This is a genomic window from Roseibium hamelinense (assembly GCF_007830545.1).
Lineage (GTDB): Bacteria > Pseudomonadota > Alphaproteobacteria > Rhizobiales > Stappiaceae > Roseibium > Roseibium hamelinense.
Window position 1 is genome coordinate 113,062 of record NZ_VLLF01000008.1, and the last position, 115,343, is coordinate 228,404.

Below are 115,343 nucleotides of genomic sequence, written 5' to 3' on the forward strand. Positions count from 1 at the left end.
CGAACATCATTACACCGGGGCTTGGGCTTGGCCTGTCGCTACCTAAAACAGACACTGACCGTTATGAACTTATTTCATCAATGGCATTCATGAATGAGCCGTTCTGATGAATAATTCAAAGCCTCGCAATCGACCGGTTTTCTGGCGCAACCATGATGGGGTAGCTGCAGTTGAATTTGCGTTGATTTTCCCTGTACTGCTGCTGATTTTCGTAAACGTGGTCGCACTCTTCGATGGCCTCCGGGCGTCACGGCTCATCGCCAGATCAGCGGCGGTTTCTGTCGACCTTGTCACACGTTTTCAGGGCAACGATTTCACGTCAGACGATTTTGATGAAATCATCGAAGTATCGAAATCGATAGCCGGCCCCTATGCCGAAAATACAAATTTCACAGTGGTCGTCACCAGCATCATCAACGTCTTTGATCAGGACGACGACCTGACAGTGGCCTGGAGCGCTAGCGACCCCGTAGACAATGAGCTCGCAGATGCAGACCTGGACGAATTTGACCTGCCAGATCTCGCTCAGGGAGACACGCTCATCTTGGTGGAAGTGCGTGCGAACTACACACCCATTCTTACGTCTGAAATCGTTGTAAGTTTCACGTTAGACGACTATCAAGTTAGGCGTCCACGTTTTCAAACTGCTATTGATGCACCGGATTGAATGTCAGTCGACGTCATCATCATCTTCGACATAGGCATGCCAGAGATCCGGGCGGCGCTCCCGTGTCAGACGCTCAGCCTCTGACAACCGCCATTCGTGGATCAGCTTGTGATTGCCTGACGTCAAGACTTCAGGGATCGGCATACCTTCGAAAACGCTCGGCCGAGTGAAATGCGGGTGTTCCAGAAGTCCGGTTTCAAAGCTCTCTGTTTCGGCACTTGCAACATTCCCCATCACGCCGGGGATAAGGCGGATAACCGCGTCCAGCATTGTCAGAGCGGCAGCCTCACCTCCGGAGAGAATGTAGTCACCTACCGAAATCTCCTCTAGGTCACGCGCATCAATAACACGTTGATCTACCCCCTCGAAGCGCCCGCATACGATGATCGCGCCCGGGCTTTCGGCGAGTTCGTGCGCGCGCCGTTGAGTGAAGGGGCGGCCCCGGGGAGACATGAGAATCCGTGGCCGGGGGTCCTCGGTCGCTGCAATACTTTCTATCGCTTTTGCCAGGATGTCTGCACGCAGCACCATTCCTGCCCCACCACCGGCCGGTGTGTCGTCAACCGATCGATGTTTATCTGTCGCATAGTCGCGGATTTGACAAGTTTCAAACGACCAAAGCCCTTGGTTGAGAGCTCTGCCGGACAAACTATGCCCCAAAGGACCGGGAAACATGTCTGGATAAAGCGTCAGGATACTTGCTTTGAAAGCCATCGAATATCCGAATAGCGTTGAGGTTAAGCGCGCACGCAGTCACCGTAGTTTATAGTCTCAAGCATCGCGCCGTTTTTCTGATGGCTCCGGTTCGCCATCCTCAAAATAGTCCGGAGGCAAAACGACCACGACGGTTTTGCCGTTCAGATCAATCGTCGGAACGAAGTCCTTTGTAAACGGTACGTAGAAGGTCTTGCCGCGCTTTGGTCGGATTTCAAGCAAGTCCCCAGCTCCAAAGTCATGGACCGCAGCGATCTTTCCAAACACAACACCAGCTTGATCGGCAACGTTCAAACCGTTCAAGTCTGTATAGTAAAATTCCTCGTCGTCCGGTTCGGGAAGTTGGCTGCGGTCTATATAGAGCTCAACGCCATTAAGCGCTTCCGCCTCATTGCGATCGTTGACCTGCTTGAATTTTGTCACAACGACTGTTTTTTGGACGCGAGCCTTGTCAACCTCAAACAACCGGGTACCATCTTTGGTTGTCAATGGCCCATAATCGGTAAAAGAGAGCGGGTCTTCGCCAAACGGCTTGACCCGCACTTCACCTCGGATCCCATGGGCCGCGCCGATTATGGCCATTAGCACCTTAGATGTGTCAGATGACGTCATCCGAGAGCTCCTTCGACCGGCCTAGCGATGACCCTCTGGGCACACTCACTCAGCAGCCGCTTCCTCAGCCGCGCCTTCGCTGGCAGCTTCTGCTGCAGCAGCAGCGGCTTCTTCTTCAGCCTGTTTTTTTGCGTCCAAGCGTTCTTGAGCTTTTTGGCCGAGCTGCGCTTTTTTCGGGTTGTTGCGGGGCTCACGCTTCAACAAACCGGCGGCATCCAGGAAGCGATGCACTCGGTCGGTCGGCTGAGCACCTGCACCGAGCCAGTATTGGATACGCTCAACATCGAGCTGGATGCGATCCTCAGAGTCCTTAGGCAGCATAGGGTTGTAGGAACCGACCTTTTCAATGAAGCGACCATCGCGCGGTGCACGAATGTCTGCAACAACAATACGGTAGTAAGGGCGCTTTTTCGAACCGCCACGTGCGAGGCGAATTTTTGTAGCCATTTTATATCTCCAGTTTGTTCAGTTGCCGGCTTTAGCGGCAATGGCTTCGTGGTGCCGAATGACTTCGCGAACAATAAAGTTCAAAAATTTCTCGGCAAAATCAGGATCGAGGTGAGCGTCGCTTGCTAGCTGACGCAAACGCTCAATCTGAATCTTTTCGCGCGCCGGATCAGCCGGCGGCAATTCGTTAAGTGCTTTCAAAACACCAACTTTTTGTGTGCATTTGAACCGTTCTGCCAACATATGCACCAGAGCGGCATCAATATTGTCGATGGACGACCTCAGCGCTTTGAGCTCTTGAAGCGCATCACTCTGGCCAAGCCTGTTTTCTGCTTCACTCATCGCTTTTTGCCCTTACCCATCCCGGGAAGGCTCGGCATTCTAGGGCCGCCAAGCCCTGGAAGCCCCGGCATACCTGGCGGCAAACCCTGACCACCAAGACCGGGCATACCTTTCGGAAGGTCCATACCGCCCGGCAGTTGCCCGGATTTTGCCATTTCTTCGAGTTGCTTCGGGTCAACATCGGGCATACCGCCGCCGCCCATACCACCCATGAGCTTGCCGAGCATTCCCTTGCCCTTGCCCATTTTTTTCATCATGTCCGCCATTTGGCGGTGCATCTTGAGGAGCTTGTTGACTTCGGCGACTTCAACGCCTGAACCAGCGGCGATCCGCTTCTTCCGGCTCGCTTTGAGGAGATCGGGTTTGCGGCGCTCGGTCGGGGTCATTGATTGAATGATCGCCACTTGACGCTTGAACATTTTGTCGTCGAGCCCGGACGCAGCGATTTGTTTTTTCATTTTTCCGACACCCGGCAACATGCCCATCATGCCGGACATACCGCCGAGCTTTTCCATTTGCTTGAGCTGTTCGGCAAGATCCTCGAGGTCAAAATGACCTTTCTGCATCTTTTTCGCCATCTTTGCTGCTTGCTCAACGTCGATGGCTTCCGAAGCTTTTTCGACCAGCGAAACAATATCGCCCATGCCGAGAATGCGATCTGCAATCCGCTTCGGATGGAAGTCTTCAAGCGCGTCTGATTTTTCACCCGTACCGATCAGCTTTACTGGCTTGCCGGTTACAGCTTGCATAGAAAGTGCGGCACCGCCGCGCCCGTCACCGTCCATACGGGTTAAGGCAATGCCGGTTATTCCGACACGCTCATCAAAATTCTTCGCCAAATTGACCGCATCTTGGCCGGTCAAACTATCAGCTACGAGAATAATTTCGTGTGGATTGGCGGCCGATTTGACATCCGCCATCTCCACCATCAAAGGCTCGTCGATATGGATGCGGCCTGCTGTGTCGAGCAGAACAACATCATACCCGCCAAGCTTGGCCGCTGACATAGCCCGTTTTGCAATTTCAACCGGACCCTGGCCCGAAACAATCGGCAGGGTATCAACGCTGTTTTGCTCACCAAGAACCTTCAGCTGTTCCTGTGCCGCCGGACGGCGCGTATCGAGCGAAGCCATTAGAACCTTGCGCTTATCGCGCTGGGACATTCGCCGTGCGATTTTCGCTGTCGTCGTCGTCTTACCAGAGCCTTGGAGACCCACCATCATAATAGCAACGGGAGCGGGGGCATTCAGGTCGATCGGCTGACCTTCACTACCGAGCATTTCAATGAGTTGGTCATGGACTATTTTGACAACCATTTGTCCCGGCGTGACCGATTTGACCACCTCGGCGCCAACTGCCCGGTTTCGGACCTTGTCGGTGAATGACCGAACAATAGGAAGTGCGACATCAGCCTCGATCAGTGCGCGGCGAATTTCGCGCAACGCTTCATTCACGTCATTTTCGGACAGCGCACCGCGGCCGGTGAGCTTATCAAAAATTCCGCTGAGGCGATCTGACAGGCTTTCAAACATTCGGGCGTCCTTAACTCTAAAATCGGGAAGTTTCCCGCACCATATGGGCAACCGACACGAAAATCCAAAACGGATCGAACCAGCCAAAGCGGATTGGCATCCGAGGGCGCAACGCGCTATCGGATGTTAGCCTCCAGGATCTCTTTACACCTTTGCGGGTCCCGGTCGGCGGTTCAGAATATCAGGCACTCAAATGGAGTTGGGCGGCTTATGCCGGAAAGGGGAGAAGGAGTCAAGAAATGCTATAGTTGATAAGTAGAAAATCAAACAGTTGGGTGCTCCACAGTGTGACTTGCTATTTGAGATCACCGACTGGATAACTCTACCAGTCTTTCCTTACTGTTTTAAACGGACGCCTGTCTCGTGCCTAGAAGGACGATATGAACTCCCGCGCGATCGCGTTGCCCATCGGGCGGCTGCTCATTTTAATTTCGCTGATGATGATAATTCCAGCGATTACAGATATGTTTGCCCACAATGCGGATTGGCAGATTTTTCTGGTCTGTGCAATTCTTGTCGGAGGATTTGGCCTTCTGACAAGCATAGCCTGTCAAGGACAAGGAAGGCCGCAAAACTTCCGGGAAGCTATTCTATTTGTTAACACAGCATGGCTGGTGTTTTCATTTGCCGGGGCTGTGCCCATGTGGGCAAGCGAACTCAACATAAGCTTCACGGACGCGTTTTTTGAGTCAGCATCGGGCTTAACCACGACCGGCTCTACGATTTTGACAGGGATCGAAACCCTACCACCAGGCATACTGCTCTGGAGGGCTCTACTGCAGTGGATCGGTGGAATTGGGGTCGTTTCGCTAGCTATTTGGCTTCTGCCTAGCCTCCGAGTGAGTGGAAATCAGCTGTTTGCCCTTGAAACATCCGAAACAGCGACCAAGCCCTACGGTCGGATCGCGCCTTTTCTTTTCAGGCTTCTGTTTTTGTATTCCTATCTTAGTGTCAGTTGCTGCTTGTTGTATCTTGCGTGCGGCATGACGCTATTCGATGCTGTGGTTCATGCAATGACCACAGTGTCCACCGGCGGTTTTTCGACATCAGATGCATCCTTCGGACAATTTCAAGGACTATCCGTTTATTGGGTGGCGACGGTGTTCATGCTGGCGTCCAGTGTACCTTTCCTCTACTTGATACGAAGCTTTGAGAACCGTCGTTTCGAATTTGACGTCCAGATCCTGCTTCTTTTTGTCCTAATAACAACAGGCGCCTTTGGCGTGCTTTATTTTGAGCGTTTCGTGGTTCACGACACGCCGTTTCATATGCTCACTCTTGCCGTTTTCAACGTGGTCTCTGTAGTCTCTACGACCGGATATGGAGCCAATGACTATCTCCAGTTCGGTGCGCCTGTGATTGCGATCTTCTTTGTACTCACGTTTTTCGGCGGGTGTGCTGGCTCGACCTCAGGCGGTTTCAAAATGTTCCGGATCGCTGTTCTTTTGAGCTATATCCGGGTTCTGCTGCAGCGGATGGTGCGCCCTCATCGCGTAATCGCTCCCAAGTATCACGGAAAGCGAATTTCTATTTCTATACTCGAAGGTACGTTTGTCTTCGCCGTTCTTTATTCGGCGACCTTCGTACTTTTTGCCGTTTTTTACCTTTTTCTACAGATGAACCTTGAGACGGCGTTAAGTGCTTCGGCTACGGCACTTGCGAATGTCGGACCTGGTATCGGCGATATCATTGGCCCTGCCGGCAACTTCCAAAACCTTCCTGATGCAGCCAAATGGCTGCTTGCAATACAAATGATCCTTGGAAGGCTCGAAATACTGGGCGGCTTATTGCTATTCACACCAGATTTCTGGCGGGAACGTTGAACAAATTGCGCATCTTTTTGCCTCGAGGAACTCAGTCTCTCTTCGATGTCTCGTATTGCTTTGAGGCTTGGTAGTATTGGTTGAATCCGATGCGATCCCGAAGTTCAGAGAAACTCATGAGATCCGGCCTCCGGTTCAAATCTGACTTTAAATTTGTGAGTGTTGCTACCATTGCCTGCATAGCGCCTGCCAACAAAGTAAGCGGGTAAGTAACAATCGAAAATCCAATATCGGCGATCTCATTGTGCGAAAGTTCCGGTGTCTCTCCACCTTCCACGATGTTGGCCATCTTTGGTCCGGGAAGCTCGCGGCAGATGATTTGCATTTCTTCGACTGTCTTCGGCGCTTCGACAAAAAGGATATCCGCACCAAGCTCCTTGAATTTCACAGCCCTTTTGATCGCTTCGTTCAGGCCGTGATCATGCCGAGCGTCAGTTCGGGCTAGGATCAGGATATCGGCCCCTGACTCTTTGGCGTCTCGTGCGGCCCGAATGCGGTCGAAGGCTTCAGCGCGGGAGACCACGGCCTTTCCTGGCGTATGACCGCAGCGTTTTGGAGCGAGCTGGTCCTCAATCATGATGGCTGCGGCACCTGCCTTGGCAAACGCAGCAACCGTGCGGCGCACATTCACGGCATTACCATAGCCTGTGTCCCCGTCGGCTATGAGCGGGATCTGGATCGCATCGGTGATGTTTCGCGCCTGATCAAGAACCTCGGCGTAAGACATAAGTCCCAGATCCGGTTGTCCTAAACGAGCTGCTGACACACCAAAACCGGACATAAATGTAAGTTCAAAATCGGCTTGTTCGATTAATTTTGCTGAGAGCGCGTCATAACAACAAGGCGTGACATGAAGCCGGTCTTGAGCGAGCAACATCCTTAGTTTTTCTGCCTGCGATAGCATTTGCCGACCTCCTCAATGTCAAACAATTTCAATGACAACACCGTTTGCACTGAAGCGCGAAATTCTCGTCGAAGACAGTTACGTGTAATTTCTCGCGCCGAAGACGCCGGAGCCAACGCGTACATAAGTGGCCCCAAACCGGATAGCTGTTTCGTAGTCTGCTGACATGCCCATTGAAAGTTGATCCAGATTGTTCCGTTCGGCGATTTTTTGAAGCAGGGCAAAATGCGGTCCAGGGGCGTCTTCTACAGGCGGAATGCACATGAGACCGGCAACAGAAAGGCCAGTTTCTCTGGTGCAATACGAGATGAATGTATCTGCTTCTCTTGGGCTGACGCCTGCCTTCTGCGGCTCTTCGCCCGTATTAATCTGAACAAAGCACGGGAGATTGCGTCCTTGTTTTTCCATTTCGGATTTAAGCGCTTTGGCGATTTTCTCGCGATCAATCGTATGTATAACATCGAAAGTTTGAACCGCTTCTTTGGCTTTGTTGGATTGAAGTGGGCCTATCAGATGTAGTTCAATTCCAAGATATTCCCGTCTCAACTCCTGCCATTTTCCTACGGCTTCCTGGACCCGATTTTCTCCAAAGATACGATGGCCGGCATCCAGAGCAGGTCGAATAGCATTGGCATCGAAGGTCTTTGAGACTGCAATAAGGTTGGTAGAACCAGGCGCACGTCCGCTTTCCAAACTAGCAGCGTTGATCGCCTGTTTAACCCTCTCTAGAGATTGGCCTGTTTGATTGCTCATGTCACTTGTCCAAGGATCCGGCTGGCTTCTACGTCCTTAGTGTTTAGAAACTATTTTGGTTTCAGTCCAACTCTATTGTCTGGACGAAGAACGGCCAATTGATATGGCGCTTTGCAATACTTAAGTGCATAAACGAAAAGAAACAACCAAGTCTTAGTATCTTATTTTCGCGATATTCAATAGGTTCTGACGCCCGTTTTTGTTCAAAGATGCAATATTTTACTTCATTTCTTTAGGGTATAGGAAGGAATATGAAATAGGCCATGTCTATATTATCGATAAATGAGCGTCGGCTGTGCGAGTGTACCATACAATCATATTCGCGGTTCTTATCTTCTTCCGGATCGTTCCGAGCGATGTCCGCGCCGAAACCATCGCCTTCGGGGTTGGCGAATGGAGCCCTTTTGTCGGCGAAAAACTTCATGACAAGGGTCTTTATTCAAAGCTTGTTGCAGAGTTTTTTGAAAAGAACGGATTTCAGGTTGCGCTGGAGTTTTATCCGTGGCGCCGGTCACTAGAGCTGGTTAGGAGTGGCACTTTGCCAGCAACATTTCCATGGTCATTCACTGAAGACCGGCAACCTGACTTTTACTATCCAAAGCGGCCAATCGGTTTTTTGAACGATGTGATCTATTATCGGCGCGACCGTTTCCCGAACGGCCTTACTATAAACTCCATAAATGACATCAGATCAAAAGGCTTAAGTGCTGTCGGCATATCTGATTACTGGTATCAAAATCCACTTAAAGAAGCTGGAATTGAGTACCACGAAGTAAGCTATGACGAACAAGCGTGGAAAATGCTCGCACTCGGCCGTGTCGATATTTTCATTGAAAATGATGTTGTCGGAGACCGACGCAAAGCAAGTGTCTTGCAGAACATGTCAACCGTTATAGACCGGAGCGAACCGTTCAGACGCGTCCCTGTTTTCATACTGTTCAGCAAAAAGCATCCTCTCGGCAAAAAGATGATGGATGTTTGGGATGCCCGGCCATCTGTGAACTGATTTTTCTATCTCGGGTCTTCCCCTAAGTCACCCTGAGCAAACTGGTCCGCCAAACCGGCAAAATCGGTAGGCGGCCTAGACGACGCAGGCTAACTGGAATATTGACCATTGGGAGGAATTCTCGGTGGCGGCTACCCACCCAATTTGAACAAACGCGCGTCAACGGACACGCAAACACACGGCTTATTTGATGGCAACGGAACGGTACAATGCGCGCGAGGTCGAAGCTCGCTGGCAGGAAACTTGGAACGAAAAAGACGTCTTCGTCACTCACAATGACGATCCCCGCGACAAATATTATGTTCTGGAGATGTTCCCCTACCCGTCTGGCCGAATTCACATGGGCCATGTGCGTAACTACGCAATGGGCGACGTTGTGGCGCGGTTCAAACGAGCCATGGATTTCAATGTCCTCCATCCGATGGGTTGGGACGCGTTTGGTATGCCAGCTGAAAATGCGGCCATGCAGAACAATGTGCATCCCAAAGATTGGACCTATCAGAACATTGCCACGATGCGTGACCAGCTCAAAATCATGGGTTTGTCCCTTGATTGGAGCCGTGAATTTGCGACCTGTGACGTAGCATACTACACCCAGCAGCAACGCTTATTTTTGAAGTTTTTGGACGCAGGCCTCGTTTATCGCAAAAACGCAAAGGTCAACTGGGACCCGGTCGATATGACCGTGCTTGCCAACGAACAGGTGATCGACGGTCGCGGCTGGCGTTCGGGTGCCCTCGTCGAACAGCGAGAACTCACTCAATGGTTCTTCAAAATTTCTGACTATTCTGAAGACCTTCTGGAGGCAATCGATACGCTGGATCGCTGGCCGGACAAAGTCCGCCTGATGCAAAAGAACTGGATTGGACGCTCGGAAGGATTGCGCGTCCGTTTCGAGTTTTTCGGAGCCGCCCCAACTGGCGACACAACCCTGGAAATTTTCACTACTCGTCCAGATACGTTGTTTGGCGCTTCTTTCATGGGCCTGTCACCGGATCATCCGATTTCGATCAAGCTTGCGGAGACAAACCCGGAGTTGCAAAGCTTCATTGATGAGTGTCGCAGGGTCGGCACTTCGGAAGAAGCAATTGAAAAGGCGGAGAAAAAGGGCATTGATACTGGGCTGCGGGTCAAGCATCCGCTTGATGCCTCTATCGAACTGCCCGTCTATGTCGCAAACTTTATCCTGATCGACTACGGCACAGGTGCAATCTTCGCCTGTCCGGCTCATGATCAACGCGATCTGGATTTTGCCCGCAAATACGGCCTGAACGTCAAACCGGTGGTGCTACCCAAAGACGCAGATCCAGCAACTTTCGAAATCGAAGACGAAGCATTCACGGAAGACGGAACAATCTTCAATTCCGGCTTTATGAACGGGATGACGATTGCCGATGCCAAGCAGGCCGTTGCCGAGAAACTCGAAAGAACTCAGGTCAACGGACAGGCTCAAGCCAAACGGCAAGTAAACTACCGGTTGCGCGATTGGGGTATTTCCCGTCAGAGGTATTGGGGTTGTCCAATCCCAGTCATCCATTGCGACAGCTGCGGCGTGGTTCCTGAAAAGTATGAAAACCTGCCGGTTAAACTTCCAGACGACATTAATTTCGACAAGCCGGGCAATCCGCTCGACAGACATCCTACCTGGCGCGAAACATCATGTCCGAACTGCGGCAAACCTGCAAAACGCGAAAGCGATACTATGGATACCTTTGTGGATTCGTCCTGGTATTTCGCGCGCTTCACGGCACCTGGTTGCGACCAGCCAACAGACCCTGATGCTGCTACCAAATGGCTGCCAGTCGATCAGTATATAGGCGGGATTGAACATGCGATCCTTCACCTCCTGTATTCACGTTTCTTTACCCGGGCGATGCAGAAGGTCGGTGCCGTCGATTTGAAGGAGCCCTTCAAAGGACTTTTCACACAAGGCATGGTGACCCACGAGACCTACAAGTCGGACCAAGGCGAATGGTTGAGCCCTGCAGAGATCAAAATCAATGAAACAAACGGCAACCGCATAGCAGTCCACGCCGACAGCGGACTACCGGTGACCATCGGCGCCATCGAAAAGATGTCCAAGTCGAAGAAAAACACGGTTGATCCCACCGACATCATCGAAACCTACGGCGCTGATACCGCCCGGTGGTTTATGTTGTCCGATTCCCCGCCGGAACGAGACGTCATTTGGACTGAAGAAGGTGTCCAAGGATCTTGGCGTTTTGTGCAGCGTGTGTGGCGGCTGGTGAACGATCTGGCGACGAACGCTCGCCGTCACGAGATTGATCTTGCAAAATCTAACGGCAAAGCGTTAGACCTGCGCCGAGCTACGCACAAGACGCTGGATGGCGTAACCAAGGATCTTGAGGCGCTCGGATTCAATAGGGCGGTAGCGAAACTCTACGAATTTACCAACGTTATTGGAAAAGCCGCTCAGCAGGCCGGAAAAGACCAACAGCTTGATGCCTGTCTTTACGAAGCTGCCGAGTGTCTGGTGCAAATGTTTGCTCCGATGATGCCTCATTTGGCGGAAGAATGCTGGTCGGTTTTGGGCCACAAGGTGCTTGTTTCACAGGCTAAATGGCCATCCGTCGAGAAAACACTCTTAATCGACGAAACCATAACCATGCCGGTCCAGATCAACGGCAAACGCCGGGGCGAAATTTCTGTACCAAGGGAAGCTTCCAAAGAGGACGTCGAAGCAGCTACTCTTCAAGAGGACTTTGTCAAACGAGCTTTGGATGGCAATCCGCCCCGTAAGGTAATAGTGGTTCCACAAAGGATCGTGAATGTCGTTGCCTAGCCAACTCACAAATCAGTTTCAGAGGAAGGCAAGTATTCTGCTGTGCCTTGCTGGTGTCCTCGCGGCGTTAACAGCGTGCCAGGTACGCCCGCTTTATGGCTCCCTGAACGGACAGACTGGGACATCAATCGTATCCACGGACCTTGCCGCAACTGAAATTGAACCGATCGATAGCCAGTACGCGAATTCTGACACGGTCCGGGTGCTCTACAACGAACTCCTTTACAATTTTGAGCGCGGCGCTGATCGTTCGATTAAGAGGTTCCGGCTTGAGGTCTTAGTCGACCTCAACAGCGCAGAGGTTGGCGTCGAACGCCTCGCGGACGTACCTTCAGCTTATACCACAACCCTCACCGCGAGTTTTGTTTTGAGCGATATTGCCTCGAACACAACACTCTATACCGGAAAATCGTTTGCTACAGCATCATACGACTTTTCAAATCAGCGCTTCGCCAACCAGCGCGCTTCCAAAGACGCCCAAGAGCGAGTGGCCCGCATAGTCGCAGATGACATTCAAGCGCGTTTGGCCGGGTATTTCGCAGAGCAGTCTACAGGCAACAGTTAGCAAGGAAGCTGCCCGACCGTGACCCTCCTAAAAGCCGGAGAAATAGAGCGGCTCATTTCAAATCCGCCAGAGAACATGGGACCCGTACTCATTTTCGGGCCAGATACGGGACTTGTGGCTGAACGGGCAGAAAAGCTGGTAACCAACGCATCAACAGGCAACGAAGACCCATTCAGCCTTGTAAAATTGGATGCTAGCGGATTGGTCTCGGACCCGAATCGATTGATCGACGAAGTTCTGACAATTCCTTTGTTTGGCGGCAAGCGCGTTATATGGGTTAAAGATGCGAGCGGAAAGAACCTTATACCAGCAGTTGAAGCCATTCTGAAACCTGGAAACTGTCCGGCGACCGTTGTTATTGAGGGTGGGGACCTCAAAAAAGGAACAGGCCTCCGGAAACTTTTCGAAACCAATAAGCATGCGACAGCCATACCGTGTTACGCCGACAATGACCGCGGCGTTGACATACTTATTGATCAAGAAACTCGCGAAGCGAATGTTTCAATTTCCAGAGAAGCGCGCACTGCCCTGCATGCACTTTTGGGTGCAGATAGATTGGCAAGTCGAGGAGAACTAAAAAAACTTTGTCTCTATGCGTTTAAAAAAGGGCGCATAGAGACCGGCGATATTGAAGCAATTATCGGGGATGCGTCCGCTCTTGAAACGTCCGAGCTCATTGATGCGGCAGCAACAGGCGATGTAGCGGGTCTTGATCATGGGCTTGAACGTCTGACACACGCAGGTTCGAAAGCTACAATTCTCGCGAACCAGACCCTGAAACACTTTCAAAGTCTTCATCGTATGCGTGCAGATGTCGATAGTGGCAAATCAGTCCGACAGGTAGTTGAGAGTCAAAGACCACCCATCTTTTTCAGCCGCCGTCCATCAATAATCCGCCAACTTTCGGTCTGGTCATCGAAAGACACTCAAAAAGCAATGGAACTTCTTTCGCAAGCAACCAGCACTTCCAGGCGAAATGATGAACTTAGTGTCGCAATCGTTTCCGATGTACTCCTAACGCTTTCCAGGGTCGCGAAATCGCGCAGCAATCGCGGTCACGCATAAATTGGGGTCTAAAACCTTTAGCGAACTTCTACGCCAAGTTTTCTACAAAGTTCGTCAAGCTGCTCAAGCGATGTGTATTTGATTTTCAAATCGCCCGTCTCTTTTCCAGGTTTGTGCCCAACGGATACCTTCAAGCCCAAGCTTTCTGAAAGCCTTTTTTCAAGTGACTTAGTATCTGCATCTTTTTCCGTTTTTCCGGAAGATGCCTTTTTATTACCCTTCAACCGATCAAGAGCATCCGGATCTTGCGCCAGTTTCTCCGCGTCTCGGACAGTAAGGCCTTTTTCAACAATCAACTCTGCTAAAGCTGCCGGATCATCGACCGTAATCAGCGCCCTTGCATGTCCTGCCGTCAGCAATCCTTCCGCAAGATAGTCCTTGACCGAATTAGGTAGTTTAAGCAGGCGCATCGTGTTGGCGACGTGGCTTCGGCTCTTTCCTATGACTTTTGCAAGCTCGCCTTGACTGTACTGAAATTCGGCTGTGAGCTGGTCATATCCCATTGCCTCTTCAATCGGATTGAGATCCGCGCGCTGCACGTTTTCAATGATTGCGAGCTCCAAAGCCTCTTGATCTGTCACATCGCGCACGATGATCGGCGCTTCATGTAAGCCAGCCTTTTGGGCAGCACGCCAGCGACGCTCTCCAGCTATAATTTCGTACCGGTCGGCACTCCCTGCTGCCGGACGAACAAGAATAGGCTGAACGATACCTTTTGCCTTAAGCGACTCCGTAAGATCGGCAAGATCTTTTTCTGTAAAGGTTTTCCGTGGGTTCCGCGGGTTCGGAGACAAGTGCTCGATCGGCACTTTCTTGCTATCCCTTGGAAGTCTTTCCGGTTCAACCGTTTCCTGTTGTACGGAATCACCGATTAACGCTGCCAACCCGCGTCCCAAGCGTTTGTTTTTAGCTTTCTCATCAGCCATGGCTTACCTGCATTTTATTTTGTTATTTTGAACCTATTGGCCGTGCCGGCGTGTGCACGTCGAAAGAAACATCCCGTATCCGAATCAAATTAGGCGGCAACCGGACGCATCTCTCTTTCGCGCTGGATGATTTCCGAGGCTAAACGGAGGTAAGCTTGGCTCCCGGCACATTTCAAGTCATAGAGCAATGCTGGCTTTCCATAGGACGGGGCCTCCGATATCCGGACGTTCCGCGGGATGATGGTCTCGTAAACAGCATCGCCCATTGTAGCCCGAACGTCGGCAACCACCTGACTCGAGAGATTGTTCCGGCTGTCATACATCGTCAGCACAATCCCATGAATTGTCAGTTCAGAATTCAAGGCCCCTCTCACCTGCTCAACGGTGCTAAGGAGCTGACTGAGACCCTCAAGAGCAAAGAACTCGCATTGGAGTGGAACCAGGATGCTATGCGCAGCTGACAATGCGTTGATGGTCAATAGATTCAGCGAGGGTGGGCAATCCACGAGAACATAAGAGATTCCGAGTTCCCTGAATAGACGCGATTTGGTTAGGCCCTCAATTGCATTCCTCAGCCGATATGCGCGATCCCCGCTCGATGCAATTTCAAGCTCCAGACCTAGAAGATCCATTGTTGACGGCGCTACCCAGAGGCGAGGAACGGCGGTTTCTTTTACCGCCTCCTCGAGCGCACAGTCGCCGCTCAATACATCGTAAGTAGACATACTGCGGTCTCGCCGCTCAATACCGAGACCAGTCGATGCGTTGCCCTGGGGATCCAAGTCGATCACCAGAACGCGCTCCCCGATAGCAGCAAGCGCTGTCCCAAGGTTAATCGCGGTCGTTGTCTTGCCAACGCCACCTTTTTGGTTTGCAAGACATAAGACTCGTGGAGAATCTGGAAGTTTGCTCATCGGGCAGAACCTTCCTCCCTAGTAGGCCGGGTAGAGATTTCAGATAACAGAAGCATCCGGCTCGATGGATCAATGATGCTCTTCTTTTCTACCAGATCAAATGACCAAGCGTGAGACGCTTCGTTAACTTCCCGTTGAAAATCTTGACCTTTGTGGAAAACAGCCTTTGCTCCCCGCATGGTAAAAGGTGATGCGAGCTGAAGGAGCGATGTTAAACCTGCTAGAGCCCGAGCAGAAACGGCATCCACCTGTTCATTGGAAAGTTCTTTCGATACCGATTCGATCCGGCCAGGATGAACAGCACCAGGCGCGCCTGTTTCTCGCAAAGCTGTCCGCAAGAAAGCCGCCTTACGTTGGTTGCTCTCGATCAAATGGACCTTCGCACCAACGGTTTCGGCCAGAAGAATTGCGGTGACAATCCCTGGAAACCCTCCTCCACTCCCAATATCGACCCAAACACGCGCATCCGGCAGGATCGAAACGGTTTGCATGCTATCAACAACGTGCCTGCGCCAAATGTCAGGAATTGTAGATGGTGCGATAAGGTTTTGAGCGGGCTGCCACTTGAGGACGAGATCGACATAGATTTGAAGTCTCTTTGCTGTTTCACGTGAAACATCCCCATACTTATACACAAGATCCACAGTGCCTGCAGCCAACATCGAACCCATTCTACGCAGCACCCCGCTCTGCCTGCCGCCGTTTTAGGTGAGATAATAACAGGGTAAGTGCAGCCGGCGTCATACCGTCCAAGCGAGACGCTTGCCCCAATGATGACGGCCGAGCGCTCAACAGCTTTTGCTTTAGTTCATTCGACAAACCAGCAAGAATTTCATAATCGAAATCGCTCGGTATCGATATCGCCTCATCCCGCTTGAGCGCGGCGATATCTGAAGCCTGACGTTCTAAATAAACAGCATATAAAGCGTCAATGGCCGCTTGTTCACCAATCTTCTGATCAATGCCCGAAATTTCTGGCCATAAAACCGTCAAGTCCGCAAATGAGATGTTGGGGTAGGAAAGCAAATCGAATGCTGTCCGACGGACCCCATCCTGATTGACAGCAACGCCTTTTTTTGCGGCCTCGGCAGGTGTAACCGACAAAGCCTTCAATAGAGTAGACGCTTCCCGAATTCCTTGCATTTTTGTTTCGAAAGCGACTCGACGTCGATGAGATATGCATCCGATCTCAATGCCAAATGGTGTCAAACGCTGATCCGCATTATCTGCGCGGAGAGATAAGCGATATTCTGCCCGCGACGTGAACATCCGGTAGGGCTCGGTTATACCTCGAGTTACCAGGTCATCAATCATCACCCCAATATACCCCTGTGAGCGACCAACCACGATTGGATCCCGGTTGCCGGATTGAAGCGCGGCATTGACACCTGCGATAAGACCTTGAGCCCCAGCCTCTTCATAACCTGTTGTCCCGTTGATCTGACCCGCAAGGAAAAGGCCCGGGCATTTACGGGCCTCGAGCGTCGTCTTCAATTCACGTGGATCAACATGATCGTATTCGATCGCATATCCGGCTTGACGGACTGCTACCTTCTCCAGACCTGGGATTGTCTTCAAAAACGCGATTTGGGCGTCTTCAGGGAGGGAAGTCGAAATACCGTTTGGATAGATGGTATGGTCATCCAACCCTTCGGGCTCAAGAAAAACCTGGTGGCCGTCCCTGTCCCCAAACCGTACAATCTTATCTTCAATCGAAGGACAATATCGCGGACCTCTTCCCTTTATCTCTCCGGAGTACATAGCTGAACGATGAAGATTCTCGCGAATAATACGATGGGTTTCTGGCGTGGTCCTGGTGATGTGGCAAGGGACCTGCCGTGTGACGATACGCCCGGTTAATGTTGAAAAAGGTACCGGGTCCTCATCACCGGGTTGTTCTTCCACCCGGCTCCAGTCGATAGTCCGTCCGTCCAACCGTGCCGGTGTTCCGGTTTTCAATCGACCTAGGTTAAAACCAACAGCTTCCAGAGATGCAGACAGTCCAACAGCGGGCGCTTCGCCCTGCCGCCCAGCTGGAATTTTCCTATCGCCGATATGGATCATGCCTTGAAGAAAAGTACCGGTCGTCAAAACAACGGCTTTGCATTCGATTTTTTGTCCGTCTGATAGAACCAAACCGGATACGGAACCATCTGCCGCGCGAATAATATCGCTGGCTTCCGCCTCGACAACAGTCAGCAGAGATAACTCAGATATCTCTTTTTGCATCGCTTGACGATAAAGCTTTCGGTCCGCCTGAGCTCTAGGGCCGCGGACCGCAGGCCCTTTTCGCCTATTCAACATGCGAAATTGAATACCGGCCTGGTCAGCAACACGACCCATCAGTCCGTCAAGAGCATCTATTTCACGAACAAGATGACCTTTTCCAAGACCGCCAATTGCTGGATTGCAAGACATCACCCCGATAGTGTCAAAACGATGCGTCACTAGAGCGGTAGCAGCACCTAAGCGTGCCGCAGACGCTGCTGCTTCGCATCCGGCATGACCACCACCGATCACCACAACATCGAATTTCGTATTTGGACTTCCCATATCCAAACTCACCACCTGAATCGCTGAAAGGGTAGCGTTTGACGCTACAAACAAAATGCAAAGGATCAACAGCAGCTTTGCGAAAGATGCCGGATTACTGACAGCGCCTTTGACCCCGCCAAAAAACTTTGAAACTGTATACCGCTCAGCTTGTGGTCGGTCAAAGCTTTTAGGATTAAATGGCAATTGGAGGCGCAGTCAGATGATTCACGTGAAACATAATGGGGCAAATGCGCCAACCTGATTCACGTGAAACACTATTTCCCGATACAAAAATCCCGAAAGACAACATCCAGCAAATCTTCAACATCAATCCGGCCTGTGATACGGCCCAAAGCGTTCGCAGCCCGCCGTAGATCCTCTGCCCGCAATTCCTCTGGCAAATGCCGACTTTCGACCGCGTCGTATAGCGCCGCCTGACAGTCGCGCAACAAATATCTATGCCGTTCTCTTGTCGCTACCGCAGATACTCCAATAGACAGGGTCTCTTTTGCAAAATGCGCAAGACTGTCCACCAGACCATCCAGACCATTTTTAGTCCGAGTTGATACCGATAAATCCTTTATCGTTTCGGATGAGTCCCGAAAGTTGTTTTGGCCATCGTCTTGCTTCGTAAACACCTCCCATACCGGAATGCCACTATCCTCCGGACTGAATGACAGAAATTCACCTGCCGACTGGTAGGCAAGACCACCTGGTTCTTTAAGCCACAAGATGAGATCGGCATCAGAGGCGCGACCGATCGCACGACGTATCCCCTCCTGTTCAATCACTCCTCGGGTATCACGCAACCCAGCTGTATCTACGAGGGTCAGTGGGTACCCAAAAAGATCGAGATGCACCTCAATTACATCGCGGGTCGTTCCTGCTTCTTCCGTAACAATAGCAACATCCCGTCCTGCGAGCGCGTTCAGAAGACTGGATTTTCCAGCATTGGGTGCACCCATCAACACCACTTGAAGCCCTGTGCGGATACGCTCCCCGTTTCTGGATTTATCTAAATGAGCCTGTATTTGACTTGCGAGTTCCGCAGCTTCTTGCCAGACTTCGGAGGCCACGCTTCCGGGAACATCATCTTCATCAGCAAAATCGATATCGGCTTCAATCATCGCACGCATATGGATAAGCCGTTTGCGCCAGTCGTCGTAGATATTCCCCAACGCTCCACCCATCTGGCGAAGCGCTTGCCGGCGCTGCATCTCAGTCTCGGCAGCTATTAGATCAGAAAGTCCTTCCACTTCGGTCAGATCCAAACGCCCGTTGTGAAAAGCCCTCCGGGTGAACTCACCAGCCTCTGCGGGCCGGCAATTTGGTTGGCTGGAGACCGCATTAAGCACAGCAGAAACGACTGCGCGCCCGCCATGACAATGGAGCTCCGCGACATCTTCACCCGTGAAACTGCTCGGCGCCTCAAACACGAATACCAGAGCCTCATCCAAAACTGTCTCAGACCCCGGACTTTTCAAACGTCTTAAACCCGCCTTCCGGACCTCGGGAACATCCCCGCAAAGTGCTTTGACCACACGGAGCGTTTCAGGCCCAGATATGCGGATAACCGCTACACCGGATGGTACCGCACCACTTGAAAGTGCAAATATTGTATCGCGCATGTCTGAATGTACTCGTCTGGTATCGAAGTCACATTGCTCTGCCAAAATAAACTGCATTGCTGATCTGTGATGCAGGAGAAACTTGGAATCGGTCCGCTACCATTCCGGAGCCGATTCAATCATCGAATCGTTACGCCTGCTGTTTCACGTGAATCATTTCGTCCATCAAGCCTTGGAAGACCTGAATTCATCGTGTGTCACTTTATATAAAACATGCCAGGATAACGGGTGTTTCTCAGGTAGTGTTGGTATTTGAAAATCATCAGTTTTCGAGTACCGCATTCCCAGTCGTTCCATCACCCGGATAGATGGCAGATTTTGACGCGCAGTAAAGGATACAATTTCTTTTAGCTCTAACGTGTCGAAGCCGAATCGAAGCCATTCTCCGGCGGCCTCGGTGGCATAACCTTTTCCCCATGCTGCCTTTTTTAAACGCCACCCTATCTCGATACATGGAGCGAAGGACAAAGCATCGGAGAAACGCGGAATACTCAGACCAACAAATCCTAGAAATTCACTGCTATCTCTTTTCTCTATTGGGGCGAAACAAAACCCATCTCGAGTTGTCTTTTCCATTGCTGTCCACACAACAGATGCAGCCTCATCGTAAGACAAGGTTTTAGGAAAAAACCGCATAACGTGCGGATCAGCACATAACTCGGCAAATGGGTCGATGTCCTTTTTCAACCACGGCCGTATTAAAAGCCTTTCTGTTTGCAGGAAAATATCTGACATGATAGCTCCTTTCGGATCCGACTCGATACACATGAGTCAAAAACGCAAAAGGCGCGAAGTCACCCCCCGCGCCTAATTTGTACAATCCAATCTTGTTCCGATCAGGTGTTCATGCTGTCGAAGAATTCATCATTCGATTTGGTCTGTTTGAGCTTATCAAGCAGAAACTCGATCGCATCCACCGTTCCCATCGGGTTCAGAATACGGCGCAATACGAATGTTTTCTTCAAACGCTCCGCTGGGACCAGCAATTCCTCTTTCCGCGTGCCAGACCGTTGAATGTCAATAGCGGGATAAACACGCTTGTCAGAGATCTTGCGATCCAAGATGATCTCGGAATTACCCGTTCCTTTAAACTCTTCGAATATAACCTCATCCATTCGGCTGCCGGTATCAATCAGAGCCGTCGCGATGATCGTGAGCGAACCACCTTCTTCAATATTCCTGGCTGCACCAAAAAAACGCTTGGGGCGTTGTAATGCGTTTGCATCCACGCCACCTGTCAGCACCTTACCGGATGAAGGAACTACGGTGTTATAGGCACGTCCTAAGCGCGTTATCGAATCAAGAAGGATTACAACGTCGCGGCCATGTTCAGTCAGACGTTTCGCCTTTTCTATAACCATCTCCGCCACTTGGACGTGACGGGATGCCGGCTCGTCGAATGTAGAAGATACCACCTCACCATTCACTGTCCGCTGCATATCCGTCACCTCTTCCGGACGTTCATCAATGAGCAGAACGATCAGATAGCATTCAGGATGATTGGTCGTTATGGACTGCGCGATATTTTGCAAGAAGACGGTTTTACCGGTTCGAGGCGGTGCCGTTATCAGACCACGCTGGCCTTTCCCAAGCGGGGCGACAAGATCTATTACCCTAGAGGAAAGATCTTTGCGAGTCGGATCCTCGATTTCCATCTTGAACCGCTCATCTGGGTAAAGCGGTGTAAGATTATCGAAATGAACCTTATGACGCGCTTTGTCCGGATCTTCGAAGTTGATCGTGTTGACTTTCAAAAGCGCAAAATATCTTTCGCCCTCTTTTGGACTGCGTATCTGTCCCTCAACCGTATCGCCGGTGCGCAAGGAAAAACGCCGGATCTGGGACGGGGAAACGTAGATATCATCGGGACCGGGAAGATAGTTCGCATCCGGCGACCGAAGAAATCCAAAGCCATCCTGCAAAACCTCTACGACGCCTTCACCGATTATATCGACATCTTGCGCAGCAAGGTTTTTAAGTATAGCGAACATCAGCTCCTGCTTTCGCATGGTGCTGGCGTTTTCTACCTCAAGTTCTTCAGCGAATTGAAGAAGCTCTGTTGGTGTTTTTTCTTTGAGATCTTTGAGTTTCATTTCCCGCATCAATTGGGGTCGTTTCTGTTGATGTAAATTCGGAAGGAACTTCTGATGCTTTTCAGATGTAAGGATTCAGAAGTTTGCTGAAGGAACTGCCAGACGTCTTGAACAGACATTGGTCTCTGACCGATACACGATAACGAAAGATCGGTGACTATATTGAGCGGGTGGAAGATAAGCTCTTTTTATTTTAAGCGCAAGGCTTCAAATGGCCGTGGAGAAGCAGACTTCAGCAGCCTGCCTCTCCGTATCACCAGAAGTTTTAGGGACTAAAAGGGTTTCACGATGACAAGAATAACGATTACCACCATGAGAACAGTGGGTAGTTCATTGAGCACTCGGTAAAATTTTGCTGTCTTAGTGTTTTGATCGTTAGCAAATTTTCGAACACATCCAGCCAAATAACCATGAGCAGCAGACATGAGTACAACGAGAAGCAACTTGGCGTGAAACCAACCCTGAGAGAAAGCACCACTTTCTACTGCAACCCATAAACCAAAAACCCAAGACGCGATCATCGCGGGCGTCATGATGGCTTTCAAAAGACGCCGTTCCATAATTTTGAAGGTTTCGGATTGAACCGAACCAACTTCAGCTGAGACATGGTACACAAACAACCGCGGTAGGTATAATATTGCAGCCATCCAGGCGATGATCGAAATAACGTGGGCTGCCTTGATCCAGCTATAGAGATCCATCAACTAGCCCTCACGTACCAATTCGACCATTCTGGCAACATTTTGCGGATCTGCATCCGGCGTTACCCCATGCCCGAGATTAAAAATCAACGGCCCGTTATTGAACGTCCTCAAGATGTGGCGAACGCCCTCTTCAAGAGCCGCGCCGCCCGCTACCAAACGCATTGGATCCAAGTTTCCTTGGATGGGTAGTTTCTTTTGAAGATCCAAGGCAATCGCATCTGGAGCGGTCCAGTCAAATCCGATAGCGCTCACACCAGTTTTTTCGGCAAATTTAGCTGATCGCGCTGAAGAAGCTTTCGGGAAGCCGATGATTTTTGCGTCCGGACGCGTCGACTTCACACCGTCCACGATGGCCTTTGTCGGGGCGATACACCACTTTTCAAAGCCGGCATCATCCAGAACGCCAGCCCACGTGTCAAATATTTGGACCGCGTCAGCTCCAGCGTCCAATTGTCTGAGTAAATATCTAATGGACGCTTGAACTAGCTGATCTATGAATGCATCCATCAAACCAGGATCACGATAGGCACCAACACGGGCGGCAACCTGATCCTGGGTCGTATGCCCTGCCACTGAATAACATGCCACGGTCCAGGGAGCCCCGCAGAAACCTAAGAGTGTCGTTTCCTCAGGAAGCTCTGCCCTCAGCCGTGAAACAGTCTCTATGACCGGTTTCAGATGATCTTCTGCCTTTTGCTGCTCTAGGCCATTGACCAATTTTTCGGACAGCGGCTCCAGAACTGGTCCACGGCCTTCTTCAAAACGAACTGGATAGCCAATTGCATCAGGTACTACGAAAATGTCCGAAAACAGGATGGATGCGTCAAAACCATAACGGCGAATAGGTTGAAGTGTAACTTCAGTAGCAAGGTCAGGTGTATAACAGAAGCTGAGGAAATCCGGGGCTTTTGCTCTCACTTCCCGATATTCCGGCAGATAGCGTCCTGCCTGCCGCATCATCCAGATTGGGGGAGGCCAGATTGTCTCTCCTGAGAGAACTTTCATAACGGCTCTGTCTTGAGACTTCATAAGGAGCTGGCCCTTTCACACACTTAAAACAAATAAAGATTCTAATTTTGAATCTGTTTTTTCTTATTGTGTGTGAAGTACCGGGATCCTTTGCTGTCCACAATCACCCACACCCAATTGCCTGACAGGATAAATTGTCTCATGTCTTGGACAAGTTATCCTCCACAAGAGTCGATAACCCAAAAAACTTCGAAACTGCAACCGCTTATTCGATTATTTACCTTTCGTTAATAAATTGGACGCCTGGTGGAAAAGCTGTCGAAAAGAAAGACCCTTGTCAAAATCCACTGCTCGCTTTTTCATTTCGGACCGACTCGATTTCGAATACAACGCTGTTCATAATTTTCTGCGAATGAGGATAACGTCTTATGCATTGCCCGTCAGCGTGACACCTTCCCCATTTGATCAACAGAGCTGGGGATGAGTGCGTGAATAAGAACCGGCACTATTTTCATCTGCATCTTGTATCAGACTCGACCGGCGAGACCTTGATGACGGTCGCCAGAGCTGCAACTGCCCAATACGAGAACATCCAAGAAATAGAGCATGTGTATCCGTTGGTTCGTAGCCACAAGCAGCTCGACCGTGTCATTTCCGAAATTGAATCAGCGCCTGGCATCGTTCTGTACACACTGGTCGACACTGAAATATCCAGTCGATTAGAGCGAATATGCCGGGAACTAGGCGTTCCTTTCGTCAATATCCTTGACCCGGTATTTGCAGTTTTTCAGTCATATTTGAATGTGACCCAGACTCACCGGGTTGGCGGTCAGCATGAGTTGGACGCTGAATACTTTAAGCGGATGGAAGCGCTAAACTACACAATGATGCACGATGATGGACAGCTCTGGGAGGGCTTGGCAGCGGCGGATATTGTGCTTGTTGGTATCTCAAGAACCTCGAAGACGCCGACCTGCATCTATCTTGCAAATCGCGGAATTAAGGCAGCCAACGTCCCGTTAATTCCCAATATACCGGTGCCGCATCAATTGCTTGCGCTTGAAGGAAAGCTGATTGTCGGGCTTGTTGCCTCGGCAGAACGTATCCAACAGATTAGGCGAAACAGGGTGCTGTCATTAAACTCTGAAGGCTACAATGACAGTTATACCGATCGCAAAGAAATTGCGCAGGAAATCAACATGACGCGGCGGCTTTGCTCGGAACACGACTGGCCAATCATTGATGTGACACGCCGGTCGGTCGAAGAAACAGCAGCAGAGATCTTGACCTTGTATAAGGATCACAAGCTCCGCAACTAGTTGGAAAATGCGATTTTGAGATCGGGATTGATATGACACTCGTTTTGGCAAGCGGAAGTAAAATTAGGGCGGAACTTTTGAAGAACGCCGGCTTGAAGTTTGATGTGGCACCGGCCGATGTCGACGAGCGCGCTGTAGAACAACCCCTCTTGGAGAGTGGATTTCCGCCAGAAGATCTTGCGATTGTTCTTGCCGAGGCAAAAGCGAATTCAGTCAGCGAAGAACGGCCAGGCGATTTGGTCATCGGAGCGGATCAAATTCTCGCTTACGATGGTAAACGGTTCACAAAACCAGAATCTATGGAAGCGGCCCGTCGTCAATTGTTGGCGTTTTCCGGAAAGACTCATGAATTGCTATCAGCCGTCGTTATATCGAAAGATGGTGAAGCAATCTGGCGAAATGTGTCCGTGGCCAGGATGCATATGCGATCTTTCTCGCCGAAATTTGTCGGGCAATATCTAGCGCAAGTTGGGAATGAAGCGCTTTCGAGCGTTGGGGCATATCAGTTGGAGGGGCCCGGTATTCAACTTTTTGAACAGATCGACGGTGACTACTTCACTGTCCTGGGCCTGCCAATGTTTCCGCTTCTGGCGAAGCTCCGAGATCTCGGAGTGATTGAAGTATGATGGGAACAAAACGCGCTGCGGTCACTGGATGGCCAGTCGACCAGTCCCGTTCTCCAATTATTCACGGGTATTGGCTTGATAAACTGGGCATCGATGGAAGCTATGAGCGCATCGCGGTCGAACCATCAAATGCCGAAGCTTTCTATAGATCGTTCTGCGATACGGGGTTGACCGGCTGCAACGTGACCGTTCCGCACAAGGAAACAGCGGCGCTGGCATGCGATTGGTTGGATCCTGTTGCACTTGCTATGGGGGCAGCAAATACACTTTGGCTCAGCGAAGATGGCAAATTATGCGGTGCAAACACTGATGGGCTTGGATTTCTTGCAAATCTTGATCAGGTACAGCCGGGTTGGGATTCAAACAAAAATTCAGCAATCGTCTTGGGTGCAGGTGGAGCAGCCAGAGCAATTGTGTGGAGTCTGCTCCATCGGGGTTTTCGAGCCGTGCATATCGTGAACAGAACAGTCGAGAAAGCATTACAATTGCGTGATGAATTTGGAGCCAAAACGACGGCACACGGCTTTGGAACGTTTGTGGAGTTACTGGGGACAGCCGATCTTCTTGTGAACACAACGGCGCTCGGGATGACCGGGAAACCACCGCTAAATTTAGATCTTGCCAAACTTCCAAAAAACACGCTTGTGACTGATATCGTCTATGTACCTCTTGAAACCGAGTTGCTCCGAACTGCTCGACTGCGGGGAAACCGAACCGTAAATGGGCTTGGCATGCTTCTTCATCAAGCCGTACCTGGTTTCGAAAGATGGTTTGGCCAGCGCCCTGTCGTTGATCAGACGCTGTACGATCTGATTGTGACAGATCTGGAGACGTCAAAGTGATCCGGATAGGCCTCACCGGGTCAATCGGGATGGGCAAGTCGACCACGGCGAGAATGTTCGCTGAGCAGGGTGTTCCTGTTTATGATGCCGATGCTTCAGTTCACCGGCTTTATGAGGGAGCGGCAGTGCCTCTCGTTGAGGCACAGTTTCCCGGAACAACCGCTGACGGAAAAGTTGATAGAAAACTCCTATCGGAATACGTGGTTGGAAAGCCTAACGAGATGAAAAAGCTCGAGGCGATTATCCATCCACTTGTCAAACAGGAAGAAAATGCGTTCCTTGCAAATGCCCGCAAAGCGGAAAGATCTGCCGTTGTGCTGGACATACCGCTGTTGATCGAAAGCGGAGCTCTCAACCGAGTTGACTTGATTGTTGTTGTCACCGCGGACCCGGATATCCAGAAAAGACGTGTTATGGATCGTCCAGGAATGACCGATCAGACATTTCGGGCAATTCTGTCAAAACAGATGCCTGATGCTGAGAAACGGCGCAGAGCTCATTTTATAATCGATACGGGACTAGGTATTGACGCTGCGCAACGAGCTGTAAAGTCGATCTTAAGAGCCATAGCTGGCCGCTAACTCTATTCCTGTTGTGTAATTCTTGAGCAATATACAAGTTGCTTGGCGGTTATTTCTAGGCATGCAGCATCTTGGTCAACAAACATCGGAGCTTCGCGTTCTACAGCGGCTTCATCATTCACTGTTGCGTGGCTTTCCGCCGCTGTCTTGATAATTGTGCGTGCACCATCGGACCATTCCCAAGTTTCTGTCGCTGATGTGGCATTAGCAATGACCTTAATTGTACAAGGTCCAACTTTTTGGATCTCTTGTGCTGAAATTCGCATACAGATTGCAGACCAAATTTCGGGCCCGCCCGCGGCAGCGACATTGAGACTAAAACCCAATGCCAAAAGCGTCGAAATCCCCACTATCCATTGTTTGATTATTTGAAACTCCAACAAAAATACAGGAATGTCGATAGGGGACAGCCAAGGAGAGGCTGGCAATCTTCTAGGCCAATTGAGATCAATTTCCCTCGACCTTACAGCACATTGAATGGATTGAAATGCGCGAAATTTCTTTTGATACAGAAACAACGGGCCTCAATCCAAGGGGAGGCGATCGCTTGGTTGAAATTGGCGGCGTCGAACTTTTCAATCATGTTCCTACCGGCAATTCCTATCACGTTTACATTAATCCTGAGCGGGACATGCCGATTGAGGCATTCAACGTACATGGGTTGTCAGCCGAGTTTTTGAGTGACAAGCCATTGTTTGCAGACGTGGCCGACGCGTTTTTGGATTTTGTGGCTGACGCAACGCTGGTAATCCATAATGCCGCGTTCGATATGGGTTTCATTAATATGGAACTCGAGCGGGCGGGAAAACGGACCATTCCGAACACCCAGGTCATAGATACACTCGATATTGCCAGGCGAAAGCACCCTGCAGGTCCAAACTCTCTCGATGCATTGTGTAATCGGTACGGCATCGATAATTCGCGCCGGATTAAACACGGTGCTCTGCTCGATGCGGAGATCCTGGCTGAAGTTTATCTCGAGCTAATTGGCGGCAAGCAAACCGCGTTGCGCCTAACACCAGAAAACGACAGCGTTAGGAAACAAGAAAACAGCTCTTCTGGGCAAAATGAGTTTGGTGAACTAGGGCCATTCTCTGCCCGCCAAAGGCCGCAACCACTTGCCCATTCCATTTCATCAGCTGAGTTCAAAGCACATTCAGATTTTGTGGAAGGCATGGGAGACGCGGCGCTTTGGAAGAAGTACGCCGCATCTTCAGTCGAAGGCTGACATCGAGCCCTCATTGTTAAAGCATAGATGGCAAGACGCGGTCGGGTGGCCTGTGTCCATCCATAAAAGTTTTGATATTGATGATGACTTTTTCGCCCATTTCGATCCGGCCTTCTATCGTTGCCGATCCCATGTGGGGCAGAAGAACCACATTCTCCAGTTTCGCAAGCTTCGGATTGACGGCTGGTTCGTGTTCAAACACGTCAAGCCCTGCCCCAGCCAGTTCCCCGGCATCCAGCATGCGTATTAATGCATTTTCATCAATGACTTCGCCACGGGCTGTATTGACTATGAATGCGTCCGGTTTCATCAGTTTAAGCCGGCGCGCTGACAGCAAATGAAATGTTCCTGGCGTGTGCGGACAGTGAACGGACACGACATCCATGCGTGCCAGCATTTGGTCGAGACTTTCCCAATAGGTTGCCTCTAGTTCCTCTTCGATACCGGGGCTGACACGGCGGCGATTGTGGTAGTGGATCGACATTCCGAAGGCTTTTGCGCGTCGGGCAACGGCCTGGCCGATACGACCCATACCAACAATGCCGAGCCGTTTGCCCCAAATCCGGTGCCCGAGCATCCAAGTTGGGGACCAGCCGGCCCAATCGCCGGCTTTGAGTGCTTCAATGCCTGCTGCCAGTCTTCTCGGAACGCCCAAAATGAGGGCCATCGTCATATCTGCAGTGTCTTCCGTCAGAACACCCGGTGTGTTGGTCACGTTGATGCCGCGATTGTTCGCTGTGACAACATCAATGTTGTCGACACCGTTTCCGAAATTCGCGATTAATTTCAGTTTTTCGCCCGCCTGGGACAGGACAGCAGAATCAACACGGTCGGTAACTGTGGGTACCAGGACATCGGCCCCTCTAACCGCTTCGACCAATTCTGCCTGGCTGAACGGCTTGTCGCTCTCATTGAGCCGTGTTTCGAAGAGTTCCCGCATTCGGGTCTCAACAACTTCCGGCAATTTCCGGGTCACGACAACGATGGGCTTCTTTTTTGCCATGCCTATGCCTTCTGCGTATCGTTGAGGCCCTGTTAACCACAACGGATTCATGACTATGTGCCTATCCCAAGTTGGCACCGCACCCTCTTCCTTACCAGATGGTCAGGTAGAAACAAGTGGACCTGAAATCATGTGTCGACTCTCAGGTCCCGCGGGCATGCCAAACTGGTTTTTCAACACGGACTTCGTTAGAGGTTTGCATGAGAAATGGTCGGAAACACAATTGGACAACCGAATAATATGACAAAAAATCTAAACCGGATTGTGGTCATCGCAGCAAGCATTGTTTTCTTCGGATTGTTTGTTCTGTTTGTGCCGCCTGCTTTTGCGCAAAGTACACAAACGGGTGCGACCGGACTGCCGGTGCCAAGGTTTGTCAGCTTAAAATCAGATCGCGTTAACGTACGTATCGGCCCCTCTCGTGACCATGATATTGCTTGGACCTTCGTACAAGCTGGTCTTCCGGTGGAAATTGTTCAGGAATTTGAAAATTGGCGCCGTATTCGAGACTGGGAAGGCAAAGAGGGCTGGGTCTTCCACTCGCTTTTGTCCGGACGTCGGACCGCTCTTGTCACGCCCTGGGAACAAGGCAATCGGACACCACTTCGCGCACGGTCCAAATCCGATGCAGATATTGTCGCGGAATTGGAACCAAACGTCCTTGCTGCAGTGCGGGAGTGCGCTGGAGGATGGTGCCGTGTTGATGGCGAGAATTATGATGGCTGGCTGGATCAAACGCGCTTATTCGGCGTCTATCCTGACGAACTCATTGACTAAAAAAAAGGGCGGCCTCGGGCCGCCTTTTTGTGTTTACCGCGTTCAAGCTTCGGTTTTTTGTTCCTGGACCTTCAGCTCATCAAGACGGGGCATAGACATGATGTTGTATCCGCTGTCGACGAAATGAACCTCTCCGGTGACGCCGCCCGAAAGATCTGAAAGAAGATAAAGGCCGCTGCCCCCGATTTCATCAAGAGTCACTGTCCGATGGAGTGGCGCATTGCGCTTTTGATAGCTGAACATCAAGCGCGCATCAGACACGCCGGAGCCTGCCAGTGTTCGCACAGGACCTGCAGACAATGCGTTGATCCGTATGTTTCGTTCGCCATAGTCAACAGCAAGGTAACGAACAGAGGATTCCAAAGCTGCCTTGGCAACGCCCATAACATTGTAGTTCGGCATGACTTTGGTGGAGCCACCATAGGTCAGGGTAATCATTGAGCCGCCATTTGGCATCAATGCTGCAGCCCGCTTGGCAATCTCTGTGAAGGAAAAACACGAAATTAACATGGTACGGGAAAAATTTTCCCGGGTCGTATCAGCATATTTTCCGCGCAGCTCTGATTTGTCTGAAAAAGCAATCGCGTGAACAAGAAAATCAATGCTGCCCCATTCACTTCTTAAACTGTTGAATACAGCATCAACGGATGCTTCGTCTTCAACGTCGCAAGACAATAGGATATTCGATCCGACTGACTCCGCGAGCGGCTTGGTGCGCCGTCCAAACGCTTCGCCTTGATAGGTAAAAGCGAGTTCAGCGCCATGCTTGGCAAGGGTCTTTGCGATTCCCCAGGCAATGGAGTGGTCGTTTGCCACACCCATGACAAGCCCGCGCTTGCCGCTCATAAGTCCAGACATGCCGGGCTCCTTAACCGTGGTACCGCGACAAGGCAAGGCTTGCGTTCGTACCGCCAAATCCGAAGCTGTTTGAAAGCACCGTATCTAGGCCGGCGTTGTCAATCCGCTTGGTTACAATCTCATTTTCAGACAAAGCTGGGTCTAGCTCGGTTATGTTTGCAGATGCCGCAATGAAGTCGTTCTGCAGCATCAAAAGGCAATAAATCGCCTCTTGAACGCCTGTGGCGCCCAAACTGTGCCCGGTCAGTGATTTGGTCGACGAGACGGGCGGCTCTGTTTCGCCAAAGACGCGCCGGATGGCCTCAATTTCGCCGATGTCACCCACGGGTGTGGAGGTTCCGTGTGTGTTGATGTAATCGACCTTGCGGTCTCCCAGTGTTTCCACGGCAATCCTCATGCAACGCTCGCCACCCTCGCCCGACGGTGCGACCATGTCGTACCCATCAGAGTTTGCACCATAGCCGGTAACCTCAGCATATATCTTGGCGCCACGAGCTTTTGCGTGTTCGAGTTCTTCCAGAACTACGACCCCACCACCACCAGCAATTACGAAACCGTCGCGGTTGGCATCATAGGCACGCGAAGCGGTTTGCGGGGTATCATTATATTTCGACGACATAGCCCCCATCGCATCAAACAGGCAAGACAGTGTCCAATCGAGTTCTTCACCGCCTCCGGCAAAAACAACATCCTGTTTTCCCCATTGGATTTGTTCTGCGCCAGCCCCAATGCAGTGCGCGGATGTAGAACAGGCTGAGGTGATCGAGTAGTTGATTCCCTTGATCTTGAAAGGGGTCGCCAAACAAGCTGAATTGGTTGAACTCATACCGCGCGTAACCATGAATGGTCCCATGCGTTTCGGCGAACCTTTTTCAAGTACGATCTGGTGCGCTTGAAACAGGTTTTTCGTTGAGGGGCCACCTGACCCCATCACCAAGCCAGTGCGCGGGTTAGAAACGTCCGATTCTTCAAGACCGCTATCGGCAATGGCTTGCTGCATTGCTATGTAGTTATACGCAGCGCCGTCGCCCATGAAGCGAAGTTGCCGCTTATCTATATGCTCCGCCACATCAATTTGCGGCATGCCGTGCACCTGGCTGCGGAACCCATGCTCCGCGTAGTCGGGCGCAAATTGGATCCCAGATTTACCTTCCCTCAAGCTCGCAAGAACTTCCTGGGTCGTGTTGCCGATGGAGGATACAATCCCCATCCCAGTGACTACTACCCGTCTCATTGGGGTCTCCTGGTTAATTTGTGATCTAGGCTCTGTGTCCCCAAAGCCTTAAACAAAAACGACCGGTCTTCATTACAACGAAGCCGGCCGTGCAATTTGCTCCGGCGCCGTTTTAATCCTGGAAAAGGCCGACGCGCAGATCTGTCGCTTTGTAAATGGCTTCCCCGTCTGCTTTGAGCCAGCCATCGGCAATTCCAAGGACCAGCCGCCCGGTTCTCAGACGCTTAATGTCAATCCCGTACTCGACAAGCTTTGTTTCCGGGGTGACCATTTTTGAAAACTTGATTTCACCAGTCGAAAGTGCCCGACCACGACCTGGTTGGCCGGTCCAACCAAGCCAAAACCCTGTCATCTGCCAGAGGGCATCCAGCCCTAAGCACCCTGGCATGACCGGGTCTCCCTGGAAGTGGCAGGGAAAAAACCAGAGATCCGGCTTCACATCCAATTCGGCTCGGACATAGCCCTTGTCGTGCTCGCCGCCCGTTTCGCTGATTTCGGTTATCCGATCGAACATTAGCATGGGAGGCAGGGGCAATTGTGCGTTCCCCGACCCGAAAAGTTCGCCTCGGCCACAGGAAAGAAGGTCTTCGTAGGTAAAGCTTGAGCGCCGCTCGGTCATTCAGTGTCCGTCATCAATCACGATGTCCTGTGACCTTATTTGGTGAGACAGGACCGGGTGGGTTTTTTGTTTGGCGCCTTCCTATCACAGCGCCAATCGGTTCGAAAGGTGACGTTTACGAAAGCTTGAAGCCTTCAATGACACTTTTTCGACGAAAATACAGAAACAGAAAGTTGACATAGACAAATGCGCTAGTCGGTCGCAACTGCAAAAAACTTGCATTTGACGGCCAAGAAATGGCACATAGTTATCAGTATACATCGGTCCGTTGCTTGGCATGTATCTTGATGCGGCTGGGCACGGCGGTTTGGCAGCAGATTATACTCACTGCCGACGCAAGACATGTGAGACCCTACGGCAATATGACGAACCCAAATTCGTTACACAAATCTCAGGCAGATGTATCAAATATGCTGCGAACGGCGGGATTGCGTCCAACGCGGCAACGTGTGTCTTTGGCGGAAATTTTATATTCTCAGGGCGACCGCCACGTGTCTGCCGAACTTCTACACGAAGAGGCCGAAGCTGCGAACGTGCCAGTTTCATTGGCGACGATTTACAACACCTTGCATCAGTTCACCCAAGCGGGCCTCTTGCGTGAGGTCGCAATTGACGGAACCAAAACTTACTTCGATACAAACGTCTCGGACCACCATCATTTTTTCATTGAAGGGGAAAACCGGGTGGTTGACATACCCGGCGGCGGGATTGCTATCGATAGATTGCCATCGGCGCCGGATGGCATGGAGATTGTCCACGTTGACGTTATTGTCCGCGTTCGACCGAAAAATCAGTAAGCGAACTGCATCAACCTAACCGGTCATAAACATCGACGATATGTCCCGATGTTTCAAGCCGTTGCTGACGAATGCGACGAAACCCTACTTTTTGAAGAACGCGTGCGGATTTAACGTTCTCCGGAGAAACGATCGCCAGAACTCTATCCAGTCCAAGATGCGTAGTCGTGAAGTCTAGAACTGCCCGTGCGGCCTCAGAGGCATAGCCTTTCCCTTGGTGGTCATGGCTTATTGCGTAGCCGAGATCGGGTGTGTCGAACTGGTCCCGTGATACCAGACCGCCAAAGCCAACAGGTTTTTTGTCTGACTTTCGTGAAACAAGCCAAAGACCATAGCCGTGTTTCATAAAAGACGGCGCTAGTTTCTCGCGTATATACAATTCTGCGTCGGCGATTGTTTTCAAACCTCGGTCACCAATGAATGTGTGATAATCCGGTTGGTTCATAAGTTTGAGTATGAAACGGCTGTCTGCTGTCGTGGGCACACTAAACAAAAGTCTCGTGCTCTTCGGCGCCCGCAAAACACCAGTCACAGGGTGGCTTGCTTCGAACATTTTGCAGCCGTTTGGAGAGCAATTTGCGGGATGTGCTCGAGCTTTTCTTTTTCAGGGCTTTTGCAAAGGTCATAAATCAAACACTGCGCACAGTCTGGTTTTCGTGCTTTGCAAATGTACCTGCCGTGCAGGATCAGCCAGTGATGAGCGTGGCGTCCAAACTCTATCGGGACCGCTTTTTCCATTGCCAATTCGACTTCAAGTGGTGTTTTGCCAGGCGCAATTCCGAGCCTGTTCCCAAGTCGGAATAGGTGGGTGTCGACTGCGATGGTCGGATGGCCAAAATAAATGTTCAGAACAACATTGGCTGTTTTCCGCCCAACACCTGGAAGTTTTTCGAGCGCCTCCCGGTTCTCCGGAACTAAACCGCCGTGATCTCGAAGGAGCTGTTCAGACAAGAGAATGACGTTTTTCGCCTTTGTCTTGAATAGACCGATGGTTCTAATTTTCTCCCGGACCGTGTCCTCGCCGAGCGCAACCATTTTTTCCGGCGTGTCGGCGATTTCAAACAGGTGCTTGGTCGCCTTGTTCACTCCAACGTCTGTTGCCTGGGCTGACAAAACCACAGCGACCAAAAGCGTGAACGCATTGACGTAGTTCAGCTCACCTTCCGGTTCAGGATTGGCCGCATGGAAGCGTTCAAAAACGGCGTATGTTTCGGCCTTCGAATATCGTGACCGTTTTAAAACTCGCCCGGGATTGTCGACAGATAGCGCTCTTTTGGCTGTTTTTGCTTTTTTGGCGCGATTGGTTGACGATTTGGACGCTGCGGCAGGCTTTGTTTTTGTCATGCACACTCTATACTCTGTCGACATGACGAACGGCAATCCAAAACAAGGTCTTAGCGAACCTACTTATAGGGCTGATCAGCCGTTTTTTTCAGCTGTACTTACACCCTATCGTTCTCTTGGTTCGAACGGGTTTGTCATACTTATGGCGTGTTTGGGTATTGTAAGCTTTGTGGCGGGGATGATGTTTCTCGCGATCGGTGCTTGGCCTGTGTTTGGGTTCTTCGGGTTGGATATGGCTCTGATTTATTTGGCCTTCCGGCTCAATTATGCATCGGCGAAAGCCTACGAAGAGGTAAGTGTTTCCGCCACTGAGATCGTCATCCGGAAAGTCGGGCCTGGAAAGCAGCAAAGCGAGTACCGGTTTAATCCCGCGTGGGCCCGGATATCCTTGTCTGAGGTTGAAGATGAGGGCGTGACCAAGATCTCTCTGTTGACCCGGGGGGAAAAAATAGACCTTGGGAATTTCCTGAATCCCGAGGATCGGACAAGTTTTGCCGGCGCAATAAAGCAAGCGCTTGCAACAGCACGAGCGGGCGGGCCGATATCTTCTACCTATGCCCCATAGCACGCCTTAAATGTTAAAATGTGTGCTGTATCCGGCTTAATGGTGTGCTGCCCCTCACACATCCGGAGAAACCTATGCCAATGTTCAATCTGCCGCTATCCGGCGGCATTCCTAGCAATGCAGGCCGAGATTTCTGGTATTAAAATGAAATTCGGGCGCAGATCGAAAAGAGGCCAGCGAGAGCGAGGCTAGTTTTTAATTGGGTCTGAGTTTTTCAATCGGCTGGATTTCAGCATATAGAGCGCTTCCAGTGCTTCGCGTGGTGTCATGTCGTCGGGATTAAGTCGATCCAATTCTTCAAGTGCTGGTTCGATTACGCATCGTGTCGTTTTTGGTTGCGCAGGCTGTAGAGTTGCGAACAGCGGTAATTCATCGATCAGGTTTTCTGCCGGAGAACTCCGGTCCTGCTCTTCCAGCTGGCTGAGAACCTGCTTGGAGCGCTCAACAACACTTGGCGGAAGTCCAGCAAGTTTTGCAACTTGTATTCCATAGGAGCGGTCAGCGGCTCCAGGCACGATTTCATGCAGGAAGATCACGTCGCCGTTCCATTCTTTGACAGAAACGGTTGCATTCGACAGACGGTCGAGTTTGGCCGAAAGAACGGTCAGCTCATGATAGTGGGTTGCAAACAATGCGCGGGATTTGTTGATCTCGTGCAGATGCTCAATTGACGCCCAAGCAATTGATAGCCCGTCAAACGTGGCTGTTCCCCGGCCAATTTCATCGAGAATAACAAGAGAACGATCGCTGGCCTGGTTTAGAATAGCAGCCGTCTCGACCATCTCGACCATAAAGGTAGATCGTCCGCGCGCGAGATCATCTGCGGCCCCGACACGAGAGAAAAGACGATCGACGATCCCGATGTGTGCACTGTAAGCAGGAACAAATGCGCCCATCTGTGCCATGACGGCGATCAGAGCGTTCTGGCGCAGAAACGTCGACTTTCCCGCCATGTTTGGTCCGGTAATTAACCAGATCGAGCCGGCGTCCGTCTCGGTTCGCGGCCCCAGATCGGCATCGTTTGCGACGAATGCATCGCCACCTGAAGTTTTCAGTGCGCGTTCAACAACCGGATGGCGGCCGCCCGTAATGTGAAATGCCCGGCTTCCATCAATTGCGGGTCTTACATATCCGTCTTCCTGTGCAAGTTTTGCCAAGGCTGCGGAGACATCGAGAACACCTAAGCCATGCGCGGCTGCTTTAATAAGGTCTCCGGATTCGACAATAGCGTCAGCAAGGCGATCAAAAATTTCCATTTCGATTGCAAGTGCCCGTTCGCCGGCGCTCGCAATTTTTGATTCTAGGTCGGCCAGTTCTGTTGTGGTGAACCGCATGGCCCCGGCCATGGTTTGGCGGTGGATGAACCGGCCAGGGTCGGCAACCATCTTTTCAGTTTGTGCCGTCGGGGCTTCAATGAACCAACCCAAAACACTGTTGTGCTTGATTTTAAGAGATCTCAAGCCAAGCTCTTCGCCATAGTCGGCTTGCAGTTTTGCGATGACCTTGCGGCTTTCGTCCCGAAGAGCCCGCAATTCGTCAAGGTTTTCGTCATAACCTGAGGCGATAAACCCGCCGTCACGTTTCAGCAACGGGGGATCTTCCTTGATTGCTCGGTCAAGTTCTGCGCCCAGGTCATGAGGGGCATTGCCCAGTGCTGTTCGTGCAGCTGCAATCTCGGCTGGATATTCTGCGGACTTGGATGTTTGCTCAAATGCGGTCCGAACTGCCCTTAAGCCTGTGGCAATCGCCAAAACATCTCTCGGACCTCCCCGATGGAGAGCAATGCGGGAGAGCGATCGAGCCATGTCAGGCGCGCCTTTGAGGGTTTGGCGCAGTCCTTCCCGCATGATCTCGTTTTCGAAAAAGAATTCGACGGCATCCTGTCTTTTTGAAATCGCTTCTGGGTCCAGCAACGGCGCGGCAAGACGGCTGGCAAGCAGCCGCGAGCCACTTCCAGTGACGGTTTTGTCGATCGTGGCAAGCAGGCTTCCCTGTTTTTCACCCGAGAGCGTTCTAGACAACTCAAGATTAGAGCGTGTTGCCGGGTCAATCAGCATCCGGCCGTTGCCTGATTGACGGGCCGGCGGATCAAGCGGTGGCCGCTCGCCGAGCTGTGTTTTTTCAATATACGACAGAATACCGGATGCGGCTGAGAGCTCTGCGCGTGAAAAGACACCAAACCCGTCGAGTGTTTTGACTCCAAAATATTGGGCGAGCTTGTCTGTAGCCGTTGCACTGTCGAAGTAAGCCCGTGGAACGGGCGACAAAGCGGCACCAGCCTGCTCTAGGGTCTGACGGAAGTCTTTTTCCTGAAGCAGATTGTCAGCAAGGATCAGCTCGCGCGGACTGATTTGAACGATATCGGATGCGAGCCGTTGATCGTCCGTTTCACAGACTTGAAAGCTACCCGTCGACATGTCGACCCAAGCAAGGCCATAAACGGCATCGCCGCCAAGCGAGCTGCCGCGCAGACGCGTTAGAGCTGCAAGAAAATTGTTGGCGCCGGCGTCCAGCAACCGGTCTTCGGTGATTGTTCCAGGGGTTACCAGTCGCACGACATCCCGGCGCACGACAGATTTGGAGCCGCGCTTTTTGGCCTCCGCCGGATCTTCCGTCTGTTCACAGACAGATACACGATGGCCGAGGGCAATCAGTTTTTGGAGGTAGTCATCCGCCGCATGAACCGGAACACCACACATGGGAATGTCTTCGCCCTGGTGCTTGCCGCGTTTGGTAAGCGTGATGCCCAACGCCCGTGCAGCCACTTCGGCATCTTCAAAAAAAAGCTCGTAGAAGTCGCCCATCCGGTAAAACAGTAGACTGTCCGGATTAGCAGTCTTGATCTCGATGTATTGGGCCATCATTGGCGTGACTTTTGCGTCTGCCGGACCCGCCTTTTGTGCGCTTTGAACTGACATGGTCGGAAAGTAGCAAACCCTTTTCGCGCTTTCACAATTCCTATGCGCGATCGTGCCTTGAGCGCTCAATTTTCAGGGGATAAGGTCAGGTTCCCGCCAGAGGAATTTCAAACACAGGAAACGCCGAGCCAATGTCACCGACCGACAAGTCCTCAAAGACCTCCGTCAGCTTTACTGAGCAAGAAGCTTTGCAGTTTCATCAGGAAGGCCGGCCCGGCAAACTCGAAATTTCGCCAACCAAACCGATGGCGACGCAGCGTGATTTGTCGCTCGCGTACTCGCCTGGTGTCGCGGTGCCGGTTCTGGCAATCGCCGACGACCCGTCTCGAGCGTTCGATTACACGACCCGCGGCAATTTGGTTGCAGTTATTTCAAATGGCTCGGCCATTCTTGGGCTGGGTAATTTGGGCGCCTTAGCATCGAAACCGGTCATGGAAGGCAAAGCCGTTCTCTTCAAAAGGTTCGCCGATGTTGATTCCATCGACTTGGAAGTCGATACGGCTGATGTCGATGAATTCATCAATTCGGTCAGATATTTGGGGCCTTCCTTCGGAGGGATAAATCTGGAGGATATCAAGGCTCCGGATTGCTTTATCATCGAGCAGCGTTTGCGCGAGCTCATGGATATTCCGGTCTTTCACGATGATCAGCACGGAACAGCGATCATCGCAGCTGCGGGATTGATAAATGCGCTGCATCTGACGGGTCGGGACATGAAAGATACCAAGGTCGTTTGCAATGGCGCCGGCGCTGCAGGGATCGCCTGCATAGAGCTGATCAAAGCGATGGGCATACCGCACGACAACATCACTCTCTGCGATACAAAAGGGGTGATTTACAAGGGCCGCGAAGAGGGAATGAACCAGTGGAAGTCTGCTCACGCCATCGAGACGGCAGACCGCTCGCTGTATGATGCGCTGAAAGGTGCAGATGTTTTTCTCGGCGTATCAGTGAAAGGAGCCCTCACACACGACATGCTGCGTGCCATGGCGTCGAACCCGATCATTTTTGCAATGGCCAACCCGGATCCTGAGATTACGCCGGAAGAGGCTGCCGAAGTGCGCGACGACGCTATTGTCGCGACCGGGCGTTCGGACTATCCGAATCAGGTAAACAATGTTCTTGGGTTTCCATACATTTTCCGTGGCGCGCTCGACGTCCAGGCAACGACTATCAACGACGCCATGAAAGTTGCTTGCGCCAATGCGCTGGCAGAATTGGCCCGTGAGGAAGTCCCAGACGAAGTTGCCGCTGCGTATCGTGGGACACGCCCGAAATACGGTCCTGAATACATCATCCCGGTGCCGTTTGATCCGCGCTTGATCTCTGCGATTCCGCCCGCTGTTGCCCAAGCGGCAATGGATTCAGGTGTTGCGCGCCGTCCGATCGTTGATATGGATGCCTATAAGCACCAATTGTCTGCCCGGCGTGACCCAGTTGCCGGTACCTTGCAGCGTATTTTTTCCAAAGTGCGGCAACAGCCGAAGAAAGTGGTATTCGCGGAGGGCGAGGAAGAACCAGTTATCCGCGCAGCTGCAAGCTTTGTGAATCAGGGTCTTGGTGAAGCGATCCTCATTGGCAGGGACGATGAAATCCGGGCGGTGGCAACCAGTGCCGGTGTCGATATCAATCGGGCAGGCATTGCCATCCAAAATGCGCGCTTGTCCAACCGGAATAACGATTATGCGCACTATCTGTATGGGCGTCTTCAGCGGAAAGGCTATTTGTTTAGAGACTGCCAGAGGATGGTCAATAATGACCGTAACTATTGGGGGGCGATCATGGTTGCGCGCGGTGACGCCGACGCAATGGTAACCGGACTGACAAGAAACTACTCCGTTGCGCTGGACACTGTGCGCGCTTGCCTGGATGTGAAGCCTGGCCACAGAATTATTGGCGTTTCTCTTGCGCTCGCACGCGGGAGGACGGTCTTGATTGCTGACACTGCTGTGATTGACATGCCGACAGCCGAGGAACTGGCTGATATTGCGGAAGAAGCCGCGCATGTTGCCCGGCGCCTTGGTTATGAGCCACGTGTTGCCATGCTGGCATATTCAACTTTCGGACACCCGCGTGGCGAGCGTTCCGAGAAAGTGCAAGAGGCGGTTCGGATTCTTGATCGCCGGCGCGTCGATTTTGAGTATGATGGTGAAATGGCGGCCGACGTTGCGCTCAACATGGACAAGATGGGCGTCTACCCGTTCTGCCGCTTAAGCGGCCCCGCGAATGTTCTGGTCATGCCGGCTTTTCACTCTGCGTCCATCTCGACCAAGATGCTGCAAGAGCTCGGCGGATCGACGGTTATCGGTCCTTTGCTTGTCGGCCTCGATAAGCCGGTACAAATCGTTCCTATGGGTGCCAAGGATTCCGAGATTGTCAACATGGCTGCAATTGCCTCCTACAATGTGACCTAAGATGCGAGACATAACTATAAAGATCTGCGGCCTGTCGACTGAGGAGACCATGCGGACTGCGCTGGACGAGGGCGTGGACATGGTCGGGCTCGTGTTTTTTCCGAAAAGCCCGCGCCATGTGAGCCTGTCGGCGGCGGCGCATCTGGCCGACATGGCTCGCGGCAAGGCCGAGATCGTGGCTTTGACAGTCAATATGGACCTGGACGGATTGTCGCGGATTAAGGAATTGGTTCGACCCGACTGGTTTCAGCTTCATGGTAGCGAACCAGTCGAAGCAATCGCCGCAATTAAGGTTATGCATCAGGTCAAGATCATGAAAGCCTTGGCCATTTCCGAGCTTGCCGATCTTGAACAGGCCCATATGTATGGTGCGGTCGCGGATCGGATCCTGTTTGATGCAAAGCCGCCAAGTGGGTCTGAGCTGCCGGGTGGAAACGGCGTCTCCTTCGATTGGACACTGTTGAAGGACCTTGACCTCGCAAAGCCCTTCATGCTTTCGGGGGGACTGACTACGGAAAATGTCTCGGAAGCGATAGAACAAAGTGGCGCCGCCGCAATCGACGTGTCTTCAGGCGTTGAGCGGGAAAAAGGCGTCAAGGACAGTGACCTCATCCGCCGGTTTGTGGCAGCAGCGCGCGGTGTGACGGTGGCAGGAGAATAAGACATATGACCACGATGGCAAACAGCATGCGCTCCGGTCCTGACGAGCGCGGCCATTTCGGTATTTTCGGTGGCCGCTATGTCGCGGAAACTCTGATGCCGCTCATTCTCGACCTAGAGCAGGCTTACAAGGACGCAAAGGAAGATCCGGCATTCCATGCGGAAGTTGAGAACCTTAATACGCATTACACCGGCCGGCCGTCGCCGCTTTATTTCGCTGAGCGGCTGACTGAAGAACTTGGTGGCGCAAAAATCTACTTCAAGCGCGACGAGCTCAATCACACCGGCTCGCATAAGATCAACAACTGCCTTGGGCAGATCCTTCTTGCAAAGCGTATGGGCAAGACACGGATAATCGCCGAAACCGGTGCGGGCCAGCATGGCGTCGCCACAGCAACGGTGTGCGCGCGTTTCGGCCTGCCTTGTGTCGTTTACATGGGTGCAACCGATGTCGAACGGCAAAAGCCGAACGTCTTTCGGATGAAGCTTCTGGGCGCTGAAATTGTGCCGGTCACCGCTGGTGCCGGCACCTTGAAAGATGCCATGAATGAAGCGCTGCGGGATTGGGTGACCAATGTTGAGGACACTTATTACCTGATTGGGACTGCAGCAGGTCCCCATCCCTACCCGGAAATGGTTCGCGACTTTCAGTCGGTCATCGGCAAAGAGCTTCGCGAGCAGATGCTAGAAGCTGAAGGGCGCTTGCCGGATGCCCTCGTTGCCTCGGTAGGCGGCGGGTCAAACGCAATTGGCATGTTCCACCCGTTCCTAGATGATCCGGAAGTTAAGATTTACGGTGTTGAAGCGGGCGGGCGTGGCCTCGAGGGCGAGGAACATTGTGCGTCGCTCAATGCCGGCAAGCCCGGCGTGCTGCACGGAAACAGAACATTCCTTTTGCAGGATGATGACGGGCAGATCCTTGAAGGGCATTCCATTTCTGCTGGCTTGGATTATCCGGGCATTGGTCCGGAGCATTCATGGCTCAAGGATATCGGCCGGGTAGAATATGTGCCTGTCATGGATACAGAAGCTTTGGAAGCGTTCCAGCTGCTGACGCGTGTTGAAGGCATTATTCCGGCCTTGGAACCTGCTCATGCCTTGGCACATGTTGCAAAGCTTGCGCCCCAAATGGGCAAAGACAAGATACTTGTCATGAACCTATGCGGGCGCGGTGACAAAGACGTGTTTGCCGTAGGCGAGATGCTTGGCTTTAACCTCTAAGCAGCCCGGTAAAGGACGCTTTGAAAAACCGCCGGGATATCCGGCGGTTTTTTGTTGTCAGTCCTTTGGCAAGTGACCGGCCAAGGGGGCTTCGAAGATTCTCTTCAACAGGTTCTGCCGCGCCTTGGCATTCATACCCGCGGCAGCCAGTGCGATCTCTGAATAGGCAGCACCAAGTCCGTCGCTTGTTTGACTTGCCGATTGTGTTTTATCGCCTGCGCGGCGCAGCCTTTTCCAAAAGCCATGGGAAGGTTGCGCTGGGCGCGTCTCAAAAAGAGAACGGGCCATGGCAGTCTCCATTGTAAATATGCACTGAGTGCTATTTATAGACGCACATTGTGCGCTTCAAGTGTTTTGCTGCTGTTGCAGACCAGCTTTGTTTGCATAGCTGCGGATGTTGCCGTATTCCGGCGCTGGAACTTGCTTTATTTCCCGGTGAGATCAGATTGACATAGGGCTCTCTGCGCCCCTACATCCTGCGTGGTGTCACAAGGACCGTTTTGGATGTTCGAAGGTGGCTAACTTGAGATTGGTAGGGATTTCATGACGGAAACGCGTATCGATCGTCGCTTCAAAGACTGTGCTGATGCGGGTCGGCCTGCTTTGGTTACATTCATAACGGCAGGCGATCCTGATTTGACAACTTCACAGGCGGTTCTTGAGGCGCTACCAGCGGCCGGGGCGGACGTTATCGAGTTGGGTATGCCGTTTTCGGACCCCATGGCCGAAGGCATTCCGATCCAGATTGCGACACAAAGGGCCCTGAAAGCGGGTCAAACCATGGCCCATACGCTGCAGATGGTTCGCGATTTCCGGAAAAAAGATGGCACCACTCCCATCGTTCTGATGGGCTACTACAATCCGATCTACGTGCGAGACCCGAAAAAATTCGTCATCGAGGCCAAGGATGCTGGTGTTGATGGGTTGATTATCGTTGATATTCCGCCCGAAGCAGATGATGAGCTGTGCATTCCGGCGGTAGAGGCGGGCCTGAACTTCGTCCGCTTGGCGACACCGACCACCGATGACAAGCGATTGCCAGCGGTGCTCGCCAACACATCGGGTTTTGTTTACTACGTCTCGGTGACCGGAATTACCGGGTCAGCCATTGCGGACACGGGGCGTGTCGCGACGGCGGTCAACCGCATCAAAGGACATACAAAATTGCCGGTTGCCGTCGGTTTTGGTGTTAAGACAGCGGATCAAGCGGCTGAGATTGGCAAAGCCTCCGATGGTGTCGTGGTCGGTTCGGTTCTTGTGAATGCAATCAAGGAAAGTCTGGATGAAACCGGTGCGGCAACAGACAAGACCGTGAGCGCGGTTACCAGTTTGGTCGCCGATTTGGCCTCGGGCGTTGCCCGCGCGCGCCAAGCGTGAGACAACGGACGCCTTGAAATTCGAAGTATTGCGTAATCGTTTCAGAAAACGGAACCAAATCTCGTGAATTGGATCAATTCCCTCGTTCGCCCGAAAATCCGCGATCTCTTGAAAAAACGTGAGGTTCCGGAAAATCTCTGGATCAAATGCCCGGAAACGGGAGAGATGGTATTTCATCGCGATCTGGAGGCCAATCAATGGGTTGTTCCAAATTCAGGCCACCATATGCGGATGCCCGGAAAAAAGCGGCTTGAGCTGTTTTTTGACGATGGGTCCTACGAGCGAATTGACACGCCCGCTGTACAGGCTGACCCACTTAAATTCCGCGATACGAAGCGCTATACCGAACGCCTCAAAGAAAATCGGTCTAAAACCGGTGAAGACGATGCCGTTTACGTAGCCTGCGGCAAAGTCAATGGAAACGATTTCACCGCAGCGGTCCAGGACTTTGCCTTTATGGGCGGATCTCTCGGCATGGCCGCCGGTGAGGCGATCCTTGCCGGCATGCAAAAGGCTGTCGCAGACAAGACACCATTTGTTTTGTTCGCCGCTTCGGGCGGGGCCCGCATGCAAGAAGGCATCTTGTCCCTCATGCAAATGCCGCGCACGACGGTCGGCGTCCAGATGCTGCGTGAGGCGGGTTTGCCCTATATCGTTGTTTTGACAAATCCTACCACCGGGGGCGTGTCGGCTTCCTATGCCATGCTCGGCGACGTCCATATCGCGGAACCCGGCGCTCAGATCGGTTTTGCAGGGCGGCGCGTGATTGAACAGACAATACGCGAGAAACTCCCAGAGGGTTTCCAGAGTGCCGAGTATTTGCTCGAGCACGGCATGGTAGACATGGTCGTAAAGAGGCACGATCTTAAAGAAACGATCTCTAATTTGTGCGGAATCCTGTTGAAGTGTGAGGTTGAATTACCGACGCTGGAAGACAAGTCACCAGAAGCTGCTGGCGAAGCTGACGAGACTACCCGCACTGAAACATCTGAGTCCGATACGCCTGAAGCCGAGTTAAAAGCGTGAGCGCGAAATCCGGGCGCCTACATGTCTTGAATCCGACATTCTCGCTGGTGACTATGAACATCTCTTGCATCGAACTGGATGAGCGCATAAGCGGGTGAACGCAAATTATACCGCTTCGGACGTCGAACGGGAGAGTGCCTTGGACCAAGTCACCGCCATCCTAGACCGCCTTCTGGCGCTGCACCCGAAAGAGATTGATCTGTCTCTCGGCCGGATGTACCGGCTGCTGGAAGCGCTCGGATCTCCACATGAAAAGCTTCCGCCGACGGTGCACATTGCCGGCACCAACGGCAAAGGATCGGTAACGGCAACCTTGCGTTCGTTGCTTGAGGCCGATGGTAAGCGGTGCCACGTCTACACATCCCCACATCTCGTGCGGTTTAACGAGCGCATTCGGCTGGGCGACACCGGGGAATTTGTGTCAGATGCAGATTTGTTCGACGCATTGCACCGTTGTGAAGAGGCCAATGGTGGCGATCCGATCACTTTTTTCGAGATCACAACAGCGGCAGCCCTTTTATTGTTTTCCGAAAGACTCGCCGATGTACTGCTTTTAGAAGTTGGGCTCGGCGGGCGTTTGGACGCAACAAACGTCATTGAAAACCCGCTCGTGACGGTCATTACGCCGGTCTCCATGGACCATGAAAAATTCCTGGGTGAGACACTTGCCGATATTGCTGCTGAAAAGGCCGGCATTATCAAGTCCGGGTGCCCGGTGGTTATTGCGCGCCAGGATGAATCCATTGAGCCGGTATTCGAGCTGGCCGCTGCGCGCGTCAATGCACCCTTTTTCCGCTTTGGCCAAGAATTTATGGCAATGCCTGATCAAGGCCGGTTTGCTTTTCAAGACGAGGGTGGGCTCTTTGATCTGCCACTTCCTTCCCTTCCTGGGTCTCATCAAATCGAAAACTCAGCGATTGCATTGAAAACGCTCAAAGAAGCGAATTTGTGGGTTGGAGAGGAAACGGCAGCACGCGCCCTGAAATCGATCAATTGGCCTGGACGGTTGCAGTCGCTTCGCCATGGTCCGATTTTTGAGCAATGCCCGGCTGGAGCCGAAGTCTGGCTTGATGGCGGTCACAATCCCGGTGCAGGCGTTTTGGTTGCTGCATTTATGGGAGAGCAGGAAGAGCGCAATCCCAAACCGCTCTATCTGGTCACAGGGATGCTGTCGACAAAAGACCCGGAGGGATATTTCCGTGCTTTTGAAGGCTTAGCCCGACACGTTGGAACCGTGCCGATATCAACAACAACAGCAGCACGGGATCCTTTTGAGCTGGCCGATTGCGCTCGTGCCGCCGGCCTTAGGGCGACACCATTCGGGTCTTTGGAGGCGGCCCTTTCCGACATTTGCCTATCTTCGGATCGCGATGGTGAGCCTCCTCGTATTTTGATTTGCGGTTCACTTTATCTCGCCGGTGAAGTGCTAGCGCGCAATGGCATGATGCCTTTCTGAGAGCATCGCTTGCGCGCTTGATCAAAGACGAAGTGAGCCACATTCCTTATCGGAGAGTGATTTGATGCCTGTATCAACGATACTAAGGAGCCCGGCTTTCTCGGTTTGCCTGTTGGCGCTGCTGTCAGTTCCGGTGCTCGCGCTGTCGGACTCCTACGAAACAGCCCCCGAACAAGATCCGACCGCCGTTTTAGGATCTCAAGCAGCTGGCCCGGACTACCGTGTGCTGGCTCCCGTCCGAAGCGATGGTTTTCTGCGGATGTTTCAACTTGAAACCTCCTACGGAACAGAAACCATCTTAGGCGACGGCTTGCTCAAGCTTCGACTGCACGATTTGATGGTACTCAGAGCCTTGGACGCATTGGAGAATGACCAGACCTTTGTCGATGGGTTGAAGCAGGCCGCAATGAAGCCGGTTGAATTCGTCGAAAGCACGGTTTCCGATCCAGTTGGAACGGCAAAAAACACTGTGACCGGTGTTGGGCGCCTGTTTAATCGCCTTGGGCGCGGAGTTGAAAGTGCCGTTTCGGGTGAGGGTTCGCCGGCTGATCTCGCCAGAGCGATTACCGGTCAAGATCGAGCACGGCGCGAGCTTGCCGTTCAGCTTGGTGTTGACCCTTACACAAAATTTGCGCCGCTGTCTGACAAATTGGATCAAGCGGCCGGCGTTTCTGCGGCCGGGGGATGGACTGTGAAAGCTGTTATGGCTCTGATCCCAGGCGGAATGATCTCCAATATCGCCAGCACAGCAGACGATCTTCGGAATTCTATTGTAGACAGCACCCTGCCCGAGCTCGAAGAGCGTACAAGTGCAACGCTCTTACAAATCGATGCGACGCAGGAGATAGTTGAAAAGCTTACAAATAACACGAACTTTACTGCGACGGAACGTGCCATTATCGCTTATCGATTGGACTACATGGCAGGCGTTGAAGGCCGGGACATCTTGGTTTCGCGGGCTGCGGAGGCCAGCTCGCGCGAAGAAGCTTATTTTCAGTTGCGGCGAGCGGTCTTACTGGAAAATTATCATCAAAAAACTTCGCCTATCGGCCAGATTCGTTTGGTTGGCGGGTTTCCTGTCGCCATTCTCAAAAACGGGGCCGCGGCTCTTGTTTTGCCTCTCGATATGGTTGCGTGGACACAAACAAGCGCGAACGCATTTACAGGAATCAATACCGGTCTGGGCCAGCTTCCGTTTCCGCCAACATCCATGTCGTTCATCGTTACGGGTGATTTGACAGACTTGACCGCAGAGCGTTTGGCCTCTTTCGGCTGGGACCTAACATCCAACTGGCCGATGCCCGAAGGTCCGGTCAAGTAGGACGCGCCATCAAACCGCTTCTAGAACTGGTTGGGTGAGCCCGCTTTCCCATCCAAGGATCGCGCGCTTTCGAGTGAGCCCCCAGTGATAGCCACACAATTTGCCGGTCTTGCCCAGCACCCGATGGCAGGGAACGACAAAGGATATAGGGTTCTTTCCAACCGCCGTTCCGACCGCCCTTGAAGCGCTCGGCTTTCCAAGTTTCATTGCAATGTCAGAATAGGTGCTCGCCTGGCCGATTGGGATACGCAACAGGGTCTGCCAAACTCGAATCTCGAAATCCGTGCCAATCAAGACGATATTCAGGGGCGTTTCCTGCTGCCACTTTGCCGGATCAAAGATCCGCTCAGCATATGGCGCGGTCAAGCTCGTGTTTTCAGAGTACTGAGCCGATGGCCACCGCATCGTCATATCATTCAATGCGCTTTCTTCTTCACCCGGATCTGCAAATGCAAGACCGGCCAATCCATGGTCTGTCACCAATAAAAGCACTGTTCCGAACGGACTCGGATGAAAGCCGTAGGCCATCTCCAACCCAGCACCACGTGTTCGGTATGCACCGGGCGTCATAGCCTCATGGGCAATAAAAAGGTCATGAAGCCGGCCCGAACCGGACAGGCCCACTTCGTAGCTTGTGTCTAAAATGCTCGCTGAATCCCTCAGCAAGGCTTTTGCGTAGTCGAGCGTGATCGCTTGCAGAAACTGCTTCGGTGTTAGTCCTGCCCAGCGCGAAAATACCCGTTGCAACTGAATAGGTTGAACGCCAGCCTCCGCCGCCAATTGCTTGAGGGTCGGCTGTTCCCGCCAATCTTTGGTAATGCGCTCCAGCGTTTGGCGAACAATGGCATAGTCTTTTTCCGCCTCACGTCCGGTTGATACGCGGACCGGTTTTGGGGTGACGCTGCTCAGATCAAAAGGCTTGGTCATGTGATCCGTCCAAATTTCAAACTGCCCTGACCATAAAATGGGAGCTCTCCCTACTCCACCCGATTTGCGAGCAGCGGTCAGGTCTCCGAGAGCGTGTCGGGAACGGCCGGTCCTTTTCGCGTGGTCAGGAGAAGGTTTGTTTCGGAGCCTGAGATCCCGTCGATCAATCGGATTCGGTTCAACACTTCATCGAAGGCTTCAAGATCCTGAGTTGCGATCTCCAAAATGAGGTCCCAGCGCCCATTTGTTGTGTGGATCGCCCGGACTTCGGTCATCGCGGACAATTTACGTGTAACCGGTTCGGTGTTTCGCCCAGCAATTTCGATAAGTGTAAGCGCGCGGATTGGGAGGTCGCGCCAATCGTCCCGTAAAACAGCCGTGAACCCGATGATCTCGCCGTCTTCCATAAGGCGCTCCATACGAGAGCGGACGGTGGCCCGGGATACCTCGAGGTCTTTCGCAAGGTGCGAGACGGATCTCCGGCCATCTGTTCGCAATGCCGAGATCAGCTTAATGTCGAGTGAGTCCATAATATTTCATTCTGTAAAATTGAATTGACCAAAATGACAAATAGTGCATCAAAAATGCTCAGACAAGTTGATTTACTCCGCCACTTCAATGCTGAAATAATCATAGACGAAGTTCACAGAGGGGCGAGTTTTGGTAAATCACGATGTCGTCTTCGTTGGCGCACCGATCGAAGAAGGCGCGGGGCGCCGGGGCTGTGTCATGGGTCCCGATGCCTACCGAACGGCAGGTCTTGCGGAAAACCTTCAAGCACTCGGGCACCGAGTCACGGATATTGGCAACTTGCAGCCCGAAGACGCACACACAGAAAAAGTTCCGAATGGGACAGTCAAAAATTTTCACACGGTCGCTGGCTGGACCCGATCCCTCTACAAGACGGCGAGCGAACTCGGCCAAAAGGCTGTCTTCCCGGTTTATCTCGGCGGCGATCACGCATTGGCCCTTGGAACCGTTGCTGGTCAGTCCCTTGCTGCAAACAGGCTCGGCAAGCCGCTGTTTGTTTTATGGCTGGACGCACATTCCGATTTTAATACTTTTGACACGACCGAAAGCGGCAACTTGCACGGCACGCCACTGGCATTTGCGTGCGGCCTGAAAGGTTTCGACGGCCTGCTCGGTCATCCGCTCTCTCACCCTGTCGCCCCGAGAAATGTTGAAATTCTTGGCGTTCGATCCATTGATCCGAAAGAAAGGGAGCTACTGGTAGACTGCGGTGCGGGTGTGCGGGACATGAGGATGATCGACGAGATGGGAATACCGGCCCTTCTCGCGCCGTTCTTAGAACGTGTCCGGGCAGCCAACGGTCTTCTTCACGTCAGCCTTGACGTTGATTTTCTCGATCCCGGTATTGCACCGGCAGTAGGAACGACAGTGCCTGGCGGTGCAACCTTTCGAGAAGCGCATCTCGTGATGGAGATGCTCCATGACAGTGGTCTTGTGACGTCTCTCGACCTCGTAGAACTCAACCCCTTTCTGGATGATCGCGGCATGACGGCTCGCCTGATGGTGGATCTAACTGCCAGTCTATTTGGTCGACGCGTATTCGACCGCCCAACTCGGAGCTTTTGATATGACGGACAGAAACTACAACCCGGCCCCATCGGAGCTGGCCTATGTGCCATTTGTTAGCGTCGACAACATGATGAAAAACGTTCACGCGCTGGGCGTCGAAGAGTTCATGATGGGGATCGCGAAATATATTGAGGCGGACTTCCTGCGTTGGGAGACTTTCGACAAAAAACCGCGCATCCCGGCGCATGCACCTCAAGGCGTCATTGAATTGATGCCAACAAGCGATGGCGAAACATTCGGGTTTAAATATGTGAATGGGCATCCGGGAAACACCTATGACGGCCGTCAAACAGTGACGGGTTTTGGTGTGCTATCCGACTTGTCCAACGGATATCCGGTGCTGTTTACGGAAATGACCATTCTGACGGCGCTCAGAACTGCTGCAAACTCGGCGCTTGCCGCCAAGTATCTTGCGCCAAAAGGCTCTACGACAATGACGATCATTGGAAATGGCGCGCAGTCTGATTTCCAATGCCTGGCGTTTAAAGCCATGCTTGGTGTCAATCAGATCAGGGCCTATGATATTGACGCTGATGCCAGCGTCCGGCTCGCGCGGAACCTTGCGGGATCCGGTATCGATGTCACAATCTGCAAGACCGCCGAAGACGCAATCGAAGGCGCGCAGATCATTACCACGGTTACCGCTGACAAAAAGTATGCGACCATCCTGACTGACAACATGGTCGGGCCGGGTGTTCACATCAATGCCGTCGGCGGGGATTGCCCGGGGAAGACAGAGTTGCACCGTGATATCTTATTGCGGTCCGATATATTCGTGGAATTCCCTGATCAAACTCATATTGAAGGCGAGTTCCAGCAGCTTGATCGCGACCACCCAGTAACTGAACTGTGGGAAGTTTATTCCGGTAAAGCTGAGGGCCGGGTCTCCGATCGCCAGATTACGCTTTTCGACAGTGTGGGCTTTGCTATCGAGGACTTCGCCGCGTTGCGTTATGTGCGCGATATCCTTCCAAAAACCGGATATTTCGAAAAGCTCGACCTTCTGGCGGACCCTGATGATCCCCGCGACCTTTTCGGGATGGTTCTCCGCTCCGCTGAGAATAAAAACGGTGCCGCCGCTTAAAGCGCTGCCTCGATCTCCGCGGTGATTTGCTGGGCAACACCTCGGGGATCGTCAGCTTGGTTTAGTGGCCGACCGACAACCAGATAATCGCTGCCTGCACGGATCGCATCGCCCGGAGTCATAACCCTTTGCTGGTCGCCGGCGGCATGTCCAACCGGTCTTATGCCGGGGGTGATCAGCACCAGGTCGCCGCCAAGAGCTTTGCGTAGCCGGGCCGCCTCACTCGCGGCGCAGACAATCCCGCCCATTCCGGCGGTTTTTGCATCACAGGCCCGCGCTTCTACGAGGTCTGGAATTGGGCCGACGTAGCCAGCGTCGAGGAGGTCCTGTTCGTTCATGCTTGTCAAAACCGTCACCCCAAGCAAGCAAAGCTGCCCAGCATCAATTTCGCGTATGGCTTTGACCGCCGCTCGCATGGTCTTCGGATAGGCATGTACGGTCGCGAAGGCGACGCCCATTTTTGCAACGTTTTCGACAGCCCGGGTAATGGTATTGTCTATGTCATGCAATTTAACGTCTAAAAATATTTTCCGCCCATCGGCTGCAAGATCCCGTGCCAGCTCGAGGCCGCCTGCAAATTGCAGCTCCATACCGATCTTATAGATACCAACGGCGCCGTCCGTTTTCTTGACCAGGTTTTCGGCTTCGGAAACGCTCGACACATCCAGTCCCATAATCAGCCGGTCGGTTGCAGAGTCGGGACGAAATGGGCTCGCGGACATAGTCGGCTCCTGCTCTTTTTGAACGTTTTGCGGCTCTCTACCACCCTCGTTCCCTAAGCGCCAGCAGTGACAGTGCATCCTTACCTATTTCAATCACCGAATCTCCCTGTTACAACAACGCCGCTTTGCCGGGACAAGTCCGGCGACAAAAAAGGAACGACATATGCGCACAAGCTCAGTCGTGCGGAACACGAAAGAGACCCGAATTTCGGTTGAGGTCAATCTCGACGGAACCGGCGCCTACGATGTCAAGACGGGGGCCGGTTTTTTCGATCACATGCTTGAACAGCTGGCACGGCATTCGCTGATCGACATGAAAATCCGCGCAGACGGCGACACGCATATCGATTTCCATCATACCGTCGAAGACACCGGCATCGCACTCGGACAGGCAATTCGGGATGCGTTGGGCGATATGGCGGGGATCACACGATATGCCGACACACACCTGGCCATGGACGAAGCCTTGACCCGCTGCGCGCTTGACGTTTCCGGCCGACCGTTCCTGGTTTGGGATGTATCGTTTAAACGGGACAAGATTGGTGAGTTTGATACCGAACTGTTTGAAGAGTTCTTCCGGGCGTTTACAATGAACTCGGGCATTACTCTCCATTTGGCCAACCTGTATGGAACGAACTGTCACCACATCGCCGAAACGTGTTTCAAAGCTGTAGCGCAGACGTTGCGAAAGGCCATCGAAATGGACGTACGTCAATCGGGACGTATTCCAACCACAAAAGGTCAGCTCGGCGGCTGAGAGTGGGCATATGACAACATATTTCGTAATGGCACCGCCGGGTGCGGCAACCGGAAGGGCGAATTTCCGAACGGCCGAAAAATACATTTTTGTGCCGGACCGGTTTTCCGTTCCCGCGTTTGCATTTTCTCTCATCTGGATCGTATTCCACCGGATGTGGCTGGTATTGCTTGGGTATCTGGTGCTGACGCTGGCTCTCGAAATTGCTGCCTCTGCGATCGGCGACCTTTCGCCCATGGTCGCAGCTTTTGCAATTTCCGCCGTCTTTGGGCTGGAAGCGCAGGCCTTGCGTCGCTGGTCGCTTGAGCGCAAAGGGTACAGTGTCGTCGGCATGGTGTGCGGATCAGACCAGGAAGAAGCGGAACTTCGCTTTTTCCGAAAGCTTGAGGCACATCCGGCGGCTACACATGTTCATCGAGCCGCTCAGCCGGATGCATCCTGGTCGCCTGCCCCCGGTGGCATCGTGCCGCGGGTTGGGCGCGAGCAGGTTGTGGGTCTGACGCTTCGTCCGGAGCCACGAAAATGACAATCGCAATCATTGATTATGGCTCCGGAAACCTGCGTTCCGCAGCGAAAGCCTTTGAGCGGGCCGCGCGTGATCATGCCCATATGCCCGATGTCGTTGTGACGTCTGACCCCGAGAGGGTCCTTAAGGCCGATCGTATTGTGCTTCCCGGCGTGGGTGCGTTCGCGGATTGCAAGCGGGGCCTTTGGGCGGTTGGAGGAATGCCTGAGGCCTTGGAAGAAGCGGTTCTGCAACGTGGAAAGCCGTTTTTCGGCATCTGTGTCGGCATGCAGCTGATGGCCAGCCGCGGGCTGGAATTCGAAACTGTTGATGGGCTGGGTTGGATTAATGGCGATGTTACCGCGATGAAGCCGTCCGATACGAGCCTGAAGATCCCGCATATGGGTTGGAACACAATCAGTGTGCCGGAACAGCGGCACCCGGTATTGGATGGACTTGAGACCGGACCAGACGGTCTGCATGCCTATTTTGTTCATTCCTATCATTTCGCCTGTGTGCGTCCGCAGGAATGTGTAGCCTCCTTTGACTATGCAGGCACCTTTACGGCAATGGTCGGCCGCGACAACATGATAGGAACGCAGTTCCACCCGGAGAAAAGCCAACGCCTCGGGCTAGGCCTGATTGCAAATTTTCTTGAATGGGCGCCCTGAGGCGTCGAAGCGAGCGAATATGATCCTTTTTCCTGCAATTGATCTCAAAGATGGACAATGCGTCCGCCTGAAGCTAGGCGACATGGACCAGGCCACCGTCTTTAACCATGATCCGGGCGCCCAGGCAAAAGCTTTTGAAGACCAAGGTTTTGAATGGCTGCATGTGGTTGATCTAAATGGGGCTTTTACTGGCGAGAGTGTGAACGGCGCTGCTGTAGATTCAATCCTATCGGCCACAAAAAACCCGGTGCAGCTTGGCGGCGGGATCCGGACGCTTGAGCATGTACAGGCATGGCTCGACAAAGGCGTTGCACGGGTAATCCTTGGAACGATTGCCGTTCGCGATCCCGAGCTCGTCAAAAAAGCTTGCAAAATGTTTCCTGGAAAAGTGGCTGTCGGAATTGACGCCAAGGGCGGAAAAGTCGCGGTCGAGGGCTGGGCCGAAACCTCGGAACTGACCGCCGAGGACCTTGCCAAGCGGTTCGAGGATGCGGGCGTCTCGGCGATCATCTATACTGATATCGACCGGGACGGTATCTTGAAGGGCCTCAACATACCCTCCACACTCGAGCTTGCTCAAGCCGTCTCTATTCCGGTGATTGCATCGGGGGGGCTTGCATCCATCGACGATATCAAGCGGCTACTTGAACCGGATTGTGCAATTCTGGAAGGAGCGATTTCCGGACGCGCGCTGTATGATGGGCGGCTGGATCCAGATGAGGCAATGGCACTCATCAAAGCGGCTGAGACGGTGGTCTCATGACCCTGAAAGCCCGTGTTATACCCTGTCTGGACGTGAAAGACGGCCGTGTCGTCAAAGGCGTGAATTTTGTCGACCTAATGGACGCCGGAGACCCGGTCGAGGCCGCCAAGGCTTATGATGCCGCCGGTGCGGATGAGCTTTGCTTCCTTGACATAACCGCCAGTCACGAGGGCCGGGATACAATCTACGACGTTGTCCGCCGAACGGCTGAAGCGTGTTTCATGCCGGTAACCGTTGGTGGTGGAGTCCGCTCGAATGAAGATATTCGAAAGCTGCTGATTGCCGGGGCCGACAAGGTTTCGATCAATACCGCTGCGGTAAAAAATCCTGACTTCGTGCGTGATGCGGCGCAAAAGTTCGGTGCTCAGTGCATTGTCGTGTCGATCGATGCAAAACAGGTCAATCCTGAGGGAGGGGCTGAAAAATTTGAGATTTTTACGCATGGTGGACGAACCGCAACCGGGATCGATGCGATCGAATTTGCGAAACAAGTGGTGGCGCTCGGGGCTGGAGAACTGCTTGTGACGTCGATGGACCGGGATGGCACCAAAAGCGGTTACAACATTGCGCTCACGCGCGCGATTGCAGATGCAGTGCCCGTGCCGGTGATTGCATCCGGTGGCGTTGGAACGCTTGATCACATGGTTGAGGGTATTCGGGATGGTCATGCAACGGCCGTGCTCGCCGCCTCGATTTTCCATTTTGGCGAATACACGGTTCATGAAGCAAAGGCGCATATGTCCGCTGCAGGCATTCCGATGCGGCTCGACATATAATCCGTATCACTACGTATTCCCATAGGGAAACACTAGACCAATGATCGATTTTACTTTGACGGATCTCGACGCCATTATCACTGCGCGGGCTGGTAGTGGTGATAAGAGTTCATATACCCACAAGCTGATGGGCAAAGGGATAGAAAAATGTGCTCAAAAGCTTGGAGAAGAAGCAGTTGAAGCTGCGATTGCCGCGGTAAAACGCGACAAAAAAGAACTCACAGGTGAAGCTGCTGATGTGCTTTACCACTTACTGGTTGTTTTGAAGGCCGCGGATGTGCCGCTTGAAGATGTGATGGCGGAACTAGAGAGCCGGACTAGACAGACTGGTCTGGAAGAAAAGGCATCGCGGAAGCAGGATTGAGCCTGCTTTGGTTGCCTCACGAAGCAGGGCAGCGGAGACTGCGAAGACATGGACCAGAAAGTCGCCTCGGCATTGGACATGGACCTGTCACCCTACAGGGTGTTCACTGAGCGTCAGTGGTCGCGGTTGCGCGCCGACACCCCGATGACACTGACTGAAAAAGAGGTTGCCCAACTTCAGGGTCTGAACGCGCCAGTGTCAATGGAGCAGGTCGAAACGATCTATCTGCCGCTGTCCCGCCTGCTGGCATATTACGCTGAGGCGCGATTCAGCTTACACCGCGCGACGCACGATTTTTTGGGCATCTATGAGCGCAAGACACCCTACATCATTGGTGTTGCAGGTTCGGTTTCCGTTGGGAAGTCGACCACATCACGTGTCCTGCGGGAGCTGCTGGCCAGATGGCCTGCCAGCCCAAAGGTCGATCTGATCACAACAGATGGGTTCCTCTATCCGAACGCCGTGCTGGAAGCCAGCGGTCTGATGTCCAAAAAAGGCTTTCCCGAAAGCTTCGATCGCCCGCAGCTATTGAAATTCCTGTCTGACATCAAGGCTGGCAAGCGCCATGTCCGCGCGCCAGTTTACTCTCACTTTTATTATGATGTTATGCCAGGCCAAACCATCAAGGTGAACCGTCCGGATATTCTGATCGTTGAAGGCTTAAATGTCCTTCAAACCCGGGAGTTGCCTAAAGACGGTCGGGCAGTTCCGTTTGTGTCAGACTTCTTTGATTTTTCGGTCTACATCGATGCAGGAGAGGATCTGCTGCGGCAATGGTATGTCGAACGGTTCATGCATCTGCGAGAGACCGCGTTCCGCGATCCAAGTTCTTATTTTCACAAATACTCGCGAATTGATGATGCAGAGGCCTTTCAAACGGCGCACCGGATCTGGAACGAAATCAATCTTGAAAACCTGCGCGAGAACATCGTGCCAACCCGGCCGCGTGCGGATCTCATCCTGACCAAGGATGCCAGCCACCGGATTTCGAAAGTTGCGCTTCGCAAGATCTGAAATGAAAAAAGCCCTAGCATTTTGTGCCAGGGCTTTGATTGGAACAATTCGTCCGGTTGTTACGCTGCAGACCGGCTGCGCACTTCCCGCAAAAACGTTGCGACCTGCTCTTTAAGTGTCGCTGCGTTGTCTTCAAGCTGCCGCGCAGATTCGTCTACTGTATCAGCCGCTGTGCGAGTGTTTTCAGCGGCCTGCGTCACGCTTTCGATGCTGGTGGCAACCTCCACCGTGCTGCGCGAGGCCTCAGTGGCATTTTGAGCAATTTCCTGGGTCGCAGCACCTTGCTCGTCAACGGCAGCAGATATCGTGGAAGCGATCTCATTCATTCGGGTGATGATTTCCGTAACTGAACTGATTGCACTTGCTGCGTGCTCGGTTTCGCCCTGAATTGCCGAAATCTGGCTTGAAATCTCTTCAGTCGCCTTGGAGGTCTGTGTAGCCAGTTCTTTCACTTCAGCGGCAACAACAGCAAAGCCTTTACCGGCTTCACCTGCGCGTGCAGCCTCAATTGTGGCATTCAACGCCAGAAGGTTGGTTTGCTCGGCAATCGCCTGAATCAGGGTGACGACCTCCCCAATCCTGCCCGCAGCCCCGGAAAGGCCAGTCATGCGCTCGTTTGTTGCTGTCGCTTCCTGCGCTGCCCGAGCGGCAATTTCACTGGAGGATTGAACCTGACGGCGGATTTCGTTGACCGACGCAGACAGTTCCTCAGCGGCTGCTGCCACGGTTTCTACGTTGTTTGATGCTTGTGACGAAGACTGGGACACAATCGCGCTTTGGTCGGTCGTTTGCGCCGCTCCGCTGGTCATTTCACTTGATGCATGCTGGAGTTTGTGAACGGAACTCTCGATGATGCTCATCATTTCTGTGATTTGAGAATCGAAGGACGAACTCAGGTCCTGGATCTCGCGACCGCGCTGGGCGGCCATGTTACGGCTTGCTAGTTGCTCTTCTTCAAGAAGCTTGCGCGCATTTTCATTGCGAACGAAGACTTCCATAGCGGCAGCCATCTGGCCGATTTCGTCCCCCCGGCCCGCGCCTTCAATGACGATCTGGCTTTCACCGTCAGCCAAGCTGTTCATGTTTGACGTCAGCGCTTGCAATGGACGAATTGTGCTCCGTATCGCCAGAAATGCGATGATCAGTGCAAGGACGGCACCTGTTATGGCAACGGTAATGATGACTCCCGCTTCTCGCCAATATGCGGCATCAAGATCATCCACATACACTCCGGTTCCGATCATCCAACCCCAAGGTTCGAAACCAACCGCCCATCCATATTTTTCGATTGCTACATCGCTGTTTGCGCGTGGCCAGTAGTAAAGCAGTGAACCTCCGCCGTCCTGCGCTTTTTCGATAAGCGTCTTTACAAGTGGAAGACCTGATTTATCAGTTACTCCCATCATGTTGGTACCTACCAGAGACGTCTTGGGGTGAACCAGGTTCACTCCATCATAAGAATAGACGAAGAGGTAATTGTCGCCTTCAAATCGGATCGACCCGATAGCTTCTTTCGCCGCGGTTTGGGCATCGTCGGTGGACAAAATACCGTCTTCAGCTTTGGCAGCATAGTGGGCAGCCATCGATTTGGCGCTGTCAGAAATCCGCTCAATCTGTCCGAGCCGTTCTTTTAGCATCGCGTCATAAAGTCCGTTAAGGCTTAAAACGCACAGCGCGACGGTAAACACCAGGACAGTGACGACCGGTACGCTGATTTTCCATGACAAAGGCCAACGGACGAAATTCATGATTCGGAACCCCAGTTTTTCGCTGCATGCGTTTTGCGCTCAAAAAATAAGCAAAACGTTAAGTCATGCAGTGTTTCTCCCGGTAAGCTTGCCGGGAGCTGAGGTATCGAAACAATAATTTTTTCAGAGGCTTACAATTCCCTAGCGGAAATTGTGATCGAAAGGCTTTATCGGTCAACGCCTTGCGCAAAAAACGTCACGGCGTCCAGGCCTAGACCAAGTTGCGTTTTGTATTTGACCGCGCAAAGCGTAGCCTTGCCCTGCATAGTTGAATGTGTTGGCTCCGCCTTGCCGTGCGAGTGTAACGACGCCGAAACCCATCTCTGCGACGGTTGCTGTATTTCCATCTGGTGAAAACTGGACATTCAGGTCCACCCCGGCCGTACAAAGATAGTCTGCAACCTGCCCGGCAGCACTTTGAGGGCCACTCAGTGGTTGGGGTTGCCCAAAACCTCCGCCAATATCTGCGGGTGGCCGAGGGCCGGCAACACTGGATGGCTGATCGAAGGGCCCGCCTGGTTGGGCGAACCCGCCTATTCCTGTGTTCGGGACAACGGATGGCGTCACTCCCGTCAAAACAACTTCGCGGTAAGGTGTGCGGCTCACGTAAATGCCGCGGCACTGCCCGTTTGAGCCCCGCACGAGCCAGGCATGCGACACGTAGGTCTCCTGCTCCAGGATTTGGCCTGGTTGCAAGCGCGCGTAGGGCCGCTCTCCCCCGTTGTAGTCAATCCAATGGACTTCAACGGGGGTTTGCCCCATGTTCCGGAAAACGATCTGACCGGGGCGCGTGCCTTGCTGGGAGCGGATTGATCCAAGTTCGGAGCACAGTCGGTCGGCGCCCGGCTCAGTCCCCGACAGCGGTAATCCGTCAGCGGAAACAATTTGTTGCGCTTCAGCACAGGCTGCCTGAAACAGACGGACAGGCGCCGCGCTTCCGGAAAGCGAGACGACATAAGGTGGTAACCCCTGGACCGAAACCGAAAGTTCGGTCTGGCGAATGAGGGCTTCCCAAATTGGATCGCTCATTGGCAAAGCCACTTGCGGGAAAGATTGGCCGTACTGATTGTTGGTGGACGAACCAATCGCACTGTATGTCGCGGAGAAGTCTCCGGCTGACACTCTGACCGGTAGTGTCACTCCTTCTTGAACGGACGGACCGGTCTGGCTGAACACGATTGTTGCCGATCCGGTCTGAGTTTGGCACACGGCCGTGAAATCCGCGTCGCTGGTTTGTGGCACTGTGTGGCTCAGTTTAGAAAGAACCCCGGGCGTGTTCCCGGTCTGCGATTCCCAGACCCGGTCATTCGAAGGCTGAACCAGAATGTCACGTCGCGCTGTTCGACTTCCCGAGGTTCCATCCTGCCGAGATAAGCTTTCGTTTACGATTGCCGAAAAATCAGATGGCGGTTGAAGGGGGTCACCTGCAGATTCAAGAGGTTTCAACAGTGTGTCCTGTTGCTCGGGCGCTGCGGTGCTGGAACTGTCAGACGGTGGAAGCGCTGCCGCACCACTGTTGTCCGAGGGTGTTGTTAGCGTCTCGTTGGAAGGTTCGGCAATGATTTCTGGACTGGATCGGTCTGCTTCCGTTTGTGCAGGCGTTGCAATTGCTCCATCGCCTACGACACGTGCGGTAGCACCTGGCTTTGAATCGCTATCCACTTCCACAAGCAGCCTGTTTCCGGAGCAAATGTTTGCATTGCGGTGGAGAACCCGGCTGTTTTCAAGCGTAATTTCAAGGGCAACAGAGCAACTTGGCAGCCCGGAACCGCTTCCAATTGTGTCGATTACGACACCATTTTCGTCCCGGCTGATAATCGGTTTGTATTTTTTATCGATCAGAATTGAACGGACGCCCGGTTTGGCCGGCTCCAAGTCGATCCGAAGGTTCTCAGGTGCCGTTTGACCAAATGCCGAAGGCCCGCCGGAACCACCTATAAGGAGAGCGGTGGCCAAGCCAACTCCATACTTCCAAATGTTGGCCTTACACAAATTCGTTGAACCGGGGCGGGCCCGCATAGATGCTCTCCAGATTGACATGCGCTTCGGCGATCTTTTGCGGATTACTTAGTCAAAATGGCGGTTGCAGGGCAAGCTTCATCTGACCCGGCGCCTTTGGTTCCTCAGCGGGGAGCTCGTTTCGCCAAGATCCGCTGCAAAGTCCGGCGATGCATATTCAATCTACGCGCTGTTTCTGAAACATTGCGATCGCACAGTTCATATACCCTTTGAATATGTTCCCAGCGGACGCGGTCGGCAGACATTGGATTTTCCGGTGGCTCTGCTTTTTCTTCAGGCTTGCGCTCCAACGCTGCAATGATGTCATCCGGATCAGCTGGTTTCGCCAGATAGTCGATTGCACCAAGTTTGACTGCCGTCACTGCGGTCGCGATGTTGCCGTACCCGGTCAAGATAATTGCACGCGCATCCGGCCGCCGCTGGTGAAGTGCTTCGATCACATCGAGACCGTTGCCGTCCTCCAAACGCATATCGACAATTGCGAATGCTGGCGCCCTCGTGGCGAGTTTTGCGACTGCCTCGCGCAGGCCATCGGCGGTTTCCGTTTCAAACCCGCGTTTTTCCATAGCACGCGCCAAACGCTGCTGAAACGGTTTGTCGTCGTCAACGATCAAGAGACTCTTCTCGGCGGTGTGGTCTTGCGTTGTCAGGGCAGTCATCTTCAATGTCCTTTCCATGCTCCGTCTTACGCGGATACATGCGATTCAGTTCATTGGCGCAAACAACTCAGGCGTCAATTTTCCTCTCACTCTTATGGAGTGGAAAGGACTGAGCGTCCATAGAGCTAAGCGTCTCCAAGGTAGAGCGTTGCCAAGTGACGCGTATAAGAGCGCCCTGTTTGGGCGGGGGCCGGTTCTCAAGATAGAGTTTTGCACCTGTGCGCTCCAAAAGCGTTTTGGCGATAAAGAAACCAAGTCCAAGCCCGCTGTTTTCTTCTCTATTGTTGGAGCGTCGGTTGCGAACGGAAACATAAGGGTCTCCAATTTTCGCCAGAACTTCCGGGGCAAACCCATGTCCGTCGTCGCGAATAGTAATAGCAACGGTTTCCTCATCCCATGCCGCCGATACGTCAACGGTCTCTTTCGCGAAATCGACAGCATTTTCGATAAGGTTCCCAAGGCCGTAGCGAATGGCTGCATTTCGGGAACCCACGGGCTCATCTCCGGAACCGCTGGCCGATATTTTCAGATCAATCCCAAAACCGCGATGCGGCGCCACCACATCCTCCAGCAATTGTGAGACCGGCATTCGTTGAAAGGTCCGGTCGTCGTCACTCGACAAGGACGCAAGCTGCTTCAATATGCTTCTGCACCGCTCCGCCTGCGATCGTATGAGAGCTATGTCCTCAGAACGCGGATCTGTATCTTCGAACTCGTCAGACAGTTCTTTTGCCACAAGATAAATTGTTGCAAGCGGCGTACCCAGTTCATGTGCTGCGGCAGTTGCAAGCCCGTCCAAAGCGTTAAGATGCTGTTCCCTTGCCAATACGAGTTCTGTGGCGGCCAAGGCATCTGCCAGCTGGCGAGCCTCCTCTGCCACACGAAAGGCATATATCGCCATGAAGCCAAGGGTTGATACGAGGGCAATCCAAATCCCGACCGAATATACTGGCGGCAGAGAAAATACGGCGTCACCGGGCCACGGCAGCGGATAGTGGAACACGGCCAGAACGCTGGCGCATAGTGTCGCGAGGATCCCAAGAACGACTGTATAGTGTGCCGACAGTGCTGTGGCAGATACCATGACTGGTGCCATCAGGAGGAACGCAAAGGGATTCCCCAGTCCGCCGGTCAGGAACAGCAAACCGCTCATTTGCAGGATGTCGTATGCCAGTTGCAGCGTCGCGGCGTATTCAGACAGTCGTAAAGAAGAGGGCGAATGGATTTTTAAAAACACATTTAGCCAGGCGGAAAACGCGACCAGCGAGAATGCAATCCCGGCCGGCAGCGGATAGCCGAGACCTATGTGGACAACCAGCAAAGCAGCGGTCTGGCCGCCTACGGCGAGCCAGCGTAAGCGGACAAGGGTGTCCAGCTTCAATCTGCGGTGCGGGAAAGCGACATTTGCTGCAAGGTGATCAGGCATGACGACTTTCTGGGGCTGTTTATCATCGTTGGCAAGTTGGTTGGTCTTGTGCCAGACCAAGTGAAGTGTTAGCCACGCGGCAAGAAAGCCGTGTGGTAGTCGCGGGCCGCCGGCTGGAGGAAGAGTCTGACTAGACTTCATCTATCCCGTTCGAACCGCAATACGGAATGAGACACGATGACCGACACGAATGATGGCGCTGCAGCGCCGGAGGCAGAAGCCGGTGCAGCTCCGGGCATGCATATCCTTGGCCAATACATCAAGGATCTGTCATTTGAAAACCCGAATGCGCCGCGGTCCCTGCAACAGGGCGAGCAGCCGAAGTTAGACATCAACGTCAATGTTGGTGCTCAACAAATTGGTGAAGACCAATTCGAAGTCATTTTGACACTGACTTCCAAAGCTGAACGGCCGGACATGGTTATGTTCAATGTGGAACTGGTGTATGCGGGCTTGTTCAAAATCACGGGCGTGCCAAAGGAGCACATGCATCCATTTGTGATGATTGAGTGCCCGCGCATGATTTTCCCGTTCGCGCGCAACATTCTGGCTGAAGCTACCCGCAATGGTGGTTTCCCGCCTCTGCTGCTGGACCCGATCGATTTCGCCAACCTCTATCGCCAGAACATGCAGCAGCAAGCTGCAACGGAAGGCGCAAAGCCGATGCCGAACTGACCTATTTGGGTCAGGTTTGAGATTGAACCGCGGTCCGGACCGGCCGCGGTTTTTTCCATTAGGCCGCTTCCAACATTTCGGTCCAGCTCTTGGGCTTGTCTCCATTGAGCGGATTGGCGGGCGACCGGCGATAGCGTATCGTCTCCATCCTAAACGCGCGTGCATCGAAGATCATCAGCCGCCCCACGAGCCCTTGTCCCGTACCTGTGATTTCCTTGATCACTTCCATTGCCTGCATGGCGCCGAGAATTCCGGTCAAAGCTCCAAGCACTCCGGCTTCCGCGCAGGTGGGAAGCAGGCCATCCTGCGGCTGGTCAGGAAACAGACATCTGTAGGTTGGGTTCGGCTGACCGTCCGCATTATTTTCGTGCGGCTTAAGTGTGGTGATCGTCCCGTCAAACTGTCCAACAGCTGCCGTGATCAGGGGCTTCTTCGCAAAAAAGCATGCATCCGATACGAGATAGCGTGTCGTGAAGTTGTCGGATCCGTCAACGATGAGATCGTAGTTGGAGACCAAGGACATCACGTTGTGGCCGGCCAGCCTCTGAGGATAAGGTTTGACCGAAATGTTTGGGTTCAACCTGACGATAGCCTCGGCCGCGCTCGCAACTTTAGGCTCTCCGAGCTGCCCGGTGTCATGGATCACTTGTCGCTGAAGATTTGACAGCGAAACGGTATCGTCATCGACAATTCCAAGTGTTCCAACGCCGGCCGCTGCAAGGTACTGGAGAACCGGCGCGCCCAAACCGCCTGCGCCAAGGACCAGAACCTTTGCGTTTTTGAGTTTCTGCTGGCCTGCCCCGCCAATGTCTTTCATAACGATGTGGCGAGCATAACGCTCCAGTTCAGCGGGAGAAAGCATGGTCGTTCCAGGCTCCTGTTGCAGATCGTGTTTTATCAGACCGTTTGGCCGTCGCGGCTCACTTTAGGATGCGGCTCACGAGCCGTGCCGTATAATCGACCATCGGGATGACGCGAGCGTAGTTCAGCCGGGTCGGACCAATGACGCCTAGTACGCCAACAATTCGCTGGTTGCTGTCGCGGTATGGCGACACAACCAGTGAGGATCCAGACAACGAAAACAGATTGTTTTCCGATCCGATAAATATCCGGACACCATCTCCACTTTCGGCCAGACCGAGCAGTTGAATGAGATCGCGCTTTGTCTCAAGGTCATCGAATAACAACCGGATGCGCTCCAAATCTTCCGCAGCTTCCAGGTCGGTCAGCAAGTTCGACCTGCCGCGAACGATCAAAGTGCCGGGATCTTTTTGGTTGTCGCCTGCCCAGATGGCTAGTCCTGCATCGACGACCTTTCTGCTCAATTCGTCGAGTTCTGCCTGGTCCGCATCGCGAACCTTCTCCAATTCACGTCTGAGTTCAGCAAGTGTGCGCCCCTGAAGCTGCGCATTCAAATAGTTCGAAGCTTCAACAAGCGCCGAAGAAGGTAGGCCGGCCGGGAGATCCAGGACCCGGTTTTCGACCGATCCGTCTTCGCCAACCAACACAGCCAGTGCTTTCAATGGCTCAATGCGAACGAATTCAATGTGCTTCAAGCGCATATCGGATTTGTGCGTGAGAACCACGCCCGCGCCCATGGAAAGGCCGGACAGCAGCTGACTAGCTTCTGTAAGAACCTGCTCGCTGGAGTTTGCCCGTTGTGACGCTTTTACCTGAACGTCAATCTGCCGCCTTTCGTCTTGTGACAGATCTCCGACTTCCAGGAGGGCATCTACAAAAAACCGTAGTCCAATTTCGGTCGGCAAACGTCCGGCACTGGTATGCGGCGCATGCAGCAGGCCCATATGCTCAAGATCCGCCATGACATTCCGGACTGATGCCGGCGAAAGTGACATGTTGAGGCTGCGCGAGACGTTTCGCGATCCGACAGGTTCGCCGGTTTCGAGATAAGTCTCTACGATTGAACGGAAAATTTCGCGAGATCGTTTATCGAGGTCGCTCAGACTCACCGCCATACTCCATTTCATCAGCCGGAAGGGCTCTGCGGCCTTTTTGCGGGATTCGGTTGTTCTCTTGATGATATAGGCGCAAATTTACCCCAAGAAGCAAGCAGGCCTTTACGTGCTTCCGGTTCCAGCGCTACAAGGCGCGGCAACAAGTAGTGCCGAACTCTGAAGAGGATAAGGGTTAGATGATGCGTCCGTCAAAACGCGCACAAGATGAACTGCGCGCTGTTACCATAGAACGGAATGTCTCCAAACATGCTGAGGGTTCTTGCCTGATCAAGTTTGGCGACACCCACGTCCTTTGTACGGCCAGTCTTGAAGAGCGCGTTCCGCCCTGGCTTCGCGGCCAGCAACGCGGCTGGGTGACGGCTGAATATGGCATGCTGCCGAGGGCAACAGGTGATCGGATGCGTCGTGAAGCAAGTGCGGGCAAGCAATCCGGGCGTACGCAGGAGATCCAGCGGCTTATCGGCCGGTCGTTGCGCGCTGTTGTCGATCTCCAGGCTCTCGGAGAAGTTCAAATCACCGTCGATTGTGATGTTATTCAGGCGGACGGCGGCACCCGTACCGCAGGGATAACTGGTGCCTGGGTCGCTCTTTTCGACTGTATTGAGTGGATGAAGGCGCGTGACATGGTCAAGGATGGCGTTCTCAAAGACCATATCGCCGCCATTTCTTGCGGAATTTATGAAGGCACACCGGTACTCGATCTCGACTATGCCGAGGATAGCACGGCCGAAACCGACGCAAACTTTGTTATGACCGGATCGGGCGGTATCGTAGAGATACAAGGTACCGCAGAAGGCGTCCCGTTCTCAGAAGCCGAGTTTGGGCAGCTTACAGGCCTTGCTAAAAAAGGGATTACCCGGCTCGTAGACCTACAAAAAATGGCCATCCTCTAAGGGACATATCCATGAGCCAGCGCAAACTGATGCCGGGCAAGCTTGTTGTTGCCAGCCACAACAACGGGAAAATCCGGGAGATCAATGAACTTTTGGAGCCTTATGGCTTCGAGGTTACCTCCGCCGCTGACCAAAATCTTGCCGAACCGGAAGAAACCGGGCTGACGTTCGAGGCAAACGCCGAACTGAAGGCTGTAGCAGCGGCAAAAGCGTCCGGTTTGCCTTCCTTGGCTGACGATAGCGGCTTTTGCGTGGAAGGACTGGATGGTCAGCCCGGGATCTATTCTGCGCGCTGGGCAGGACCTGAAAAAGATTTTGCCATGGCCATGCGGACGATCGAAGAAAAGCTGGAGGCTATCCCAGCCGTCGCCGGCGCTGACAGGCGCGGATATTTCGTGGCTGTTCTGTGCCTTGCCTGGCCTGACGGCCACACGGAGATGTTCCGCGGCGAAGTTCATGGGCAGGTGGTCTGGCCGCCGCGTGGTGACAAGGGATTCGGATACGACCCGGTTTTCCAGCCTGACGGGTATGACAGAACTTTTGGCGAAATGACCTCCGAGGAAAAGCACGGCTGGTCGGCAGACACTCCGGCTCTGTCACATCGGGCACGGGCATTTGAACTGTTCTCGAAGGCCTGTTTGGAGAACTGATGCAAGCGGGCGCTGGAGATACACCGGAGGGTGGTTTTGGGATCTATGTGCATTGGCCGTTCTGCGCGGCCAAATGCCCGTATTGCGATTTCAACTCGCATGTCCGTCACCAACCTGTCGACCAGGATCGATTTGCAAGCGCATTCGAGACCGAGCTTGAATATTTTGCGGAGCTCACATGCACCAAGCGGGTCAACTCGATATTCCTTGGCGGTGGGACGCCGTCCTTGATGGAGCCGGCAACAGTTGGGCGTATCCTGGACAAGATCGCCGCGCTTTGGACTGTCGACAACACGGTCGAAGTTTCGCTTGAAGCCAACCCTTCGAGCGTTGAGGCAGACCGGTTCAAGGGATATCGCGCGGCCGGCGTAAACCGCGTTTCCTTGGGTGTTCAATCCTTGAACGATCACGATTTGAGGTTGCTCGGCCGCCTGCATGATGCGGCTGCGGCCAGAAAAGCGATTGAAACGGCCCGCGAAACATTCCCACGGTTGTCTTTTGACCTGATTTATGCCCGGCCAAACCAGACACTGGGAGCGTGGCAGTCCGAGCTGCAGGAGGCCATAGCGCTGGCTGCGGATCACCTATCGCTATATCAATTGACGATTGAAGAAGGGACGCCGTTTTTCTCGCTTCACAAGGCCGGGAAACTCGTCGTTCCCGAACCGGAGTTGGGCGCCGATTTTTATGCGTTGACCCAAGAGATTACGTCCGACCACGGTATGCCAGCCTATGAGGTGTCCAACCACGCCAAACCGGCGGCAGAATGCCAGCACAATCTCGTTTATTGGCGCTATGGCGATTATGTCGGCGTCGGACCAGGTGCGCACGGCCGGATTAGCGTAGGCGCGTCAAAGCTCGCAACTGCTACGGAAAAACATCCGGAAACCTGGCTTCAAAATGTCGAGACACACCGCCACGGCTTGATAGAAAACGCTGGCCTGACCGAAGAAGAACAAGGCGATGAATTCTTGTTGATGGGACTGCGCCTGCAAGAGGGCATAGACCTCTCCCGTTATGAGAAGCTGGCCTGCAGGGAGGTGGAGCCGAAGCGTTTGAAGGCGCTTTTGGACGAGAAGATGGTCGAAGAACTCGGGGAAAACAGGATCCGGGCAACGCGAAACGGCTTTTTTGTTCTTGATGCCGTCGTTGCCGATCTTGCCGCCTGACCAAAAATAAGTGCTCCAGCGCCACACGGTATCATTTTGATATTTCGCATAAAATTAATCGCCCTTCGCTAATTTAACGTTGGGGCAGTGAGCTCATCGTCTCCCGCAAGGCTCAAAAAACCGCAGCATTGTTAGAAATTAGCTGTATTGCGGCGCTGGTCATCTTTGTCCTATTCTGTTGCGATGCAAAATAAAAAGTATGTTTGGCCAAGAGCCGGTTCGTAAGGAGACACGTTTGCCATATTATCATCTTTACGAAATGAACCATGCCGCCATGGGCCCGCTGAGGGCTGCGGCAGACATGACGCGCCTGTACTTTCAAAACCCGCTTAATCCATGGACACACACTGAGGTTGGCAAGTCGATTGCCGCTGGCTGTGAAGTCCTTGAGCGAATGACACGCCGATACGGCAAACCCGAGTTTGGGATACCGGAAACCACCGTTAGTGGCGTGAAGGTTCCTGTTCGCGAGAACATCGTCTGGAGTCGGCCGTTTTGCGATCTCATCCATTTCGAACGCGCAACGAATAAGGGTAAGAACGATCCAAAAGTGCTGATCGTTGCACCGATGTCCGGCCATTACGCGACTCTTCTGCGCGGCACCGTGGAGACCCTGCTCCCGAAAGCCGAGGTCTACATCACCGACTGGATCGACGCCCGGATGGTTCCGCTTGCAGACGGCAAGTTCGATCTTGACGACTACATTGATTACCTCATCTCGATGCTGCATTTCCTCGGGCCGGACACGCATATTCTGGGTGTATGCCAGCCTTCTGTGCCGGTGTTGGCGGCAGTAGCAGTTATGGAGGGGCGTGATGATCCTTATGTGCCTGCCACGATGACGCTGATGGGTGGCCCAATCGATACGCGGGTTGCCCCGACGGCGGTCAACGACCTCGCCATGCGCAAGGGCATTGATTGGTTCAAGCGCAATGTCATCATGCAGGTGCCGTTTCCGCATCCCGGTTTCATGCGGAATGTCTATCCAGGCTTCTTACAACTGTCCGGTTTTATGAGTATGAATCTGGACCGGCACGTGACGGCGCATCGCGAGTTCTTCCAGCATCTGGTTGAGGGCGACGGCGACAACGCCGAAAAACACCGCGAGTTTTATGACGAATATCTTGCGGTCATGGACCTCACTGCAGAGTTCTATCTTCAAACGGTTGAGACTGTTTTCATTGAACATTCTTTGCCCATGGGCACGATGATGCATGGCGACACGCCGGTGGATTGCTCCAGGATCCGGCGGACAGCGCTTTTGACTGTCGAGGGCGAAAAGGACGACATCACTGGGCGGGGGCAAACACGCGCTGCCCATGATTTGTGCACCAGTCTCCCGGATGACATGAAGGTGCACTACGAGCAGCCAAGTGTCGGGCACTACGGCGTCTTCAACGGATCGCGCTGGCGCGCCGAAATTGCACCGCGGGTACTCGACTTCATGCGGTCGAACCCAAGCGCGGCCCGTAAAATCGACAGGCCGAAATCAGCCGCAGCTCCGGGCGCTAAAACTCAGCCGCGGGCCGCCGAGGTGGCAAGCAAGACGCCATCGGTAGCGGTTCAGCCAGAGCGCAAAAGCGCGGATGCCCTCGAAGAAATCTTATTGGCCAGTCCCCGGGGCGTGGCCGATGATTTAAAAGCGATTTCCGGAGTTGGTCCGAAGCTAGAGGCCGCTCTAAACGAAGCCGGGATTTTTCATTACTGGCAAATCGCTGGTTTGACGGACCAGCAAATCGAAGCATTGGACAGCAAGCTTGATTTCCGTGGCCGAATGGAGCGGGATAAATGGATCGAGCAGGCAAAATCACTCTCAGAAACAGTGTCTTAGAATTCAAAATAAATTCAGAATATTGGGGAGCCCCCGGCAGATTGCCGGGGGTTTTTCATTTCAATTGCGGGAGCTCAAGACTTCAAATTCTGGTCTCGAAAACTTGAACACAGCTGAAATACTCCCCACTTTATTTACGTGGATGATTGTTATGGATAGGACAATGACGACCAACACATGCAACTTGAAACCTGGCTGGACCCCGCTGACTATCGGATTGATGGTCCTCGGATTTGTTGTGTTCTGGCCGCTCGGACTGGCAATGCTGGCCTATATCCTTTGGGGAGACCGGTTTAGCGCAATGGCTCGGGACGCACGTGACCAATGGCGTTCCAGCCCGGTAAAGGGAGCTGTCGATCAAATGGCGAAGGGAACCGCGTATGGCCGCACGGGAAACGCAGCTTTTGATGACTACCGCGACCGCGAGTTAAAGCGGCTCGAGGAAGAACGCGCCAAGCTGGACACCATGCGTGCTGAATTTGATGAGTTTCTGCATGAGCTCCGGCGCGCGCGCGACCAAGAGGAATTCGACCGCTTCATGTCTAACCGCGGCCGCGGCACTTCCCCTCAAGCAGGTTGACGTCGATCACCCTGCAATTTTCGACCGAAGGCGGCGCCGTCAAACGCGCCGCTTTCGTCGTTTATGGGCACAGGGTATTCTGCTGATCGACGATTCGGATGGGATACGAACCTCAGATGCTTCAACGATTGCGTAAAAAGGAACTGCCGCCGGACATCTTGGTCCAGCATGGGGCAGAGCAGTTCGTTATCCGCATCAAGGCCAACAACCGGGCAAAGAACTACCAGCTCCGTATTCCGCCAGATCGGGCGGAACCGGTATTAACCGTGCCAAAAGGCGGGTCTCTCGCGAAAGCTGAAAGCTTTGCCCGACGGCATGCCGCGTGGTTGTCCGAGCGGCTTTCCCAGCGCCCGGATATGGTATCGCTTTTTCCCGGTGACCGGGTCCCTTATCAGGGAGAAGAGCATATCATTATTCCTCTGGGAAAACTGCGTGGCCTCGTAAACCGCACATTCGAAGCCGGTCAATGGCAGTTGCTGGTGCCGGGTTCGGACGATCACATTCCTAGAAAGGTTCAGGCATGGCTTAGGCAGGAGGCGAAGGCGCAACTGACTGAAAGGTGCCGGTTTCATGCGGCTAAAATCAACAAATCATTTACTGGCATCAGTGTGCGGGATACCTCCAGCAGATGGGGATCTTGTTCGTCCACCGGCCGGTTATCGTTTTCCTGGCGGTTGATATTGGCGCCGCCAGAGATTTTGGACTATGTGGCTGCGCATGAGGTTGCCCACCTTGTGGAGATGAACCATTCCAGTCGGTTTTGGAAGGTTTGCAACGGGCTTGCCCCGCACACACCCGAGGCGCGCAAATGGCTCCGGGACAACGGGGTAAATCTGCACCGCTACGGGCAATAGAACACTCTAATATCCTCCGATTCGCGATGATCCGAGGAAGGGCCGATTGCGGCTATGGACCGATGCGGTGCTTTGTCAGGGCAATTCGAGCTTGTCTGCCCACGATGTGACCACAGTTGGCGTGCCGCCCGGATTTGCCGACAGTCGCTGGATTCCTAACGGCTCAATCGTGGGTCCCCAAGCGCAAAGCAACCGATCAGCTGTTTCCGCCGCCGAAAATCCCTCTCAGAAGGTTCAACGGACCGCGTCGCTCTTCATCTTGGCCATTCCCGATCGGTGCCGGTGGCACAAGGCCACGGCCCGAACCGCTGTTATCAGCACCCGCATTGTTTCGGCTTCTAGGCACAGCAGCTGAGGCTGGAATATCTGGAACACCCGGAAGGTCCGCGACCGGCAGATTGGCATGTGCAGCTTCCATCGTTTCCTTCCAAAGAATGGCCGGCAAGGTTCCGCCGGTTGCGCGCTTGGTTGGGGAGTTGTCATCATTTCCAAGCCATACCGCTGTCGTCAGATTGGCCGTATATCCGATGAACCAAGCGTCCCTGAAATCCTGGCTGGTGCCGGTTTTACCGCCAGCTTTCCGGCCGCTGGCCAATTGGGCTTTGCGGCCCGTCCCTGTAGCCAGTGTTTCGGCCATCATCACATTCATGTTGCCAACATACGTGCGGGATATGACCCGCCCTGGCCCCTCGCCCTTTCGGGAATACAGAACTTTGCCGTCTTCCGTGCGGATTTTACGAATGATGTGCGGAATAACGCCATATCCTCCGTTTGAAAACGGCACATAGGCGCCTGCAATTTCAAGCGGCGTTACTTCAGACGTCCCCAGGGCAAGCGACAGATTGGTTGTCAGCTTGGATTGAATTCCGAGCCGTTTAGCGGTCTGAGCCACTTTTTTGGGACCCACTTCATAGGTCACTTGAGCTGCAACCGTATTCAGGGACATCGCCAGCGCTTGGCGAAGCGTCACTGGGCCATAATGTTCTTTGGTGTAGTTCTTGGGCGACCATCCGCCAATGTTAATCGGCTGATCTTGGCGGATGGTCTGTGGGCTCATTCCGTTTTCGATCGCGGCCAGATAGACAAACGGCTTGAAAGCCGATCCCGGTTGTCTCTTTGCGTAGACGGCCCTGTTAAACTGGCTTTTGGAATAGTCCGCACCGCCGACCAGAGCCTTGACGGCACCTGCGGTATCGAGGGTAACAATCGCACCCTGCCTGACCCGTTTTTCGTGGCTGTGTTCGTGTAAAGTCTTCCGCAGCGCCGCTTCGGCAGCATTCTGCATGTGCCGATCGATTGTTGTATCGACAATAATATCGGTATCGAGGGAGCCTATATAGCGTGGCAGGACGTCCATCACCCAGTCGGCTGCATAATTGTCGCTCGCTGTCGTGTAGCGCCGGACCACTCTTGCCGGTGCTGCGAGCGCATTTTTCGCCTCCGCGTCCGTGATATAGTCTTCTTCATGCATTGCAGCCAAGACAAGCTGCGCCCGTTCTTCGGCTAAGTCAGGGTTGCGGGCTGGCGAGTAGCGGGATGGCGCCTTGAGCAATCCCGCTATCGTCGCTGCTTCGGCGATGGTGACCAATCTGGCTGATTTACCGTAGTAGCGCCGCGCCGCCGCATCCACGCCATAGGCGCCGGCTCCGAGATAGACCCGATTCAGGTACATTTCCAAGATTTCATCTTTGGAATAGTGCGTTTCGAGCCATATGGCCAAAACAACTTCCTGCATCTTGCGCTTGATTGTCCGGTCTGGCTCCAGGAACAGGTTTTTCGCAAGCTGCTGCGTCAGCGTAGAGCCACCTTGAACCAACGTCCCGGCGGTTAAATTCACGTACATGGCGCGTATCAGACCGAGCGGATCGATGCCGAAATGGGACCGGAAACGTCGGTCCTCAATAGCAATAACTGCATTGGGCAAGTAGGGCGGCAACTGTTCAAGCCGGACGGCCTCACCACCGGTATCGCCCCGATTGGCAATCAACTGCCCGTTTGCGGAAACGATTTTCACATTTGGTGGCCGCTCCGGAACTTCCCACTCCGAGGTCGGCGGCAGATAGGCGGCATAATAGATGATGACGCCAACAGCGAATATGCCACCCCATATGCCAAGCACACAGCCCCAATACGCCGCCCTCTTGGTGAGTTTGGCAATCGTCGCACCGATGTTTCTACGCTGTTTTTTCCGCTTTGCTTGGCGGCGTTTAGATCCGGATCTAGTGCGGACCGGGCGTTTTGTCCCCTTCTTGGCAGTGCCAGCCGCTTTTTTCCGGGGCGTGACTTTTTTCTTTTTGCTGGGAGATTTAGGCGCACCTGGTCTGTCCTGCTGCGTCGGCCGCAGGTTAAGTGTGCTTGCGCTCTCCCCGTCGAAACGAGGTTCAATACGCGCTGGCCGCCGAGGCTTTCGCGTCATGCGTACTCAAAATCCCAAAATACACCTGCCCCCGTAGGCGACCCGCCTTGACGATAGAATGCGGCAATTTAAGGGGGCGTTAAGGCTTGTCACTTCGCCATAGCAATGAACCATCTAACAGTGGATATAATGGTGGTCCCAAACCGCGGGATTAAAGGCTTGTAAGAAGGAAAACATACATGCCAAAGGCTTATTGGATTGCGCGCGTCGATGTGACGGACCCTGATGCCTACAAAAACTATGTTGACGGTGCGGCCGCTGCATTCGAAAAATTTGGCGCGCGATTTCTCGCAAGGGGCGGCACCGTAACTCGGTTTGAAGGCGAGGCGCGTGCGCGGAACGTCGTTATTGAGTTCAAAGATAGTGAAACGGCCTTGGCCTGCTTCAATTCGCCGGAGTATCAGGCCGCACGCACCCATCGGCTGCCAGCATCAGAGGCGGATATTATTCTCGTTGAAGGTTATGAAGGCCCACAGCCTGGTAATTGATCTCCGGTGCCGGGCCGCTCAGCGTCAGCTTGCGTAGCGGCTCGCATCTGCCCCGTAATAATTCACATAACGTGAGTTGAGTTCTGACACCGGCATGAGGATCAACACATCCGTCGTGCCGAATTGATGATCAATCACCGCGCCGTCACCTACAAACGCACCTAACCGAAGATAGCCCTTGATCAGAGGCGGTAAAGCGCGGAGCGCTTCTTTGGCGTTCAGTTGATCGTTCGGGATCCTGTCCATATCAACGAACAGTTCAGGCAATGCGCGTACCCGCCAATTTTCGGGTGCGCGCGCTGTAGCATGCAGAAATGACAGCTGAGTTGCCATCTCGTCCGGATTGGTGCCGGGAATGGACGCACAACCCAACATGACATCGATGTTGTGCATGAGTATGTAGGACCAAACACCGTGCCACAGCAGCTCAACGGTTTTCTTGTTCCGATAAGGCTTCAAAACGCAAGACCGGCCGAGTTCCAAAAACCGTTTTCCCGGATTAGCGTCGATCAGCGGCTGGATGTCATATTCGCCAGCCGTGTAAAAGCCGTCATGCATGTTAGCGATTTCTTGACGGAGCAACCGATACGTACCGACAATTTCGGGCTTTAGGCGTCCTAGCTTGTTCCGTTTGAGTGACGAATGGTCAATCACCAGCATGTGGTCGCAAATCGCGTCAAACGGGTCAACGTCGCGATGTGTGGCGAGGGTTCGCGCATCTGCGATTGCCGACATTTCCTCGTAGAAGACCTGATAGCGTAGCCGCTGCGCTTTCTTGACCTCTTTGAAATTGCGGGCCAACCGCACTTCAAGCGGACCGATCCTTCCAAGGCTGTCTTGGATACGAAGGGGCGTCTCTCTGCGCACGGCGGCGGCTGGTGCCACGCCGGCGTATGGGAGTGGGCGCGCCAGCGGCGCAAACTTTCGAACCAGTTTCCTCGGCGAAAAAATGCCCGACCGCATCATCGATGTCAGGTCCCTATGTGCTTTGTTGTATCACGAACGTTATCCGCTCGCGCTATTTGGCCCATCGTGCCTTTTTGTGTTTGCCGTGACAAGGATTGTCAGATCTTGAAGTCCGCCACGCACAGCCGTAGACCATAGTTTTCCGACAAATACGTGACATTGAGAAGACGCCTTGCATACTGGTATTAATACCAATGGCAGCCGCGGTGAACACACTGTGGCTGCAAGGAAGTCTCGGTCGCGCTCCTCAGGAAAAATGCATCTTCGAACTGGATAGTGCCTGCAGTGCTTCCTGAATCGCGTCCGCTGTGAGCGGTTTTGTCAGATAGCCTGATGCTCCCGCTGCTTTGGCTCGCTCTCGCGCGTCCTGCATTACGTCGGCAGTAACCATCAGGACTGGGATTGGATCGCGCCCTTGTTTGGCCTCTCGCGCTCGGATCTGCGTAATTGCGTCAAGCCCATCAAGGCCCGGCATGTGCAGGTCCATTAAAATCGCATCGAACTCATGTTCCGCTGCGGCAGCAACAGCCTTCTCCCCATCGACAACAACCGTCGGTTCGTGGCCGAGTTTTCGCAGGAGCGCCTCACTCAGAAGCCGGTTGATGTCATTGTCCTCGGCAACGAGAAGCTTGAGGGGCCGGGCCGGCGCCAGCCGCCGAGTTGTCACGCCCGATACCGGCGTATTGTGTTCGCCGGCCACATCCCAAACGGCTTCGCCGTCCTTGGCTTCCAATAGACCGGAAATCACGCGGTTCAGGGTTTCCATGCGAACAGGGCGGATCAGATAAGCAGAGTAGCCGGCCTCGCGCAGCCGGTCGAGACGGTCGCGCTCGGATGGCGCGATCAGCACAATCGCCGGGGCATCAATTCCGCTGAGCCGGGCAGAGGCAAGCCAGCCGCCGCTGTCGGACACGGCACTGTTGTCGACCAAAATGATATCCGCCAAGGACAACAGGTCGGATAGATCATCAGCACCCGGCATACGAATGTCCACGCCAGCACCGTCAAGTCTCAACCGATCCGCCAGCAATGGACATTCAATCCGGCTGTCGCTGACAAACACTATCCGTTTTCCCGAAAACGCAGGTGTGTGCGGGACCTCGGTTAGTTTTTCCGGAATGGGTATCGTGACCCGGAACTGTGCACCCTGATTGGTGGTGGGTTCGGCGACGATCGTCCCGCCCATCAATCTAACAAGGCGCTGTGCGATCGCCAATCCAAGGCCTGTTCCGCCAAACTTCCGGGCCGGGCCGTGGTCGATTTGTTCAAACTCCATGAACAGGCGGCTTGCCTCATCTGGGTCAAAGCCAATGCCGGTATCTCGGACTTTAAAGACGAGGTCAGTGCCGCCAGACACGTTCGCCTGGCCATCTATTTCAATGGCGACGCCGCCGTCATCTGTAAATTTCACGCCATTTCCTGTCAGGTTGAACAGGATCTGGCGCACCCGGATCGCGTCAACGGTCACCATTTCAGGCAACCGCGGATCGATACGCGTACCGATTTCTAGATCTTTGGCATGTGCCTTTGGCGCAAGGAGTTCAACAACGCCTTCGGTCAATCCGGTCAGCCGGGTCGGCACGGCCTGAATGTCGAGTTTTCCTGCTTCGACCTTTGAGAAGTCTAGCACCTCATCAATCAACAGAAGCAAGGTGTCACCGGACGTTTCCAGCGCCTCAATGTAAGCCGACTGTTCCTTGGTTAGCCGGGTGTCGCGCAAAAGCGCGGTCATGCCGAGAATGCCGTTCAGCGGCGTGCGTATTTCGTGGCTGACCGTGGCCAGAAAACGCGATTTTGCCTCGCTTGAGCTTTCCGCCGAGCGACGAGCGGCCAACAGCTCTTCTTCCATCATCCGCCGGTCGGTCACGTCCCGCAGGACTGTTTGGACCATGGGTTGCTCAGTCACAGCATCGCGCACACTTACATCGATCCGCGAATACCAGCGTGGGCCACGCGGAGTGTTCAGCTGCACGTCCCCGAACCCAAATCTTTTATGTGCTTCCAAGCTTTCGGTGCCTGCTTCGTCGGCTGGATCCGCACGGTCAATCAGCGGCAGGTTGATCGCCGACCCGATTTTGAGATTGTGTTCCGGCCCAAAGGCGTCATGCGCTGCTGCATTTGCATAAACGAGCGTCCCAGTCGGATCTCGGCGCAAAATGATGTCGCCGAGGCTCGACAGAATACCGGTGTTGCGCTCATCGGACTCGCGCAGTTCCCACGCGCGGTCTTCCAGGTCTTCGCATCGTTCCATCAGCCGGCGGATCTTGTCATCCTTGGCCACCAGAGCCTGAGAGAGCCGTAACTGATCGTCCGCCAGAAGACGCCAAACAGCAAGGCCGCCAGCGAAAAATGCAAGGCCAAGGGCGGCCAGCCGCATGGTTTGGCTGCCACTGATCAGAAAGAATGAGCCTACAAACGCGATGACCAGACCGGCCAGTGCAGCGTGCTGTATCCATTTGCCAGGGGCATCAACCGGTTTATCGGTTTCCCGCCGTAGAACGGGAGCGGCGCCGTATTCATGATCGGGCTCATGCCCGGATTCTGCGGACGGTCCTAGATCCGAATCGGATTTGGTGGCTGAATGCTCTTTGGATGTATCCGTATCCGGTCCGGAAAAGCTATGTACCGTTGTTTCAAAGCTCTTTTGTGCCAAGGCCAATACTCTCTCACGCAACACCGTTGAGGCCGATTCTCCATCAATATGCAGAGCAAGGCTTGAAAAAGCGTTTCATTGCTAAAAATAGCAATGGTTGTTCGCGAGGCTACACATAACCAAGTCTGCCGATTTTGGGTTAAAAGATCTTTTTTATATGCGTGCCTCAAGCCGCTTGACGTGCAAGATCTTTTCCCCGGTAGCTCAAAGCTTCTGCCAGATGTATGCGCGCGACACTGTCCTTGCCGTCAAGGTCTGCGAGAGTCCGTGCGAGTTTTAGAACCCTATGATATCCCCGAGCGCTTAGGGCAAGTTTTTCAGCGGCTTCACGTAAAAACCCCATCCCGGCCGCATCCGGCCGGGTCACGGTTTCGATTGTGGATGCGGGCGCATTGGCATTCGTTGTTCCCGGCAATCCAAGGTTCAAATATCGCTCGCGCTGTATCTGCCGGGCTTTTGAGACCCTGACCGCAACCTTTCCGGACGGCTCGTTGTCGGATTGGCCGATAAGATCCATAGCGCTGACCGCCGGAACGTCGATCCGGATATCGATCCGGTCCAGCAGCGGTCCGGAGATCCGGGCCTGATACTCGCTCGCGCACCGCTCGCCACGCCGGCATTTATGCCCGGGTTCGCCCGCATGTCCGCAGCGGCACGGGTTCATCGCCGCGATGAACTGGATGCGCGCGGGATAGGTGACCCGGTGGTTGGCGCGGGCAATCACCGCCTCGCCGGTCTCCAGCGGTTGACGCAGGCTGTCGAGCACTTGGGGATTGAATTCGGGCAATTCGTCCAAGAACAATACGCCGTTATGGGCCAGAGAAACTTCACCCGGTCTTGCACGCATGCCACCCCCGACCAGAGCGGCCATGGAGGCCGAATGATGTGGTGCGCGGAAGGGCCTCCGGTCTGTGAGGCGCCCGTCTGCCAACTCACCTGCGAGCGAGGCGATCATGGAGACTTCGAGCAGTTCCTTCGGCTGAAGCGGCGGCAGGATGGACGGCAATCGGCTGGCCAGCATGGATTTCCCGGCGCCAGGCGGACCAGTCATCAGCAGGTTGTGCCCACCGGCGGCGGCAATCTCCAACGCGCGCTTGGCGCTTTCCTGCCCGCGGACATCCTTTAGGTCGGGAAGGCTGTCTGGTGCGGTCTGCAACTTCGGAGCCGGGCGGGAGAGCACCTGTGTACCCTTGAAGTGGTTGGCGAGCTGGATCAGCGAAACCGGGGCCAGGATGTCCATCTCGCTGTCGGCCCAGGCGGCCTCTCCGCCGCTGGCGGCCGGGCAAATCAGCCCCTTTCCGAGCGCATTCGCCCCGACAGCTGCAGGAAGAACCCCGCTGACCTCCGCCACCGATCCGTCGAGGCCAAGCTCGCCCAGGACCGCGTAGTCCGACAAGATATCTGCTGGAATGGCGCCAATCGCGGCCATAACGCCGAGGGCAATCGGCAGGTCGTAGTGAGAGCCTTCCTTGGGCAGGTCGGCGGGGGCGAGGTTTACTGTTACCCGTTTTGCCGGAAGGGCGAGGCCGGAGGCATGCAAGGCAGCGCGCACGCGCTCGCGGCTTTCTGCAACGGCCTTGTCCGGCAGGCCGACAATCGTGAAAGCCACCATGCCCGGCCCGACTTGCACCTGAACGTCAACCGGAACGGCTTCGATGCCGTGAAAGGCAAGTGTTGTGACCCGGCTGACCATCGTGCTCTCAATTAATAAGTGTAATTTATTTTCATCACACTTTAAGCGAAGCGGCAAGTGCTGTGTTGAATGCGAATGATTGCTCTTTGTTTTGCACCAAAAACGCACGGAGTATGCTCTTCGGTGCTGGTCCCGGAGCGCAGGCTGGGGTGGCAAACCCGGTCAGACTGCCCGCATTCCGGCAAATTTACCTAAAAGCAGAAATGCCGCAAGGATCCGTACGGTTATGCTTGCCTAATGCGCTTCGTCCCAGTTGTCAGCGGCGCGGGCATCGACCTGGAGCGGGACGGAGAGTTTGAGGGCCGGGTCGCAGGCGTTTTCCATCACCTGCCGGATCACCGGGATCGTGTCCTCGACTTGGGGCTCTGGCACCTCGAAAATCAACTCGTCATGCACCTGTAGCAGCATCTGCGCATCCAGTTTCGATGACTGAAGCCGGTCTTCCATGCGCACCATGGCCCGGCGCAGGATGTCGGAGGCAGACCCCTGGATCGGGGCGTTGATCGCGGCGCGCTCATAAAAGGAGCGCATGTTTGGGTTCTTGGTGTTCACATCAGGATAATGCGCCTTGCGGCCGAAGATCGTGGTAACATAGCCGTTGGCATGCACCTGTTTCTTGGTCGCTTCCATATAGTCCTTGATGCCGGGAAAGCGCTCGAAATAGGTCTTGATGTAGTCGCCTGCCTCCCCGCGCGAGATGCCCAGCTGGTTGGCTAGGCCAAAGGCGGAAATGCCGTAAATGATGCCGAAGTTGATCGCCTTGGCCTGCCGCCGGACCATCGGGTCCATGCCCTCGATCGGCGTGCCGAACATTTCAGAGGCCGTCATGGCGTGGATGTCGAACCCGTCTTCGAACGCCTTTTTCAGCTGCGGAATATCCGCCATATGCGCCAGCACGCGCAGCTCGATCTGGCTGTAATCCGCAGAAATCAGCTTGTGGCCCTTCTCCGCCACGAAGGCCTTGCGGATCTTGCGCCCAGCAGCGGTGCGTACCGGAATGTTCTGAAGGTTCGGCTCCGAGGAGGACAGGCGCCCGGTGGTTGTGGCCGCAAGGGCATAGGACGTGTGGACGCGTTTCGTCTCCGGGTGAATGTACTCGGGCAGCGCGTCGGAATAGGTCGATTTCAGCTTGGAAAGCTGGCGCCACTCCACGATTTTCGAGGGCAGCTCGTGGCCTTCCGCCGCAAGGTCTTCCAGAACGGAGGCGGAAGTGGACCAGGCGCCGGTCTTGGTCTTCTTGCCGCCGGGCAGGCCCATCTTGCCGAACAGAATGTCGCCAAGCTGCTTGGGCGAGCCGATGTTGAAAGTTTCGCCGGCCAGGTCGTGAATTTCTGCTTCCAGCCCGGCCATGCCTTGCGCGAAGTCTCCGGAAAGGCGTGACAGCATCTGCCGGTCGACGGAAATGCCGCGCTGTTCCATGCGCGCCAGGACGGGCACCATCGGCCGTTCCAGTGTCTCGTAGACGGTCGCCATCCGGTCCGACGCCAGACGGGGCTTGAGCACCTGCCAAAGGCGTAGTGTGACGTCGGCATCCTCCGCCGCATAGGCCGTGGCCTTGTCGATCACCACCTTGTCGAAGGTGATCATCGACTTGCCGGAGCCGCAGATCTCCTTGAACGGGATCGGCTTGTGGCCGAGCCAGCGCTCCGAGAGTTCGTCCATGCCGTTGCCGCCTTTGCCTGCATCGACCGTGTAGGACAGCAGCATGGTGTCATCGTACGGGGCTAAATCCACCCCGTAGCGGGTCATGACGAGCCAGTCATACTTGAGGTTTTGCGCGATCTTCAAAACCGCCGGATCTTCAAGCATGGGCTTGAGGATTTCGATCGCTTCTTTTAGCGGGATCTGGCCCTCGACCAGCGCACCGCCGCCCAGAAGATCGCCCTCCCCGTCCACATGGGCGAGCGGCACGTAGCAGGCCTTGCCGGGTGCAGTGGCAAGCGACAGGCCGACGAGTTCGGCCTGCATGGCATCGAGCGAGGTGGTTTCGGTGTCAAACGCCACAAAGCCGGTCTCGTAGGCCTCCGCGACCCACTCTTTCAGCCTGCCGGTGGACATCACGGTTTCATAGGCGCTGGTATCAATGGTGGTATTGCGCGCCGCTTCCGCCCTGGCATTGGCCAGCGATTGCGGTGTCATGATGCCATCAGGGGCCGCTGCGCCCGCTCCGGAGGGTGTTGAGCCTTCAGTGCTGCCGCCGCTGCTTCCGGAACGCTCCGCCTGCCGTCCCTTGTGATCGGGAACGTCCCAACCCGGAACGTCGAAATCCTCCGGTTCGATATTGGCAAGGTCCGCACCCGTGGTCTCCGCCACGCGTTTGGTCAGCGTGGTGAAGCTCATGGCTTTCAGGAAACCGACTGCCTTCGGTCCGTCGATCTCCGTCACCGACAAGTTGCCGACGGGCACGTCAACCGGCACGTCGTCCTTCAAGGTGACAAGCTGCCTGGAGATCCGCGCCTGTTCGGCGAACTCGATCAGGTTCTCCCGACGCTTTTTCTGTTTGATCGTGTCGGCTTGAGCGAGCAGGGTTTCCAGATCGCCGAATTCCTCGATCAGGAGGGCGGCCGTCTTCAGGCCGATCCCGGGTACGCCGGGCACGTTGTCGACACTGTCCCCGGCCAGCGACTGGACCTCGATCACCTTGTCCGGGCCGACACCAAATTTTTCAAAGACTTCCGCTTCGCCGAAGGTCTTGTTCTTCATGGTGTCGATCATGCCGACCTTCGGTCCGATCAGCTGCATGAGGTCCTTGTCACCGGAGACGATGGTCACGCGTGCGCCCTGCGCTGCCGCCTGGCGCGCATAGGTCGCGATCAGGTCGTCGGCCTCAAAGCCTTCCTGCTCGATGCAGTGGACGGAAAAGGCGCGGGTCGCCTGCCGGATCAGGCCGAACTGCGGCACCAGATCTTCCGGCGGCTCCGGCCGCTGCGCCTTGTAGTCCGAATAGATCTCGTTCCGGAACGTCTGCGCCGAGTGGTCGAAGATCACCGCGAAATGGGTCGGCTCGTCGCCCTCTTCCGGGGTCAGGCCTTCCTGCAGCAGCTTCCACAGCATATTGCAAAAGCCCGAAACGGCGCCCACCGGCAAGCCATCCGACTTGCGCGTCAGCGGCGGCAGCGCGTGATAGGCGCGGAAGATAAAGGTGGAGCCGTCAACCAGGATCAGGTGGTCATCAGCGGTGAGGGCGGAGGCAGATTTTTGTGTCGACATGGCGCGGATATTGACGGTTGAGCGTCATCTATGAAAGCCCGCAATGAAAAAAAGAGCCAATAAGTTGGTGAGTTCTGGCTTGATCAACATGCTATAGATTGGTTGTGTTGCGGGTCCTTGTACGAGCTTAGAATGTGAGAATAAGTTGTGAGCGATGTTTTCAAACATGAATTTGCGAAAATATTTAGTCGCCAAGCCCAGAATCATACTGCGTCAATTGCCTTGCTGCAGGTCGTATTACCAGTTTCACTCGCTGTTTTAAGCGCCTCAACCGGATATCTTTGGGATTTAAGTCATTGGTTAGTTATAGCTCTTTGGGTCATTTTAGTCGTTTTTTGGATTTTATCTTGGTGGAAATCGCATCCTAACTATAGTGATATCCACAGACTCCTGTTGCAAAAACAAAATGATGACTCATTGATACTCGACCTCAACAATGAGGCGAGTGAATTAAAATCAATTGTAAACAATTTATATTTAAAAAATATTGCCTCATTCTCTTACAGGGCAATGTCAGTAAAGTATATACAGGAAATAAAGAATAATGGGATCGATCATATTTATTTTAACGAGGTTTTAGATGAGATTTTGTCCCCAATTTACCTACAGGGAGACATGATATTTGGTTTCAAAATCTCTGAAAAATGGAACGTTAGCGTTTATTTTCATCAAAAAGACGCGCGAATACTGAAGTCGGTATGGCGCCGAAAATCGAGCAGTCATCCGTCTCTCGGACTCGGTAGAGACTGGGTGCCCGGCGAAGGTCATGTTGGAAAGGCGTTCATAGATAGGCGCCCCATCTTCACAGGCGATGCCAATGATGATTCGGTCGCTCAGCTGTGCAGGGCCCGAGGTTCAAAACAGCTACATTATGATAACATCGCGTATGTATCGTTCGCTAGCGTGCCAATCTCAATATCAGAAGATGATGATTGCGACCCATACGGCGTATTGGTCGTCACTAGCGACATTGAAGATCGATTTGCAGAAGCATCATTAACTGAATTTCTAATGCATGCAGCCGAAACCATCGCTGTTGTTCTAGAGGTTTCAGGAGCAGATATAGGTTGTCTTGTTAACGCAAATCACGATATTTATGGGAAAACAAATGGAGAGCATGATGTCGGGTCGAATCCAAAAATCTAGTAGATCTGGCGTAAAAACAGTGGAAATTCAGACTGTTAAGATAGCTAGAAGCCTCGCAAACAACAGAAATAGCCCTTCATCTGCGCAGGCAGAGTTTGCGAAGAAACTAGTTGAAGAATCTTTTTCGCGTTCCGCAGCACTATTTTCCAAGCCAGCAAAAGCGAAGGCGGGCCACGGTTAAGAGCGTTTGTTAGCGCTCTAGTTTGTGCAGCGATCGCCCTACTCGGCCGCCTGTGGCGCTTGTTTCCGGCCAAAAGTCCCGCCGAGATAGGCCCTTTGCGGCCGCCTGAACAAGAACCCGCCAAAGCCTGTTTTCCGGATCATCCAGTAGAGGATCATCGGGCTGATCACCGCAATGACGGTTACAAGAAGGGACACGGTGCCGGTATCAAGAACGCCGAGCTTCAAGAGGACGATCCGCGCCACGCCCATTGGGAAGAAAAACGCCAAATAGATGACAATCGAGTTTTCGCCGAAGCGGCGCAGGAAATCCATGTGACCGGCTTTGACGATGAGGGCGCTGGTAAGGATGATCGCACCTGCCCCAGCCGCGCCCAGCGCTAAAGAGACGACCGGGAGCGCGGCCCAGCCAAGATACACAAGGGTGCCATTCGCGACACCCCAAAGACCCAGCAGGGCGAGGCTGAGGGAAATCCGCTCGCGGGCCCACTCGGCAAGCTCGAAGATTTTCGGTGCGAAGATGTAACCCGCATAGAAATAGACGAACCGCGAAGCGAACTCATCAACCAGAAGCCAGCCTGTATGGATGGGGGCAATCTGTAGCGCAGCGCCAACTGCCAGCATCAGTTGCCACGGCACACCCCGGTCATGGGCGATTTTGCAGATAACAAAGAAGATCGGCAGCATGTAGATGAACCAAAGCGTGCCGAAGGGCTGAACGAAACTGATCAGATAGAATTGCAGCGCACCGGCCCAGCCCATGTCACCGGCAAAGACCGGCGCTTTGATGGCGAACTGGATGGTCATCCAGAGCGCATAAAAATAAGCGAAGTGAACGACCTTCCGGTCGAGATACAGTTTCCAGTCACGGGTAATGACGTTGGCCAGGAAAAGTCCGGAAATCAGAAAAAAGTCGGGCATTCTGAAGGGGGCCGCGAAGGCGACAATGGCGTGCATCCATCCGGTCTCGCCGGCCGCCGCCTCCACCCCCAGCACGCAATGCATCATGACCACAAACACGATACAGATGCCTTTTGCGGTATCGACCCAATCGACGCGGGAAAGCTTAAAGGAATTTTGCACGCAGGCCTCGTACTGCAATTGATCCCTGCAGTGTAAGCCGAAAACGGCGTATATTGTGTTAATTACCGAGGGTATTGAAAGCGAAAGACGAACCTGCCGGTCACAATCGGGTGACCGAGAATGATATCTGTGCGGTCTGTTGTTTCACGATTTTTCATCAGCATCTGTCCAGGGGCTGATCTTCTTTTGGCCGTCTGCCGGATCGGTAGCGTCGCTCTTATGCGTTTCGGCCGACCAATCGCCCTCATCCAGATCCACTACGTTCGGATCCCGCCGACGTGCCCTGCCGTTTTCAACGATAACAACATTTGACCGCGCGACGATGAACCTGGCGATTGCGGCCCGCACGCCGGGAATAAACAACAAAAGACCAACGGCATCGGTGACAAAGCCCGGGATTAGAAGCAACAGGCTTGCCAAGACCATTAGCGCGCCATGCATGATGTCATCTGCCGGAACGCGCCCGGAATTCAACTCGTTTTGCATGCGCGTTACCAAAGAAAGGCCTTGCTGGCGGAGCATAAGCGACCCGGCAACAGCGGTCAGTATGGTCAAGAGGATCGTCGGCAGGATCCCGATAGCCTCGCCAACGGCAATAAAAACTGCAATCTCGATCAGTGGTAAAATCAGGATACCGGCGATGACGAAAAGTGCCACGAAAACTCCGCTTGTCTGCTAAATCTGCTTCTTGGTTAGAACCTAAGTATTCCTGAGCCGAATTGCGAGAACATTCCCCAAGATCTGTTTATGGCAAAAACCTTCTTGCTCTCTGGTCTGGATGCTGGTTCAAGGACGCCTTACATATGTAGAAACACGAGCGAACCGGATATACAGTGGGCGGTGTCCATGACACATCGCCTGATCCGAATGGCCCAGTCACAAATGCCGGAATAACAAAATGAACGAAATTTTCGACGTTTATAACATTATCTTTCTGGCGCTGGCTGTATTCATCATTTTCCGGCTGCGCTCGGTTCTTGGTAAAAGAACCGGGAACGAACGTCCGCCGTTCGACCCGTATTCAAAGTCTGACAGGCCTGATTCGCAAAACGGCGAGCAGCCGGGGGACGATAATGTAATTCCCTTGCCGGGTCAGTCATCGTCGCAAAACATGTCCGATGTGCCCGTGCGGCCGGAAAACGACGATGTAGTCATCGAAAAGGTCGCGCCGGCGGGTTCAGCTTTGAATGACTCGTTGAAGCAAATTCTATCGGCTGATCGCAGTTTCGAGCCGCAGGAATTCTTGCAAGGCGCCAAGGCGGCCTACGAGATGATCGTGACTGCTTTTGCCGAAGGTGACCGAAAGACGTTGAAAATGCTGCTGTCCAAGGAAGTCTACGATGGCTTTGTCAGCGCAATTGCAGACCGTGAGAAGCGCGACGAAGTGATCGAATCTACCTTTGTGGGGATCGACAAGGCCGAAATCGTCGAGGCCGCCATGAAAGGCACGACAGCCCAGGTGACTGTGAAAGTGCAGAGCCAGTTGATCTCCGCAACCCGTGACAAGTCCGGCGAAGTTATCGAAGGTGATCCGAACAAGGTAACCGAAGTTGTTGATGTGTGGACCTTTGCCCGTGACACATCGACCCGGGATCCGAACTGGAAGCTCGTGGCAACGGAATCCGCCGAATAACAAGGGGTAAACCTTGTGCGACCGATCGCAGGAACGCTTGCGCTCGCACTTGTTTTGTTATTGTGGCACCCGGCCCTTTCGGGTGACACGCAAATAGGGGATGACGCGGGATCTATGCTTGCTGACCTGCAACAAGATGCCCGCGAGATTACCTTCGGCCAGCTGGCTGGCTGGGATCTTGACGACCATCAGGCAGCTTTGATCGTCTTGCAGCACTTGTGTGCAAATCCAGCCACCGGCACAGGCCGCTCCATAAAAAAAGAAGTTTGCGCGGCGCTGGATGAAAAACGACCCGCCGAAAGCGCAAAGACCTTTTTCGAACGCGCGTTTCAGCCGTTCCAACTTAAGCAAAGCGGCTTCCTGACCGGGTATTTTGAGCCGGAACTCCCCGCATCGCGCAGATCAACGGATCGTTTTTCCTATCCGCTCTACAGAGCGCCGGAAAATCTCATCAGAATAGATGAATCGACCCGTCCGCCCGGCTGGCAAGAGCCGCTCACGCATGGCATGAGGACAACTAAAGGCGTGGTTGAAGCGCCTGATCGCGGTCAGATCATGGACGGCGCTTTGGACGGTCTCGGTTTGGAACTTGTCTGGCTGGACGATCCTATTGATGCGTTTTTCGTTCATGTGCAGGGATCTGCACGGCTTCGCCTTCACGATGGCGGCGTTATGCGGGTTGGATATGCCGGAAAGACTGGTCATCCCTATCGATCGATTGCCCGCGTACTCGTTGAGCGCGGTGCGGGAACACCCGAGCAATTGACCATGTCGGGTTTGAGAGCATGGCTGGAGAGGCATCCTGAAGAACGCGACCGATTGTTTCGTGAAAACCGTTCGCACATCTTTTTTCGCGAAGTCATTCTGGCATCGCCAGACGAAGGTCCGATCGGGTCGGCCGGTGTCCCGCTCCATGCAGGGCGAAGTTTGGCTGTCGATCCGCAGCACTATCCCCTTGGATTGCCGGTTTTTCTATCGAGCGATCTGCAAGCCATAGGCAACGGGCGCCCTTTTTCCCGCTTGGTAATGGCTCTGGACACTGGCTCTGCGATCAAAGGCGCTGGCCGGGGTGACCTTTTTGTAGGCTCGGGCGATCAGGCTGGTGCGATTGCCGGCGAAATCCGGCATCCGTCCGTGTTTACGGTTCTTGTCCCGCGCTCTTTACTGCAAAAGAGCAGTGGGCAATGAGCTCTGGAAAAAACAGACGAAAAGGCCAGTTGTCCCCCGAGGACCGGGAGCTTTGGGCAATGGTTGCCAAGACGTTGACACCACTGTCGAAAGACAAGACGGTGCCGGAGGTCAGCTTTAACGATCTTCTTGAAACAGACAAATCAAGCACAGCAGAGCCGCAAAAGACCGATACCGCAATCCGAACCCCGAAACAGGAAAAACGCACGCCGTCCCAGCCACCGTTGCAGCGTCTTGAGCACAAACATCGCAAGAAACTGGTGCGCGGCGTGGTTCGGATCGATGCGCGTATCGATTTGCATGGCATGACACAGCACCAAGCGCATGATCGTCTGCGTGGCTTTTTGTATGAAGCTCAGGCACGGGGCCACAAGACGGTGCTTGTCATCACAGGCAAGGGTGGCGCGCGGGACGCATTTATGAATGAACGGGGTGTTTTGAGGCGCGTGGTGCCCCAATGGCTTTCGATGCCGGATATGCGCTCGCTAGTGCTTGGATATGAAGAAGCGCATGTGACCCATGGTGGCGGCGGCGCCCTTTACGTGCGGATAAGAAGACGAAGGTGAGAGGGCAGTGACACCACTTGGAGCAAAAATCAGGGAACTTCGTGCCAAGCGCGGCGTGTCGTTAAAGGAAATGGCGGCTGCATTGTCGGTTTCTAGCGCTTATCTTTCAGCGCTGGAACACGGCAAGAGAGGCAAGCCGACATGGTTTTTGGTCCAGCGGATCATTTCCTATTTCAATGTAATTTGGGACGAAGCGGAAGAAATACAGCGGTTGGCGGAACTGTCTGATCCGAAAATCACGATCGATACGTCCGGCATGGATCCGAAGGCGACGGAACTTGCCAATCAGCTGGCCGATAAAATCGGCGGGTTATCACAAGAATCCCTTGCGCATCTGCTACACCAGCTTCGGGTTGCAGCGGTGAAGGACCGTATCTAGGAATTGGCCTGGTTGGCCTTAACCGCTTTACGGCTCATTATGGTGTGCCTCTTATAACTTGGCCTGCTAAACAAGCAGGAGCAGCGGCAAGCAAATCCGGCAGGTTTCATGAGACTAACTCAAGAGGACATCGCGGGCATCATTGATGCAGATGCATTGCGCAAAGAGTTGACTGGATTTACCAGTGCCGCGGAGGGGGACGGGTCTGACGCAAAAACGCGCGCGAAGGTTCTCAATGCCTTGAAAAAGGCCATGAAAGACGGCCGGGCTGAAGTGAGGAAGCGTCTTGAGGCGGATGGCGGTGGTCTGAAATGCGCGTGGCGCCTGTCCTTTCTTCAGGACGAGCTCATCCGGGTCATCTATGACTTTGCTTTCTATCATGTCTATCGGATTAAGAATCCGTCTGCCGCGGAACGTTTGTCCGTCGTCGCCGTCGGCGGATATGGGCGTGGAACGTTAGCGCCGGGATCTGACGTCGACCTTCTGTTCCTGCTTCCCTACAAGCAGACCCCGTGGGGCGAGCAGATTGTTGAGTATATTCTTTACATGCTCTGGGACCTTGGTTTGAAGGTCGGGCATGCTACCCGCAATATCGAAGAGTGTGTGCGCCTGTCTCGGTCGGACATGACGATCCGCACCGCCGTTCTCGAGGCGCGGTACATCTGGGGCGATGAGCCGCTCTATGAGGAGCTCGTCGAGCGTTTCTGCAAAGACGTTGTGGCGGGCACCAGTTCAGATTTCATTGCAGCGAAGTTGAAAGAACGCGATGAGCGGCACCGGCGCCAGGGGACATCGAGATATTTGGTCGAACCCAACATCAAAGAGGGTAAAGGCGGACTGCGGGATCTCAATACCCTGTTTTGGATAGCGAAATACCATTTTCAGGTCCGCAGTCAGGCTGAGCTTGTTAAGAAGGGCGTCCTGTCCCGCTCGGAATACCAAAGGTTCATGAAGTCGGAAGACTTCTTATGGGCAGTAAGGTGTCATCTGCATTTCCTCACCGGCCGTCCGGAAGAGCGCTTGTCCTTTGACGTTCAAAGGGAAATCGCAATTCTGCTCGGCTACACTCAACATCCTGGAATGAAGGATGTTGAACGCTTCATGAAGCATTATTTCCTTGTGGCCAAGGATGTGGGGGATTTGACCCGCATTTTGTGTGCAGCGCTTGAAGAAGAGCATGTGAAGGACGCAAGAGAAACCGGGTTAACTGGCCTTGTGCGCCGCCTGCGTCCCGGTTTTGGCAATGGACGTGTCAAACCGGTGGATGGTGCGACCGGCTTTGTGGTCGAGAATGGTCGCTTAAATGTCACATCTGACACCGTCTTTGAAAACGATCCGGCCAATCTTCTGCGAGTTTTTCAAATTGCAGACAAGCTCGGCATCAATTTGCATCCTCACATGACTAAGTTGATCCGTCGATCACTGAGACTGATTGACGGGACCCTGCGCTCAGATCCGGAGGCGAACCGGCTGTTCCTGACGGTGCTGACATCCCGTCACACCCCTGAAAAGACACTCCGCAAGATGAATGAGACGGGTGTTCTAGGCCGCTTCGTCCCCGAATTCGGCAAGGTCGTCGCGATGATGCAGTTCAATATGTATCATCACTATACGGTGGATGAGCATCTGATCCGCTCCATTGGCGTCTTGGCTGAAATCGAACGCGGAGACGGCGGGGACGATCACCCGCTTGCTACGGAGCTCATTCGCACACTGCAAAACCGTCGCGTATTGTATGTCGCAATGTTTTTGCATGACATTGCAAAAGGCCGCCCTGAGGACCATTCAATTGCAGGTGCCCGGATTGCGCGCAAGATCTGTCCGCGCTTTGGATTGAATGGTGCCGAAACAGAAACTGTTGCCTGGCTGATCGAGCATCACTTGGACATGAGCACGATCGCCCAATCCCGCGATCTCTCCGATCAAAAAACGATCACGGATTTCGCCCATGTCGTGCAGTCGATGGAACGGCTGAAATTGCTTCTGATTCTAACGGTTGCTGACATCCGGGCCGTCGGGCCAGGGGTATTTAACGGCTGGAAAGGGCAGCTTTTGCGGACCCTTTATTACGAATGCGAACCGCATTTGACCGGCGGGCATACGAAAGTGCCGCGACGGCAGACGATCGAGCATGCAAAACAGGAACTTGCCGGGCAACTGCACCATTGGCCGGAAGACAAGCGCGAAGAATATGTCGACCGGCACTATGCTGCCTATTGGTTGCGGGTTGCGCCCGATAGGCGCCTGGCCCATGCGGAAATGATCCGCAAAGCAGATACTTCCGGAGACAGACTCGCATTTGAAGTCACGCCACACGAGTTTGAGGCGGTGACGGAAGTGACCGTTTTGGCACCGGACCATCCGCGACTCCTGTCGATTGTCGCCGGCGCTTGCCACATAACGGGGGCCAACATCGTCGATGCGCAAATTGACACAACGACTGATGGTTTCGCGATCGACACGATCTTCATCAGCCGTGAGCTGCCAGATGACAGTGATGAAAGACGCCGGGGCCAGCGGATCACGGAAGTGATTGAAAAAACGCTCGCCGGTGAGACCGGTCAACCGGAACCGGTTTCCAAGAAGACCGCCCTCAAGGGGCGGATGAAAGCCTTCAAGGTGGAACCGGAGGTTCTGGTGCACAATTCGTGGTCGGACGAATACACGGTACTCGAAATCTCAGGGCTTGATCGGCCAGGGTTGCTGTATGATCTGACACGGTCGATCGCTACTCTCAATTTGAACATTGCATCAGCGCATATCTCAACCTTTGGAGAGCGGGTGGTTGATGTTTTTTACGTGACTGATTTGACCGGGCAGAAAATTGCCAATATCGGTCGGCAGGAGATTATTCGAGAGCGTTTGGCAGCTGCTGTCGACGGCTATGTGGACATGAGTCCGGCAGCACCGGTCGCGCGTCAGGCCTCCTAAAAAGCGAAGTTCACCCCTCACCTGGCCGCCTGTCGGCCACGGTTCTTGCAGGTCTAAATGAGCCTATTGAAGCACTTTGCCACGGTCGGTGGCGCAACTATGGCAAGCCGTATGCTCGGTTTTGTGCGCGACCTCTTACTCGCAGCCGCTGTGGGTACCGGGCCGGTAGCTGATGCCTTCGTGGTCGCCTTCCGTCTGCCCAACCTGTTCCGCCGTTTGTTCGCGGAAGGCGCATTTAACTCGGCCTTCATTCCGTTGTTTGGCCGTGCGGTTGAAGAGGAGGGGGATGCAGGCGCCCGGAAATTTGCCGGTGAAATCGGGTCTGCACTTTTGTTTTGCCTGCTGGTGCTGACCGCTCTGGCGCAGATTTTCATGCCGGCTGTCGTCTGGGCGCTGGCGCCGGGCTTTGTGGACGATCCCGAAAAATTCGATCTCACCGTCATGATGGCGCGGATCGCATTTCCCTATCTGATTTTCATGTCATTGCTGGCATATATCGGCGGAATTCTGAATACCTATCAGCGGTTTGCAGCTGCAGCCTTGGCCCCTGTGATGCTGAATGTGGTCATGAGCATGGTTCTTGGGGCCGTGCTTGTGTTTGGTGTTCAGGACAACACGACACTGGGCATAATTTTGACCGCGGGCGTCACTTTCGGCGGTATTGTTCAACTTACTGTCGTCGTTTTGGACCTCAGGCGCCTCGGCTTTTCCATTCCTGTTTTCAAGCCACGCTACACCAAGTCGGCCAAACGCCTGCTCTTTCTTGGAATTCCCGGCATCCTGGCCGGTGGCGTGACGCAAATCAACGTCGCCGTCGGGCAGATCATCGCGTCAATGCAAGCGGGCGCGAATTCGATGCTTTATTACGCCGATAGGCTTTATCAATTGCCACTTGGTGTGATCGGAATAGCAATCGGTGTGGTCCTATTGCCAAGCCTGACGCGGCAACTCCGCTCCGGTGCCCATGATGATTATCAGCGTAGTCTCAACAATGCGCTTGAGTTTTCGCTGGTTCTGACATTGCCGGCCGCTGTGGCGCTTGCTGTGGTGCCGCACGAAATCGTCAGGGTTTTGTTCGAGCGCGGCGAATTTGGCGAGCTAGCGGTCAACGGAACGGCAGCTGCTCTCGCGGCGTTTGCGTTCGGCTTGCCGGCCTTTGTGCTCAACAAGGTATTCTCGCCAGGCTATTTTGCGCGCGAGGACACGAAGACTCCGATGATATTTGCGGCGATCGGCATGGTTGTAAACGTGGCGCTGTCGATTGCACTGTTTCCTGCGCTTCAGCATGTTGGCATTGCGCTTGCGACCACGATCGCCGGTTGGGTGAACACCGGCCTGCTGATTGTCGTTCTGTGGCGCCGGGGTCACTTTGCTCCGACCGGGCGGTTGATGCGGAAACTGAGTTTGGTGCTCGCGTCTAGCCTCGCAATGGGCGCTGCTATTCATTTTGCTGCGATTTGGCTCCAGCCTTACTTGGCGCATAAGGGTTTCTTGACGAACGCACCTGCATTGCTCTGCCTCGTTCTGATCGGAATGCTGGTTTTTGCGTTCTGCGTTCAGCTTTCTGGCGGCAGTGACCTCATTTCTCATGCCAGATCGTTGAAGCGGCGCAACAGGTAACCAGCAACGCATAAAGAGGTGTTCGAAACTCTTGCATTCGCGCTTGGGCCTGCCTATCACCGGCGCCACCAATAACCCATGGGGGCCCGTCCAACCGGCCTTGCGAATAAAGGGAAACTTAATGTCCGCGTTCCACAACCGCGTTTTCTCCGGCGTGCAGCCGACCGGCAATCTCCATCTGGGCAACTATCTCGGTGCGGTTTCGCGCTGGGTGCCCTTGCAGGACCAGATGGAAACGATTTTCTGCGTTGTGGATTTGCATGCGATTACGGCCGGCTTTTCTGCAGCGGGCGAGCTTGCAAGTGCGACCCGCGAAGTCACTGCGGCTTACATTGCCGCTGGGATCGATCCGAAAAAGTCGATCATTTTCAATCAATCCCAGGTGCGTGAGCATGCCGAGCTTGCATGGATCTTCAATTGCGTGGCGCGGATGGGCTGGCTCAACCGGATGACCCAATTCAAGGAAAAGGCTGGCAAGAACAAGGAAAATGCCTCCGTTGGTTTGTTTGCCTACCCCAACCTGATGGCTGCTGACATTCTTGCCTATCGCGCAACTCACGTGCCGGTGGGAGACGATCAGAAGCAGCACCTAGAGCTGACGCGCGATATTGCTGCCAAGTTCAACAATGATTTTGCGGACCGGATCACGGAGCTGGGAATCGGCGTACCTAACCCTACCCCATCGCCTGAATTGCCAGAAAATCTCTATTTTCCGCTGACCGAGCCGATGATAGCCGGCCCCGCCACCCGGATCATGTCCCTACGGGACGGCACTAAAAAAATGTCGAAGTCCGATCCATCGGATTTGTCGCGGATCAATCTGACGGATGATGCAGACGCCATCTCGAAGAAAATCAAAAAGGCAAAGACCGATCCGGATGCACTGCCGACCGAAACCGGTGGTCTTGAGGGCCGCCCAGAGGCCGACAATCTCGTCGGCATCTATGCCGCGTTGACCGGAGTGTCGAAACAGGATGTTTTGAAGGAATATGGCGGCCAGCAGTTTTCCGCGTTCAAGCCGGCTCTGTCGGATCTTGCAGTGGAAAAGCTTTCGCCGATGACGGACGAGATGCGGCGGCTTACGGATGATCCTACCGAGATAGATGCGGTCCTGAAGTCAGGTTCCGAAAGGGCTTCCGAAATAGCAGAGCCTGTGCTGAAGGACGTTCGCCAGATCATTGGTTTTCTCGACGTTCACTGATCGGCTTTTTTTGATGAAGCGCTGATGTGTCATTAAGCACGGCACTACTTTGAGAGCTGATGCAGCTTGAAAGCACTTGTGCGCCTCCCCACTGTCATAGCCGGACAATCGGAGGCGCATCACATGCTCGTATCGACCACACACACACTTCAGGGCAAGGAAATTACCGATTACAAAGGTGTTGTAACTGGAGAGGCAATTCTTGGCGCAAACATCTTTCGGGATCTTTTTGCGGGGATCCGGGATATCGTAGGCGGCCGCTCGGCGGCTTACGAGGAAGAGCTGGCAAAGGCTCGCCAGATTGCCATGTCAGAGATGCAAGAGCGAGCACAAGTACTTGGCGGCAATGCCGTTATTGGTGTTGACCTAGACTATGAGACGGTCGGTCAGAATGGCTCAATGTTAATGGTGAGCGCAACGGGAACGGCGGTCGTTGTCAGATAGCCCCGACTTGTCGGCGCAACACGCGGGATTTCGAATTCTGCCGGGGTTCTCAAAAAGTCAGCCTAAAACCGCTGCCTTGATGTTTTGGCACGCGTTCTCGGGGAAACTGGGAAAAATTTTGGCGCCTGACACCAAGGCCTTGTGTCTTATCGAACGCATTTTAGATCCGCAGTTTGCGATCCGGGCGGAGGCGCCAGACGGAACGCTTCTCGGATTGGCAGGATACAAGACCAACGGTGGCGGTTTTGCAAAGGGCTCCTTGGAAGACATGTGCGCAGTTTACGGCGCCTTTGGTGGAACGTGGCGCGGCCTGTTGCTAGATTTTTTAGAGCGTGATCTCAAAGTCGGCGAGTTGCTGATGGACGGCATCTTTGTGTCTGAACAGGCGCGGGGCCAGGGTATTGGCTCGAAACTGCTCGATGCGATCTGCGCCGAGGCGGACAGCAGACACAGCAAATCGGTTCGGCTGGACGTTATTGACACCAATCCAAGGGCCCGGGCGCTTTATCATCGCAAGGGATTTGAGGATGCCGGTGTGGAAACGATAGGCATCCTCAAACACATTTTCGGATTTTCGTCGGCAACGAAAATGATCAAACGGCTTTAAGCTCGGACTAAAGGCCCTCGAAGAGCGCTGTCGAGAGATAGCGCTCTGCGAAAGATGGAATGATCACCACAATCGTCTTGCCGGCCATCTCATCTCGTTGTCCGACCCGAATTGCGGCTGTCAGCGCAGCGCCTGACGAAATGCCGACTGGTACGCCTTCGGTTTTCGCGACCTCGCGCGCCATCGCGAAAGCATCGTCATTGCTGATGGTCTGCACTTCGTCAAAAACCTTAGTGTCCAGAATCCCCGGCACGAACCCGGCGCCGATGCCCTGGATCTTGTGGGGGCCCGGGTTGCCGCCAGAAAGGATCGGACTGTCTGCAGGCTCTACTGCAACCACATGCAGATCCGGCTTTTTTGCCTTCAGAACCTGGGAAACCCCGGTGATTGTACCGCCGGTCCCGATTCCTGAAACAAAGACATCAACCTGACCTTCAGTGTCGTTCCAGATTTCTTCAGCGGTTGTGCGCCGGTGAATGGCCGGGTTGGCTGGATTTTCGAACTGTTGCGGGATGACGCCGCCTTCGATTTCACCGGCGAGTTGCTCGGCGCGGGCAATGGCGCCTTTCATGCCCTTGGAGCCGTCGGTCAATTCAAGCTCTGCGCCCAGGATTTTAAACATTTTGCGCCGTTCGACGGACATGGTTTCAGGCATCACGAGCACCAGGCGATAGCCTTTGGCGGCGGCAACAAAGGCCAAAGCAATTCCGGTGTTGCCCGATGTTGGCTCTATCAGGACAGATTTGTCCGGAGAGATCGTTCCGGCCTCTTCCATTGCCTCGATCATGGAGACGCCAATCCGGTCTTTGACGCTCGCAATCGGGTTGAAGAACTCGAGCTTGGCCAGAAGGTGGGCTTTCACACCGTGTTCATGCGCCAGCCGGTCGAGCCGGACGATCGGTGTGTCTCCTATGGTCTCGGTAATTGATCCGTATATCCGCCCGCGCCCAGGTTTGCGCTCACTCATGACAGTTCCTCCGGCAAATCGCCAAGTTCAGTTTTCGATGCACTAACATAATGCGGGGTTTTTCCGGGTTTAAGAGACAGTCTTAAGGAAATATCCGGCATTGTAGAATGAAATTCTATGAAGACTCAAAAGATCGAAGACTTATAGAATTCTGTCCCAAGTTTATCTGCCTGTCGACCCAAAGCCGCCCGATCCACGCGCGGTTTCCGGCAAGGCATCGACTTCAAGAATGATCGCCTGGACAACAGGCGCAATAACCATTTGTGCGATCCGCATGCCGCGCTCCACAATAAATGGTTCTTCACCGTGATTGATCAGAATTACCTGGATCTCTCCCCTGTAATCCGCATCAATCGTGCCCGGTGTGTTCAGAACGGTAACGCCGTGTTTGGCCGCCAGTCCAGATCGCGGGCGAACCTGTGCTTCAAAACCAGCCGGGAGAGCCATGGCAAGACCGGTCGGGATCAGCGCTCTCTGGCCGGTGGCGAGTTCGATTGGTGCCTTATTTGCGGACGTCAGGTCGAAACCAGCCGCGAGGTTTGTCTGATAGGCGGGCAGCGGCAGATCAGCCGCATGCGTAAGCTTCTTGAATTCCAGTTCCACTGCCATGGTATTCATTCCAATTGTTGTTTTGCGCACTGATCTTCCTTCTAGACAGCATGTCAAGTCCGCGCGCATGCGATTCGAGCTTGCGTGATTATTGACCTTGCGTCAGTGTTCGGGTGTCGGCACCGCCGGTACGTTTGCAAGTTGCAATGCAGGGAGAATAGCAGCGTGACACGAATACTTTTTGCGGTTGCTGCCATAATGATGGCGGCTGGAATCACCACAGCGTCCGCCCAAACCGTCGGGTTTGCGGATGCAATTAAAATCTTGAGCGTGAGTTGTGGGAAAGACATTGAGGCACACTGCAAGAATGCCAATCTGGGCAACAATGAAATAGGCCAGTGTCTGGAACAAAACCAGTCGAAGATTTCAGCTCAGTGCAACGCAGATCGTGTACGTGTAACTGCCTTGATCCAGGAACGGCTCGCGGCGCAGGCTGCGGCTCCAAAACTCTGCGACCGGGATGCTCAACAGTATTGCAAACTGGTCAAGCCGGGTGCTGGCCACGTGTTGAGATGCCTTTTGAAGGCTCAGCCATCTGTCAGCAACAAGTGCAATGAGGCGATCGACCTTGCAGGTTACCGCTAGGTCCCATTCAACTAGGAGCCTTCCATGAGAAAGACCCTTTCACTGGCTGTTTTTGGAGCCGCAACATTCGCAATGACGGCGATGGGCACCGCGCAGACAGAATTGTCCCGGAACCAGATCATCAACTCTTTGCAGGGTGCCCAGACCAAGGTTGAGATCAGCGCTGACGAGCTGCGCCGCCAGGCGATTGAACACATCAACAAGTATCCTGGTGATAATTCGACGGAAGTGCTGCCGTTGTCGGCGAAGCTCGCCCAACTTCGGCAATTCAATGTCGAGGTGACATTTGATTTCGACAGCGCTCGCATCAAGCCGGAATCCTATGAAACCATTGGGCTCATGGCCGATGCGCTTCACACTCCTTACCTCATGGGGCAGCTTTTCTTTGTTGTGGGACACACAGACGCCAAGGGAAAACGCGAGTATAATCTTGAGCTCTCCCAACGGCGGGCTGAGGCCATCCGCGAAGCTCTGGTGACGACATTCCGTGTCCCGCCGGAAACGCTGGAAGCTGTGGGGTTAGGAGAGGAGCAGCTGAGAGACCCGGCTAACCCGGATGCCGAGGTGAACCGGCGGGTTCAGTTGATCAACGTTGGGTATCCCTGAGACATAACAGGTCAGAGTTCAGAGGCGGCGAGCCGCCTCTGATAGACAAATTTTCTGAAATATCGAGATTTGTTCGATAATTGTGAACGATAAGTTTCCGGTTTTTTGTATTCCAAGACGGGGCGTGTAGGGCCATTTGGACAGGATGGGCGTTGCCGCCAATCTGTCCAAGGAGCCTGTCGTGACATCAGCTACCAAATCTTTAGACCCTTTGTTTCTGGCACATGGAGCACCAACACTTGCGATACGCGATATCCCAGCGCATCGTTTTCTGCGGGAACTCGGACCGAAATCTGTTGCACCAAGAGGCATCGTTATTCTGTCGCCGCATTGGGAAACGGCTGGCCAAAAGATTTCCGCACCCGGGCCTCTCAAAACAATCCATGATTTCCGCGGCTTCTCTCAAGAGCTCCACAACATCCAATATGATGCTGTCGCCGAACAATCGCTTGTTGACGCGGTCGCAAAACAATTGAATGAAGCAGGTATCGCATTTGAGGAAGACGCAAGCTGGGGCTTAGACCACGGCGCTTGGGTCCCGCTATCACTCACGTTCCCGGCCCCCGAAGTCCCGATTGTGGCTTTGTCTCTGCCGCATGACAGCACGCCGCGAAGCATCCAAGCACTCGGAAAGGCGCTTCATCCTCTTGGGAATCAGGGCATTCTGCTCATAGGGTCGGGCAGTACCACCCACAACTTGAGCGAAATAAAACCCGAGGGGACGCCGCCGCCCGACTGGGTACTAGAGTTTGACGCGTGGCTTGATGAGAAGATGGCGTTAGGTAAAATTTACGCGTTTGACGATATGGAAACCGCCCCGCATTTCAGGCGGGCACATCCGACTGAAGAGCACCTCTTGCCTGTATTTTTCGCCATGGGTGCGGGAGGCGACCATGCTACACCTCGGCTTTTGCACCGCAGTTATGACCATGGCACGTTGAGCATGAGTTATTACCGATTTAGTGCGGGGGTGAATTGAAAAACGCGGCGATTTTCTCGACGAGGCGGCCGGCAACCTCCGTCTTGTCGAGTTGCGGCCAATCTTCGACGCCCTCAGATGACACGATTCGGACGGTGTTTTTGTCGCCGCCCATGATCCCGCCTTCCGCACTCACATTGTTTGCAACGATCCAGTCGGCGCGTTTCCGGGTCAGTTTTGAAGTGGCGTTTTCTAATAAATTTTGGGTTTCTGCGGCAAAGCCGATCAAGAGCATCGGGCGCAGCGTGTCGTTGTGACCAATGGTTGCCAGAATATCGGGGTTTTCAATGAGGTCCAGCGCCGGCGGTTTGCCACTGCCGTCTTTTTTAATCTTGTGGCCGTCCTCTGCGGCCACACCCCAATCGGCTACGGCTGCCGCCATGATTGCAATGTCGGCAGGAAGGGCGTTTTTCACCGCTTGCAGCATGGCTTTCGCCGTTTCCACATGAACAACCGTGATGCCTTGCGGATCGGGAATGGTTACCGGACCCGAGACGAGGATGACATCAGCGCCCGCTTCCGCTGCCGCCTGGGCAATTGCATGGCCCTGCTTCCCCGAAGATCGGTTGGCAATATAGCGCACGGGGTCGATGGGCTCATGGGTTGGACCTGAGGTGATGACCACGCGACGTCCGGACAACGGCTTGTCGATCGGAGTGCCACTCACCGCCTTGCCTGCTAAGATCTCTCCGACTTCTTGCGCGATTTCAAGCGGCTCCGCCATGCGCCCAATGCCGGCTTCTCCGCTCTCGGCCATTTCCCCTCGTTTTGGACCAACGAAATGTTTGCCGTCAGAGGAAAGAGTTGCCTGATTTCTCTGTGTTGCCGGATTGCCCCACATACTGGGGTTCATGGCCGGAGCCAGAAGCACTGGTTTGTCAGTGGCCAGCAGAATAGCGGTTGCGAGATCATCTGCGATGCCATGCACCATTTTGGCCATCATATCGGCTGTTGCCGGGGCAACGAGAATGAGGTCGCACTCTCTTGCCAGACGAATGTGCCCGACGTCCTGTTCGGCCTCGCGGTCAAAGAGTTCGGTGTAGACCTTGTCCGCACTCAATGCCCCTGCCGCCAAAGGGGTAATGAATTGCTGCGCACCTTTAGTCATCACGACGCGCACGCGGGCTTTGCGTTCGCGCAGGCGTCGGATCAGATCGAGCGATTTATAGGCCGCGATACCACCGCTGATGATCAGAACAATGGTTTTTCCTGCCAGCATCGCAAGCCTCCATCCTGTCTATGTGTTGTTTGGGAAGACTTACGAACCTGATCTGAAATCACGTGGGGCGGGCGAAACGATTTGCGCGCCGCTTCCGGTAAGCTGATAAATTGCAAGCCCGCGCTGGTTCTCGCCATTGCGGCGGAAGCGGAACAGACCGTCGATCCCGATGAAGCCATCCTGATTGGTCAAGATGCTGAGGTCAAAGCGCTGCTGCCCTGCAGAGCGGACCAAACCCGCCGCCAGCGTAACGCCGTCATAGGCCAGCGTCGCGTTGCGTGGCGGGGGAGATCCGAAGCGCGATTGATAGCGCTGGGCGAAGGATTTGAAGCCGGTGTCATCCGGCCCGGAGTACCAACTGCCCGCCATAATTGGGTTCGAGCGCATTTGCGGCGTATCCCATTGGCCGGTGCCCAGGAACTTCACCTGACCAAGATTTGTGCCGCGCTGGGTCAGTGTCTGCACCACGAGGGGCGCAACTCCGCCGCCGGCTGGAATGAACAGCGCATCAACCTGGCCAATATTTGAGGCGAGCGCATTTGTCTTAGCTACCAGATCGGTTGTATCGCTGCCACTCAAGCTGTATCTTTGGATGGAGACAATCCGTCCGCCTACACGGCCAACCTCCTGGCGGAACGCTGCTTCGACAACCGCACCGTAGGAGTCATTCGGTAAAATGGCTGCAAAGGAGCGTTTGTTCTGGCTGCCTGCGTAGCTGATGATCCGCCGGACATCTCCTTCTGGCAGAAAGCTCAACAGATAGACACCGCGCGAAGCTGCCGATGTGTCAGTAGAAAACGCGACCATCGGAATGCCGGATGATTTTGAAACTGCTGCAGCCCCTTTGACCGCCGGTGAAAAAACCGGGCCGAGGATCAGCTCTGCGCCTTCGCCAATCGCAGCTTGTGCTGCTGCGCGCCCACCTTCTGCGGTGCCGGCCGTGTCCTTGACCAGAAGCTGTACGTCCGCGTTCGGGAAGTTGGCAAGAGCGAGCTCGGCCGAATTGCGGAACACCGTCGCGATCGATGTCGCGCTGCCGCCGCCCGTCATTGGCAAGAGAAGACCAACTCGGACAGAACCTGTCCCAACCACGTCGCCGGTTACTTGTGGTTGCGCACCAGGCGCAATCGCTTGCCCTGGAATTGTGCCAAGCGAAGAACTCTGGCAGGCCGCAATAGCAAATCCGCCGAAAATGAATGCTGCCGCGCGAACCAGTGAGCCGAGCCGCCCTCTCAACATGTGTCTCTGCCGCACCTGCACGAGTGCCTCCATCATTCCGCCAGCTGAACACTTACGAATTCCGTCCCGGTGTGTCCAGTTTTGCAAGCAAGATCAAGGTATGAGACTGGTCGGCAACCAAGATTTGCACTTGAAACGGCTGCGAGCGGAGAGTAGCGCTGACACACACGGCCGCCAACGCGGTTGGCCGGACGCATGCAATGCAAAGCGCCAAGGAGCCATGATGACGCGCGAGCTTGAGAAATCCGCCGAGAACCGGCGCTATAGCCTCTCAGCTCATGCGTTTGAAGCAGCCAGGATTGAACCTGCGCTTTATATCGTTTCCACGCCGATCGGGAATCTGGGCGATATCACTGTCAGGGCCTTGGAAACTTTGGCGGCTGCTTCGGTGATCGCCTGCGAGGATACGCGGGTGACTGGCATACTTACGCAGCGCTTTAGCTTGAAGACGCCCCTCCTTCCCTATCATGAACATAATGCCGAAAAACAGCGGCCGAAGATCTTGGAAGCATTGGAAAGTGGCCACGCTGTTGCTTTGGTAAGCGATGCGGGCACGCCTCTCGTTTCCGATCCGGGATACCGCCTGGTGCGTGATGTGCTGGCTGAGGGGCATAAGGTGATCCCGATTCCTGGCGCGTCGGCCCCGATGGCGGCTCTGGTCGCGGCCGGACTGCCGAGTGACACGATTTTGTTCGCAGGGTTCTTGCCGCAAAAGGGCGGGCCAAAGACCTCCCGGCTTAAGGAACTGGCGCTTGTTCCGGCAACATTGGTGTTTTTTGAGTCCCCGCACCGTGTTGCTGCTACGCTAGAGCTGATGGCCGAGGTGCTTGGTCCGGAGCGCGAGGCGGTTGTCGCGCGCGAGCTGACGAAGCGTTTCGAAACGTTCGAGCGGGGAACCACAGCGGAATTAGCGGCGCGGTTCAAAGGCATTTCGACAAAGGGAGAGATCGTGGTCCTGGTTGGGCCGCCAGAAGCGGCTAACAGGGCTTCTCAAGAGGATGCAGATGAACTTCTGCTGTCTGCTCTCAACGAGATGCCGGTGTCGGCTGCGGCAAAAACCGTGGCGAAGCAAACCGGTCTGGATCGTGCAGACCTATACAAGCGCGCCCTTGCGCTCAAAGAGCAGGCGGGCTGATCGCGTGGCCTATGGTTCAAACTTGAACAGATCGAAAAAGCGCAAAAAAGCCTATGCAGTAGGCCTAACAGCGGAAACAAAAGCGGCATGGGCGCTGCGACTGAGCGGATGGCGGATCTTGAAGCGCCGCTACAAAACAAAAGCCGGCGAAATCGACTTGGTCGCGAAGAAACGCAAAACGGTAGCATTCATCGAAGTGAAGGCCCGCAAAAACCGGCAGGCTGCTATGGAGGCGGTTACACCGGCAAGTCAAAAACGTATCGTCAAGGCCGCCCGGATCTTTGTTGCTGAGCATCCAAAAGCAGCGTTCTTCACGCTTCGTTTTGATGTGATTATTGTCAGACCTTGGGCATGGCCTGAGCGGATATCAAATGCCTTTGATGGGCGCACATAAAGCAAATCAGGTCTGTCACTGGACAAACCCTCTTGTCATCCGCATATCTGGCCCGACCACTTTTCAATCCCCTGGCGCACATGCGCTCCTGCCGGGAGTTGCCTCATGGCTCTTAAAATTGCGGTCCAGATGGACCATATCGCCTCCATCAATATAGCCGGCGACAGCGCTTTTGCGCTGATGCTTGAGGCGCAACGCCGGGGACATGAGCTCCACCACTATACGCCGGACCGGCTGGCGATGATCGGCAATGACGTGTTCGCGGCGCTGGAGCCTGTCGAGGTGCGCGATGAAAAGGGCAACCATTACACGCTCGGTGAACGCCGGCGGACGAATATGGCAGATGTGGATGTCGTGTTGATGCGGCAGGATCCGCCGTTTGACCTTGCCTACATCGCGGCCACCCATATCCTCGATAAAATCCATCCGAAAACGCTGGTGGTCAACGATCCGGCTGAAGTGCGCAATGCGCCGGAAAAGTTGTTTGTCACCGAGTTCGCTGATCTGATGCCACCGACCTTGATCACGCGCGACCGGTCCGAAATTGATTTGTTCCGGGCACAGCACGGCGATATCGTCATGAAGCCGCTTTTCGGTCATGGCGGCGCCGCTGTGTTTCGCATAACCAAAGACGATCTGAATTACGGATCACTATACGATTTCTTTGCCGCGACCTTCCGTGAGCCATGGGTCATCCAGCAGTTTTTGCCGAATGTGAAACATGGCGACAAGCGAATCCTGCTGGTGGATGGTGAATTTGCAGGTGCGGTCAACAGGGTTCCGGCGGAAGGGGATCTGCGGTCCAACATGGTGCGCGGCGGCGCTCCGACAGACAGCGATTTGACCGAGCGTGAACGCCAAATCTGCGCAAGGCTGGGGCCGACACTAAAGGAGAAAGGCCTCATTCTCGTTGGGATCGATGTGATTGACGGCATGCTGACCGAAATCAATGTTACCGCGCCAACCGGTATCCGTGCGGTCAAAAACCTCGGCGGTCCGGATGTTGCGGCAAGGGTCTGGGACGTGCTGGAGCAACGAACCGGCAGCTGAACGGAGCGTCGATATGGCTGGTGTGCAAATACGTGCCTCTACGGAATGTGATGGTGAGCGTGTTCTGGATATCTGGTGCGCTGCCGTCGACAATACGCACGATTTTTTATCGACTCAGGACCGTCGGGACATCGAGTTGATGCTGCGGGACTTTTTGCCGAGTGCGCCTTTGATCCTTGCCGTGGACAAGACAGACAAAGCCATGGCTTTCATGCTGTTGGATGGCGGTCACCTGGAGGCATTGTTTGTTCATCCAGATTTCCGCGGCCAAGGCTTGGGGAAGACCCTTGTCGAACTCGCCCTTCGTCAGTACCCCAGTCTGACCACCGATGTGAACAAGCAAAACAGCCAAGCTGTGGGCTTTTATGAACGGCTTGGCTTTGAGTGTAACGGCGAATCTCCGACCGACGGCGATGGACGGCCGTATCCGCTTTTGCATCTGAGCTTCCGGGGCGCTTGAGGAACCCATAGCAGCATGTGTTTCAAAGTTGGCTTCTGTACGTTGCTTTCGCGCTCTGTCTCTTGAGTGTTCTCGTGAAGCCGGAAAGATGTGTGACGCAAATCGAGCATCTGCGATAAACTCTACAGTCTATCCTAAACCCAGGCCTGACCGGGTTGGATAGGTTCGCTCTCGGCTACGATCGTCAGATCAACAACAATGTCGTTAATTTGGAGGGCGATATCGCGTGGGTGGACTGGAGCAGATCAAATACACTCTCCGAAGCAGCAGTGCTGGGAACAGGTCTTCAGCTTGGGGCCAAACAGAGCATCGACTTCGTTGGGGCGGCGGCTTGGTTTCGCCCCTTTGGATCGCTTCATGGTCTTTGCCACTGGAGGCATGGCTTTTCGTCACGTTGAACAAGATGCAACCGTCAACTCTGAATTTATTCCGTTTGCCCCAACGGTTTCAACACGAATATCCAGCGTGCTGACCCTTGTCTGGTCTTCAGTCAAAGGTCAACACGCTGGAAAATGACCCTACTCGGCCGCTTCGGGCTTGATGACCCCGCGGCGGATCTGGTCTTCCTCGATGCTTTCGAACAATGCGCGGAAGTTGCCCTCGCCGAAGCCCTCATCACCCTTGCGTTGGATAAACTCGAAAAAAATCGGGCCGATCACTGTCTTTGAGAAGATTTGCAGCAGGATTTTGGTCATCCCGCCATCGACGACGCCCTCGCCGTCGATCAGTATGCCATGCTTTTTCATGCGCTCAAGGGGCTCTTCGTGGCCTGAAACGCGTTCCTTCGAGCGTTCATAGTAAGTGTCGGGCGGGCCTGGCATGAATTTCAGGCCATTGTCTGCCAGCATATCGGTGCTGTCATAGATATCGTTTGAGCCAACAGCGATGTGCTGGATCCCCTCGCCTTTGTATTTTTTCAAAAATTCTTCGATCTGACTGGTATCGTCCTTGGACTCATTGAGGGGGATCCGGATCTTGCCGCAGGGAGAAGTGATGGCGCGGCTGACAAGGCCCGTAATGCGACCATCGATGTCGAAATAGTGGATTTGCTTGAACCCGAACAGATCGCGGTAAAAGTCCCACCATTTGTCCATGTTGCCGCGATAGACGTTGTGCGTCAGGTGATCGAGATAATAAAATCCGACGCCGGCCGGCTGCGGATTTCGTGCTTCAAACCAATCGAACTCCTGTGAGTAGGCTGAGCCTTTCGCACCGTAGCGGTCAACAAAGTAAAGCAGCGATCCGCCAATCCCCACAATGGCTGGTGAATCAAGGGTTTTGTCGTCGCCTTCATAGGGCGTCGCGCCCTTTGCGATCGCGTGGTTGAACGCATGTTCAGCGTCCACAACACGCCACGCCATGGACGGGGCGCAAGGACCATGTTGGTCAACGAATTTCATGCCACAGGAATTTGGCTCGGCATTCAGCACATAGGTCACATCGCCCTGACGGTAGAGCGTGATGTTTTTCGTCTTGTGCTTGGCAACAGCCGAATAGCCCATCTTGTGGAAGAGGTTGTCGAGCTTTTCGGGCTCAGGATGCGCAAACTCGACAAACTCGAAGCCGTCTGTGCCGGCCGGATTGTTTTCTGAAATCTGCGCGGGCGGCGCGTCGTGCGGGAACGGACCCATAAATGAACTCCTCCAAATATCATTCGAGCATTTTCGGTCGGTTCATGCGCAAGTTGTGTGCAAACGACGGGAATTCACGTAGAATAATGCGAAAATTGTGCAATTTGTTTGAAAGACATGCATGACTGATGCATTGGATCACTTCGATTTGAAAATACTTGGCGCCTTGCAGGCAAATGCTGCGCTGACCAATCAGGACATTGCCGAGCTAATCGGGCTGTCTGCAAGTCAGATATCCCGGCGGCGGCAACGCCTGGAAAAGGATGGATACATCCGACGGTACCGCGCGGATCTTAGCCCGCAAGCGCTTGGTTTGGCTGTAACGGCATACGTTGGGGTAACGTTAGGCGCGCATAGCCGCGAGAACGCGCGCAAATTCAGAAATATGGTCAAAGCGATGCCAGAAGTTCAGGAAGCGCACACGATGACCGGAGATGTCGATTACATCCTCAAAATCGTCGTGCCCGATCTTCAGGCCTTGAGCCGAGTGATCAACGATGATTTGCTGCCTCAGGAAGCGGTTCAAAATGTACGGTCTTCAATCGCGATGGAAACGCTGAAAGACGATAATCTTCTGCCTCTGCGGTATGGACAAACCTGAGAATGTTGTCGTTTGGTCAAAGTTTCTAGCTAAGGCGTAGGGATGTGTAAAACCACGGCAGTCTTGTGCCGGGCCCGGCAAACACCATTTTATGGGCGACATTGATTTTGCCCGTGCAGGCAATTTGAGGAGAAACGGATGTTTGACGCAAAGTCCTTGCTGGATCAGTTCATTGGAAGCCAGGGCGGGCAGATGCCGGGCCAGCCGGGCGGCCAGTCCCGCCGTGGCGGGTCAAACGATCTCATGTCCCAAGGCAAGGATTTCCTAGGGTCGCAGGCAGGCGGATTGGCGCTTGGCGGGTTGGCCGGACTAATGCTCGGATCCAAGTCAGGGCGCAAGATGGGAAAAAAAGCGGTCAAATATGGTGGTATGGCTTTGGTTGCCGGCCTTGCCTACAAGGCCTATCAAGGGTACCGCGCGAACCAGCAAGGCCAGGCGCGTCCGCAATATCCGCAGGATGAGCCGATCCCGCTCGAAGCGCCGCGCGACACCCCTTTTGACCCGGCCCGGCAGCCTGGCGGGGAAAATGCATTCGCCGTTACTTTGCTCACAGCCATGATCGCAGCTGCCAAGGCGGATGGCCATATCGACCGAGAGGAGCAAGACCGGATTTTTGCGAAGATCGATGAAGCCGGTTTGGACAGCGAAGCCAAGGCTTTCTTGATGGATCAGCTGCGCGCACCGCTGGATCTCGACAAAGTTGTCGCTGGCGCGACGTGCCCGGAAACGGCGGCCGAGATTTATGCGGCCTCCCGGCTTGCGATCAATCCGGACCATCCTGCAGAAAAAGCCTATTTGCAAATGCTGTCTGCCCGGCTGGATCTTGATCCGGCCCTGATTGACGAGATTGAGCTTGCGGTACGGGAAGCGGAAATGGCGGGCTAAAAAGTCTCGCCTTCCAACTGCGAACAAATCGGGAGGCGGTGCGTTGTTTAAACCAGCTACGTGTGCCCTGTTCATGGTCTGTGCAACAGTCGGTGGCGTGCACGCGTCGCCTATGAACCAGCAGGAAATTTCGAGTCAGGTCATTGGCAAGCCTTTGGGTTTCAAAGGCTCCTCGTCTGGCGATATCATTTATCGCAATGACGGAACCGTTTCCAAGGTTAGCGGTGCCAGTGGGGCGTTGTCCGGTACATGGCGATTTCATGGAAACAAGATTTGCGAGCAATTTGGCTCGCAGCCGGGGGTCGAAACAATGCCCATCTGTTTCACCATGATCCGCGTCCGCCCCGGAACGTTTTTTACAAGCAATCAAATACGCCTTTGGCGCAAATGACCTGACTCGCAAATCGGGTCGTTTGATTTGCGCATTGGCTTTATCTGGGTCCCATTCGATTTGAAAGGGACCAACGATGTTTCAAATTCATGCTTTGCCGGCCGAGCGGTTTGAAGAGCTTCGAACCTTGTCAGAACAGGAGCTGCGAGCCCGGAATATACAGGTACACATATCGGATGGCACCTATCCGTGCCGCGTCAGCCTAAGCGACGCTCCAGAAGGTGAGCAGGTTTTTCTGCTTAATTTCGAGCACCAGTCGGCCGCGTCGCCTTACCGGTCACGGCACGCCATTTATGTTCGTGCCCTGGCTGAAACAGCCCAGGTCAAGCAAGGAGAGATACCTGTTTTCCTTACCAAGCGTTTACTCTCGGTGCGCGGGTTCGATCGAGCCGGCAACATGGTCGACGCTGACGTGGTGGATGGAAGGCAAGTGGCGGATCTTGTCGAGCGGATGTTCGATCAACCGGCAGTCGATGAAATCCATCTTCATTTTGCGCGTCCAGGCTGCTTCGCCGCCCGTGTCACCCGAGGCGTGCACCAAGCCGCGTAATGAAACCGCACCAGCTTGATAAGTCTTGACCAATCGGTCGGAGCCATGCCTCCTAGACCGCGAGATTGTGGGAGGAATGATGCAAGATCTGGGGACGTGGGACTATGTGATTGTCGGTGCCGGTTCGGCCGGATGCGTTCTGGCCAACCGATTGTCGGAAGACCCGAACGTTAATGTGCTGCTTCTCGAAGCGGGCAAAGATGACAATTATATCTGGGTCCATATCCCGGTCGGCTATCTCTATTGCATGGGCAATCCACGGACCGATTGGGGGTTTCATACAGCAAGGGATCCGGGGCTGAATGGCCGCTCGCTCATGTATCCGCGTGGCAAGGTGATCGGCGGATGTTCTTCAATCAACGGCATGATCTATATGCGTGGACAGGCGCAGGACTACGACCGGTGGCGGCAGTTCGGGCTGTCGGGCTGGGGCTGGGACGACGTCCTGCCCTATTTCAAGAAATCCGAGGATCACTACGACCTTAACGATGACCTGCATGGGCAGGGTGGCGGCGTTCGTGTCGAAGAGCAAAGGCTGTCGTGGGATATTCTCGATGCTTTTCGCGAGGCCTGTGCGCAATCCGGCATCCCTAAGATTGATGATTTCAACCGCGGTGACAATTTCGGCGCTTCCTATTTTCAGGTGACACAACGGTCCGGTTGGCGCTGGAACGTTGCAAAAGGATTTTTGCGTCCGGCGATGAAGAGGCCGAATTTGCGTGTAATCACGCAGGCCCATGCCAGCCGGATCGTGGTCGAAAATAGCCGAGCCAGCGCTCTTGAGCTGGATGTCGATGGGGCTCCGTCAAAGGTGACGGTTGCTGGAGAACTGGTTTTGTCTGCCGGTGCGATCGGTTCGCCGCAATTGCTCGAGCTTTCGGGCATCGGACACCCCGACATCCTGGCTTCGGCCGGCGTCGATGTCGCGCATGCAATGCCGTCTATTGGCAAAAACCTGCAGGATCACCTTCAGCTCAGGACGATCTTCAAAGTTCAAAACGCGGTCACTCTCAACCAAATGGTGCATTCCTGGTTCGGCAAAGCGAAAATCGGCCTTCAATATGCGCTTACCCGTTCTGGTCCGATGTCCATGGCTCCGAGCCAGCTTGGCGTATTCGCAAAATCAGACCCTTCTTTCGAGGCGGCGAATGTGGAGTATCACGTGCAGCCGCTTTCGCTCGACAAATTCGGCGATCCTTTGCACCGTTTCCCGGCGATCACTGCCAGCGTGTGCAATTTGAGGCCGGAAAGCCGAGGTCATTGTCACATCACATCGCCGAACAAAGCGGATCAGCCGGAAATCCTGCCAAACTATCTTTCCACGGAAATCGACAGGAAAGTTGCCGCCGACTCCATTAGACTGACGCGGGAAATCATGTCCGCGCCTGCGCTCGCAATTCACCAGCCGGAGGAGTATCTTCCTGGAGCAGACTATCAAAGCGACGCCCAATTGGCCCAGGCGGCGGGTGATATTGGCACAACCATTTTTCATCCGGTTGGGACTTGCCGAATGGGTTCGGATGCACAGTCCGTTGTTGATGATCGGTTGAAGCTGAGGGGGATCAATGGTCTTCGGATTGCCGACGCCTCGATTATGCCGGCAATTACCTCAGGAAACACCAATGCACCGACCATCATGATCGCTGAGAAGGCAGCGGACATGATTCGCGAGGACAGAAGGCAGATGGCAGCCTCGGTTCGATTGCCATGATTGCCTGCCCACTTTGAACTGCACAGGGCTATCGGAAGTGAAGATATTGCGATTGCTGCGTTTTTTGGTTTCTTTGGGCGTCGTATTTATGATCAGTCCAGCTGCCGCGCAAGACCGATTGACCGTATTTGCGGCCGCGAGCCTTACAAATGCTTTGGAAGCAATCGGGACTGCGTTTGAAGAAGAGACCGGGATGCAGGTCTTGTTTTCTTTTGCCGGGACAAGCGCACTCGCCCGCCAGATCGAAGCCGGTGCGCCGGCCGATGTTTTTGTTTCCGCAGATGAGATCTGGATGGATTACCTCCGAGAACGCCAGGCCGTCGTTCCGGAAAGCATCAAGGCAATTGCAGGGAACGGCTTGGTTTTTGTTGGACCCGCCGGGTCCGAGCCGCTAGATCTCGACGTCGGCGGGATTTCGGATGCGCTTGGACGCGGGCGGCTTGCAATTGCAGATACGGAAACTGTTCCTGCAGGACGCTACGGTAAAGCTGCGCTGACGTCTCTTGGGCTTTGGGCTTACGTTCAAAAGCGGCTGGCGCCCATGGAAAACGTCCGCGTCGCCCTTGCTGCAGCGACGCGTGGTGACACACCGCTTGCGCTTGTTTATGCATCGGATGCGAGTGTAGAGCCGGGGGTAGATGTTGTTGCAAAGCTTCCTGCCGAGAGCCACCAAGCCATACGGTATCCCGCAGCGCTGACGCAACATGCCGCTGAGGGCGCCGACGCTTTTTTGGCTTATCTTTCGAGCGCTGCCGCACAACGGATATTTGAAGAAAGCGGTTTTGCAATGCTACAGGACAGTCAGTAGTTAACCGCCGGACAATATAGGCAGCGTGCGTGGACCAATTTCATTTGCAGCCACATGAATGGGAAGCACTTGCGCTGACATTGAGGGTTGGAGCTGCAACGCTTGCTGTTGCAATTCCGCTAGCCATCGCGGTCGCCTATATCCTTGCCCGATTCAGGTTCCCCGGACATGGGACCCTCAACGCTGTGGTACACATGCCCCTTGTCCTGCCTCCAGTCGTTACAGGGTATTTGTTACTTCTTGCCTTCGGACCCAAAGGTCCTGTTGGTGTCTTTTTGCAAAACACATTCGGGATCAGTTTTGCATTCAACTGGACCGGTGCCGCCTTGGCAGCCGGCATAATGGCCTTTCCTTTGATTGTGCGGCCGATCCGATTGGCGTTCGAGGCGGTAGACCCCAAGCTGGAGGAGGCAGCGGCATCTCTGGGAGCACGCAAGCTGGTCACGTTTGTCGTTATTTCCCTTCCTCTGGCGCTGCCGGGGATATTGAGCGGAGCTATTCTGGGTTTTGCAAAAGCTATGGGCGAGTTCGGAGCAACTATCACCTTTGTGTCTAATATACCGGGAGAAACCCGGACACTTGCTCTGGCGCTATACACGGCAACACAAACGCCGGAGGGAGATCCGATCGCCTTCAGGCTTACAATTATCGCCGCAATTGTCGCATTTGGGGCCCTTTTTGCCTCTGAAATCATGGCCCGCCGGTTGAAGCGGCGCCTGGGAGCGTCCGATGCTTGAGGTTGAGGTCAAAGGCAGCGTTGGCGGGTTTCACATCGATGCTGCATTTGCATCTGAAGCGGGTGTGACCGCGCTTTTCGGGCAGTCCGGTGCCGGAAAATCGACCATCACCAACATGATTGCCGGGCTGGTCACTCCGGCCTCCGGCCGCATTGTCGTCGACGGCCAAATTCTGTTCGACAGTGCGTCTTCTCTTAACCTTCCAGCGCGAGACCGGAGGATTGGCCACGTTTTTCAGGACGCCAGACTGTTCCCGCATTTGTCTGTTCGCAACAACCTCACGTTCGCACATTGGGCTGGGCGGCGGCATCCCAAACGGCCGCTGGCGGAAGTTGTTGAGCTTTTAGGCATCTCGCATCTCCTGGATCGGAAACCAGGCGGCTTGTCCGGCGGCGAGAAACAGCGCGTCGCGATCGGCCGGGCACTTTTGTCTGACCCGCGTTTGTTGCTGATGGACGAACCACTCGCTTCGCTGGATCAAGCCAGAAAGTCGGACATTTTGCCCTATCTCGACCGAGTGGGAGAAGACGCCGGCATCCCAATCGTTTATGTCAGCCACGCGCTGGAAGAAGTTGCGCGTCTGTCACAAACACTTGTGATCGTCTCGCAGGGCTCGGTATTGGCATTCGGCCCGGTGGCCGACATGCTCGCCAGGACAGACTTGGGGCGTGCAACCGGCCGGCATGAGGCCAGCGCTTTGCTGAGCGGTAAAGTCGTTGCAATCGACAAACACTGGGGGCTGGCGAGCATTGATATGGGCGGTCAGATCATCCAGGTGCCGGCTCTTGACACCGCGATCGGAGAAGATATCAGGCTTCGCATTCGCGCCCGTGACGTGGCGATCGCGCTGGGCCGACCAGAGGGGTTGAGCATCCGCAATGCGCTCCATGGTACGATCAAGAGCATCACGGATGAGACTGGCCCCTATACCGAGATTTTGAGTGCTGTTGATGGTCAACTTCTCCGGGCCCGTCTCACTCGGGCTTCAGCCGCCGATCTGGGGCTCGTGCCCGGCAAGGCCGTCACGCTTCTGATTAAGAGCGTTGCCATTGACAGGCGCCAGCGGACGCCTGCTCCTCGCAAAAGCGCACAGGGCTGATTTGCGAATTCGGATAGGCTGCATGAATTCCACGCAGACTGTTGTAGGCAAAGTTGTAGAATCATACCTGCTACCTATGATACATGCTTCACCCGAACGCAGAACAAAGTGACGAGGTCCTGAGTTTGCCGTCTTAAACACCGGTCTACAGCTGTAAATCCTATCTAGCGGATGGCAGGTGCCGTCCGCCTGTCTGCGTTCATCAGGATGCAAGCTGAGACCGGTTTGGCCATGTGACAGCCTTATGGCGAAATGCGGTCCCGCCGCCCGCCTGCTCTGCGTCCAAAAACTCAATTGTACCGGCCAACCCGGGCACCCGTTTCGGGCCGCCTCACTGCTCTTGGTGGACTTCCAAATGGAAGGCCAAGATGGCATGTCTAAAACACTCTCGATTGGCTGGACTGTTCTGGCCAAAAATGCTCCGCGTCCCCGGCTCAACTGCGGCCGGTGCGGTAAGGTTCAAAGCTTTCACTCCAGTGGCAAAATTCGCCTGAATGCAAATGGCCGCAAGCTTGATGCCTGGCTTGTTTACAAATGCACCCACTGCAACGCGACCTGGAACCGCCCGGTTATCGAAAGGATACCAATCAACACGCTTTCGAAATCGTACCTAACCGCGCTTGAAACAAGCGACGAAACAATGGTCCGTCGATTCGAATTTGAAGTTGGCGGATTGGCTTATTTCACCCATCAAATTGAGTGGGAACGCGGTCTTTTGATCCAGAGGCACCTAGTATCGCCGATGAGCGAAGACTGGTCGTCTGCGACGATCTTAATCCGGACCCCGGTCAGACTGCATATACGGGTCGAACGGCTCATGTCGTATGCTTTGGACATTTCGCGTGCTGATTGCCGGAACTTGTTTTTGGAAGGAGGTATGAAGATCAGGCGGCCAAGCGGCCAGCAAATATGGCGCGGCCCAGTCAAAACCGAAATGGAGATAGACGTGCAGCGATGTGTTCTTAAAACCAGCTCGTTGCTGCGGCTTTATTAGACCGTCTTTAAGCCCAAAAGTGCGGCAAGGCCGGTATCATAAATCGGATTGGCCTTGCCGTTCACCTTCGGAGCCGCATTCGCTTTCGGCCAATGTATATTAGTTCATACGCATGGCTTCGGTTTCGATGATGATGTCCACATTGTCTCCGACAAAACCGTTGTCGACCGCATAGGTCATGCCGAAATCGCTCCGCAACAGGGTTCCGCGAACGCTCAGGCCCAGTGTAAAGCGCCCGTGTCCGAAGGGATACTCGAACGCCTTGTTGAGTGTTACATCCAACTCAAGCGGCTGGCTTTGGCCAAGGAGGGTAAGGGTCCCGGTTACAGTGCCGGTGGTGTCTGTTGACGGAGTTCCGCCGTCGGCAGTGAACGTCATGGCCGGAAACTCTGCAACATTCAAAAAGTCAGAGTTCCGGACATGATTATCCCGGGCTTCGTTAAAGCTCTCAACGCTTGCTGTTTTGACGGTAATTTCAACGTCCGAAAGCACCTGTGTTTCAAGATCGTATACAAAACTTCCGCTTACATCTTGAAAGAAACCGAGCGTTTTCGCGTATCCTAGATGATCGACCAGAAACGCAACGCTCGTATGCGCAGGGTCGAGTTCATACTTGAACGGGGCCGCGTAAGCCGGTGCTACAAATATGCCAACCGGCAAAATACTGAGAAGGAGTTTTTTCAAGGGCTTGCTCCGCTTTCAAAAATGCACCCACTCATTGTGGGGCATGGCTGTGAAATCGAAAACAGCTCTTGACGGGCCCTACTAAAAATAATTGATAAACTCCAAGTGATACACTTTTAAATAGCAGAGGCCGCTTGTCGCGCAGCAAATGCGTTTCGGGTTTTCTTATGACAGTCCGAGCCAAGCCGGTGACCTTTTGAAAACACATACGTTCTCTCGTTGGTTTCAATGACCTCATCCATCCATATCATTGGCGCTGGAGTAGCCGGGCTCTGTGTCGCCGCAGAGTTGGTCGACCGTGGCATGACGGTCGATATTTTCGATAAAAATGGTCTTCCCGGGCCTCATGGTTGTTCCTGGTGGGCTGGTGGGATGCTTGCGCCGTGGTGCGAATATGAAAATGCCGAGGAACCGGTTCTGAGGCTTGGACAGCAAGCGTTGAGTTGGTGGTCCGGTAAAACCACGCTAACCCGGAATGGAACGCTGGTTGTTGCCTCACGGCGTGATCTTCCAGAGCTACGGCGGTTTGCGCAACAAACCGCCGGGTATGTCCAGATCGATGAAGCCAAGCTGCTCGGTCTGGAACCCGATCTAACCGGGTTTACAGCGGGCCTTTTCTTTGAAAAAGAAGCACACCTCGATCCAAGGACGGCGCTTTCTGATTTGGTCCAGCTGTTGCTGCAAGCCGGTGCACGTTTTCACACGGGCGCAGCACCGGACGACTTTTCAGTGCGTGTCGACTGTCGGGGGTTTTC

The 115,343-nt window shown here is 54.0% G+C and carries 112 protein-coding genes (2 of these 112 only partly in view); 65 read left to right on the forward strand and 47 right to left on the reverse strand.

The window, feature by feature from the left end; translation table 11 throughout:
- Both JM93_RS16080 and JM93_RS16085 read left to right on the forward strand, forming a co-directional pair.
- Positions 1-107: the final stretch of a TadE/TadG family type IV pilus assembly protein gene (locus JM93_RS16080; protein ID WP_170230702.1), read on the forward strand. The gene continues 436 nt to the left of window position 1, outside the view; 107 of the gene's 543 nt are visible here — the last part of the coding sequence; its start codon lies beyond the left edge, outside the window; its stop codon occupies positions 105-107.
- Positions 107-667 (forward strand): TadE/TadG family type IV pilus assembly protein, encoded by a 561-nt coding sequence (locus JM93_RS16085; RefSeq protein ID WP_145345509.1) that lies wholly within the window; start codon positions 107-109, stop codon positions 665-667. The genes JM93_RS16080 and JM93_RS16085 overlap by 1 nt, the downstream gene beginning before the upstream one ends.
- A gap of 3 nt (positions 668-670) precedes the next feature.
- On the opposite strand, the gene trmD is transcribed toward JM93_RS16085, so the two are convergent.
- Genes trmD through ffh form a run of 5 tightly spaced genes read right to left on the reverse strand, consistent with a single transcriptional unit; the run spans position 671 to position 4,314 of the window.
- Entirely contained in the window at positions 671-1,381 is a 711-nt protein-coding gene (gene trmD, locus JM93_RS16090) for a tRNA (guanosine(37)-N1)-methyltransferase TrmD (RefSeq protein ID WP_145345512.1), read from the reverse strand.
- Between the two features lie 57 nt (positions 1,382-1,438).
- Positions 1,439-1,993: a ribosome maturation factor RimM gene (gene rimM, locus JM93_RS16095; protein ID WP_145345514.1), complete on the reverse strand. Its 555-nt coding sequence runs from the start codon at positions 1,991-1,993 to the stop codon at positions 1,439-1,441.
- A 45-nt stretch (positions 1,994-2,038) separates the two neighbouring features.
- A complete protein-coding gene (rpsP, locus tag JM93_RS16100) occupies positions 2,039-2,440 on the reverse strand; it encodes a 30S ribosomal protein S16 (protein ID WP_145345516.1) in 402 nt (133 codons plus the stop codon).
- An 18-nt stretch (positions 2,441-2,458) separates the two neighbouring features.
- The gene (locus tag JM93_RS16105) at positions 2,459-2,782 is read right to left on the reverse strand and encodes a chorismate mutase (protein ID WP_145345518.1); all 324 of its coding nucleotides are present in this window, start codon (positions 2,780-2,782) and stop codon (positions 2,459-2,461) included.
- A complete protein-coding gene (ffh, locus tag JM93_RS16110; RefSeq protein WP_145345520.1) occupies positions 2,779-4,314 on the reverse strand; it encodes a signal recognition particle protein in 1,536 nt (511 codons plus the stop codon). The genes JM93_RS16105 and ffh overlap by 4 nt, the downstream gene beginning before the upstream one ends.
- Positions 4,315-4,694: 380 nt before the next feature.
- On the opposite strand from ffh, the gene JM93_RS16115 reads away from it, so the two are divergent.
- Positions 4,695-6,137 (forward strand): TrkH family potassium uptake protein, encoded by a 1,443-nt coding sequence (locus JM93_RS16115; RefSeq protein ID WP_208995228.1) that lies wholly within the window; start codon positions 4,695-4,697, stop codon positions 6,135-6,137.
- A 31-nt stretch (positions 6,138-6,168) separates the two neighbouring features.
- On the opposite strand, the gene JM93_RS16120 is transcribed toward JM93_RS16115, so the two are convergent.
- Together JM93_RS16120 and JM93_RS16125 are read right to left on the reverse strand one after the other, a co-directional pair.
- The gene (locus JM93_RS16120; RefSeq protein WP_145345523.1) at positions 6,169-7,041 is read right to left on the reverse strand and encodes an isocitrate lyase/PEP mutase family protein; all 873 of its coding nucleotides are present in this window, start codon (positions 7,039-7,041) and stop codon (positions 6,169-6,171) included.
- 78 nt (positions 7,042-7,119) lie between these two features.
- Complete coding sequence (locus JM93_RS16125) at positions 7,120-7,794, reverse strand: YggS family pyridoxal phosphate-dependent enzyme (RefSeq protein WP_145345525.1); 675 nt, start codon at positions 7,792-7,794, stop codon at positions 7,120-7,122.
- A gap of 301 nt (positions 7,795-8,095) precedes the next feature.
- Here JM93_RS16125 and JM93_RS16130 point away from each other — a divergent pair, with 301 nt between their 5' ends.
- From JM93_RS16130 to holA, 4 genes are all read left to right on the forward strand, one after another.
- Complete coding sequence (locus JM93_RS16130; RefSeq protein WP_155197575.1) at positions 8,096-8,800, forward strand: substrate-binding periplasmic protein; 705 nt, start codon at positions 8,096-8,098, stop codon at positions 8,798-8,800.
- Between the two features lie 190 nt (positions 8,801-8,990).
- Positions 8,991-11,603 carry a leucine--tRNA ligase gene (gene leuS / locus JM93_RS16135; RefSeq protein ID WP_145345529.1) on the forward strand — a complete coding sequence of 871 codons (2,613 nt, stop codon included), beginning with the start codon at positions 8,991-8,993 and terminating at the stop codon, positions 11,601-11,603.
- On the forward strand, positions 11,590-12,168 hold the full coding sequence (locus JM93_RS16140; RefSeq protein ID WP_145345531.1) for a hypothetical protein: 579 nt from the start codon (positions 11,590-11,592) through the stop codon (positions 12,166-12,168). The genes leuS and JM93_RS16140 overlap by 14 nt, the downstream gene beginning before the upstream one ends.
- A gap of 18 nt (positions 12,169-12,186) precedes the next feature.
- Positions 12,187-13,233 carry a DNA polymerase III subunit delta gene (gene holA / locus JM93_RS16145; protein ID WP_145345533.1) on the forward strand — a complete coding sequence of 349 codons (1,047 nt, stop codon included), beginning with the start codon at positions 12,187-12,189 and terminating at the stop codon, positions 13,231-13,233.
- 17 nt (positions 13,234-13,250) lie between these two features.
- Here the strand turns inward: holA and JM93_RS16150 are convergent, their stop codons facing one another.
- The 9 genes from JM93_RS16150 to hemE all read right to left on the reverse strand — a co-directional run bounded on the left by JM93_RS16150 (position 13,251) and on the right by hemE (position 23,062).
- Positions 13,251-14,159, reverse strand: coding sequence for a ParB/RepB/Spo0J family partition protein (locus JM93_RS16150; protein ID WP_145345535.1), 909 nt, complete (start codon positions 14,157-14,159; stop codon positions 13,251-13,253).
- Between the two features lie 89 nt (positions 14,160-14,248).
- Entirely contained in the window at positions 14,249-15,073 is an 825-nt protein-coding gene (locus JM93_RS16155; protein ID WP_145345537.1) for a ParA family protein, read from the reverse strand.
- On the reverse strand, positions 15,070-15,735 hold the full coding sequence (gene rsmG, locus JM93_RS16160) for a 16S rRNA (guanine(527)-N(7))-methyltransferase RsmG (RefSeq protein WP_145345539.1): 666 nt from the start codon (positions 15,733-15,735) through the stop codon (positions 15,070-15,072). The genes JM93_RS16155 and rsmG overlap by 4 nt, the downstream gene beginning before the upstream one ends.
- A gap of 10 nt (positions 15,736-15,745) precedes the next feature.
- Positions 15,746-17,626 carry a tRNA uridine-5-carboxymethylaminomethyl(34) synthesis enzyme MnmG gene (gene mnmG, locus JM93_RS16165; protein WP_145345822.1) on the reverse strand — a complete coding sequence of 627 codons (1,881 nt, stop codon included), beginning with the start codon at positions 17,624-17,626 and terminating at the stop codon, positions 15,746-15,748.
- Positions 17,627-17,883: 257 nt separating this feature from the next.
- Positions 17,884-19,236 (reverse strand): tRNA uridine-5-carboxymethylaminomethyl(34) synthesis GTPase MnmE, encoded by a 1,353-nt coding sequence (mnmE, locus tag JM93_RS16170; RefSeq protein WP_145345542.1) that lies wholly within the window; start codon positions 19,234-19,236, stop codon positions 17,884-17,886.
- Positions 19,237-19,401: 165 nt separating this feature from the next.
- Positions 19,402-19,971 carry a GNAT family N-acetyltransferase gene (locus JM93_RS16175; RefSeq protein ID WP_145345544.1) on the reverse strand — a complete coding sequence of 190 codons (570 nt, stop codon included), beginning with the start codon at positions 19,969-19,971 and terminating at the stop codon, positions 19,402-19,404.
- Positions 19,972-20,072: 101 nt separating this feature from the next.
- Complete coding sequence (gene rho / locus JM93_RS16180; protein WP_145345546.1) at positions 20,073-21,338, reverse strand: transcription termination factor Rho; 1,266 nt, start codon at positions 21,336-21,338, stop codon at positions 20,073-20,075.
- Between the two features lie 263 nt (positions 21,339-21,601).
- Complete coding sequence (gene hemJ / locus JM93_RS16185) at positions 21,602-22,030, reverse strand: protoporphyrinogen oxidase HemJ (RefSeq protein ID WP_145345824.1); 429 nt, start codon at positions 22,028-22,030, stop codon at positions 21,602-21,604.
- A gap of 3 nt (positions 22,031-22,033) precedes the next feature.
- Positions 22,034-23,062 carry a uroporphyrinogen decarboxylase gene (gene hemE / locus JM93_RS16190; RefSeq protein WP_145345548.1) on the reverse strand — a complete coding sequence of 343 codons (1,029 nt, stop codon included), beginning with the start codon at positions 23,060-23,062 and terminating at the stop codon, positions 22,034-22,036.
- 428 nt (positions 23,063-23,490) lie between these two features.
- On the opposite strand from hemE, the gene JM93_RS16195 reads away from it, so the two are divergent.
- Genes JM93_RS16195 through coaE form a run of 4 tightly spaced genes read left to right on the forward strand, consistent with a single transcriptional unit; the run spans position 23,491 to position 26,370 of the window.
- On the forward strand, positions 23,491-24,321 hold the full coding sequence (locus tag JM93_RS16195) for a pyruvate, water dikinase regulatory protein (protein ID WP_145345550.1): 831 nt from the start codon (positions 23,491-23,493) through the stop codon (positions 24,319-24,321).
- Positions 24,322-24,347: 26 nt separating this feature from the next.
- Positions 24,348-24,947 carry a Maf-like protein gene (locus tag JM93_RS16200; RefSeq protein WP_208995248.1) on the forward strand — a complete coding sequence of 200 codons (600 nt, stop codon included), beginning with the start codon at positions 24,348-24,350 and terminating at the stop codon, positions 24,945-24,947.
- Complete coding sequence (locus tag JM93_RS16205) at positions 24,944-25,789, forward strand: shikimate dehydrogenase (RefSeq protein ID WP_145345554.1); 846 nt, start codon at positions 24,944-24,946, stop codon at positions 25,787-25,789. Before JM93_RS16200 ends, JM93_RS16205 begins: the two co-directional genes overlap by 4 nt.
- On the forward strand, positions 25,786-26,370 hold the full coding sequence (gene coaE, locus JM93_RS16210; protein WP_145345556.1) for a dephospho-CoA kinase: 585 nt from the start codon (positions 25,786-25,788) through the stop codon (positions 26,368-26,370). Before JM93_RS16205 ends, coaE begins: the two co-directional genes overlap by 4 nt.
- A gap of 2 nt (positions 26,371-26,372) precedes the next feature.
- On the opposite strand, the gene JM93_RS16215 is transcribed toward coaE, so the two are convergent.
- Positions 26,373-26,798: a hypothetical protein gene (locus tag JM93_RS16215; RefSeq protein ID WP_145345558.1), complete on the reverse strand. Its 426-nt coding sequence runs from the start codon at positions 26,796-26,798 to the stop codon at positions 26,373-26,375.
- 59 nt (positions 26,799-26,857) lie between these two features.
- Between JM93_RS16215 and dnaQ the strand changes: the two genes are divergently transcribed.
- Positions 26,858-27,598: a DNA polymerase III subunit epsilon gene (gene dnaQ / locus JM93_RS16220; protein ID WP_145345560.1), complete on the forward strand. Its 741-nt coding sequence runs from the start codon at positions 26,858-26,860 to the stop codon at positions 27,596-27,598.
- A 16-nt stretch (positions 27,599-27,614) separates the two neighbouring features.
- Here the strand turns inward: dnaQ and JM93_RS16225 are convergent, their stop codons facing one another.
- Entirely contained in the window at positions 27,615-28,601 is a 987-nt protein-coding gene (locus JM93_RS16225; RefSeq protein ID WP_145345562.1) for a 2-hydroxyacid dehydrogenase, read from the reverse strand.
- 240 nt (positions 28,602-28,841) lie between these two features.
- Between JM93_RS16225 and JM93_RS16230 the strand changes: the two genes are divergently transcribed.
- A complete protein-coding gene (locus tag JM93_RS16230; protein WP_145345564.1) occupies positions 28,842-29,378 on the forward strand; it encodes an SH3 domain-containing protein in 537 nt (178 codons plus the stop codon).
- A 42-nt stretch (positions 29,379-29,420) separates the two neighbouring features.
- On the opposite strand, the gene fabI is transcribed toward JM93_RS16230, so the two are convergent.
- The 3 genes from fabI to fabA form a co-directional block, all read right to left on the reverse strand.
- The gene (gene fabI, locus JM93_RS16235; protein WP_145345566.1) at positions 29,421-30,236 is read right to left on the reverse strand and encodes an enoyl-ACP reductase FabI; all 816 of its coding nucleotides are present in this window, start codon (positions 30,234-30,236) and stop codon (positions 29,421-29,423) included.
- A gap of 10 nt (positions 30,237-30,246) precedes the next feature.
- Positions 30,247-31,470 carry a beta-ketoacyl-ACP synthase I gene (gene fabB / locus JM93_RS16240; RefSeq protein ID WP_145345568.1) on the reverse strand — a complete coding sequence of 408 codons (1,224 nt, stop codon included), beginning with the start codon at positions 31,468-31,470 and terminating at the stop codon, positions 30,247-30,249.
- A gap of 112 nt (positions 31,471-31,582) precedes the next feature.
- Positions 31,583-32,089, reverse strand: a complete 507-nt coding sequence (fabA, locus tag JM93_RS16245) for a 3-hydroxyacyl-[acyl-carrier-protein] dehydratase FabA (RefSeq protein ID WP_145345570.1) — start codon at positions 32,087-32,089, stop codon at positions 31,583-31,585.
- A 362-nt stretch (positions 32,090-32,451) separates the two neighbouring features.
- Between fabA and irrA the strand changes: the two genes are divergently transcribed.
- Positions 32,452-32,886, forward strand: coding sequence for an iron response transcriptional regulator IrrA (gene irrA / locus JM93_RS16250; protein ID WP_280114435.1), 435 nt, complete (start codon positions 32,452-32,454; stop codon positions 32,884-32,886).
- A gap of 10 nt (positions 32,887-32,896) precedes the next feature.
- Here the strand turns inward: irrA and JM93_RS16255 are convergent, their stop codons facing one another.
- Positions 32,897-33,439, reverse strand: a complete 543-nt coding sequence (locus JM93_RS16255; RefSeq protein ID WP_145345574.1) for a GNAT family N-acetyltransferase — start codon at positions 33,437-33,439, stop codon at positions 32,897-32,899.
- Positions 33,415-34,230, reverse strand: a complete 816-nt coding sequence (nth, locus tag JM93_RS16260; protein ID WP_145345576.1) for an endonuclease III — start codon at positions 34,228-34,230, stop codon at positions 33,415-33,417. Before nth ends, JM93_RS16255 begins: the two co-directional genes overlap by 25 nt.
- Before the next feature lie 22 nt (positions 34,231-34,252).
- On the opposite strand from nth, the gene JM93_RS16265 reads away from it, so the two are divergent.
- Positions 34,253-34,795, forward strand: coding sequence for a DUF2244 domain-containing protein (locus tag JM93_RS16265; protein WP_145345826.1), 543 nt, complete (start codon positions 34,253-34,255; stop codon positions 34,793-34,795).
- A gap of 188 nt (positions 34,796-34,983) precedes the next feature.
- On the opposite strand, the gene mutS is transcribed toward JM93_RS16265, so the two are convergent.
- Positions 34,984-37,713, reverse strand: coding sequence for a DNA mismatch repair protein MutS (gene mutS / locus JM93_RS16270; protein WP_145345578.1), 2,730 nt, complete (start codon positions 37,711-37,713; stop codon positions 34,984-34,986).
- 131 nt (positions 37,714-37,844) lie between these two features.
- On the opposite strand from mutS, the gene JM93_RS16275 reads away from it, so the two are divergent.
- Genes JM93_RS16275 through trpB form a run of 3 tightly spaced genes read left to right on the forward strand, consistent with a single transcriptional unit; the run spans position 37,845 to position 42,008 of the window.
- Positions 37,845-40,127, forward strand: a complete 2,283-nt coding sequence (locus JM93_RS16275) for an NADP-dependent malic enzyme (protein WP_145345580.1) — start codon at positions 37,845-37,847, stop codon at positions 40,125-40,127.
- Position 40,128: 1 nt separating this feature from the next.
- Positions 40,129-40,788 carry a phosphoribosylanthranilate isomerase gene (locus JM93_RS16280; RefSeq protein WP_145345582.1) on the forward strand — a complete coding sequence of 220 codons (660 nt, stop codon included), beginning with the start codon at positions 40,129-40,131 and terminating at the stop codon, positions 40,786-40,788.
- A gap of 5 nt (positions 40,789-40,793) precedes the next feature.
- A complete protein-coding gene (gene trpB / locus JM93_RS16285) occupies positions 40,794-42,008 on the forward strand; it encodes a tryptophan synthase subunit beta (protein ID WP_145345584.1) in 1,215 nt (404 codons plus the stop codon).
- Positions 42,009-42,065: 57 nt separating this feature from the next.
- On the opposite strand, the gene JM93_RS16290 is transcribed toward trpB, so the two are convergent.
- Entirely contained in the window at positions 42,066-42,296 is a 231-nt protein-coding gene (locus tag JM93_RS16290) for a hypothetical protein (RefSeq protein ID WP_145345586.1), read from the reverse strand.
- A 255-nt stretch (positions 42,297-42,551) separates the two neighbouring features.
- Between JM93_RS16290 and trpA the strand changes: the two genes are divergently transcribed.
- The 4 genes from trpA (at position 42,552) to JM93_RS16310 (ending at position 47,188) form a co-directional block, all read left to right on the forward strand.
- The gene (trpA, locus tag JM93_RS16295; protein WP_145345588.1) at positions 42,552-43,385 is read left to right on the forward strand and encodes a tryptophan synthase subunit alpha; all 834 of its coding nucleotides are present in this window, start codon (positions 42,552-42,554) and stop codon (positions 43,383-43,385) included.
- 63 nt (positions 43,386-43,448) lie between these two features.
- A complete protein-coding gene (gene accD / locus JM93_RS16300; RefSeq protein WP_145345590.1) occupies positions 43,449-44,411 on the forward strand; it encodes an acetyl-CoA carboxylase, carboxyltransferase subunit beta in 963 nt (320 codons plus the stop codon).
- A gap of 139 nt (positions 44,412-44,550) precedes the next feature.
- Positions 44,551-45,867 carry a bifunctional folylpolyglutamate synthase/dihydrofolate synthase gene (locus tag JM93_RS16305; RefSeq protein WP_196220734.1) on the forward strand — a complete coding sequence of 439 codons (1,317 nt, stop codon included), beginning with the start codon at positions 44,551-44,553 and terminating at the stop codon, positions 45,865-45,867.
- Positions 45,868-45,931: 64 nt separating this feature from the next.
- The gene (locus tag JM93_RS16310) at positions 45,932-47,188 is read left to right on the forward strand and encodes a hypothetical protein (RefSeq protein WP_145345592.1); all 1,257 of its coding nucleotides are present in this window, start codon (positions 45,932-45,934) and stop codon (positions 47,186-47,188) included.
- 9 nt (positions 47,189-47,197) lie between these two features.
- On the opposite strand, the gene JM93_RS16315 is transcribed toward JM93_RS16310, so the two are convergent.
- Both JM93_RS16315 and JM93_RS16320 read right to left on the reverse strand, forming a co-directional pair.
- Positions 47,198-48,115, reverse strand: coding sequence for a methylated-DNA--[protein]-cysteine S-methyltransferase (locus JM93_RS16315; RefSeq protein ID WP_145345594.1), 918 nt, complete (start codon positions 48,113-48,115; stop codon positions 47,198-47,200).
- 77 nt (positions 48,116-48,192) lie between these two features.
- On the reverse strand, positions 48,193-48,645 hold the full coding sequence (locus JM93_RS16320; protein WP_145345596.1) for an Lrp/AsnC family transcriptional regulator: 453 nt from the start codon (positions 48,643-48,645) through the stop codon (positions 48,193-48,195).
- Positions 48,646-48,775: 130 nt separating this feature from the next.
- On the opposite strand from JM93_RS16320, the gene rocF reads away from it, so the two are divergent.
- Together rocF and JM93_RS16330 are read left to right on the forward strand one after the other, a co-directional pair.
- A complete protein-coding gene (gene rocF, locus JM93_RS16325; RefSeq protein ID WP_145345598.1) occupies positions 48,776-49,711 on the forward strand; it encodes an arginase in 936 nt (311 codons plus the stop codon).
- A 1-nt stretch (position 49,712) separates the two neighbouring features.
- A complete protein-coding gene (locus JM93_RS16330; protein WP_145345600.1) occupies positions 49,713-50,798 on the forward strand; it encodes an ornithine cyclodeaminase in 1,086 nt (361 codons plus the stop codon).
- Here JM93_RS16330 and pyrF read toward each other — a convergent pair.
- Positions 50,795-51,520: an orotidine-5'-phosphate decarboxylase gene (gene pyrF, locus JM93_RS16335; protein ID WP_145345602.1), complete on the reverse strand. Its 726-nt coding sequence runs from the start codon at positions 51,518-51,520 to the stop codon at positions 50,795-50,797. The two genes, JM93_RS16330 and pyrF, sit on opposite strands and share 4 nt — an antisense overlap.
- Before the next feature lie 163 nt (positions 51,521-51,683).
- On the opposite strand from pyrF, the gene hisB reads away from it, so the two are divergent.
- The 7 genes from hisB to coaA are packed head-to-tail and all read left to right on the forward strand — an operon-like array spanning position 51,684 to position 56,370.
- Positions 51,684-52,277 carry an imidazoleglycerol-phosphate dehydratase HisB gene (hisB, locus tag JM93_RS16340; RefSeq protein ID WP_145345604.1) on the forward strand — a complete coding sequence of 198 codons (594 nt, stop codon included), beginning with the start codon at positions 51,684-51,686 and terminating at the stop codon, positions 52,275-52,277.
- Positions 52,278-52,287: 10 nt separating this feature from the next.
- Positions 52,288-52,803, forward strand: a complete 516-nt coding sequence (locus JM93_RS16345) for a DUF2628 domain-containing protein (RefSeq protein ID WP_145345606.1) — start codon at positions 52,288-52,290, stop codon at positions 52,801-52,803.
- Positions 52,800-53,453, forward strand: coding sequence for an imidazole glycerol phosphate synthase subunit HisH (hisH, locus tag JM93_RS16350; protein WP_145345608.1), 654 nt, complete (start codon positions 52,800-52,802; stop codon positions 53,451-53,453). The genes JM93_RS16345 and hisH overlap by 4 nt, the downstream gene beginning before the upstream one ends.
- A gap of 19 nt (positions 53,454-53,472) precedes the next feature.
- Positions 53,473-54,216, forward strand: a complete 744-nt coding sequence (hisA, locus tag JM93_RS16355) for a 1-(5-phosphoribosyl)-5-[(5-phosphoribosylamino)methylideneamino]imidazole-4-carboxamide isomerase (RefSeq protein ID WP_145345610.1) — start codon at positions 53,473-53,475, stop codon at positions 54,214-54,216.
- Positions 54,213-54,992, forward strand: a complete 780-nt coding sequence (gene hisF, locus JM93_RS16360) for an imidazole glycerol phosphate synthase subunit HisF (RefSeq protein WP_145345612.1) — start codon at positions 54,213-54,215, stop codon at positions 54,990-54,992. Before hisA ends, hisF begins: the two co-directional genes overlap by 4 nt.
- A 40-nt stretch (positions 54,993-55,032) precedes the next feature.
- Complete coding sequence (locus tag JM93_RS16365; protein WP_145345614.1) at positions 55,033-55,356, forward strand: phosphoribosyl-ATP diphosphatase; 324 nt, start codon at positions 55,033-55,035, stop codon at positions 55,354-55,356.
- Positions 55,357-55,404: 48 nt separating this feature from the next.
- Positions 55,405-56,370, forward strand: a complete 966-nt coding sequence (gene coaA / locus JM93_RS16370) for a type I pantothenate kinase (RefSeq protein ID WP_145345616.1) — start codon at positions 55,405-55,407, stop codon at positions 56,368-56,370.
- Between the two features lie 59 nt (positions 56,371-56,429).
- Here coaA and JM93_RS16375 read toward each other — a convergent pair whose 3' ends face one another.
- From JM93_RS16375 to JM93_RS16390, 4 genes are all read right to left on the reverse strand, one after another.
- Positions 56,430-58,118, reverse strand: coding sequence for a methyl-accepting chemotaxis protein (locus JM93_RS16375; RefSeq protein ID WP_145345618.1), 1,689 nt, complete (start codon positions 58,116-58,118; stop codon positions 56,430-56,432).
- Positions 58,119-58,292: 174 nt separating this feature from the next.
- On the reverse strand, positions 58,293-60,074 hold the full coding sequence (locus JM93_RS16380; protein ID WP_170230704.1) for a VHL beta domain-containing protein: 1,782 nt from the start codon (positions 60,072-60,074) through the stop codon (positions 58,293-58,295).
- 167 nt (positions 60,075-60,241) lie between these two features.
- The gene (locus JM93_RS16385; protein WP_145345622.1) at positions 60,242-60,796 is read right to left on the reverse strand and encodes an ActR/PrrA/RegA family redox response regulator transcription factor; all 555 of its coding nucleotides are present in this window, start codon (positions 60,794-60,796) and stop codon (positions 60,242-60,244) included.
- 67 nt (positions 60,797-60,863) lie between these two features.
- On the reverse strand, positions 60,864-62,222 hold the full coding sequence (locus tag JM93_RS16390) for an ActS/PrrB/RegB family redox-sensitive histidine kinase (RefSeq protein WP_145345624.1): 1,359 nt from the start codon (positions 62,220-62,222) through the stop codon (positions 60,864-60,866).
- A 177-nt stretch (positions 62,223-62,399) separates the two neighbouring features.
- Here JM93_RS16390 and secB point away from each other — a divergent pair, with 177 nt between their 5' ends.
- Positions 62,400-62,897: a protein-export chaperone SecB gene (gene secB / locus JM93_RS16395; RefSeq protein ID WP_145345626.1), complete on the forward strand. Its 498-nt coding sequence runs from the start codon at positions 62,400-62,402 to the stop codon at positions 62,895-62,897.
- Between the two features lie 58 nt (positions 62,898-62,955).
- Here secB and JM93_RS16400 read toward each other — a convergent pair whose 3' ends face one another.
- Complete coding sequence (locus JM93_RS16400) at positions 62,956-63,759, reverse strand: HesA/MoeB/ThiF family protein (RefSeq protein WP_145345628.1); 804 nt, start codon at positions 63,757-63,759, stop codon at positions 62,956-62,958.
- 58 nt (positions 63,760-63,817) lie between these two features.
- Complete coding sequence (gene hrcA, locus JM93_RS16405) at positions 63,818-64,873, reverse strand: heat-inducible transcriptional repressor HrcA (protein WP_244300866.1); 1,056 nt, start codon at positions 64,871-64,873, stop codon at positions 63,818-63,820.
- Between the two features lie 179 nt (positions 64,874-65,052).
- Here hrcA and rph point away from each other — a divergent pair, with 179 nt between their 5' ends.
- The 6 genes from rph (at position 65,053) to JM93_RS16435 (ending at position 70,850) form a co-directional block, all read left to right on the forward strand.
- Positions 65,053-65,766: a ribonuclease PH gene (gene rph / locus JM93_RS16410; RefSeq protein ID WP_145345830.1), complete on the forward strand. Its 714-nt coding sequence runs from the start codon at positions 65,053-65,055 to the stop codon at positions 65,764-65,766.
- Between the two features lie 11 nt (positions 65,767-65,777).
- The gene (gene rdgB, locus JM93_RS16415; protein ID WP_145345632.1) at positions 65,778-66,416 is read left to right on the forward strand and encodes an RdgB/HAM1 family non-canonical purine NTP pyrophosphatase; all 639 of its coding nucleotides are present in this window, start codon (positions 65,778-65,780) and stop codon (positions 66,414-66,416) included.
- A complete protein-coding gene (hemW, locus tag JM93_RS16420) occupies positions 66,416-67,585 on the forward strand; it encodes a radical SAM family heme chaperone HemW (protein ID WP_145345634.1) in 1,170 nt (389 codons plus the stop codon). Before rdgB ends, hemW begins: the two co-directional genes overlap by 1 nt.
- Before the next feature lie 274 nt (positions 67,586-67,859).
- On the forward strand, positions 67,860-69,416 hold the full coding sequence (phaZ, locus tag JM93_RS16425) for a polyhydroxyalkanoate depolymerase (protein ID WP_425280831.1): 1,557 nt from the start codon (positions 67,860-67,862) through the stop codon (positions 69,414-69,416).
- Positions 69,417-69,579: 163 nt separating this feature from the next.
- Entirely contained in the window at positions 69,580-69,996 is a 417-nt protein-coding gene (locus JM93_RS16430) for a DUF2852 domain-containing protein (RefSeq protein ID WP_145345638.1), read from the forward strand.
- 116 nt (positions 69,997-70,112) lie between these two features.
- On the forward strand, positions 70,113-70,850 hold the full coding sequence (locus JM93_RS16435; protein WP_145345640.1) for a M48 family metallopeptidase: 738 nt from the start codon (positions 70,113-70,115) through the stop codon (positions 70,848-70,850).
- A gap of 196 nt (positions 70,851-71,046) precedes the next feature.
- On the opposite strand, the gene JM93_RS16440 is transcribed toward JM93_RS16435, so the two are convergent.
- On the reverse strand, positions 71,047-73,266 hold the full coding sequence (locus tag JM93_RS16440) for a transglycosylase domain-containing protein (protein WP_145345642.1): 2,220 nt from the start codon (positions 73,264-73,266) through the stop codon (positions 71,047-71,049).
- Between the two features lie 179 nt (positions 73,267-73,445).
- On the opposite strand from JM93_RS16440, the gene JM93_RS16445 reads away from it, so the two are divergent.
- Positions 73,446-73,754 (forward strand): DUF1330 domain-containing protein, encoded by a 309-nt coding sequence (locus JM93_RS16445; protein WP_145345644.1) that lies wholly within the window; start codon positions 73,446-73,448, stop codon positions 73,752-73,754.
- A 24-nt stretch (positions 73,755-73,778) separates the two neighbouring features.
- On the opposite strand, the gene olsB is transcribed toward JM93_RS16445, so the two are convergent.
- The 4 genes from olsB to polA all read right to left on the reverse strand — a co-directional run bounded on the left by olsB (position 73,779) and on the right by polA (position 82,276).
- On the reverse strand, positions 73,779-74,720 hold the full coding sequence (gene olsB / locus JM93_RS16450) for a l-ornithine N(alpha)-acyltransferase (RefSeq protein WP_208995232.1): 942 nt from the start codon (positions 74,718-74,720) through the stop codon (positions 73,779-73,781).
- A 247-nt stretch (positions 74,721-74,967) separates the two neighbouring features.
- Positions 74,968-77,379: a PAS domain-containing hybrid sensor histidine kinase/response regulator gene (locus tag JM93_RS16455; RefSeq protein WP_145345646.1), complete on the reverse strand. Its 2,412-nt coding sequence runs from the start codon at positions 77,377-77,379 to the stop codon at positions 74,968-74,970.
- A 160-nt stretch (positions 77,380-77,539) separates the two neighbouring features.
- Positions 77,540-79,066 carry a YifB family Mg chelatase-like AAA ATPase gene (locus tag JM93_RS16460; protein WP_145345649.1) on the reverse strand — a complete coding sequence of 509 codons (1,527 nt, stop codon included), beginning with the start codon at positions 79,064-79,066 and terminating at the stop codon, positions 77,540-77,542.
- 234 nt (positions 79,067-79,300) lie between these two features.
- Complete coding sequence (polA, locus tag JM93_RS16465; protein WP_145345651.1) at positions 79,301-82,276, reverse strand: DNA polymerase I; 2,976 nt, start codon at positions 82,274-82,276, stop codon at positions 79,301-79,303.
- Positions 82,277-82,423: 147 nt separating this feature from the next.
- On the opposite strand from polA, the gene JM93_RS16470 reads away from it, so the two are divergent.
- Positions 82,424-83,422, forward strand: a complete 999-nt coding sequence (locus JM93_RS16470; protein WP_145345653.1) for a GAF domain-containing protein — start codon at positions 82,424-82,426, stop codon at positions 83,420-83,422.
- A 219-nt stretch (positions 83,423-83,641) separates the two neighbouring features.
- Here JM93_RS16470 and JM93_RS16475 read toward each other — a convergent pair whose 3' ends face one another.
- Together JM93_RS16475 and JM93_RS16480 are read right to left on the reverse strand one after the other, a co-directional pair.
- Positions 83,642-84,685 carry an acyltransferase family protein gene (locus JM93_RS16475; RefSeq protein ID WP_280114436.1) on the reverse strand — a complete coding sequence of 348 codons (1,044 nt, stop codon included), beginning with the start codon at positions 84,683-84,685 and terminating at the stop codon, positions 83,642-83,644.
- Positions 84,686-84,829: 144 nt separating this feature from the next.
- Complete coding sequence (locus JM93_RS16480; protein WP_145345655.1) at positions 84,830-85,342, reverse strand: FxsA family protein; 513 nt, start codon at positions 85,340-85,342, stop codon at positions 84,830-84,832.
- 241 nt (positions 85,343-85,583) lie between these two features.
- Here JM93_RS16480 and JM93_RS16485 point away from each other — a divergent pair, with 241 nt between their 5' ends.
- The 9 genes from JM93_RS16485 (at position 85,584) to JM93_RS16525 (ending at position 95,254) form a co-directional block, all read left to right on the forward strand.
- Complete coding sequence (locus tag JM93_RS16485) at positions 85,584-86,318, forward strand: Tim44/TimA family putative adaptor protein (protein WP_145345657.1); 735 nt, start codon at positions 85,584-85,586, stop codon at positions 86,316-86,318.
- A gap of 15 nt (positions 86,319-86,333) precedes the next feature.
- Positions 86,334-87,506: a murein transglycosylase A gene (mltA, locus tag JM93_RS16490; protein ID WP_208995233.1), complete on the forward strand. Its 1,173-nt coding sequence runs from the start codon at positions 86,334-86,336 to the stop codon at positions 87,504-87,506.
- Positions 87,503-88,072: a Smr/MutS family protein gene (locus tag JM93_RS16495; protein ID WP_145345659.1), complete on the forward strand. Its 570-nt coding sequence runs from the start codon at positions 87,503-87,505 to the stop codon at positions 88,070-88,072. Before mltA ends, JM93_RS16495 begins: the two co-directional genes overlap by 4 nt.
- A 7-nt stretch (positions 88,073-88,079) precedes the next feature.
- The gene (locus tag JM93_RS16500) at positions 88,080-88,451 is read left to right on the forward strand and encodes a helix-turn-helix domain-containing protein (protein ID WP_145345661.1); all 372 of its coding nucleotides are present in this window, start codon (positions 88,080-88,082) and stop codon (positions 88,449-88,451) included.
- 108 nt (positions 88,452-88,559) lie between these two features.
- On the forward strand, positions 88,560-91,382 hold the full coding sequence (locus tag JM93_RS16505; RefSeq protein ID WP_145345663.1) for a [protein-PII] uridylyltransferase: 2,823 nt from the start codon (positions 88,560-88,562) through the stop codon (positions 91,380-91,382).
- A gap of 57 nt (positions 91,383-91,439) precedes the next feature.
- On the forward strand, positions 91,440-93,002 hold the full coding sequence (gene murJ / locus JM93_RS16510) for a murein biosynthesis integral membrane protein MurJ (protein ID WP_145345665.1): 1,563 nt from the start codon (positions 91,440-91,442) through the stop codon (positions 93,000-93,002).
- Positions 93,003-93,123: 121 nt separating this feature from the next.
- Positions 93,124-94,203: a tryptophan--tRNA ligase gene (gene trpS, locus JM93_RS16515; protein WP_145345667.1), complete on the forward strand. Its 1,080-nt coding sequence runs from the start codon at positions 93,124-93,126 to the stop codon at positions 94,201-94,203.
- 123 nt (positions 94,204-94,326) lie between these two features.
- Positions 94,327-94,647, forward strand: a complete 321-nt coding sequence (locus JM93_RS16520) for a heavy metal-binding domain-containing protein (RefSeq protein WP_145345669.1) — start codon at positions 94,327-94,329, stop codon at positions 94,645-94,647.
- 118 nt (positions 94,648-94,765) lie between these two features.
- On the forward strand, positions 94,766-95,254 hold the full coding sequence (locus JM93_RS16525) for a GNAT family N-acetyltransferase (protein WP_244300868.1): 489 nt from the start codon (positions 94,766-94,768) through the stop codon (positions 95,252-95,254).
- A gap of 7 nt (positions 95,255-95,261) precedes the next feature.
- Here JM93_RS16525 and cysK read toward each other — a convergent pair whose 3' ends face one another.
- Together cysK and dut are read right to left on the reverse strand one after the other, a co-directional pair.
- Positions 95,262-96,221, reverse strand: coding sequence for a cysteine synthase A (gene cysK, locus JM93_RS16530; protein WP_145345671.1), 960 nt, complete (start codon positions 96,219-96,221; stop codon positions 95,262-95,264).
- A gap of 162 nt (positions 96,222-96,383) precedes the next feature.
- Positions 96,384-96,830 carry a dUTP diphosphatase gene (gene dut, locus JM93_RS16535; RefSeq protein WP_425280829.1) on the reverse strand — a complete coding sequence of 149 codons (447 nt, stop codon included), beginning with the start codon at positions 96,828-96,830 and terminating at the stop codon, positions 96,384-96,386.
- Between the two features lie 165 nt (positions 96,831-96,995).
- Here dut and JM93_RS16540 point away from each other — a divergent pair, with 165 nt between their 5' ends.
- From JM93_RS16540 to JM93_RS16550, 3 genes are all read left to right on the forward strand, one after another.
- On the forward strand, positions 96,996-97,415 hold the full coding sequence (locus JM93_RS16540) for a hypothetical protein (protein ID WP_244300869.1): 420 nt from the start codon (positions 96,996-96,998) through the stop codon (positions 97,413-97,415).
- 24 nt (positions 97,416-97,439) lie between these two features.
- Positions 97,440-98,021: an OmpA family protein gene (locus tag JM93_RS16545; RefSeq protein WP_145345674.1), complete on the forward strand. Its 582-nt coding sequence runs from the start codon at positions 97,440-97,442 to the stop codon at positions 98,019-98,021.
- Positions 98,022-98,202: 181 nt separating this feature from the next.
- The gene (locus JM93_RS16550; protein ID WP_208995234.1) at positions 98,203-99,000 is read left to right on the forward strand and encodes a DODA-type extradiol aromatic ring-opening family dioxygenase; all 798 of its coding nucleotides are present in this window, start codon (positions 98,203-98,205) and stop codon (positions 98,998-99,000) included.
- Here JM93_RS16550 and coaBC read toward each other — a convergent pair.
- Together coaBC and JM93_RS16560 are read right to left on the reverse strand one after the other, a co-directional pair.
- Entirely contained in the window at positions 98,981-100,219 is a 1,239-nt protein-coding gene (gene coaBC, locus JM93_RS16555; protein WP_145345678.1) for a bifunctional phosphopantothenoylcysteine decarboxylase/phosphopantothenate--cysteine ligase CoaBC, read from the reverse strand. The genes JM93_RS16550 and coaBC overlap by 20 nt on opposite strands.
- A 39-nt stretch (positions 100,220-100,258) precedes the next feature.
- Complete coding sequence (locus tag JM93_RS16560; protein WP_145345680.1) at positions 100,259-101,458, reverse strand: penicillin-binding protein activator; 1,200 nt, start codon at positions 101,456-101,458, stop codon at positions 100,259-100,261.
- 223 nt (positions 101,459-101,681) lie between these two features.
- On the opposite strand from JM93_RS16560, the gene rsmI reads away from it, so the two are divergent.
- From rsmI to JM93_RS16580, 4 genes are all read left to right on the forward strand, one after another.
- Positions 101,682-102,593, forward strand: a complete 912-nt coding sequence (gene rsmI, locus JM93_RS16565; RefSeq protein ID WP_145345682.1) for a 16S rRNA (cytidine(1402)-2'-O)-methyltransferase — start codon at positions 101,682-101,684, stop codon at positions 102,591-102,593.
- A 4-nt stretch (positions 102,594-102,597) separates the two neighbouring features.
- Positions 102,598-102,987 (forward strand): YraN family protein, encoded by a 390-nt coding sequence (locus JM93_RS16570; RefSeq protein ID WP_208995256.1) that lies wholly within the window; start codon positions 102,598-102,600, stop codon positions 102,985-102,987.
- Positions 102,988-103,092: 105 nt separating this feature from the next.
- On the forward strand, positions 103,093-104,037 hold the full coding sequence (gshB, locus tag JM93_RS16575; RefSeq protein WP_145345685.1) for a glutathione synthase: 945 nt from the start codon (positions 103,093-103,095) through the stop codon (positions 104,035-104,037).
- Between the two features lie 13 nt (positions 104,038-104,050).
- Positions 104,051-104,497: an acetyltransferase gene (locus tag JM93_RS16580; protein ID WP_145345687.1), complete on the forward strand. Its 447-nt coding sequence runs from the start codon at positions 104,051-104,053 to the stop codon at positions 104,495-104,497.
- 518 nt (positions 104,498-105,015) lie between these two features.
- Here the strand turns inward: JM93_RS16580 and hppD are convergent.
- On the reverse strand, positions 105,016-106,128 hold the full coding sequence (gene hppD / locus JM93_RS16585) for a 4-hydroxyphenylpyruvate dioxygenase (protein WP_145345689.1): 1,113 nt from the start codon (positions 106,126-106,128) through the stop codon (positions 105,016-105,018).
- A gap of 121 nt (positions 106,129-106,249) precedes the next feature.
- On the opposite strand from hppD, the gene JM93_RS16590 reads away from it, so the two are divergent.
- From JM93_RS16590 to JM93_RS16625, 8 genes are all read left to right on the forward strand, one after another.
- A complete protein-coding gene (locus JM93_RS16590) occupies positions 106,250-106,729 on the forward strand; it encodes an Lrp/AsnC family transcriptional regulator (RefSeq protein WP_145345691.1) in 480 nt (159 codons plus the stop codon).
- 138 nt (positions 106,730-106,867) lie between these two features.
- Positions 106,868-107,614, forward strand: a complete 747-nt coding sequence (locus JM93_RS16595; protein ID WP_145345693.1) for a tellurite resistance TerB family protein — start codon at positions 106,868-106,870, stop codon at positions 107,612-107,614.
- 467 nt (positions 107,615-108,081) lie between these two features.
- Positions 108,082-108,555 (forward strand): DUF1203 domain-containing protein, encoded by a 474-nt coding sequence (locus JM93_RS16600; protein WP_145345695.1) that lies wholly within the window; start codon positions 108,082-108,084, stop codon positions 108,553-108,555.
- Between the two features lie 79 nt (positions 108,556-108,634).
- Positions 108,635-110,266, forward strand: a complete 1,632-nt coding sequence (locus JM93_RS16605; protein WP_145345847.1) for a GMC family oxidoreductase — start codon at positions 108,635-108,637, stop codon at positions 110,264-110,266.
- Positions 110,267-110,354: 88 nt separating this feature from the next.
- Positions 110,355-111,074: a molybdate ABC transporter substrate-binding protein gene (modA, locus tag JM93_RS16610; protein ID WP_145345697.1), complete on the forward strand. Its 720-nt coding sequence runs from the start codon at positions 110,355-110,357 to the stop codon at positions 111,072-111,074.
- Between the two features lie 29 nt (positions 111,075-111,103).
- A complete protein-coding gene (gene modB / locus JM93_RS16615) occupies positions 111,104-111,811 on the forward strand; it encodes a molybdate ABC transporter permease subunit (RefSeq protein WP_145345699.1) in 708 nt (235 codons plus the stop codon).
- Positions 111,804-112,910 (forward strand): molybdenum ABC transporter ATP-binding protein, encoded by a 1,107-nt coding sequence (gene modC, locus JM93_RS16620; RefSeq protein WP_145345701.1) that lies wholly within the window; start codon positions 111,804-111,806, stop codon positions 112,908-112,910. The genes modB and modC overlap by 8 nt, the downstream gene beginning before the upstream one ends.
- Before the next feature lie 355 nt (positions 112,911-113,265).
- On the forward strand, positions 113,266-113,904 hold the full coding sequence (locus JM93_RS16625) for a DUF1062 domain-containing protein (RefSeq protein ID WP_170230706.1): 639 nt from the start codon (positions 113,266-113,268) through the stop codon (positions 113,902-113,904).
- 99 nt (positions 113,905-114,003) lie between these two features.
- On the opposite strand, the gene JM93_RS16630 is transcribed toward JM93_RS16625, so the two are convergent.
- Positions 114,004-114,588 carry a YceI family protein gene (locus JM93_RS16630; RefSeq protein WP_145345705.1) on the reverse strand — a complete coding sequence of 195 codons (585 nt, stop codon included), beginning with the start codon at positions 114,586-114,588 and terminating at the stop codon, positions 114,004-114,006.
- A gap of 228 nt (positions 114,589-114,816) precedes the next feature.
- Here JM93_RS16630 and JM93_RS16635 point away from each other — a divergent pair, with 228 nt between their 5' ends.
- Positions 114,817-115,343, forward strand: partial view of an FAD-dependent oxidoreductase gene (locus tag JM93_RS16635; protein ID WP_145345707.1) — the 5' portion only. 454 nt of this gene lie beyond the right edge of the window; 527 of the gene's 981 nt are visible here — the first part of the coding sequence; the start codon lies at positions 114,817-114,819; the stop codon falls past the right edge of the window.

Coding starts and splice junctions, on each gene's coding strand:
- JM93_RS16085 (WP_145345509.1), top strand. CDS start 107: ATGAATAATTCAAAGCCTCGCAATCGACCGGTTTTCTGGCGCAACCAT.
- trmD (WP_145345512.1), bottom strand. CDS start 1,381: ATGGCTTTCAAAGCAAGTATCCTGACGCTTTATCCAGACATGTTTCCC.
- rimM (WP_145345514.1), bottom strand. CDS start 1,993: ATGACGTCATCTGACACATCTAAGGTGCTAATGGCCATAATCGGCGCG.
- rpsP (WP_145345516.1), bottom strand. CDS start 2,440: ATGGCTACAAAAATTCGCCTCGCACGTGGCGGTTCGAAAAAGCGCCCT.
- JM93_RS16105 (WP_145345518.1), bottom strand. CDS start 2,782: ATGAGTGAAGCAGAAAACAGGCTTGGCCAGAGTGATGCGCTTCAAGAG.
- ffh (WP_145345520.1), bottom strand. CDS start 4,314: ATGTTTGAAAGCCTGTCAGATCGCCTCAGCGGAATTTTTGATAAGCTC.
- JM93_RS16115 (WP_208995228.1), top strand. CDS start 4,695: ATGAACTCCCGCGCGATCGCGTTGCCCATCGGGCGGCTGCTCATTTTA.
- JM93_RS16120 (WP_145345523.1), bottom strand. CDS start 7,041: ATGCTATCGCAGGCAGAAAAACTAAGGATGTTGCTCGCTCAAGACCGG.
- JM93_RS16125 (WP_145345525.1), bottom strand. CDS start 7,794: ATGAGCAATCAAACAGGCCAATCTCTAGAGAGGGTTAAACAGGCGATC.
- leuS (WP_145345529.1), top strand. CDS start 8,991: ATGGCAACGGAACGGTACAATGCGCGCGAGGTCGAAGCTCGCTGGCAG.
- JM93_RS16140 (WP_145345531.1), top strand. CDS start 11,590: ATGTCGTTGCCTAGCCAACTCACAAATCAGTTTCAGAGGAAGGCAAGT.
- JM93_RS16150 (WP_145345535.1), bottom strand. CDS start 14,159: ATGGCTGATGAGAAAGCTAAAAACAAACGCTTGGGACGCGGGTTGGCA.
- JM93_RS16155 (WP_145345537.1), bottom strand. CDS start 15,073: ATGAGCAAACTTCCAGATTCTCCACGAGTCTTATGTCTTGCAAACCAA.
- rsmG (WP_145345539.1), bottom strand. CDS start 15,735: ATGTTGGCTGCAGGCACTGTGGATCTTGTGTATAAGTATGGGGATGTT.
- mnmG (WP_145345822.1), bottom strand. CDS start 17,626: ATGGGAAGTCCAAATACGAAATTCGATGTTGTGGTGATCGGTGGTGGT.
- mnmE (WP_145345542.1), bottom strand. CDS start 19,236: ATGCGCGATACAATATTTGCACTTTCAAGTGGTGCGGTACCATCCGGT.
- JM93_RS16175 (WP_145345544.1), bottom strand. CDS start 19,971: ATGTCAGATATTTTCCTGCAAACAGAAAGGCTTTTAATACGGCCGTGG.
- rho (WP_145345546.1), bottom strand. CDS start 21,338: ATGCGGGAAATGAAACTCAAAGATCTCAAAGAAAAAACACCAACAGAG.
- hemJ (WP_145345824.1), bottom strand. CDS start 22,030: ATGGATCTCTATAGCTGGATCAAGGCAGCCCACGTTATTTCGATCATC.
- hemE (WP_145345548.1), bottom strand. CDS start 23,062: ATGAAGTCTCAAGACAGAGCCGTTATGAAAGTTCTCTCAGGAGAGACA.
- JM93_RS16205 (WP_145345554.1), top strand. CDS start 24,944: ATGATGGGAACAAAACGCGCTGCGGTCACTGGATGGCCAGTCGACCAG.
- dnaQ (WP_145345560.1), top strand. CDS start 26,858: ATGCGCGAAATTTCTTTTGATACAGAAACAACGGGCCTCAATCCAAGG.
- JM93_RS16225 (WP_145345562.1), bottom strand. CDS start 28,601: ATGGCAAAAAAGAAGCCCATCGTTGTCGTGACCCGGAAATTGCCGGAA.
- JM93_RS16230 (WP_145345564.1), top strand. CDS start 28,842: ATGACAAAAAATCTAAACCGGATTGTGGTCATCGCAGCAAGCATTGTT.
- fabI (WP_145345566.1), bottom strand. CDS start 30,236: ATGTCTGGACTTATGAGCGGCAAGCGCGGGCTTGTCATGGGTGTGGCA.
- fabB (WP_145345568.1), bottom strand. CDS start 31,470: ATGAGACGGGTAGTAGTCACTGGGATGGGGATTGTATCCTCCATCGGC.
- fabA (WP_145345570.1), bottom strand. CDS start 32,089: ATGACCGAGCGGCGCTCAAGCTTTACCTACGAAGACCTTCTTTCCTGT.
- irrA (WP_280114435.1), top strand. CDS start 32,452: ATGACGAACCCAAATTCGTTACACAAATCTCAGGCAGATGTATCAAAT.
- JM93_RS16255 (WP_145345574.1), bottom strand. CDS start 33,439: ATGTTCGAAGCAAGCCACCCTGTGACTGGTGTTTTGCGGGCGCCGAAG.
- nth (WP_145345576.1), bottom strand. CDS start 34,230: ATGACAAAAACAAAGCCTGCCGCAGCGTCCAAATCGTCAACCAATCGC.
- JM93_RS16265 (WP_145345826.1), top strand. CDS start 34,253: ATGACGAACGGCAATCCAAAACAAGGTCTTAGCGAACCTACTTATAGG.
- mutS (WP_145345578.1), bottom strand. CDS start 37,713: ATGTCAGTTCAAAGCGCACAAAAGGCGGGTCCGGCAGACGCAAAAGTC.
- JM93_RS16275 (WP_145345580.1), top strand. CDS start 37,845: ATGTCACCGACCGACAAGTCCTCAAAGACCTCCGTCAGCTTTACTGAG.
- JM93_RS16280 (WP_145345582.1), top strand. CDS start 40,129: ATGCGAGACATAACTATAAAGATCTGCGGCCTGTCGACTGAGGAGACC.
- trpB (WP_145345584.1), top strand. CDS start 40,794: ATGACCACGATGGCAAACAGCATGCGCTCCGGTCCTGACGAGCGCGGC.
- JM93_RS16290 (WP_145345586.1), bottom strand. CDS start 42,296: ATGGCCCGTTCTCTTTTTGAGACGCGCCCAGCGCAACCTTCCCATGGC.
- trpA (WP_145345588.1), top strand. CDS start 42,552: ATGACGGAAACGCGTATCGATCGTCGCTTCAAAGACTGTGCTGATGCG.
- JM93_RS16310 (WP_145345592.1), top strand. CDS start 45,932: ATGCCTGTATCAACGATACTAAGGAGCCCGGCTTTCTCGGTTTGCCTG.
- JM93_RS16315 (WP_145345594.1), bottom strand. CDS start 48,115: ATGACCAAGCCTTTTGATCTGAGCAGCGTCACCCCAAAACCGGTCCGC.
- JM93_RS16320 (WP_145345596.1), bottom strand. CDS start 48,645: ATGGACTCACTCGACATTAAGCTGATCTCGGCATTGCGAACAGATGGC.
- JM93_RS16330 (WP_145345600.1), top strand. CDS start 49,713: ATGACGGACAGAAACTACAACCCGGCCCCATCGGAGCTGGCCTATGTG.
- pyrF (WP_145345602.1), bottom strand. CDS start 51,520: ATGTCCGCGAGCCCATTTCGTCCCGACTCTGCAACCGACCGGCTGATT.
- hisB (WP_145345604.1), top strand. CDS start 51,684: ATGCGCACAAGCTCAGTCGTGCGGAACACGAAAGAGACCCGAATTTCG.
- JM93_RS16345 (WP_145345606.1), top strand. CDS start 52,288: ATGACAACATATTTCGTAATGGCACCGCCGGGTGCGGCAACCGGAAGG.
- hisH (WP_145345608.1), top strand. CDS start 52,800: ATGACAATCGCAATCATTGATTATGGCTCCGGAAACCTGCGTTCCGCA.
- hisA (WP_145345610.1), top strand. CDS start 53,473: ATGATCCTTTTTCCTGCAATTGATCTCAAAGATGGACAATGCGTCCGC.
- hisF (WP_145345612.1), top strand. CDS start 54,213: ATGACCCTGAAAGCCCGTGTTATACCCTGTCTGGACGTGAAAGACGGC.
- JM93_RS16365 (WP_145345614.1), top strand. CDS start 55,033: ATGATCGATTTTACTTTGACGGATCTCGACGCCATTATCACTGCGCGG.
- coaA (WP_145345616.1), top strand. CDS start 55,405: ATGGACCAGAAAGTCGCCTCGGCATTGGACATGGACCTGTCACCCTAC.
- JM93_RS16375 (WP_145345618.1), bottom strand. CDS start 58,118: ATGAATTTCGTCCGTTGGCCTTTGTCATGGAAAATCAGCGTACCGGTC.
- JM93_RS16385 (WP_145345622.1), bottom strand. CDS start 60,796: ATGACTGCCCTGACAACGCAAGACCACACCGCCGAGAAGAGTCTCTTG.
- JM93_RS16390 (WP_145345624.1), bottom strand. CDS start 62,222: ATGCCTGATCACCTTGCAGCAAATGTCGCTTTCCCGCACCGCAGATTG.
- secB (WP_145345626.1), top strand. CDS start 62,400: ATGACCGACACGAATGATGGCGCTGCAGCGCCGGAGGCAGAAGCCGGT.
- JM93_RS16400 (WP_145345628.1), bottom strand. CDS start 63,759: ATGCTTTCTCCCGCTGAACTGGAGCGTTATGCTCGCCACATCGTTATG.
- hrcA (WP_244300866.1), bottom strand. CDS start 64,873: ATGGCGGTGAGTCTGAGCGACCTCGATAAACGATCTCGCGAAATTTTC.
- rph (WP_145345830.1), top strand. CDS start 65,053: ATGCGTCCGTCAAAACGCGCACAAGATGAACTGCGCGCTGTTACCATA.
- rdgB (WP_145345632.1), top strand. CDS start 65,778: ATGAGCCAGCGCAAACTGATGCCGGGCAAGCTTGTTGTTGCCAGCCAC.
- hemW (WP_145345634.1), top strand. CDS start 66,416: ATGCAAGCGGGCGCTGGAGATACACCGGAGGGTGGTTTTGGGATCTAT.
- phaZ (WP_425280831.1), top strand. CDS start 67,860: ATGGGCCCGCTGAGGGCTGCGGCAGACATGACGCGCCTGTACTTTCAA.
- JM93_RS16430 (WP_145345638.1), top strand. CDS start 69,580: ATGACGACCAACACATGCAACTTGAAACCTGGCTGGACCCCGCTGACT.
- JM93_RS16435 (WP_145345640.1), top strand. CDS start 70,113: ATGCTTCAACGATTGCGTAAAAAGGAACTGCCGCCGGACATCTTGGTC.
- JM93_RS16440 (WP_145345642.1), bottom strand. CDS start 73,266: ATGACGCGAAAGCCTCGGCGGCCAGCGCGTATTGAACCTCGTTTCGAC.
- JM93_RS16445 (WP_145345644.1), top strand. CDS start 73,446: ATGCCAAAGGCTTATTGGATTGCGCGCGTCGATGTGACGGACCCTGAT.
- olsB (WP_208995232.1), bottom strand. CDS start 74,720: ATGATGCGGTCGGGCATTTTTTCGCCGAGGAAACTGGTTCGAAAGTTT.
- JM93_RS16460 (WP_145345649.1), bottom strand. CDS start 79,066: ATGGTCAGCCGGGTCACAACACTTGCCTTTCACGGCATCGAAGCCGTT.
- polA (WP_145345651.1), bottom strand. CDS start 82,276: ATGTCGACACAAAAATCTGCCTCCGCCCTCACCGCTGATGACCACCTG.
- JM93_RS16485 (WP_145345657.1), top strand. CDS start 85,584: ATGAACGAAATTTTCGACGTTTATAACATTATCTTTCTGGCGCTGGCT.
- JM93_RS16495 (WP_145345659.1), top strand. CDS start 87,503: ATGAGCTCTGGAAAAAACAGACGAAAAGGCCAGTTGTCCCCCGAGGAC.
- JM93_RS16505 (WP_145345663.1), top strand. CDS start 88,560: ATGAGACTAACTCAAGAGGACATCGCGGGCATCATTGATGCAGATGCA.
- murJ (WP_145345665.1), top strand. CDS start 91,440: ATGAGCCTATTGAAGCACTTTGCCACGGTCGGTGGCGCAACTATGGCA.
- trpS (WP_145345667.1), top strand. CDS start 93,124: ATGTCCGCGTTCCACAACCGCGTTTTCTCCGGCGTGCAGCCGACCGGC.
- JM93_RS16520 (WP_145345669.1), top strand. CDS start 94,327: ATGCTCGTATCGACCACACACACACTTCAGGGCAAGGAAATTACCGAT.
- cysK (WP_145345671.1), bottom strand. CDS start 96,221: ATGAGTGAGCGCAAACCTGGGCGCGGGCGGATATACGGATCAATTACC.
- dut (WP_425280829.1), bottom strand. CDS start 96,830: ATGGCAGTGGAACTGGAATTCAAGAAGCTTACGCATGCGGCTGATCTG.
- JM93_RS16545 (WP_145345674.1), top strand. CDS start 97,440: ATGAGAAAGACCCTTTCACTGGCTGTTTTTGGAGCCGCAACATTCGCA.
- coaBC (WP_145345678.1), bottom strand. CDS start 100,219: ATGCTGGCAGGAAAAACCATTGTTCTGATCATCAGCGGTGGTATCGCG.
- JM93_RS16560 (WP_145345680.1), bottom strand. CDS start 101,458: ATGTTGAGAGGGCGGCTCGGCTCACTGGTTCGCGCGGCAGCATTCATT.
- rsmI (WP_145345682.1), top strand. CDS start 101,682: ATGACGCGCGAGCTTGAGAAATCCGCCGAGAACCGGCGCTATAGCCTC.
- gshB (WP_145345685.1), top strand. CDS start 103,093: ATGGCTCTTAAAATTGCGGTCCAGATGGACCATATCGCCTCCATCAAT.
- JM93_RS16580 (WP_145345687.1), top strand. CDS start 104,051: ATGGCTGGTGTGCAAATACGTGCCTCTACGGAATGTGATGGTGAGCGT.
- hppD (WP_145345689.1), bottom strand. CDS start 106,128: ATGGGTCCGTTCCCGCACGACGCGCCGCCCGCGCAGATTTCAGAAAAC.
- JM93_RS16590 (WP_145345691.1), top strand. CDS start 106,250: ATGACTGATGCATTGGATCACTTCGATTTGAAAATACTTGGCGCCTTG.
- JM93_RS16595 (WP_145345693.1), top strand. CDS start 106,868: ATGTTTGACGCAAAGTCCTTGCTGGATCAGTTCATTGGAAGCCAGGGC.
- JM93_RS16600 (WP_145345695.1), top strand. CDS start 108,082: ATGTTTCAAATTCATGCTTTGCCGGCCGAGCGGTTTGAAGAGCTTCGA.
- JM93_RS16605 (WP_145345847.1), top strand. CDS start 108,635: ATGCAAGATCTGGGGACGTGGGACTATGTGATTGTCGGTGCCGGTTCG.
- modA (WP_145345697.1), top strand. CDS start 110,355: ATGATCAGTCCAGCTGCCGCGCAAGACCGATTGACCGTATTTGCGGCC.
- modC (WP_145345701.1), top strand. CDS start 111,804: ATGCTTGAGGTTGAGGTCAAAGGCAGCGTTGGCGGGTTTCACATCGAT.
- JM93_RS16625 (WP_170230706.1), top strand. CDS start 113,266: ATGGAAGGCCAAGATGGCATGTCTAAAACACTCTCGATTGGCTGGACT.